Below are 113,023 nucleotides of genomic sequence, written 5' to 3' on the forward strand. Positions count from 1 at the left end.
GGCGTACCGTGGGGACCATCCGTCGCTATATCCTGCTGCTTCTTACGCTGGCGCAGACGGTCGTCGCGACCTGGTACATGAAAACCATCCTGCCTTATCAGGGCTGGGCGTTCATCAACCCGACGGACATGATGGGCCAGGATCTCTGGGTCTCCTTCATGCAGCTGCTGCCGTATATTCTGCAGAGCGGCATCCTTCTGCTGTTCGCGGTTCTCTTCTGCTGGGTCTCGGCCGGTTTCTGGACCGCGCTGATGGGCTTCCTGCAGCTGCTGATGGGGCGTGACAAATACAGCATTTCGGCGTCAACGGTCGGGGATGAACCCCTCAATCCCGAGCACCGTACCGCGCTGATTATGCCTATCTGTAACGAAGACGTTGACCGCGTATTTGCGGGCCTGCGTGCGACCTGGGAGTCCGTAAAGGCGACCGGTAACGCGGAGCATTTTGACGTTTACATCCTGAGCGACAGCTACAACCCGGATATCTGCGTTGCAGAACAAAAAGCGTGGATGGAGCTGATTGCAGAAGTGCAGGGCGAAGGGCAGATCTTCTACCGCCGTCGCCGCCGTCGTGTGAAGCGTAAAAGCGGTAACATCGATGACTTCTGCCGTCGCTGGGGTAATCAGTACAGCTATATGGTCGTGCTGGATGCGGACTCCGTCATGAGCGGTGACTGCCTGAGCGGTCTGGTGCGTCTGATGGAAGCCAACCCTAACGCGGGTATCATTCAGTCCTCGCCAAAAGCGTCCGGCATGGACACCCTTTATGCGCGCTGCCAGCAGTTCGCCACCCGTGTCTACGGGCCGCTGTTCACCGCGGGTCTGCACTTCTGGCAGCTGGGTGAGTCGCACTACTGGGGTCACAACGCCATCATCCGCGTGAAGCCGTTCATTGAGCACTGTGCGCTGGCGCCGTTGCCGGGTGAGGGGTCATTTGCAGGCTCTATTCTGTCGCATGACTTCGTGGAAGCAGCGCTAATGCGTCGTGCTGGCTGGGGCGTCTGGATTGCCTACGACCTGCCGGGATCGTACGAAGAGCTGCCGCCGAACCTGCTGGACGAGCTCAAGCGTGACCGCCGCTGGTGTCACGGTAACCTGATGAACTTCCGTCTGTTCCTTGTTAAAGGGATGCACCCGGTTCACCGTGCGGTGTTCCTGACGGGCGTGATGTCTTATCTCTCCGCACCGCTGTGGTTTATGTTCCTTGCGCTCTCCACTGCGCTGCAGGTGGTCCATGCCTTGACGGAGCCGCAATACTTCCTGCAACCGCGGCAGCTGTTCCCGGTGTGGCCGCAGTGGCGTCCGGAGCTGGCGATTGCGCTGTTTGCCTCCACCATGGTGCTACTGTTCCTGCCTAAGCTGCTCAGTATCATCCTGATCTGGTGCAAAGGCTCGAAAGAGTACGGCGGTTTCTTCCGCGTGACCCTTTCACTGCTGCTGGAAGTGCTGTTCTCCGTGCTGCTGGCACCGGTGCGTATGCTGTTCCACACCGTATTTGTGGTCAGTGCGTTCCTGGGCTGGGAAGTGGTCTGGAACTCACCGCAGCGTGATGACGACTCCACGCCGTGGAGCGAAGCCTTTATGCGCCACGGTTCTCAGCTGCTGCTGGGTCTGGTGTGGGCGGCCGGGATGGCCTGGCTGGATCTGCGCTTCCTGTTCTGGCTGGCGCCGATTGTCTTCTCGCTGATCCTGTCGCCGTTTGTCTCCGTGATCTCCAGCCGTTCAACGGTGGGGCTGCGGACCAAACGCTGGAAACTGTTCCTGATCCCGGAAGAGTATTCCCCGCCGCAGGTGCTGGTGGATACGGATCGTTATCTCGAGCAGAACCGCAATCGCACGCTGGATGATGGCTTTATGCACGCCGTGTTTAACCCGTCATTCAACGCCCTGGCAACGGCGATGGCCACTGCGCGCCACCGTGCCAGCCAGGTGCTGGAGATTGCCCGCGATCGTCACGTTGAGCAGGCGCTTAACGAGACCCCGGAAAAACTCAACCGCGACCGTCGACTGGTGCTGTTGAGCGACCCGGTGACAATGGCGCGTCTTCACTACCGCGTGTGGTCCGCTCCGGAGAAATACTCTTCGTGGGTAAACTACTATAAGGAACTGAAACTTAACCCGCTGGCGTTGAAGGCGAAGTAAGTTTTTAAGTAGGGCGGATAAGCGAAGCGCCATCCGCCAAATAAAATACCGGCTTAATTGCCGGTATTTTTTTAGAGGTTACTCATGAAAATAATCATCGTCGTCATGATGGCATGCCTGCTCAGCGGCTGCGGCAGTATCATCAGTCGCACCATTCCAGGGCAAGGCCACGGTAATCAGTATTACCCGGGGGTAAAATGGGATCTCCGTGACTCCGCATGGCGTTACCTGACCGTGCTCGATCTGCCGTTCTCGCTGATTTTCGACACGCTGTTGCTGCCGATTGATGCCAGCCATGGCCCTTACGAATAGCATAAATTAACGCTCGTCCCACTCATCGGCTGCGGTTTGACCTTCTTCCGTATCCAGCGGTGGCTCGAGCTGAAACTCACCCTCATCCCACTCGTGTAGGGTGTTCTCTTCCAGCCATTCCTGCCGAAGTTCGATTTCGTCATAGTCGCCATCGAAGACGGCCTGCGCACCTTCGCCGCTCAATATCGGCAAACATTCCCCTTCTTCACCTTCATCGGCAAAGAATTCGGCCTGCCACATAATATCCCCATCCTGCAGAACGTATTTTTGGATATTAAGCTGTTGCACGTCAGCATCTTCTTCTTCAACGCCGGGGTTGTCGGCGAGGAACTCTTCACGAGCGGCATCAATAGCTTCTTCCAGCGTGGCGTACATGGTCATTGGTGTCTCCCTGTTTTCCAGAAGGTTTCAGGGAAAGAATAGCTGAATATAAGATTCTGCAAGTATGAATGTGAAAATAAGACGTCACGCATTCAATGCCGCCCACTTAAGCGGTGCGGCACGAGAGTTCACCGCGTAACGGATTTTTGACATCTTAACTGCCCTCGGCCTTAATGGCTGGAGGCGTTTTGTTATGAACACCGCTTCCAGATCTCCACACATGTGCTCTAATTGTTTTTGGATTGACGGTATTCACCAGTACTGACATCTCCGATGGCGGCAGGCGGCGACATGGGCGGACCGTCGCTGAAAACGAGCAGGTCGTTGAGAAATGGCATAAGAAAACGGCTCCCTGTAGTGGAAGCCGTTATAGTGCCGCGGTAAAGAATCGGTCAACCGCTCCTTAACTGAAAGGCATTGCCCATTAAGCGGGGCTTTTTCTTGATTCAATATCAACGCTTCTTTTTTGGTTTGAATAAACGATCACTGACAATAAATGCAACTATCAGGAATATAACAGTAGATATTAATGCATAATCTTCCCAAAAGGTGACGGCAAGCATACCAAAAATAATAGTTAAACCAATAGGTATATAAACTTGCATAACAAGCCTAACTAATTCCTGCCACCACACGCTAAACATTTTTTTCATCGTACTATCCTAAGAATATCAGAAACAATATCGTTATCGCTTTTTTGGTATTGGTTGTGTACGTCAACACGATCAATTATTGGTTCAACCAGGAAGTATAACATTTCCAGATCACGATTATAGAGATCTCTATAGTACCGACTATGTTTATGTAAAAGACGTTCCGCAGCCTGTGAAGCTACCTGTGCGTACCCATATATTCCCGCCGCAGCTACACCACGCGTTGACCATTTGGTGAGTGCCGAGGAGATCGATACTTGCATTGAAAGACTTGAAGCCGCTAACGTAGCGATAGTGTACGCAATGGTAAACTTGGTAAGGGTGGCAGTTGTAAACCCAGCTCCTGCTTTAGACAAGATTAACGTAATGTTCCTGATGCGCTGATCTGAGAGATTTTCAAACATATAGTTTATATAGATTTCAAGCATATCTCTTATAGTGCCATGATGTTTTACGAGTACTACAAGAGCCTTCAAGAACCTCTTATCTTCTTGCTTCAAACGTGTACATACGTCCTGGTAGTTGTCGAGGAAACACGAGCTATACCACGAAAGCCTTTCCACCCCAGAGTATATTAAATGAGCCTGTTGTACGGCTTGCTGTTGAACACCAGCAAGGCTTTTATCCAGCAGGTTAGCCATGTAGCGATCAGCATCAAGTTTGTTCAGTATAAGCGAGTTGTAGCTCATGAATCCTTCCCATGTTTCTCCCTATCCATATTCCACATAACAGTAATAAACCTCCGAATAATAAACAAGATGTATCTACCGATGGAGGCAGGTCACGCCAGTACTCGAAAACCCGCAAGGCGTTATTACTCACTTTGCTCGACAGATGATAGTACTGAATCAAAGTGATTGGGGTCGGTACTACGTACCTAAAGTCTTTGCGAGTAATTACGCGTCGCCTTGCTCCTTGTCAGGGTTGCGGGCTGTTGAATCCCTTCGCGTACTTACCTACCTTATAGTGGTGATGTTCGATTACTCGACACATGATAGAATCGCCCTATGCAAACAGCAGGGAAAACAAAATGCAAATAATGAGGATGACATACGACGACATTGATAAAAATGGCTATGCCAAATTACACGTCTATGGAATAGGAACTTTCTCTGCATTCAGTGGGCAAAACCCATATACCAATGATCCCAGCTGTGCGTACTTACCAAACAGTGCAATACCTACTGGACGGTACTGGATAGTTGATAGGCCAACTGGCTCTACATTGAATAAGATCCGGGCATGGGGCGTTGATACAATCATAGGTAATGACCACTCCGAATGGTTTGCACTCTTCAGTGCTCAAACTATGACAGATAGCATAATGATTAATGGTGTATCGCGTGGTAGCTTCCGATTACATCCACTCAGGCCAGATGGTTCTGGTTTCTCAGAGGGGTGTATTACTTTCGTCAATCGACCCGATTTCTATACTGTACGTAGTCAGTTGCTCCGTACTAAAAAGGTTAAAGTACCAGGATCAAGGACTGGATTGATGGCTTATGGTTATGTTGATGTACAAGGGGGGAGCGACTATGCGAAGTGCAGGATTCGTTAAGAATGCGGCTATATACAGTATCTGTATTGTCTTTGCATGGTGGCTATCAAGTTTCGGTAAGCCTCTCAATGGACTAACTCAATGGGTCATGGATACCGCCTATAGTACTTTCGGTTCTGGCCTGAGTGGTTCATATGAAGCTGATGCAGATCCGGTAAGGTTCATCGCCTTAATCCTGATGGTACTTATCTACGCTACCATACTGTTCTTGCTCACACGTTTGGTACTAAGAAAGTTTCAGGCCAATCGCTAATACCTCATTTTATTAAGTACCCTCACTGCATATGGTGAGGGTATTTTTCAAATAGTCATATGTTCTGTTTTGGTGATTAATTCATGATTATTAGTAAATACCTATAAAGGTTAGCAGTACTAACATACTATAGGATTTACGAAATGATAAGAATAGAATTTAACACCTACGATGATGGGACATACTATTTCCTGTATGTTACAGAGGAAGTACGTATTGAAACTAATGGTTCTGATGGTTTGCAGATGGAAACCCGCGATTCGAGGGTAAGGGAATTGGGTGATCCGTTCCAGTACTTAACCATTAAACAGCGAAAGGATGAGTACTTTAACGAAAGTTTACATAATCAGCACATTGAGACCCTTATTGAAGCGGTAGAAAAACTATGTGCACTATTGAATGGCTAACATAGCAACTGCACATCTAAGAAGCGTTAACTATGGAAATTTAAAAATATCTTCTATATCTTTTTGAAAATATAACGAATCATTATGAAGCTCTGAATTTAAATTAATTAAATCAAATTTAAATATTTGTGCTTGTTCTTTGTCATTGTCTCGCAGGAAGCGGATATATAAGAATATTGTAATATTAGCTTGATAAAGTTTAAATGTGGAAAATTGTAATTCATCGGGAGGATTTATTTTCCATCTTCGGCAGGAATCAATCTTAGATTGTAATTTAGAATGTTGTATACCTAAGTCATTAATGCTTTTAATGTATACATTCAGGTCAAGAGTGTCATTGGCTTCGCTTGTTAAAACAGAAATTGCTTTGCGTGTTTGTATTAATAATTCGTCGTAGTCTGCCATAAGATTAATGACATGGTTTAGCCCTGTTTCATTTTTTTTATCCTTGATCCAGTTTGGAGCATTTTTGTAGGCAAGATATGCTACATATAAAGTACCAAGTGTTGAAAGAGAACCTACCCAATCACTAACATTTCCCCATTCTATCTTACTTAAGAGGTGTGGGTGTTTAGTCAGAAACATTAAGAACACTCCAATGACTAATAATACCATTGTTAAAATCCAAAATTTGTTTTTAAAGAAATTTTTCATTATATTCATTTAAGTTAAATTGTTATTGCTACTTTACCTTGAGAACAACACTTAGTAAACTTACTACTTCACGCCCCCCCACTATGGGTTGGTTTGTTGATGGTATGGGTGTGGCATGAAGCTTACTTTAAAATAAATTTCAACACAAATTAAAAAAACAGTTGGTATAGTAACTAAACAAAACCCCTCCCAGCATTTGATCTCAAGTCGATTTGTCAATAAATTATATTTATTAGCTCGGAAAAACTTTGGTCATTAGTATTTAACGTGATAATAGCTTCTCAGCGTTTATAGCAAAGTGCAGCTCATCTATCAGTAAGGTAATCCTATATCTTACCGCATCAACTTCTAAAGCATACTTTCTTGCGATATTATATGAGTTATCATAATCATTTAGATTGTTGTCGTATTCATGGCTTTCTATCTCATCTATTACTAAAATGGCTTGGCGCAGGCTGTGAACAAGTTTCCGAATAGGCTCTGTTATGTATAATGTATATTCTTTCAAAAAAATAGTGAGTTGTTTTTTAGTGTTTAGAGTATTCAAAACTATGATAGTATTATATTCATCCAAATCATCATTAAAAGATATTGATGTAGGTGATAGCAATGACTCAAAGTGCTGAAGGAGGGGCTTTATAATTTCTTTTTTTTCTTTAATATCATGATTTAGTATTGAAAATAGGAATTGCTGCTTGCTTTCCTTTAATTTGTTTCTGTTGTTATTTACCTGCACCAAATATGTTATTATACCTGTGATAATAGTACCAGAAAGGGTACCAACTACAGCAATATTATTGTTGATAAGTTGCAAGATGGAAACTTCTGCCATGACACCATTCCTTAACTATAAAAAATTAACTATCTTTCTTTATAAGCGATAAATTTTTATTTCATCCCAAAAAATCACACCTCATCAATTTTTTAGGATAGTATGTTTAAGCTATAATCATAAAATCTGTACGGATTTTAATTACCAGCATAATATGACTCATCAAAAACCATTTCGAAATCGCCATCAACATAAATGTTATCTGGAACAATCTTCCTATATCTAACATCCTTCCATACAATTGCAATGGAAGCTTCTTCATCATCGTACTTACTCTCCATAGTCTTTATTGCTCTACCCACCGCATGTACGTTAACGTTCTTAAAATTAAAAAAATCTTGGATCTCGATTATTTGCTTTCTAATTCTATTGAATGCTTCCATATAGTATTCTTTTGAGCTTTTATAATCAAACCCATCATCATCAAAATCATCCAAGCCTGTACTTATTTGATTATAAAAATGCTGTACTTCAATTGAATGGAGTCTTTCACATGTTCTGGACTTTAAATCAACCTCCCATTGTTGAAGAATTACATTTTCATATATACCATGGGATTCACTAATCATACCTAAAATGAAAGTAGATGTACTTTTTCTTACTTTAGGGAAAGTAATTCCGTTATTAGCTTGTTGGGCCATATAAAGCAAATCGCAAAACTCATGTTTGAATTTGTTTACTGCGACATAGTCATTTTTGATAACTACTATATTTTCATAATGATAAAATGCAGCGTTAGACCAATTAAAACTACCGGTAATTATTGTGCTGTCATCAATAATACAAAATTTATGATGAATTAATGCTGTAGATATTGGATTGCGTAATAAATGTACTTTATTCAACAACTGATAATTCACGATACCACTTAAATTCTTATAATTTATGGTATCGCCATTACAAAGTATGTGTACTTCGACACCTTCATTAATTTTTTTTAGGAGTAAATCCTGATATGATCTGAAACTTATCCAAGCGACACAAATCCAAATTCTTTCTTTTGCTCCACGCAATATTTTTTTAATCTCATAATCGATATCGTTAAAGTAGGTGTTAACTGTGATCTCTTTTTTCATTGTAATATCCATTTAATTTGCCACTGTTAATGTAATATATTGAATAATATCGTGTCTCACTGTTTGGCTTTATCCATCATCTCGATAATAAGATTTTTCGCTTCGACAGAACACAAAGCCACGTAGCTTTCTTCATCATTAGCGTTAATCTTTTCGATGCGTGTACTAAGTTCTTTGATGAATGTATTGCTTCTTATTAATCCAATGACAGAGTTAGCAAATTCATCTTTTTTCTTTTGAGAGTAAATTGATGGAACTAAAGTACTTACGGCAACCACTGTTCCCTGCCATTGTTGAGGGGTTACTGCTTCCTCAGTAGCTTTCCGTAAATCTTCCTCTTTTTTCTTTTTAAAAAAACGTTTAAAACCAAATATCAAAGTAGAGATAATAGCGTTAATTATTTGCTCTTGAACAGACTTTGGTAACTTAGTGAACAACTCAAAGAACTTTAAGATCGCAGCCAGCATAAAACTAACCTCGTATGTGTATAGATCGAAAAGATTATCATAAAGCACTTAAATAGTTCAATCACCAAAAATGGTAAATAAACAAAATAGGTTCTCCCTGAACTTTTTAAAGACCGCGTAGTTTCGCCACCGGATATAAACATTTGTGTGTGAACGAAATAACTATACCCGCACCGCAGTCAAAAAAGAACAACGCCAATTTCATTTAATTCACATTGGCAATTATATCTTACGGGACACTCACATAGTTTAAAAACAGCGTAAGAGCCATTGAGTTCTTCACTAACGTACTTTTCCATAAAATGGATATCATCTGGTTCACAAAAAAGATGAAACCCGACACCAAGATAATTACGCATTTTGTAGTTACACTGTCTAATAGCACTAATTTTCTTTTGGTCGGCCGCTAAGCCCCTAACCAATGATGCAACACGTTTAGTACATTTAAACTCTATAAAAATATAATCATCAGAGGGTGAGGATTTTTCACGCAGAATTAAATCTACTTTAGCAAGTCTGCTATCAGGGTAATCTATTGGATCGAGGTATATTGTGACTTCACGATGTAGCTCGTACTTCTTTTTTGAAGTGAGATAATGAGCAAATTCTATTTGCAGCCATTTTTCCCAATCATTAGTTTCTTTTTCAACAAAAGGATATAGCCGTTTTTTTATCTCATCTTTCTTCAAAAACCCGTTCAGCAATTTTACTAACAGAGAAAAATCATTGTTACGGTCTGACATTGTAAACCCTATAAATAAAATAAAAAGGATTAAAAATGGATATCTCATTAAGATCATTAGCGAGACAGTACGGATACGATGAATCTACAGTTCGAACTTGGGTAGAAAAGGGAATGCCGACAGGCACTGATTCTAACGCAAGAGGTTGGATTGTAGATAATGTACTAAAGCCGTTGCGTGATACTAATACAAAAGAACAAATTGAACAAGAACGTTTGAAGAAACTTTCAGCAGAAAGACAATTGGCAGAATTAGAATTAGCAGAAAAAAATGGGCTGGTGGTCAGTGCTGAATATGTAGAACAAATATTAACAGAATATCTTTTTCAGATTAAAACAGCAGTGCGTGCAATACCATCAAAAACTTACCTTGAATTATTTGCACAGAAAGATGCAAAGGATTTACGCGACGTATTAAGAACTCATATTGATAATACATTATACCAATTAGACTCAATGGAATTTGAGTTACCAGATGACATGGAAATATTAGAGGATGGAAACAAACAAGAAGAAATTAACAAAGATACTGAAGAAAGTACTACCGACGATAAAACCGCCGAAGATACAGAAAACCAGTGAGTGGATCAGCAATGGTGTAGTGAAGTTTGTCGATGGTCCGAATATGGGTCTTGATTGGGTTCCGTTTAGTTTTCAAAAAGAACCAATGGATATAGCTCAAGAGCGTGGTACTAAAAAGATAGTAATTCAATCTTGTTTCCAGCTATTGAAAACTACCGTACTTCAATCAATCGCATTTAGTCTAATGGCAAATGATCCCTGTAACTTTGCTTTTGGTAGTAGTTCTGAGTCAGAAGTGAAGAAATTCAAGGATGGTAAATTCCTTCCGGCAGTAGAAACAAGTGAAGTACTAAAGCCATTAGTTACTAATAAGAATGATAAGAATGATAAGAATGATAAGAATGATAAGAATGATAAGAATGATAAGAATGATAAGAATGATAAGAATGATAAGAATGCCGCAAATAACTCTAAACAAACACAAATGGTGAACGGTACTTTCATTTATTGGTTGAACCTCAATACACCTGGAAATCTTCGCGGTATCACAACACGTGTTGTTCTATTAGATGAGGTTAGTAACTGCGAAATTACTGATGAAGGGAATCCAATAAAATTAGCAGAAGCACGTACCAGTACCTTTGGTAGTGATTCATTGGTGGTTGTATCCTCAACACCTTTGTATAAAGATGATTTAATTAATGCGGAATATAATCTATCTGATAAACGCCGTTACTTTGTTACACATTCTTGCGATCATGAGTATATTTTTGAATGGGAGCAGGTAGCATTCGAATTTAAATATTTAGAGAATGGTAGAGCAATTCCAGATAGTACAACTACCCGTTTAATATGTCCGTGCTGTGAACAGGAAATTGATGAACATACACGACATCAAATGATTGATAAAGGGCGATGGGTTGCAACTAATCCAGATGGGGAACCTGGTGTAGTAGGTTATCAAATTAGCCGTATGTATTCCCCATTGAATACGATTACTGAAATGGTAAGTAAGTTTGCTGATGCCCTTTATAACTTCAATCTACAAACATTCTATAACAACGAACTTGGATTACCTTATGAGGATGAATATCAAAAGGAATTAGATATTCTCCAATTGGAATCACTACGCGAAGATGAATTTAACCTACATAAAATCCCTGAAAGTACGTTAGGTATTTGTATATCAGTTGACCAGCAAATTGATAGATGCGAAGCCACTATATTAGGCTTTGATGAGAAGAGCATATATGTACTTGGTCACGAATTCTTTTATGGTCACGATGTAACTAAAATCGAATCACAAGCCTGGAAAGACCTTGATCAGTTCTGTAGGCAAGATTTCCGCACGGTAGAAGGTCGTTTAGTACCAACTCTCGCAGTATTCGTGGACAGTTCGAATGGTAACGCTACTGATACGGTTAAGAAGTTCACAGTACGTTGGGCTAAGTACCATCCTATTAAGGGTTCCAGCTCCACTACTGGTGATCTCTTCAAGGAATCAACACAGGCTGGTTACAAGCTACAGATCCTAAACGTACATGATCAAAAGAATACGATACGTAAACTTCTCAATCTGATGCTTAGTACTGAAGCAGATAATGCACCTGTGAAGCTCCGCTTTAGTAGTTCATTACCAACTGATTATTTTGAACAGCTATCAGCCGAAGAGTTAAAACCTGCTGGCTGTAAATTAGTATGGCGATTAAAGAAAGGCCAGAGAAGGAATGAAAGTCTTGATTGTCTTTGTTATGGTCTTATTGCTATTGCCTACGCTCAATCTAAATTAGGTAATCAACCATTTAAAAAATTACGCGAATATAAACAATCTGAAAGTAATAACAAAAACAAAATAAATAAAGCAGAAGAACCAAAAAATACACCTACCAGACGTAGACGTACAGGTATGGGTTCTAATTGGTTCGGCAAAATTTATAATTGGATCATAGTACCAGTACTGGATGCTTTCGGTATCGTGGTTATTCAAGTACCGTTAGGTCAACTACTACAAGTACTATTGATCATGATTGGTGGAAACTAAAAAAAAGCCCCAAACGGGGCTTTTTTTACAAGTCAAATTTATGAAAAAGCCAATAACGCTTAGTCTCGGGTAAGACAAAGTTGACTCCAAGCGGATTGTTTAACTGGTTTTGTTTTATCAATAGTTCGAAAATACCGTGGTAGATATTTTCAACTTTAATTTGTTTATACAGCGTGCCATTAATGTATCTTTGTAGGAATCCTGCTACTAAGTCTGCTACTTGAATACCAATGCTATTCTTAGAATCTTCGAACACAAGTTCAAAAGTCTCTTTCAATTCATAATCACTATTTGGGACGCTATCTTTATTTTTTAATTCTGATTTAAGAATGTTGGTCAAGCAATATTTTAGTGTTTTAGAATATTCATATGTTGTATCATGGATAACTTTAATATTCTTGAGATTCTTTTTATGGTGTTTATTCAAACGAGCTGCAATGTTATAAAAGCTGTAAACTAATGGTAACATTTTCACTTCATTACCACTACTATCAAAATCAGGCAACATCATAAAATATTTCGCAGCACTGTCAATATTGTTTTCTTTTTTAAATTCTTCATAATCACTGATTGTGATTTCAATCATTTTTAATGCAAAATTATCCTGTGGGTTTGACCCAGAAAAAAATGCCTTCAAAACATCGATTAAATCATAGAAACTCTTCTCTGTTCGAAGTTGACACATTTCCATATATCTCTTGAAACATTCTTCTGGTGCATGTTCTGTGATTCTCTCAGCTATCATGTTTCGTATGACATTTGCTTGTTGTATCTCATTTTCATCACTTTGAGGAAAAATCAAGTTTTGCACTATAGCTATTGAGATATTATGTTTTTTATCTGCAACCTCACATATTATGGGGATGCTGTGATCAACCAAAAATAAAGATATTAACAAAATTAATTTAGGGTTTTTGAAATAAAAATCTTCTGATTTTAATTCTTGATTATCAGGTATATCAAATCTTTTTTTTAATACTGTAATGAAAGCCTCGATCATCCTGAGACTCTCAGTACTAAAGCCAATACATGAATGAGCAAAAATAGGTTGATTTGAAAAATTTATATCCTTTTTCCTGTTAATAATATCACCAGTGTTTCCGCTTTCATCCATGTAATAATTCATCTTACCAATCTCAATTAACAGTAGTTTTAAATCCATTAAGGTTTGTATGTTCTGTACGTGTTGCCTTTAGAACTACTTCACCTGATTCTATAAGAATTATGTCGAAATCTTCGATTTCTGTTTGTTGCATCGTTCCTTTTGAACGCATTCTTTGTCTTACATAACGGTACTTATCTTTTGGGTACTCGCGTTCAAATTGTTCTTCAGTCATTGCAAACCCTCCTAAATACCCGTACACAAATTGTACAAGGGTATTTTATGGCAAGAATTACTAAAAAGGAATCAGCATTACACATTCAAGTAATGGATTTAATCCACTCTGATAAGCAACTCACATAAGACAATAAAGAGTTTATCTTCAACAACTACAAAGGTGATGGAATAGGGACTACTGGTGCTTTCTTCACCCCTGAAATGCTCGCATGGGATTTCATACTTGAAGCTGGCTGTACTGGTCAGTGTATCGAACTATGTGCGGGTATCGGTCGCCTCAGTTACTACCAGTACTTAAGGAATAAACCCACGCACATCACATGTGTAGAACTTAATCCAGAGTACGTAATGATCGGGAAGAGGGTACTACCAGAAGCGGAATGGATCACAGGTGACGCTCTACAGTACTCACCAGACCGGTTCTATGATGTTGCCTATGGCAATCCACCTTTCGGTAAGATCAACACTTCAGAAGCGTTTACAGGCCGTTATAAGGGCAGTGAGTTTGAATACAAGGTGATTGAACATGCAAGTACCTTATCCTCATATGGTGTATGGATAGTACCGCAGGGTTCAGCCGGGTTTAAGTACTCTGGACATAGGTACTATGACGCTTCAGTACAAACTGCTAAGTATCAGAAGTTCGTGGATGATACGGGGTACACGTTTCAACCTGGGGTGGGGATTGATACCAGTATCTACAAGGATGAATGGAATGGCACGAAAGTGATTTGTGAGAGCGTTTTAGTCGATTATGACGGCACTAATTTATGATGTATTTTACTTTACGCTTCTTCCAGCGTGGCGTACATGGTCATTGGTGTCTCCCTGTTTTCCAGAAGGTTTCAGGGAAAGAATAGCTGAATATAAGATTCTGCAAGTATGAATGTGAAAATAAGACGTCACGCATTCAATGCCGCCCACTTAAGCGGTGCGGCACGAGAGTTCACCGCGTAACGGATTTTTGACATCTTAACTGCCCTCGGCCTTAATGGCTGGAGGCGTCTTGTTATGAACGCCGCTTCCAGATCTCCACACATGTGCTCTAATTGTTTCTGGATTGACGGTATTCACCAGAACTGACATCTCTGACGGCATTTTTTAGTTTTCTGCCTCGCGCCGTATCAGGTTATAGAACAGCAACATTCCCCGGACCTCCTGCTCCAGCAGGTCAACCCTGCGGCTTCTCAGTACCAGGGAATTATCCAGCATGCTGCTTTTCAGGTTTCTGCACCCAACCTCGATTTCCCTCCGGGAGTGATAATGCTCTGCCACGTCATTCACCTCAAAATGACCGCCGGCATATCAGAACTCCGGCAGGCGGCGACATGGGCGGACCGTCGCTGAAAACGAGCAGGTCGTTGAGAAATGGCATAAGAAAACGGCTCCCTGTAGTGGAAGCCGTTATAGTGCCGCGGTAAAGAATCGGTCAACCGCTCCTTAACTGAACGGCATTGCCCATTAAGCGGGGCTTTTTCTTGATTCAATATCAACGCTTCTTTTTTGGTTTGAATAAACGATCACTGACAATAAATGCAACTATCAGGAATATAACAGTAGATATTAATGCATAATCTTCCCAAAAGGTGACGGCGAGCATACCAAAAATAATAGTTAAACCAATAGGTATATAAACTTGCATAACAAGCCTAACTAATTCCTGCCACCACACGCTAAACATTTTTTTCATCGTACTATCCTAAGAATATCAGAAACAATATCGTTATCGCTTTTTTGGTATTGGTTGTGTACGTCAACACGATCAATTATTGGTTCAACCAGGAAGTATAACATTTCCAGATCACGATTATAGAGATCTCTATAGTACCGACTATGTTTATGTAAAAGACGTTCCGCAGCCTGTGAAGCTACCTGTGCGTACCCATATATTCCCGCCGCAGCTACACCACGTGTTGACCATTTGGTGAGTGCCGAGGAGATCGATACTTGCATTGAAAGACTTGAAGCCGCTAACGTAGCGATAGTGTACGCAATGGTAAACTTGGTAAGGGTGGCAGTTGTAAACCCAGCTCCTGCTTTAGACAAGATTAACGTAATGTTCCTGATGCGCTGGTCTGAGAGATTTTCAAACATATAGTTGATATAGATTTCAAGCATCTCTCTTATAGTGTCATGATGTTTTACGAGTACTACAAGAGCCTTCAATAACCTCTTATCTTCTTGCTTCAAACGTGTACATACGTCCTGGTAGTTGTCGAGGAAGCACGAGCTATACCACGAAAGCCTTTCCACCCCAGAGTATATTAAATGAGCCTGTTGTACGGCTTGCTGTTGAACTCCAGCAAGGCTTTTATCCAGCAGGTTAGCCATGTAGCGATCAGCATCAAGTTTGTTCAGTATAAGCGAGTTGTAGCTCATGAATCCTTCCCATGTTTCTCCCTATCCATATCCCACATAACAGTAATAAACCTCCGAATAATAAACAAGATGTATCTACCGATGGAGGCAGATCACGCCAAAAGCGTATGCAGGCCGTTATAATTGCAGTGAGTTTGAATACAAGGTAATTGAACATGCAGGCACCTTATCCTCATATGGGGTATAGATAGTACTCCAGGATTCGGCAGGGTTTAAGTACTCTGGACATAGGTACTATGGCGCTTCAGTACAAACAGCGAAGTACCAGAAGTTTGTAAATTATACGGGGTATACGTTTCAACCTAGGGTAGGGATTGATACCAGTATCTACGAAGATGAATGGAACGGTACAACGATGATTCATGAGAGTGTTTTAGTCGATTATGATGGCACAAATTTATGATGTATTTTACTTTACGCTGCTTCCAGCGTGGCGTACATGGTCATTGGTGTCTCCCTGTTTTCCAGAAGGTTTCAGGGAAAGAATAGCTGAATATAAGATTCTGCAAGTATGAATGCGAAAATAAGCTTCAGGCGTTCGTCTTATTCCGTCACGGGCCGTAACGCGCGGGATAAACTGAACCACGAATAAATGGCATTGAACAACACGACGCCCGCCGTCACGATAAAGACGGCGCGAAAACCGAAGCTGGCGGAGATCCCGGCCCCGAGCAGCGGTCCGGTGACGTTACCAATATCCCGGAATGACTGGTTATAGCTGAAAATACGCCCGGCAATCTGGTTCGTGGAGTTGTAGACCAGCAGGGTCTGTACGGCGGGCAGCAACGCGCCGTCGGCGGCACCCAGCAAAAAGCGCAGGACGCCCAGCTGCCATGGCGTTTGCACCATCGACATCGGGATAAGCAGCAGGACGGAAATCACCAGCGCGCAGATCAGGATTTTTTCCGGACCCACCCGGTCCCCCAGTTTTCCCAGCCTCGGGGCGCTCAGCAGCGCCGCCACGCCGGGTACGGAGGCGATCAGCCCGCTGATGAACGCAATATTGCTGACGTTACCCGCCAGGTCGCGAACGTACAGCGTCAGAATAGGGGCAATCGACCCGGTAGCCACCTGGATAATCATTGTCGTCACGAACAGGCTCAGCACCAGTCTGGGATTTTTAAGCGAGGTCAGCACCTCCCTGGCGTGGAGCATCTCTTTTTTGGCGACAGGCGTGAAGTTTTCCCGAATACAGAGCAGGGTGACGATAAAGCACAGGAACAGCACGCTGGCGGTGATAAAGAAAACTGGCCGCAGGCCATAGCTATCGGCCAGGAGTCCACCGGCCAGTGGCCCCAGCAGGGCGCCGCTCACGCCGCCGGTTGAAAGCGTGCCCAGCGCCCAGCCGCTCTTATGGCGGGGAATTTGTGTGGCAATCAGGGCATTGGCATTGGGAATAAAGCCCCCCAGCAGGCCCAGCAGCGCGCGGAGGATCAGGAACTGCCAGACGTTTTGCGCCACGCCCATCAGCGCCATGATAATGGCCATCCCCAGCGCCGAGCGCAGCAGCATGATTTTACGTCCCTTGCGATCGGCAAGGCCACCCCAGAAGGGCGAGGCTATCGCGGAAAACAGGAACGTGATGCTGAATACCAGGCCGGACCACATATTGAGCGCGCTGTGACCCGTCACGCCCAGCTGTTCGACGTAGAGCGGCAGGAAGGGCATGACCAGGCTAAACGCCGCGCCGGTAAGAAAACAGCCAAGCCACGCAACCGTGAGGTTACGCTTCCAGTTTATGGGGGCATCTGAGGGTGACATAACAATCCGCATAATGAGGTGCTGAGCACCTGAAGCATGAAGTAATAAGCATGCTAATTATGCGCCTGGGTTATGATTGCCGCAATGAGGGGGAGCTTTTAAAGCTAAAACAGCATGCGGCCCTGAGGGCCGCACGTTGAAAATCAATAGCGGGACGGCGTGCCTTTTGGCCGCGTTTTAAAGCGACGGTGCAGCCACATATACTGCTCCGGGGCGAGCATGATGCACTTCTCCACAACGCTGTTCATCCAGCGTGCGGTGGTTTCTGCATCGTCAAGCGGCGGCGCGAGTTCCGGCTCCAGCATCATCAGCTCGTAGCCTGAACCATCCGGTTTACGGCGAGGAACAAAAGGCACGATGGCAGCTTTGGACATCCGCGCCAGCATCCAGGTGCCGGTGGTTGTGGCGGCCTCGTCAACGGCGAAGAAGGGGACAAATACGCTGGCCTGCGGGCCATAATCATGGTCGGGGGCATACCAGACCACTTCACCGGATTTTAGTGCGCGGATCATGCCCTTCAGATCTTTTCGGTCGATCATGCTTTTGTTGGAGCGCATGCGGCCGTTGGTCTGGATTAAATCGATGACCGGGTTATCGTTAGGACGATAAACGCCAATGCCGGGTGCCTGCATGCCGAACATGCGTGCCCCGATTTCCAGCGTCAGAAAATGGACGCCGATCAGCAGAACGCCCGTCTGGTTGGCCTGAAGCGTATGCACAGGCTCCATGCCGGTTCCCGTCACCTCGCTCCAGCGGGCCATGCGTTTGTCCGGCCAGAACCACGCCATACCGGTTTCCATAAGCCCCATCCCGACGGATTCGAAATTCTTCGAAACCATATCGTGACGATCTGTCTCGCTCATCTGCGGAAAACACAGCTCAAGATTGCGGTACGCGATTTTGGCGCGACGCTTCATAAACAGCTGTGCGAAACGGCCCAGAAATTTACCCAACCGAAAAATTACAGGGTAGGGAAGCTGTACCAGGAGCCATAAAAAGCCAATGCCAAGCCAGGTCAACCAATAGCGGGGATGCAAAAGGGCGGCAGTAAATTTTGGTAACTGGGTCATGTCTTTCCTGTGTTCAAACGTCCTGTTTTGCTAGTGTCTCATTTTTTTAGACGTAGCCAAAATATCTGCTTTCGAAGCGTGCACGAATACAGCAATTGTTAAGCCTGATTAATCAGGGTGTGTGAAATGTAGCGTAAATTGTGTGGATGTAAATTAGTTTTATTTGCTATATGATGCCGACCGATTTTTCATTCTCTCTAACGATTCCAGGACTGTACACCATGCCAGTGTTACACAACCGCGTGTCGAATGAGATGTTAAAAGCGCGTATGTTGGCTGAAACCGAACCGCGCACCACCATCTCTTTCTACAAATACTTCACGATCAACGATCCGCAGGCAACCCGCGATGCGCTTTATCAGGCGTTCACGGCCCTGAACGTCTTCGGACGCGTCTACCTTGCCCGTGAAGGCATCAACGCGCAGATTAGCGTACCGGAAAGCAAAGTCAGCGCTTTCCGCGACGTTCTTTATCACTTCGATCCGGCCCTCGACGGCTTACGCCTGAACATTGCCCTGGATGATGACGGGAAATCCTTCTGGGTGCTGCGCATGAAGGTGCGTGAACGCATCGTGGCGGACGGTATCGACGATCCTGAGTTTAACCCGGCGGATGTCGGCGAATATCTCAAGGCGGCGGAAGTGAATGCGATGCTGGACGATCCGGATGCCGTGTTCATTGATATGCGTAACCACTATGAGTACGAAGTGGGGCATTTCGAGAACGCGATGGAAATCCCGGCCGACACCTTCCGCGAGCAGCTGCCCAAAGCGGTTGAGATGATGCAGGAACATAAAGATAAAAAGATCGTTATGTACTGCACCGGCGGTATCCGCTGTGAGAAAGCCAGCGCGTGGATGAAGCACAACGGTTTTAATAAGGTCTGGCATATTGAAGGCGGCATTATCGAGTATGCCCGCCGCGCCCGTGAACAGGGTTTACCGGTACGCTTTATCGGGAAAAACTTTGTCTTTGACGAGCGTATGGGGGAACGTATCTCGGAAGACGTTATTGCCCAGTGCCACCAGTGCGGCGCGCCGTGCGATACCCATACCAACTGCAAAAACGACGGATGCCATCTGCTGTTTATTCAGTGCCCGGCCTGTGCCGAGAAGTTTAACGGCTGCTGTAGCGAATTGTGCAGCGAAGAGAGCATCCTGCCGGAAGAAGAACAGCGTCGCCGTCGTGCAGGACGTGAAAACGGCAACAAGATTTTCAATAAATCACGCGGCCGTCTGAATACCAAACTGGGTATCCCTGACCCGGAATGATAATAACGCCCGGCACGGCAAAAGCCTGCCGGGCGAATCTATTATGATTTCTGCTGTACACCTTCAACGGAAATAATCAGCTCCACGTCCTGAGACGCCGGGCCTAAATCCGTTGTGATATTAAAATCTTTCAGGTGAATTTTACCCGCCGCTTCAAAACCTGCGCGTTTTCCGCCCCACGGGTCGTCACCCTGACCCAGTAATTTAGCCTCCAGCGTGACCGGTTTTGTTACGCCGTTAAGCGTCAGGTTGCCGGTAATATTCAGCTTATCACCGTCTTTTTTCACTTCCGTGGAGGTGAAAGTAGCCTGCGGGTATTTCCCGACATTGAGGAATTCCTCGCTGCGCAGATGTTTATCACGTTCAGCATGATTGGTATCAACGCTGTTAGTATTAATGGTCACGTTGACCTTGTCGGCGGCAGGATTTTTCTCGTCAAAGGTGAATGTGCCGTCAAAATCCTTAAAGGTACCGTACAGCCAGCTGTATCCCAGATGCTGAATACGGAAATTGACGAAAGCGTGCTGGCCCTCTTTATCAATTTTATAATCAGCCGCCACGGCGGAACCGGCGGTGAATAACAGAGAACCCAGGGCGATACCCAGCAGGTGTTTTTTCATTTTATGCTCCAGAGTCAACTGACGAGCGGCCAAGCATGCGCCTTAGCGTATCGTCTTTATCAATAAAATGGTGTTTGAGGGCGGCAAGCCCGTGAAGTACGGACAGGATCACGACGCTCCACGCAAGCCAGAGGTGAACGACCCCTGCAGTGTCAGCCTGAACGCCCGCATCGCTGAGCGTTGCCGGGACGTCAAAAAGGCCAAAGACGCTAATCGGCTTACCGTCCGCCGTCGAGATAAGGTATCCGCTAATCAGAATGGCGAAGAGCAGCGCATAGAGCGCAATATGCGCGGCGACTGCACTGACGCGGGTAAATTTGCTGTGGGTATTCGGCGCGGCCGGCGGTGGGGAAATATGTCGCCAGATCACGCGGAAAACCAGGCCCAGCATCAGCAGGACACCAATGCTTTTATGTAACTCCGGCGCCTGGTGATACCAGCCATCGTAATAGCTGAGCGTGACCATCCAGAGCCCAAGTCCAAACATACCGTAGACGGCAAGAGCAAATATCCAGTGCAAACCTATGGATATTATTCCGTAGCGCCGGGAGGAGTTACGCAATTGCATCAGAATGTCCATTTTCAAATTAACCGGAAAGTAAAAATGAACGGGAAGACGGGATATTGCAACTGAAATAATTGTCTATTGATTTTTATTTTATTTATTTCAGCGCTTTTGAACAGGATTGATAAAGGTAATTCAATGTCTTCGTGCAAGATGAAATTGAGATTTTCAATAAAGCTAAATAAATGTCAATTATTGTCAGTCGGGCTTTTCAATAAAATACAATGTAAACAAAATCAATAATGGCGAGTAGCGCCCACAATAAGAGATAGAGCATGAAGTGCTCGCGAATATTATTCATCAGAAAGCTAACGATCCTGCGCATAACGCCCCGTAATGCAGTGTGAGTGAACCGGGCCCCGGGACGTCCGGAGCCCGTGTGGATTATCCGTTAAAACGCGAGAGTGAGAAGGGCGTCAGATCAAACTGCGGCGTGATACCCTGGGCAAACTGCGCGGCGATTTCACCCAGCACGGAAGCAAACTTAAAGCCGTGGCCGCTCAGCCCGGTGATTAGCAGGGTGTTGTCATGCCCGGGCAGCGTATCAATGATGAAGTCTTCATCCGGTGTGTTGTCGTAGGTACAGGCTGCGCCATACAGCAAGCCACCGACGCCCGGAAGAATATTCCGCAGGAATGAGAAGGCTTCCGAACCATCCTGAGGAAAGGCGCCGAAAGGCTTACGCTCTTCAGGGGAGGTGATCGCCTGGCCCCCGTTGTGTTTACCAATTTTCAGCGCGTCTTTCTCGGAAGGGAAACCGTAGAACTGATCGCCATTCGGTAATTCCCCGGTGAAGGCCGGGAATTTATTCTGCGCGCTGTAGCGTCCATCCGACTGGAACCAGGAGAAGACTTTGCGCACCGGCTGGATTGGCAGCTCCGGCAGCAGGTGAGTGACCCATGTTCCTGCGCTGACGAGCAGGCGAGAGGCTGAGTAGTCGCCGTCAATGGTCGTTACCGTGACGCCATTCTCGTCATGGGTGATGGCCTCCACCGGACAGTTAAACAGCTGTGCACAGCCGGCTTTCGCGGCAAGGTCGACCCAGGTTTTGATCGCTGTTTCACAATGCAGTACGCCGGAGTGGGCTTCAAAGAGGCCAATATAATCGTCCGGGACGCTAATTTCAGGCCAGCGCGCGGTTATGCCCGTTGCGTCCAGCTTCTCAACGTCCAGATTAAAGGCTTTCGCGCTGCGCTCGACGCCGGCAAGAAATTCCGAATGAGCCGGACCAAGGTTGATAACCCCGGTACGCTCGAAAATACGCTCTTCGGTCTGTTTCGCCAGTTCATCCCACAGCGTCTGGGCGCGAAGCACCAGCGGGACATAGCGCTCGCCTTCTCCATACGCATGGCGCATGAGGCGGGTATCGCCATGATGGCTGCCTTCCGCATGGGGAGGGCGGTGGGCATCGATCATCAGGACCTTCAGACCTGCCTGTGTTGCGTAATAACCGGCAGCGGAACCCACGGAGCCGCTACCAATAATGATTAAGTCGTATCTCATATGCATCTCATAAACTGACGTTTTGTTAGCAGAGTAATTAACAACGCGGAGTTAGACAAGGGAGAAATAAATAAGGCACCGCGAGGGTGCCTGTAGAGAGAAAAGTGGGCATAAGCTTAGTGCCGTTTATACTCATTTTCCTGATAGTCGCCAGATTCTATTTTTGCAATACCTGCCTCTAAAATAGAAATAAACTGACGGGCGACGTCTGTTGTTAGCCACAGCGTCTGTCCAACTTCCGCTTCTTCACGGTTGAGTTGATTCGGGGTCTGGTAGTGCAAACGCAGCATCAGCGCATCGTAGCTATCTACGGTACTGATATCCCAGCCAACAAGTGGATGGGTCTGGATCACTTCACTATTCTTTTCCATTATAACCCCCTTAATGCGTGTTAGAAGACAACGGCTTTGAGGTTCAATGCATGTTTTTCTGAAAGCATCTTCAGTATACCAAGTAATAAGGGTTCCGAAGGGAAAAATAAACAGGTGGCAACACATTTTTCTGCTTTTTAGGATTGTTCGAACAATAAAACACCATCTTGTTCACGATTCTTAAAGAAGATGCCGAATTAATTTGAACTTACCGTATTTTTAGACAAAAAAAGCCGGGGCGACCCGGCAAAAAAACACAATGAGGGAGCAGTATTAATCCGTGATGAACCAGTCGTCTGCGCTTTCCCACGTTTCCTGCAGGATTTCGCTGATGCGATCTTTATCTTCTTTCGCCGCACCAATGACGGAGAGGTTGTTCGCCGCGGCGTAACGCACCGTTACGGCACCCGCGTTGTCGGGAAAGGTGTTGTTAATACGGCGGGATAATTCGCCTGCCAGTGCATCAAGCGCGCCGGCAGGCAGAACAGTTGTTTTGGCTATGGTGACTTCAATACGCATAAATGCCCCCTGTGTAATATACTGTTTATTTATACAGGTATATTATCGGTTTGACAACAAGGGGCATTGATTTTTTAACGTTTTACCGTCCAGTTAACGGTTTCGCCCGCCAGGAAGGGGATCAGCGTGTCATCCGTCAGCGCAATGGACTCCTCAACGTGGCTCGCTTTACGCTCCAGTTCGATGAAGCTGTCGTTGACCGGCAGGCCGTAGAAGCGCGGGCCGTTAAGGGAGCAGAACGCTTCGAAATGTTCCAGCGCGTTCATCTCTTCAAATACGGTCGCGTAGCTGGCAAGCGCCGTTGGGGCGTTGAAGCAGCCTGCGCAGCCGCAGCTTGCCTCTTTACGGTGGCGGGCGTGAGGCGCGGAGTCGGTGCCGAGGAACGCGCGGGAGAACCCGCTGGCAACCAGCTCGCGCAGCGCCTGCTGGTGGATATTGCGCTTGAGAATCGGCAGGCAGTACAGGTGAGGGCGCACCCCGCCCACCAGCATGTGGTTACGGTTAAACATCAGGTGCTGCGGCGTAATGGTGGCGGCGATAAGATCGTTGCCGTCGCGCACGTACTCTGCCGCGTCTTTGGTGGTGATATGCTCAAAGACCACTTTAAGCGCGGGCAGGCGCTGGCGCAGAGGCTCCATCACGGTCTCGATAAACCGGGCTTCACGGTCAAAGATGTCAATTTCGGCATGCGTGACTTCACCATGGACCAGCAGCGGCATGCCCAGTTTCTGCATGCGCTCCAGAACCGGCATGATGGCATCAATGCTGGTGACGCCGTGGCTGGAGTTGGTGGTGGCATTCGCCGGATAGAGTTTCGCCGCCGTAAATACGCCTTCGTTAAACCCACGCTCCACTTCGTTAGGGTCCAGCGAGTCGGTCAGATAGCAGGTCATCAACGGGGTAAAATCGTGTCCCGCAGGCACGGCATCCAGGATGCGCTGGCGATAGGCTATCGCGGCATCGACGGTGGTGACTGGTGGAACCAGGTTAGGCATGACAATCGCGCGGCCATAAATTTCGCTGGTATAAGGCACGACGGTTTTCAGCATATCGCCATCACGCAGATGGATATGCCAGTCGTCAGGGCGGCGGATTTTAAGAACCTGGGGTTGTGCAGTCATGGAAGCTCCGGCTTGTCAGGAATCAGTCATAAGGATGGCTGTTTTTGCCGGACACAAATCATAAGCGGAAACGTTTTCGTTTGCACACTTTTCCGTAAAAAAAAGGGCGCCGCAGCGCCCTTCAGGTTAATCGGTGAAAGGAATGATGATTTCACCTGGCTTAACCTCTATGCCTTTTGCGTATTTTTTCGCCAGAGCTTCACCCTTGCTTTTATCTTCGCTTAAGACGTACGCGGGCTGCTGGTTGAAATAATTACGCAGCGACTGGTTGAGATAGGGCATCAGAGTTTGCAGAACCGGCGCCATCTTGTCCGGCGACACCTGCGCATCGACGACTTCCATCTCCTGGAGGAAAATCGCCCCTTTCTCTTTATTGAACACGGGAAGTGCCTTCAGCTTGAGCTTGATGTTGGCTTTCTGATTGCCAAAGAGGGAGGACATATCAAGATCCGCGTCACCGGCCAGGGTGACTTTGTTTGGCTCTTCACGTCCGATCTGGCTGGTCAGATTCGTGAGCACGATATGCGCGTCCGCCAGCCCCGGCACGCCAATGTCTTTAGAAAAATTGTTATGTTTTTCCAGCGCCTGATTAATTTCCTGTTCACTGACGGTATATTGCGTGAGCTGGTTACAGCCAACCAGCAGACCGCTGACAACTAATGCAGCGGCAAAGACAATTTTCTTCATAGTGTTCCTCAACGAAAAATCGGCGCTTCTGTCCTGTTACGCCAGTATGTCAGCGTGAATGGGCAGAAACCAGCAGAAAAAACTGAGAAGTGGGGCGGGAGGGACTCCCGCCCGAGGGAAAGGCTACGCGCCAGGCTCGAGCATGCCGCTCGCGCTGCGTTTCTGGCTGAACTGCCACCACAGGGCAAGAAGCGTCATAAAGCCCACCACGCCGAGCATCATCCACGGGAGTTCGGGCTGGTTTAACGCTTTGCCGGCATCAAACAACCAGCCGCCCCCGGCGTAACCTAATGCGCCGCCAAGCGCCAGCCCCAGCCGGCTGAAACCCATATAGCTGCCGCGCGCACGCGCATCCGCAAGGGAGGCGCTCAGCGTTTCACGGGCAGGCTCGGCGATGATCGACCCTATATAGAAGGTGCAAATCAGGGTAAACAGCTGCTGGAGAGAGTTCACCAGGCCGATTGGCATCATGCTCAGCGTCATCAGGAACAGCCCGGCCATCAGGCGATGCTCCAGACGAAAACGCCGTTCGCTCCAGCGGGCAATCGGATAAAGCAGCGTTAACGACAGGCAGGCTTCGATGGCGTACATCCATTTAACGGCAGCAGGCGTGCCAGCAATGTCGTTAACCATGATCGGCAGCATCAGCATGACCTGCACAGCCAGCATGTAGTAGCCCGTCAATGTCAGCACATAGGTGACAAAACGTTTGTCGCGCAGGACGCGGCCAAGCCCTTCCCGGACAGGTGCTTTGACCGTCGACAGTTTCCAGGCGGGCAGGAACAGGCCATTAAACAGCGCGCACAAAATAAAGAGTACCGCGCCAGCCGCACAGACCAGACGGAAGTCATACTGCAGCAGCCAGCTTCCCAGCAGGGCGCCGACAACCGCCCCGGCACTGTCCTGCATCATGAGAATCGAGAAGAAGCGGCCGCGGTGCTGCGGGCGAATCAGCTTTACCACCAGCGCGGTGCGGGGCGGATCGAACAGCGTGCCCCCGATACCGGAGAGGAAACAGGAGAACCAGAGCAGCCACGGCTCCTGAGCGACCGCCATCGTGGCAAAGCCTGCCGCGCGCAGCAGCATACCGGTCACGATCATCGGTTTAGCGCCAAAGCGGTCGGCAATGGCCCCGCCAAAGACCCCCAGGCCCTGCTGGACAAACTGGCGTAACCCCAGGGCAATGCCAACCATTAATGCCGCCCAGCCCATTTGATCGACAAAGCGAATCGATATCAGCGGGAAAACGACAAAAAAGCCGAGCACGACCAGCATGTTATCGACGAGCAGGAAATATTTACCCAGGCTCCTGGCCTGTGATACGCGGGACATTTTCCCTCCAGGGAAAATAAGATGGTGAGCACGCTAACATTCTGCGGTGTCGCCGCGTTTTTTCCCACCCCTGAACGCGACAATATTTTTTTATCAAAAGGGTGCTTTGATAGAGAGTTCTCATCGAAAAGTGTGAAAAGAGGTGAAAATGGTATGTCACTGTTTTCACAGACGGCGCAGGCGCAGGTATAGTAAAGCTAATGGGTAAGCTGAAGTGACGGGAAGGAGTGGTATCGATGTTTGGCTATCGCAGTAATGTGCCAAAAGTGCGTCTGACAACGGACAGGCTGGTCGTTCGTCTGGTGCATGAGCGTGATGCCTGGCGTCTGGCGGATTATTACGCCGAGAATCGCCAGTTTTTAAAACCCTGGGAACCCGTTCGGGATGAGAGCCATTGTTACCCTTCCGGCTGGCAGGCGCGCCTCAGCATGATTACGGAATTTCACAAGCAGGGCAGCGCGTTTTATTTCGCGCTGCTGGATCCTGAAGAGAAAGAGATTATCGGGATCGCCAATTTTTCAAACGTGGTGCGGGGATCGTTTCACGCCTGCTACCTTGGCTACTCCATCGGCCAGAAATGGCAGGGGCAGGGGCTGATGTACGAGGCGTTAACGGTGGCGATCCGCTATATGCAACGCACGCAGCATATCCATCGCATCATGGCGAACTATATGCCGCATAATCAGCGCAGCGGCAATTTGCTGGCGCGTTTAGGGTTCGAGAAAGAGGGTTACGCCAAAGACTATCTGCTGATAGACGGAGAGTGGCGCGACCACGTTCTGACGGCGTTAACCACCCGGGACTGGACCGCAGGTCGTTAAGGAGAAAAGATGAAGTATCAGCTAAACGGTACAGAAGCGCGCGTGATTGGGTGCTTACTCGAAAAACAGGTCACCACGCCGGAGCAGTATCCGCTCTCCGTCAACGCCGTGACCATGGCCTGCAACCAGAAGACCAACCGCGAGCCGGTGATGAACCTCAGCGAGCATGAGGTTCAGGACGTGCTCGATGCATTGGTAAAACGCCACTATCTGCGCACCGTCAGCGGCTTCGGCAACCGCGTGACCAAATACGAACAGCGCTTTTGTAACTCCGAATTTGGCGATCTGAAGCTGAGCAGTGCGGAAGTGGCGGTCATCACCACGCTGTTGCTGCGCGGGGCGCAGACACCGGGGGAACTGCGCACGCGCGCTTCCCGTATGCATGAGTTCAGCGATATGCCGGAGGTCGAGCAGACCCTGGAAGGGCTGGCTTCTCGCGAAGACGGTCCATACGTGGTGCGTCTGGCGCGCGAGCCGGGAAAACGCGAAAGCCGCTATATGCATCTGTTCAGCGGTGACGTCGATGTCGCTACCGTGGAGAGCGACGCGGGAGCCTCAGCAAGCAATGACAGCCTTGCCGCGCGCGTAGAGGCGCTGGAAGATGAGGTCGCCGGGCTGAAACAGCGTCTGGATGCGTTGCTGGCACATTTGGGAGACTGACGGTGAAAAAATTACGCGTAGGCGTGGTGGGGCTGGGCGGCATCGCGCAAAAAGCCTGGCTGCCTGTTTTAGGTGCAGCGACGGACTGGACCCTGCAAGGGGCATGGTCACCCACCCGAGAAAAGGCAGAACGTATCTGCGAAACCTGGCGCATGCCGTATGCTGCCTCCCTGCAGGATCTGGCCCGCGAGTGTGATGCGGTTTTTGTGCATACCTCAACGGCAACCCACTATCAGGTGGTGAGCGAGCTGCTCAATTTGGGGGTTCACGTCTGCGTGGATAAACCGCTGGCTGAAAATGTTCAGGATGCCGAACGGCTGATTGAGCTGGCCGCGCGCAAAAAACTGACGCTGATGGTGGGCTTCAACCGCCGCTTTGCGCCGCTTTATCAACAGCTGAAGGCGCAGTTGGGCACGCTCGCCTCGCTGCGGATGGATAAGCACCGTACCGACAGCATTGGGCCAAACGATTTGCGCTTCACGCTGCTGGATGACTATCTGCACGTTGTGGATACGGCGCTGTGGCTCGCCAGCGACAATGCACAGCTGCAAAGTGGCACGCTACTGACGAACGAGCAGGGTGAAATGGTCTACGCCGAACATCATTTCGCGATTGACCATCTACAGATCACGACCAGCATGCATCGTCGTGCGGGGAGTCAGCGTGAATCCGTCCAGGCCGTTACCGACAGCGCGTTGTACGACATAACCGACATGCGTGAATGGCGGGAAGAGAAGGGCAGCGGCGTGGTGACGCTACCTGCCCCTGGCTGGCAGAGCACGCTTGAACAGCGCGGTTTTGCCGGTTGTGCCCGCCACTTTATCTCCTGCGTGCAAAATCAGACGGTTCCTGAAACGTCCGGTGAGCAGGCCATTATGGCGCAGCGCATTGTGGAAAGGCTCTGGCGCGAGGCCATGAGCGAATAACTCGCTGTAACATCTGCGGATAGTAATTCGTTGAAATCCGGTTAGACTAAGCGCCGCTTGTTGGCTTTGCCGGGTGGCGCTTACGCTTACCCGGCTCACAAATCCGTATGGTTCTGGAAATTCACGTTAATGAACTTATTAAAATCGCTGGCGGCCGTCAGCTCGATGACCATGTTTTCCCGCGTGCTGGGTTTTGCGCGCGACGCCATTGTGGCAAGGGTATTTGGTGCAGGGATGGCCACGGACGCCTTTTTCGTCGCGTTCAAGTTGCCGAACCTGCTGCGTCGTATTTTTGCTGAAGGGGCGTTTTCCCAGGCATTCGTGCCTATCCTGGCGGAATATAAAAGCAAGCAGGGTGAAGACGCGACGCGCGTCTTTGTCTCTTATGTCTCCGGGCTGCTGACGCTGGCTTTGGCGGTGGTGACGGTACTCGGGATGCTAGCCGCGCCGTGGGTGATTATGGTGACCGCGCCCGGTTTTGCCGATACGGCCGACAAGTTTGCCCTGACCTCGCAGCTGCTGCGCATTACTTTCCCCTATATTCTGCTGATCTCGCTGGCCTCGCTGGTGGGGGCGATCCTGAATACCTGGAACCGCTTCTCTGTTCCGGCGTTTGCGCCAACGTTTCTCAACGTCAGCATGATCGGCTTTGCCCTGTTCGCTGCGCCGCACTTCAACCCGCCGGTACTGGCGCTGGCCTGGGCGGTCACCGTGGGCGGCGTGCTGCAGCTGGCGTATCAGCTGCCGCATCTGAAAAAAATCGGCATGCTGGTGCTGCCGCGCATCAATCTCAAAGATGCCGGGGCGATGCGCGTCATCAAGCAGATGGGGCCCGCTATTCTCGGCGTCTCCGTCAGCCAGATCTCGCTGATTATCAACACCATCTTTGCCTCGTTCCTCGTTTCCGGCTCGGTTTCCTGGATGTACTACGCCGACCGTCTGATGGAGTTCCCGTCCGGAGTGCTGGGCGTGGCGCTGGGGACCATCCTGCTGCCGTCGCTGTCGAAAAGTTTTGCCAGCGGTAATCATGATGAGTATTGCCGCCTGATGGACTGGGGGTTACGTCTTTGCTTCCTGCTGGCCCTGCCAAGCGCGGTGGCGCTGGGTATTCTGGCCAAACCGCTGACGGTGTCGCTCTTCCAGTACGGGAAATTCACCGCCTTTGATGCCGCCATGACCCAGCGCGCGCTGATTGCCTACTCGGTCGGATTGATGGGGCTGATCGTCGTCAAGGTGCTGGCGCCCGGGTTCTACTCGCGTCAGGACATCAAAACGCCGGTGAAAATTGCCATTGTGACGCTGATTATGACGCAGCTGATGAACCTGGCGTTTATTGGTCCGCTGAAGCATGCGGGCCTGTCATTATCGATTGGTCTGGCGGCCTGTCTGAATGCCGGACTGCTGTACTGGCAGCTGCGCAAGCAGGATATTTTTACACCGCAGCCGGGCTGGGGAAGTTTCCTGGTGCGTCTGATCGTGGCGGTACTGGTGATGTCTGCCGCGCTGCTCGGCATGATGTACGTGATGCCGGAGTGGTCTCAGGGCACCATGCCCTACCGTCTGATGCGGCTGATGGCCGTGGTGGGCGTCGGGGTGGTGGCGTACTTTGCCACGCTCGCGGTGCTGGGCTTCAAAGTGAAAGAGTTTGCCCGTCGGACGGCATAAACGCCAAAAGGGGAGTTCACCTTATGGTGCTCCCCACTGCATGATTTGTCGCTGATGCGTCAAATCGAAATCTTTTTCACACCCGCAATACGCGCAGTCGCTGTCTGACCATCCGCACCGTACAGTCCGGTTTCTTTATGCGGTTTCAACACCTCAAGCGCCTGCTGATTACGCTCAATCTGACCTTCCAGTAGCCAGCCGTTATGCTGGTTAAGATCGCGCAGGTGCTGGGTTTTTTCGGTAATGGTCTGCCAGCGCTCAATAATATCGTCATTGGCGCTGCGCTTCGGATCCTGCTCAGCGCGGCGTTGTTGCTCCAGATAATCCAGCGTCGCCAGAAGCGAACTCTTATCTTCAGTAATACGCTGCAGCGCGCTGCCGTTGATGTGACCGGAAGAGAGATGCTGTTGTTCAGCGTCCATTACCGTTTTCAGGTCGTTCAGGACAACCGTCATTTGATCCAGTATTTCTGACAGTCGACTCATACGGTTAGTTACTCTGTAAGAAACTCTGTGCTTCCTGAATCAGGGCATCAGCGATCTTGCTGGTATCCATTTTCAGTTCACCGTTACGAATAGCCGTTTTCAGCGCTTCAACACGTTCCATATTGATATCGTTGGTGCCTGGCTGCATCAGTTTCGCCTGCGCATCGCTCAGGGTCACGCTGGTGCTGTTGGACATTGACGGTTTTTCCAGACGCGTTTTCTGCGCAGGAGTGTCATTCGTTTCGCGAGGTTGTACAGCGCTTACCGGCTTCAGGGCTGATGTACGATCAATGCTCATAGTGTTGTCCTCATCGAGGGTTCGCGGCGTTTGCGCCTGACATCATCATTAGTGGAATATTTATCGGCACGCGCCGCGAAATCTTTAAAAAGATTATAGGTTAATCAGAATATTCCCATCAGAATCGACGGTTCCGCTCACCACCTGGCCTGAGGACATTCTGACGCGGATGTTTTGCGCCACCGCGGCATTGTTTAACGCTTTCCCTTCACTGTTGATACTAAAGCCCTCTCCGTTGGCCACCACCATCACCTGCTGGCCCGCTTTTATCCGCCATGCCTGGCGCAGCATTGAGAGCTGTATCGGCTGGCCTGGTGTAACATCACGCAGGCTGACGGCGTCCTGTGCCTGATTTATTTCCAGCATGGTGCGTGGAGGCAGCTGATCCAGACGGCCGCGTTTTAACGTCACGCTGTTCGTCTGCAGTACGCTGCCGCGCGCAATGGGCACGGCGGCGACAACATAATTGCCCGTCGCCTGAACTGCAACCTGTAAATAGCGTTTTTCGTTGGCGCAGCGTGCCAGCACGTTCACATTCCCCCAAAGCTTTGTGAACCCCACCACGCTGAACGAAGGCTGGTCACACGTCGGGTACAGATTCGGTGGCGTGCGCACGGTAACGGTAACGTCATCGCTAAAGCCTGCCAGCTTCTCAGCAAAGAAAGCCGTCAACTGATCCTGTAAGCCTTCAGCCTGCACCAGCGGGCTAAACAGCCAGAAAATTGCCATCAGGCCACGTTTTAACGTTTGCATCGCAAGTTCCACCGTTTCCAGAGTTGAATGAATTCTACCTGCAGTGGTTTTGCATCAACGCAATAAATAGCGACGCATTTTGCGCTTATTCCGTCGATAGGGGAGACCGGGTGAGATTTAAGCTGTGAACTGAAATTTTGCCATCAGCGGAGGAGACATGCTCGATAAACTCGACGCCGCGTTACGTTTTCAGCAGGAAGCGCTCAATTTACGCGCCCAGCGGCAGGAGATTTTAGCCGCCAACATCGCTAACGCCGATACCCCAGGGTTTCAGGCGCGCGATATTGATTTTTCCAGTGAACTCAAAAAGGTGATGGAGCGTGGACGTGCCGAAGGAACGGGTGTTGCACTTGCCATGACATCCTCTCGCCATATTCCTGCTCAGGCGATGACCGCGCCAGCGACCGATTTACTTTACCGCATTCCCGATCAGCCCTCACTCGACGGTAACACCGTGGATATGGACCGGGAGCGTACGCAGTTTGCCGATAACAGCCTGAAATACCAGACGGGCCTGACCGTACTCGGCGGACAAATCAAAGGCATGATGAACGTCCTGCAGGGGGGGAACTGATAGATGGCCTTGTTGAATATTTTTGATATCGCCGGTTCGGCGTTAACCGCGCAGTCCAAACGCCTGAACGTGGCTGCCAGTAACCTGGCAAACGCCGACAGCGTCACCGGACCCGACGGCCAGCCTTATCGTGCCAAACAGGTTGTCTTTCAGGTCGATGCTGCGCCGGGCGCGGCGACGGGCGGCGTGAAGGTGTCTGATGTGGTAGAGAGCCAGGCGCCTGACAGGCTGGTGTATGAGCCGGGTAACCCGCTCGCGGATGCCAGCGGATACGTGAAGATGCCAAACGTGGATGTGGTGGGTGAGATGGTGAACTCCATGTCGGCTTCCCGTAGCTACCAGGCCAACGTCGAAGTGCTTAATACCGTGAAGAGCATGATGCTCAAAACACTCACTCTCGGCCAGTAAAGGAGACATGCATGTCCATCGCCGTAAATGTGAATGATCCTACGAACTCGGGTGTTAACAACACCAAGAGTACGACGGGTTCTAACTCCCTGACGGGGAGTAACGCCGCCGATCTTCAGGGCAGCTTTCTGACGCTGCTGGTGGCGCAGCTTAAGAACCAGGATCCCACCAACCCAATGCAGAACAACGAACTGACCACGCAGCTTGCGCAGATCAGTACCGTGAGCGGCATTGAGAAACTGAACACCACCCTCGGTTCCGTCTCTGGGCAGATTAACAGCGCCCAGTCTCTGCAGGCGGCAAGCCTGATTGGCCACGGGGTGATGATCCCGGGAACCACGATTCTGGCAGGCACCAGCACCACCGACGGCAATACCACCACGACGACCACGCCGTTTGGCGTTGAGCTCCAGCAGCCGGCTGAGAAGGTGACTGCAACGATCATGGATGCCAATAACGTGGTGGTTCGCACCATTGATATCGGTGAGCTGAAGGCGGGCGTTCACACCTTTACGTGGGATGGCAGCCTGACCGACGGCACGAAAGCACCAAACGGTTCCTACAAAGTAGCGATCAGCGCCAGCAACGGGACAACCCAGCTGGTAGCGCAGCCGCTGCAGTTCGCGCTGGTCCAGGGCGTGATTAAAGGAAGCGACGGCAACAAACTGGATTTGGGAACCTCTGGTTCCACCACACTCGACGAAGTTCGGCAGATTATCTAAGCCTTATCACTTATCAGGAGTAAGTCATGGCCTTTTCTCAAGCGGTCAGCGGCCTGAATGCTGCGGCCACCAACCTGGACGTCATTGGCAACAACATCGCCAACTCCGCGACCTATGGTTTTAAATCCGGTTCTGCATCATTTGCAGACATGTTTGCCGGTTCCAAAGTGGGTCTGGGCGTGAAAGTTGCGGGCATCACTCAGGACTTTAGCGACGGCACCACCACCAACACCGGTCGTGGTCTGGACGTTGCCATCAGCCAGAACGGTTTCTTCCGTATGGTCGATTCCAACGGTTCCGTGTTCTACAGCCGTAACGGCCAGTTCAAGCTGGACGAAAACCGTACGCTGGTGAACATGCAGGGCATGCAGCTGACGGGCTACCCGGTAGCGGGTACGCCGCCTACCGTTCAGACCGGTGCGAACCCTCAGGCGATTACTATCCCGAATACCCTGATGGCGGCAAAATCGACCACCACCGCGACGCAGCAGATCAACCTGAACTCAACCGACCCTGTTCAAACTGCCCCTTTCGATGCGACCAACCCGGACACCTATAACAAAAAAGGGACCGTGACCGTATTCGACAGCCAGGGTAACGCCCATAACATGTACGTCTACTACGTGAAGACGGCCAACAATAAATGGGATCTTTACACTCAGGACGGCAGCGTTGCAGGTTCTACAGCAGCGAAAGCGGCGCAGATGAACTTTGATGCGAACGGCAACCTGGCGGGTGTCTATAACTACGACGCTGCGGGTGTACTGAGCGCAACGCCAAACGCCACGCCGGCCATTAACATCACCACGGGTTCTGTCAGCGGTGCGACGGCGGCGACCTTCTCCCTGAGCTTCCTGAACTCCATGCAGCAGAACACCGGTGCGAACAGCGTTGTGGCAACCAATCAGAACGGCTACAAGCCAGGCGATCTGGTGAGCTACCAGATCAACGACGATGGCACCGTGGTGGGAAGCTACTCTAACGAACAGTCTCAGGTTCTGGGTCAGATCGTGCTGGCAAACTTCGCCAACAACGAAGGTCTGAAATCAGAAGGCGACAACGTCTGGTCTGCCTCTCAGTCCTCCGGCGTGGCGCTGCTGGGTACCGCGGGCACCGGTAACTTCGGCAAGCTGACCAACGGCGCGCTGGAAGCCTCCAACGTGGATATGAGTAAAGAACTGGTGAACATGATCGTCGCGCAGCGTAACTATCAGTCGAACGCGCAGACCATCAAAACCCAGGATCAGATCCTCAACACGCTGGTTAACCTGCGTTAAGCGGCTAACAGGAAAGCGCAATGGATCACGCAATATATACCGCGATGGGCGCGGCAAGCCAGACGCTCAATCAGCAGGCCGTTACCGCCAGCAACCTGGCAAACGCCTCAACGCCGGGCTTTCGCGCGCAGCTTAATGCTCTGCGCGCGGTGCCGGTAGAAGGGCTTTCTCTGCCAACCCGTACGCTGGTGACGGCATCTACCCCTGGCGCAGATATGACGCCTGGGCAGATGGACTACACCTCACGCCCGCTGGACGTTGCCCTGCAGCAGGACGGCTGGCTGGCGGTGCAAACGGCCGACGGCAGCGAAGGCTATACCCGTAACGGGAACATCCAGGTGAGCGCGACGGGCCAGCTGACGATTCAGGGGCATCCGGTGATGGGGGAAGCGGGTCCGCTGACCGTGCCGGAAGGCTCTGAGCTGACTATCGCCGCGGACGGCACCATTTCGGCGCTGAACCCGGGCGACCCGGCCAACACCGTTGCGCCCGTCGGACGTCTGAAGCTGGTTAAGGCGGAAGGCAAAGAGGTGCAGCGTGGCGATGACGGCATGTTCCGTCTGACCCAGGCGGCGCAGGCGACGCGGGGTGCCACGTTACAGGCCGATCCGAGCATCCGCGTGATGTCCGGCGTTCTGGAAGGCAGTAACGTCAAGCCGGTCGAAGCCATGACCGACATGATCGCCAGCGCCCGCCGCTTTGAAATGCAGATGAAGATCATCAGCAGCGTGGATGAAAACGCGGGCAAGGCTAACCAACTTCTGGCTATGAGTTAACAGGACTCCTTATGATCAGTTCTTTATGGATCGCGAAAACAGGCCTGGACGCCCAGCAAACCAATATGGATGTGATTGCCAACAACCTGGCAAACGTGAGCACCAATGGTTTCAAGCGTCAGCGCGCTGTTTTCGAAGATTTGCTTTATCAAACCATCCGCCAGCCGGGCGCGCAGTCTTCTGAACAGACGACGCTGCCTTCGGGCCTGCAGATCGGTACCGGTGTTCGCCCGGTGGCCACCGAGCGTCTGCACAGTCAGGGCAACCTGTCTCAGACCAACAACAGTAAAGACGTGGCAATCAAAGGGCAGGGCTTCTTCCAGGTGCAGCTGCCTGACGGGACCTCTGCTTATACACGCGACGGTTCGTTCCAGGTCGATCAGAACGGCCAGCTGGTGACGGCGGGCGGTTTCCAGGTCCAGCCTGCGATCACCATCCCGGCCAACGCCCTGAGCATCACCATCGGACGTGACGGTGTGGTCAGCGTGACCCAGCAGGGACAGGCCGCGCCGGTTCAGGTTGGGCAGCTCAACCTGACCACCTTCATGAACGATACCGGTCTGGAAAGCATTGGTGAGAACCTCTACACCGAAACGCAATCCTCCGGTACGCCAAATGAGAGCACCCCAGGCCTGAACGGTGCGGGCCTGCTGTACCAGGGCTATGTTGAAACCTCCAACGTGAACGTGGCGGAAGAGCTGGTGAATATGATCCAGGTTCAGCGCGCGTATGAAATTAACAGTAAAGCAGTGTCGACGACCGACCAGATGCTGCAGAAACTGACGCAACTCTAAGGTGTAGCCCGGTGCGGTAAACGCCGCGCCGGCTCCCTGTTTTCGAAGATGAAGGCAATGCAAAAAAACGCGGCGTTTCGTTATCCGATACTGACTGTTCTGGCTGTCACCCTCAGCGGGTGTGCTTTGATCCCGTCCAAACCATTGGTCCAGGGTGCGACGACTGCCCAGCCCGTTCCTGGCCCTGCGCCAGTGGTAAACGGCTCCATTTTCCAGACCGCGCAGCCGATTAATTACGGCTATCAGCCGCTGTTTGAAGATCGCCGCCCGCGTAACGTCGGCGATACATTGACCATTGTGCTGCAGGAAAATGTCAGCGCGAGCAAGAGCTCGTCGGCGAATGCCAGCCGCGATGGCAAAACCAATTTTGGCTTCGATACCGTGCCACGCTATCTCGAAGGGCTGTTCGGCAACGCGCGTGCTGATGTGAACGCGTCCGGCGGCAACACCTTTAACGGCAAAGGCGGCGCGAACGCCAGCAACACCTTCAGCGGTACGCTGACGGTCACGGTTGACCAGGTACTGGTTAACGGCAACTTACACGTTGTGGGTGAAAAACAGATCGCCATCAACCAGGGCACTGAATTCATTCGCTTCTCGGGCGTGGTTAACCCTCGCACCATCAGCGGCACCAACACCGTTCCGTCCACCCAGGTGGCGGATGCGCGCATTGAGTACGTCGGTAACGGCTATATCAATGAAGCGCAAAATATGGGTTGGCTGCAGCGCTTCTTCCTTAATTTATCGCCGATGTAAGCGAGGTGACCCATGTTTAAATCGATCTTCGCCGTGGCGCTTGCGCTGGTGGCAACGTTTGCCCAGGCTGACCGTATTCGCGACCTCACCAGCGTTCAGGGCGTACGTGAAAACTCCCTGATCGGCTACGGTCTGGTGGTGGGTCTGGATGGTACCGGTGACCAGACGACCCAGACGCCGTTCACCACCCAAAGCCTGAACAACATGCTTTCCCAGCTCGGCATTACCGTGCCGGCGGGAACCAACATGCAGCTGAAAAACGTGGCGGCAGTAATGGTCACCGCTTCCTACCCGGCGTTTGCGCGTCAGGGACAGACCATTGACGTGGTGGTCTCCTCAATGGGTAACGCCAAAAGCCTGCGCGGCGGTACGCTGCTGATGACCCCGCTGAAAGGCGTCGACAGCCAGGTCTATGCGCTGGCGCAGGGGAACATACTGGTCGGCGGTGCGGGAGCATCCGCAGGCGGAAGCAGCGTGCAGGTGAACCAGCTGAACGGCGGACGGATTACCAACGGGGCGATCATTGAGCGTGAACTGCCGACCCAGTTTGGCGCGGGCAACACCATCAACCTGCAGCTCAATAATGAAGACTTCACGATGGCGCAGCAGATTGCCGATACCATCAACCGCAGCCGCGGCTACGGTAATGCAACGGCACTCGATGCGCGCACCGTACAGATCCGTACCTCTACCGGCAGCAGCAACCAGGTGCGCATGCTGGCAGATATCCAGAATATGGAAGTGAATGTTCCGGTCCAGGATGCGAAGGTGATCATCAACTCCCGTACCGGCTCGGTGGTCATGAACCGGGAAGTGTCGCTCGACAGCTGTGCCGTGGCGCAGGGTAACCTCTCCGTGACGGTAAACCGCTCCGCGAACGTGAGCCAGCCGACTACGCCATTTGGTGGCGGTCAGACGGTGGTGACGCCGCAAACGCAGATTGATATGCGTCAGAGCGGCGGGTCACTGCAAAGCGTTCGCTCCAGCGCCAATCTGAACAGCGTGGTGCGTGCCCTGAATGCCCTGGGGGCAACGCCGATGGATCTGATGTCCATCCTGCAATCGATGCAAAGCGCGGGCTGCCTGCGCGCCAAACTGGAAATCATCTAATGCTGACCGATAGCAAACTGTTGACCAGTGCAGCCTGGGACGCCCAGTCGCTCAACGAGCTGAAAACCAAAGCAGGAAAAGACCCGGCGGCGAATATCCGCCCGGTCGCCCGCCAGGTGGAAGGGATGTTTGTACAGATGATGCTGAAAAGCATGCGTGAAACCCTGCCGAAAGACGGGATGTTCAGCAGTGATTCAACGCGTCTCTACACCAGCATGTATGACCAGCAGATTGCGCAGCAGATGACTGCGGGTAAAGGCCTCGGTCTGGCTGACATGATTGTCAAACAGACCGAAGCCGCGCAGGGCATTCAGCCTCAGGAGCAGCCGCAGCAGGTGCCGATGAAGTTCGACCTGGAAACGGTGACCAGCTATCAGAACCAGGCCCTGACGCAGCTGGTGCGTAAAGCGATGCCAAAAGCCACGGGCAGTGGCGATGAGCCGCTCTCCGGTGACAGCAAAGACTTCCTGGCGCAGCTTTCTCTGCCTGCGCGCCTTGCCAGCGAACAGAGCGGCGTGCCGCATCACCTGATTCTGGCGCAGGCCGCGCTGGAGTCGGGCTGGGGTCAGCGTCAGATCCGCAAGGAAAACGGCGAGCCGAGCTTCAACATCTTCGGCGTGAAGGCCACCTCCAGCTGGAAGGGGCCGACAACGGAGATCACGACCACCGAATACGAGAACGGTGCGGCGGTGAAGGTCAAAGCCAAATTCCGCGTCTACAGCTCTTATCTGGAAGCCTTGTCCGATTATGTCGGCCTGCTGAGCCGAAATCCGCGTTATACCGCCGTTACGCAGGCGGCGACGGCGGAGCAGGGGGCTCAGGCGCTGCAAAACGCGGGCTACGCGACTGACCCGAACTATGCACGCAAGCTCACCAGCATGATCCAGCAGCTGAAATCCATGGGCGAGAAGGTCAGCAAAGCCTATAGCACAGATATCGAAAATCTGTTCTGAAAGTTCTCAAGTCCCGGTGGAGGTTGCCGATAACCTTCATCAGGACTCGTGTCTGAACGTATAAAAGGAACCCCCATGTCCAGTTTGATTAACAGCGCCATGAGTGGCCTCAGTGCTGCTCAGTCGGCACTCAATACCGTCAGTAATAATATTTCAAGCTATAACGTGGCAGGTTACACCCGCCAGACCACGGTGCTGGGCGCATCTAACAGCACGCTGACCGGCGGTGGCTGGGTGGGTAACGGGGTCTATGTCTCCGGTGTCCAGCGTGAGTATGACGCCTTCATCACCAACCAGCTGCGCGCCGCGCAGACGCAGAGCAGCGGTCTGACGACGCGCTATCAGCAGATGTCAAAAATTGACGATGTGCTCTCCGATACCACCAACTCGCTCTCCACCACCCTGCAGGATTTCTTCAAAAGTCTGCAAACACTGGTGAGCAACGCGGAAGATCCGGCTGCACGTCAGACGGTGCTGGGGAAAGCGGGCGGTCTGGTCAATCAGTTTAAAACCAACGATCAGTATCTTCGTGACCAGGATACGCAGGTGAATACCGCCATCTCAAGCAGCGTATCTCAGATCAACAACTACGCGACACAGATTGCGAATCTGAACGATCAGATTTCTCGTTTGACCGGCGTTGGCGCGGGGGCTTCGCCTAACGACCTGCTCGACCAGCGCGATCAGCTCGTGACTGAACTGAACAAAATCGTGGGCGTGGAAGTCTCCGTACAGGATAGCGGCACGTTTAATATCTCTCTCGGCAATGGTTACAGCCTGGTGCAGGGCAGCAAAGCCAGCCAGCTGGCTGCCGTGAAGTCCAGCGCCGATCCGGCGCGTACGACCGTCGCCTACGTCGATGACGTGGCGGGTAATATTGAGATCCCCGAGAAATTTATCACCACCGGTTCTTTAGGCGGTTTACTGACCTTCCGTAATGAAGATCTGGATAAAGCGCGTAACACTCTGAACCAGATGGCGCTGGCCTTTGCCGATGCGATGAACACGCAGCATGAAGCCGGTTTTGATGCAAACGGTGATGCGGGCGGTAAGCTGTTCAACTTTGGTTCTCCTGCGGTGCTGTCCAACAGCAAGAACGGCGGATCGGCGGTTGTTACGGCCTCTGTGGCGGACAGCAAACAGGTCCAGGCGACTGACTATAAGCTGCAGTTTAACGGCACTGACTGGACGGTCACCCGCACATCAGACAAAACCAGCTTTACGATGAGCCCGGATGCCAGCGGTAATCTGTCGTTTGATGGCCTTAACGTCAACGTGAGCGGTACGGCAAATACCAAAGACAGTTTCACCGTGAAGCCGGTTTCCAACGTCATCATGAACATGGATCTGGCGATCAGCGACGAGTCCAAACTGGCGATGGCGTCGGTACAGAACGGCGGCGAAAGTGACAACCGTAACGGTCAGAAACTGCTCGATCTGCAAAACGGCAAAGTGGTGGGTGGAAATAAAACCTTCAACGATGCGTATGCCTCTCTCGTCAGTACCGTCGGTAGCACCACGGCGTCACTGAAGGTGAGCAGCCAGACGAAAGCCAATGTGGAAACGCAGTTAATCAAGCAGCAGCAGACCATCTCTGGGGTAAACCTCGACGAAGAGTATGGCAATTTGCAGCGTTATCAGCAGTATTACCTGGCGAACGCCCAGGTTCTCCAGACTGCCAGTACGCTCTTCGATGCAATTATCAACATTCGTTAAGGTTGAGGTGAATAATGCGTATTAGCACCCAGATGATGTATGAGCAGAACATGCGCGGGATCACTGATTCCCAGAGCAGATGGCTGAGCTACGGTGAGCAAATGTCCACCGGTAAGCGCGTTAACCGTCCTTCGGACGATCCTATCGCCGCGTCGCAGGCCATCGTTCTGTCGCAATCTCAGTCGCAAAACAGCCAGTTCGCGCTTGCGCGTACCTTTGCAACGCAGAAGGTCTCGCTGGAAGATAACGTGTTAACCCAGGTGAACACCGCAATCTCAAGCGTGCGCGAGAAGTTAGTTTACGCGTCCAACGGCACATTAAGCGATGACGACCGTCTTTCTCTGGCGACCGATATCCAGGGGATCCGCGATCAGCTGATGAACCTGGCCAACACGACGGATGGCAATGGTCGCTTTATCTTCGCGGGATACAAAACCGAGAGCGCACCGTTTGATGCCGTGACCGGGGATTATAACGGCGGCGCAGAGGCCATCTCGCAGCAGGTTGATACGGCGCGAAATATGACCATTAGCCATACCGGACAGCAAATTTTCGAAAGCATTACCAGTAATGCGGAACAGCTGCCGGGCGGTGGATATGGCCAGACCAACATGTTCAAAATCCTGGATTCTGCCATTGCGTCCCTGAAGACACCGATTGAGAACGATCCGGCTGCCGCAACGGCGCAAAACCAGGTGATTGCCAATGCGCAGATCGGCATCAAAAACGCCCAGAACAACGTCCTGACGGTCGTTGCGGATGTGGGAACCAAGATGAACGAACTGGAAAAACTCGATACGCTGGGAGATGACCGTGCCCTGGGTCAGACTAAGCAGATGAGTGATCTGGTAGATGTCGACTGGAACGAAGCGATTTCCTCTTACACCATGCAGCAGGCGGCCTTGCAGGCGTCTTATAAAGCGTTTAGCGATATGCAGGGCATGTCTCTGTTCCAGCTGAACAAATAACATCTTGACCTCTTGGAACATGTCTTGAAACTGGGCATGTTTTACTGCCCAATCCGTCTGGATTGGGCATTTTTTTTATGCGGCTTCCGCCGGTACGGAGGCGACACGCGCGCTTTCTATCAGACGGATGACCAGCGCAATGATGCCACAGACGGTGGCCAGCGCGACCACGCCCGTCCAGCCAGCCAGCGAGTAGATATTGCTGCCTAACGCGGAGCCCAGCGCCATCCCGATAAAGACCACCGTAAAGAGCAGGGCATTAAGACGACCGCGCGCCTGCGGTTCAAGGCTGTAGACCAGGTTCTGGTGAGCGACCAGGCTGGACTGCAGACCCAGGTCGAACCCGACGGCAGAGACGGCGATCAGCATCAGCTGTCCATGAACGCTCAGCGCGGGCATCAGGAACATCAGGGCGAATGAGACGGTCACAAGAACTGCACCAAGCTGCGTGACTTTTCCTGCGCCCAGTTTGTCCGCCAGACCCCCCGCCAGCGGGGCAGCTAACGCACCGGCCGCACCCGCAATACCAAACCCACCCGCAACGGCACTGCCAAGGTGATAGCGTTCCAGCAGCATGACCGCGAGCGTTGACCAGAAGGCGCTGAAGGCAATCGACAGAAAACCCTGAGCCAGCGCCGCGCGGCGCAGCGCCGGATAACGACGCCACAGATGTTCCATTGAGCGCATCAGCGCGGGGTAGCTCAGCGTGGAGTGAATGGCAAAACGGGGAAGCACAAACCACATCATCACCCCGATGAAGGCAATGCTCGCCGCCGCCAGCTGGTACATGACGCGCCAGCCAAACGCTTCGCCCACTACGCCGCTCACGGTTCTTGATAATAAGATACCCATCAGCAGCCCGGTCATTACCGTGCCCACGGTTTTCCCCTGTTTACCTTCTGGCGCAAGAATCGCCGCAGCAGGGACGATATCCTGTGCCATGGTGGCGGCCATGCCGATGAGCAGGCTTGCCAGCAGCAGAGAATGGATCTGCCCGGTCAGGCTACAGCCGAGAAGAAACAGCGCCAGCGCTGCGCTTTTAATCAGAATTAACGTCCTGCGGTCGTGGCGATCGCCCAGGGGAAGCAGGAACAGGATACCGAGCGCATAGCCTGCCTGAGTTAACGTTGGTACCAGACCCATACCTTCAATGCTCAGATGCAGATCGGCACCCATCAGCGGCAGCAGGGGCTGCGCGTAATAGATTGATGCCACGCTGAAACCGGCCCCCAGAGCCAGCATAAAAATCACCCAGCGGCTTACAGCATGGGGAGTCGTTGTTGTGTTCATAAGTTGTTCCTCATTCGTCGTGTGCGGCTATTTTTTATCAGTACGCCTTGCGACGGTAGCGGGCCCGGTGGTAAAACGCTTATACGTTTAACGTATAAGTGAAAATGCAATGAAAAGAGCTGAGCGTATAGACAGGGTGGAGCTAATGCGGACGTTTGTCCGGATAGTGGAGGCGGGTTCCCTCTCTGCGGCGGCACGGCAGCTGGCCACCACCCAGGCCACGGTGAGCAGACGGCTACAGTCGCTGGAGACCATGCTGGGCGTGCGCCTGATATTGCGCACCACCCACACGACGCGGCTGACGGATGATGGCGAACGCTGCTACCAGCACGCTCGTCGGGTGATTGACAGCTGGCTGGCGCTGGAAGATGAGGTGGGGCAGACGGAAGATGAGCCCGTAGGCGTGCTGCGGGTGCGGGCACCCCACGCGTTTGGTCAGGATCAGCTTCTGAAACCCGTAACCGAATTTTTGCAACGTTATCCGCAGCTTTCGATTGAGTGGATGCTCAACGATCGGTCGGCGGACTTCCTCGGCGACAACCTTGACTGCGCTATTCGGGTGGGCGTGGAGGTCGATCCGGCGACCGTATCCGTGCTGCTGGCGGAAGTGCCGCGCTCGGTAGTCGCTTCTCCGGCACTGCTGGCCCGTTTTCCAGCGGTTACCACGCCGGAGGATTTGCAGCAGTTTCCCTGGATAGCGATCAGCTCTTTCTACCAGCGCCACGTGGAGCTTTTTCACGATGCCTCGCCCGCCACCGCGCGGATTGCTATTACGCCACGCCTCAGCACCGACAGCCTGTATGTCGCACGCAATACGGTGCTCACCGGTCTCGGTGTGGCGGTGGTATCCAGCTGGACGGTACAGAATGATATTCGGGAAGGGCGGCTGGTGCATTTGCTGCCGGAGTGGCAGCCAGCGGCGCTGCCGGTGCATCTGGTTTACCCCTGGTCCCGTTATTATCCGGCACGCTTGCGGCGTTTTCTGGAGCTGATGCGGCAGGTCATGCCGGAGGTCTCCGGGATGAGAAGGCCCGTGCAGCAGCCATAAAAAAAGCCGACCCTAAGGTCGGCTTTTTACTTTCAGCGTCGTTATTCGACAGACTGCGGACGCGTTGCCGGTGCAGTCGCCTGATGCGTTGCACTGTGGCCGCCAGCAGCGCCTTTACCATCAAAGCTGAACGCCGGACGAACCCAGTCACTGTGGCGCGGGGCTTCTGGCACGTAATCCGGCGCCGGAGCGCGGGTCATCGGTGCTGTCGCCACGTGGGCAGCGGCTGGCGCAGAGACAACCGGTTCAGGTTTCACTTCAGCCGCTTTCGGTTCTTCAACAACCGGTTCAACCTCAATCTCAACGTCCTGAACGACTTCTTCAGTGGTAGTTTCAACGATAGCTTCAGCGGTGTCTTCCACTGCGGCTACAGGTTCAGCTTCTTCAGCAACTTCCTCAGCCACCACGACATCTTCTTCAGCAATAAGCTGCGGTGCGGCATCAACCGGCGCGGCAATTACTTCCGGATGAGTGGTTTCGACTTCAACTGCCTGAGGTGCTTCCGTTTCAACAACCTGAGGTTCAACCACGGTTGCCGCTTCAGTCACAACGTCTTCTACCGCTGCCGCAGGTGCAATCACCTCTTCGGTTACAGGCTGCTCTTCAACAACCTGCTCCGGGCGAGCAACAGGGTAGCGGATCCAGACTTTGCCGGAAGCCATTTCTGGCGAAGCACAGGCAATGGTCAGCGGCATTGGCGACTGAGTTGGGTAACGCTCGTCACGATAGCGACGACGGCGCTGGCCGCTGACGCGCAGATGACGTGGGGAACGGCGTGAACGGCGCGGCATTCCGGCGTTATCACGGTTTTCACCGTTTTCATCCTGCTCAACGTTGTTTTCAACGACCGCTGGCAGATCAACTTTCGCCAGCTGCGTGCCGGTTGCGTTCTCGCGGGTTTCAACTGCGACAACGGCTGACTCTTCGATTGCTTCGGAGGCGAAGCGGACTTTCTGAGCAAGCTGGCGCTGCTTACGGCGCGGCATAACCTGAGTACGTTCTTCCTGCTCGCCGTCCTGCTGTTCAACAGGCTCTTCGCGGTTCAGGTTTTTGACTTCCTGCTGTGCCTGACGCTTCTCGTCGTTACGACGACGGTTGCGTTCACGGCGCGGCTGCTGGTCGTCACGCTGTTTGCTCTTCTCAGACTCATCGCCCGCCTGCTGGCGAATTTCACGATCTTCAACATTCTGCTGCTGTTTCTCGCGACGGTTGCGACGGTTGTCTTCGCGTTGCTCACGACCTTCGTTATTTTCAGAACGGTTGTCGCGGTTGTCACGACGCTCGCTGCGGTCATTACGATCGCTACGGTCGTTACGATCGCGGCGGTTGTTCTGACGCTTACGGCGGTCCTGCTGGCGTTCAGGCTTGGCCGCTTTTGGCTCTTCCTTCGGCTGTTCTGGCTGAGCTTCTTCTTCAGCAAACATCTTCTTCAGTGCGCCAAAGAAGCGGCTCAGCAGACCCGGCTGCGCCGGCTGGGCTTTCGCTGCTGCTGCTGGTTTCTGCGCTTCAGTTTTAGCCGCAGGTTTTTCCAGTGCCGCTTCCGGTGGGGCTTCTGGCATGATAAAGGTCGCTAACGCAGGCTGCTCAGGCAGTTTGCGCTCGGCTGGCTCTTCATCGGAAGGCAGGGCCATCTCTTCTTCGTGCAGCTTCGGCAGCAGGTAGCTGAGCGTGGACGTCTCTTCACCTTTACGGACACGCAGCACGTGATAGTGCGGAGTTTCCATCTGGTCGTTTGGCACGATGATGCAGCGAACGCCGCCCTGACGCGCTTCAATAGCACTTACCGCAGCACGTTTTTCGTTCAGCAGGTAGGAGGCAATTGGCACAGGAACAATCGCGTGCACCTCTTTGGTATTCTCTTTCAGCGCTTCTTCTTCAATCAGACGCAGAATAGAGAGGGATAGCGATTCGTTATCACGCACGGTACCGGTGCCGGAGCAGCGCGGGCAAACGTGATGGCTGGACTCACCCAGCGACGGGCTCAGGCGCTGACGGGACATCTCCAGCAGGCCAAAGCGTGAGATATGGCTAATCTGGATACGCGCCCTGTCCTGACGCACCGCTTCGCGCAGACGGTTTTCTACCGCACGCTGGTGGCGAACAGGGGTCATGTCGATGAAGTCGATAACAATCAGACCACCCAGGTCGCGCAGGCGGAGCTGGCGGGCGATTTCATCAGCGGCTTCGAGGTTGGTGTTGAAGGCGGTCTCTTCGATATCGCCGCCGCGAGTTGCACGCGCGGAGTTGATGTCGATAGCGGTCAGCGCTTCAGTGGTATCGATAACGATAGAACCGCCGGACGGCAGACGCACTTCACGCTGGAAGGCGGATTCAATCTGGGATTCGATCTGATAGTGGCTGAACAGCGGGATTTCACCGGTGTACAGTTTAATTTTGCTGGTGAAATCCGGACGACCCAGCGCGGCGATGTGCTGGCGCGCCAGCTCAAGCACTTTCGGGTTATCGATCAGAATCTCACCGATGTCCTGACGCAGATAGTCACGGAAGGCACGCACGATCACGTTGCTTTCCTGGTGGATCAGGAACGGAGCAGGGCGGCTTTCCGCTGCTTTCTGGATGGCTTCCCAGTGCTTCAGACGGAAGCTCAGGTCCCATTGCAGCGCTTCGGCTGATTTGCCCACGCCTGCGGTACGCACGATAAGACCCATGCCATCAGGCAGTTCGAGGCTTGCCAGCGCTTCTTTCAGCTCGGTACGGTCATCACCTTCGATACGGCGAGAGATGCCACCCGCACGCGGGTTGTTAGGCATCAGCACCAGATAGCTCCCTGCCAGGCTGATAAAGGTGGTCAGTGCGGCACCTTTGTTGCCACGCTCTTCTTTATCAATCTGAACGATAACTTCCTGACCTTCACGCAGAACATCTTTGATGTTTGGTCGGCCATGGGCGTTGTAGTTTGCAGGGAAATATTCGCGGGCGATTTCTTTCAGAGGGAGGAAACCATGACGCTCAGCACCGTAATCGACAAATGCAGCTTCAAGGCTTGGTTCAATGCGGGTGATTTTACCTTTGTAAATGTTCGCTTTTTTCTGTTCGTGTCCAGGACTTTCGATATCCAGATCGTACAGGCGCTGCCCATCCACAAGGGCGACACGCAACTCTTCTTGCTGAGTTGCGTTGATTAACATTCTTTTCATCGTAACTTACTCGTTATTCTTACATTGACGACAAAGCTGCGGGCAAGGTGACGCTTTCCGGGGTATGAACCGATGGCCTCGTGTCTGTTCACGTCGCCAACCTCACGGTTGTCGCTCGCTTAAGAGGCGCAGAGTGTCGGTTGCCTGTATTTCATACGGAAACACAGCGCAATTATCAGGGGAATTGCCTGGGTAGAACTCTCCAGAGAACAATCCTTATACCGGGAAGTACTGCAACCCGCAGCCCGCTAACTGCCTGAAAGATCAATACGTCTTACGCCATTGCTGCGTGGATGATCGGTCAGACAAAATTGGTCATTCCGTCAACATCCTTACTTAACCAGGATTTAACACGGAAAACAGCCTCATTATTCCACTGCTCGCCGGGTTATAGCAAGATGACTTTTACCAATTATCACCCGGTTACTCACAGTTTCTTCACTTCAGAATGGCGATTGGTTTAATAACCACCAAATCGGTTGCGCGAAACGGGAAGCAGGCCGGATAAAAGTAAATATAAGCATAGAAAAATGAGTGGCGCTAATGGCTGACGATATTTAGAATCGCCACCCATGAAAACAGAGACTCCAGCCGTAAAAATGGTTGCCATCGCCGAAGATGACGCGGGGCAACGTATCGATAACTTTTTGCGCACCCAGTTGAAAGGTGTGCCAAAGAGTATGATTTATCGCATCCTGCGTAAGGGCGAGGTGCGGGTTAACAAAAAACGCGTGAAGCCCGAGTACAAACTCGAAGCCGGTGACGAAGTGCGTATTCCGCCGGTGCGCGTGGCAGAGCGTGAAGAAGAGACCGTTTCACCAAAGCTGCAGAAAGTGGCTGCCCTGAGCGATGTCATCCTTTACGAAGATGACCACATTCTGGTGCTCAATAAACCGTCAGGAACGGCAGTCCATGGCGGTAGCGGTCTGAGCTTCGGCGTGATTGAAGGGCTGCGTGCCCTGCGCCCGGAAGCGCGCTTCCTTGAGCTGGTACACCGTCTTGACCGTGACACTTCAGGCGTACTGCTGGTGGCGAAAAAGCGTTCCGCGCTGCGTTCGCTGCATGAACAGCTGCGTGAAAAAGGGATGCAGAAAGACTACCTGGCGCTGGTTCGCGGCCAGTGGCAGTCCCATGTAAAAGTGGTGCAGGCGCCGCTGCTGAAGAACATTCTGCAAAGCGGTGAACGTATTGTCCGCGTGAGCCAGGAAGGGAAACCGTCTGAGACGCGCTTTAAGGTTGAAGAGCGCTATGAGTTTGCCACGCTGGTGCGCTGCAGTCCGGTGACCGGTCGTACCCACCAGATCCGCGTGCATACGCAGTTTGCAGGGCACCCCATCGCCTTTGATGACCGCTATGGCGACCGCGAATTTGATAAGCAGCTGGCGGGAACGGGACTGTCGCGTCTGTTCCTGCATGCGGCAGCGCTGAAGTTTACCCATCCGAATACCGGTGAAGTCATCCGTATTGAAGCGCCGCTGGATGAGCAGTTGAAACGCTGTCTTAAGGTTCTGCGCGGCTGATTTTGCTTTCCTCCCTCTCCCTGTGGGAGAGGGCCGGGGTGAGGGCATCAGGCCGCAGCGTCCCAGTCACATGGTCAGCGGATTACACTCTTCTCGTCTTAACATCTGACACAAGGCAATCAGCGGTAACCCCACCAGCGTGTTGGGATCGCGACCGTCCAGCTTGTCGAACAGCGCAATCCCCAATCCTTCACTTTTAAAGCTCCCCGCACAGTTCAGCGGACGTTCCCGACGCACATAATCCACAATCTCTTGCTCGCTGAGATGGCGGAAGTGTACGTCGAACGGTTCACACTCCGTTTGCAGATGACCGGTGGCGGAGTTATAGAGCGCCAGGCCCGTATAAAAGGTCACGATAGTGCCTCGCGCGCGCAGAAGCTGCTGGCAGGCGTTCTCCTCCGTATGGGGCTTGCCGGTGATTTCGCCGTCCAGCACGCAAACCTGATCGGAGCCTATAATCAAATGCGAAGGATAGTGTGCGGCCTGCGACTGCGCTTTCTCTTTAGCAAGACGCGTCACCAGATGGCGCGGTGACTCGCCCGGCTGTGGCGTCTCATCCACCTCTGGCGCGGCGCATTCAAACGGGATCCCGAGCTTTTCCAGCAGCATTCGGCGGTAGGGAGACGTGGAAGCAAGGACGAGATTTGGCATATTTTTATCACCAGATATAGCGTATCGATGCCAGCCATTTTAAACTACAGGCCGCAATGTGTGCGAATAATTGGCAAAAGGCAGCTCTGGTTGCCTTTTTCTTTGACTCTATGACGTTACAAAGTTAATATGCGCGCCCTATGCAAAAGGTAAAATTACCCCTGACTCTTGATCCGGTTCGTACGGCTCAAAAACGCCTCGATTACGAAGGTATCTATACTTCCGATCAGGCTGAGCGTATTGCCGAATCCGTAGTCAGTGTGGACAGTGATGTAGAATGCTCCATGTCGTTCGCTATCGACAACCAGCGTCTCGCCGTTTTAACCGGTGATGCAAAGGTGACGGTAACGCTCGAGTGTCAGCGTTGCGGGAAACCGTTTGTACAGCATGTTCACACAACGTATTGTTTCAGTCCGGTTCGTTCTGACGAACAGGCTGAAGCACTCCCGGAAGCGTATGAGCCGATTGAGGTTAACGAATTCGGTGAAATCGATCTTCTGGCTCTGGTTGAAGATGAAATCATCCTCACCTTGCCAGTGGTTCCGGTGCATGATTCTGAACACTGTGAAGTGTCCGAGGCGGACATGGTCTTTGGGGAACTGCCTGATGAAGCGCAAAAACCAAACCCATTTGCCGTATTAGCCAGCTTAAAGCGTAAGTAATTGAGGAGTAAGGTCCATGGCCGTACAACAGAATAAACCAACCCGTTCCAAACGTGGCATGCGTCGTTCCCATGACGCGCTGACTGCAGTTACCAGCCTGTCTGTAGACAAGACTTCTGGTGAGAAACACCTGCGTCACCACATCACCGCTGACGGTTTCTACCGCGGCCGCAAGGTTATCACTAAGTAATCACGCGCAAGCGTGATTAGGCTTAGTGAGGATTTCCCCGTGCAAACGGGGAATTTACCGAACCAGGCTGCGACGATACCTTGACACGTCTAACCCTGGCGTTAGATGTCATGGGGGGAGATTTTGGCCCTTCCGTGACAGTGCCTGCAGCATTGCAGGCACTGAATTCTAATTCGCAACTCACACTTCTTTTAGTCGGCAATCCCGACGCAATCACGCCATTACTCGCAAAAGCTGACTTTGAACAACGTTCGCGTCTGCAGATTATTCCTGCGCAGTCAGTTATTGCCAGTGATGCCCGACCTTCGCAGGCTATTCGCAATAGTCGTGGCAGCTCTATGCGGGTAGCGCTGGAGCTGGTGAAAGAAGGGCGAGCTCAGGCTAGCGTCAGCGCGGGGAATACCGGCGCGCTGATGGGGCTGTCGAAATTACTGCTCAAACCTATAGAAGGTATTGAGCGTCCGGCGCTGGTGACGGTGTTACCGCATCAGCAGAAGGGCAAAACGGTAGTGCTCGATTTGGGCGCTAACGTCGATTGTGATAGTACTATGCTGGCTCAGTTTGCCGTGATGGGATCGGTGCTGGCAGAAGAAGTCGTCGGGATCAACACTCCCCGTGTTGCGTTACTGAACATTGGTGAAGAAGAGACCAAAGGCCTGGACAGCATTCGCGAAGCGGCTGAATTGCTCAAACAGGTTCCCTCCATCAACTATATTGGTTATCTCGAAGCCAATGAGTTGTTGACGGGGAAAACGGATGTTCTGGTGTGCGATGGCTTCACCGGAAACGTAACGTTGAAGACCATGGAAGGGGTCGTGCGCATGTTTCTTTCTCTGCTGAAATCTCAGGGAGAAGGCAAAAAAAGCGCCTGGTGGCTGATTTTATTGAAGCGTTGGTTACAAAAGAGCCTGACGCGGCGATTCAGTCACCTCAACCCCGACCAGTATAATGGCGCCTGTCTGTTAGGATTGCGCGGCATCGTGATTAAGAGTCATGGCGCCGCCAATCAGCGAGCATTTGCTGTCGCGATTGAACAGGCAGTGCAGGCGGTGCAGCGACAAGTCCCTCAGCGGATTGCCGCTCGCCTGGAATCTGTATTAGCTAAAAGTGACTGAGCGTACATGTATACGAAGATTTTAGGTACCGGCAGCTACCTGCCAAAACAGGTGCGTACCAACGCCGATCTGGAAAAAATGGTAGATACGTCTGATGAGTGGATTGTCACGCGCACAGGTATCCGTGAGCGTCGTATTGCCGCGCCAGACGAAACCGTGTCGACCATGGGTTACGAAGCCGCACAGCGTGCTATCGAAATGGCGGGCATTGATAAAGAACAGATCGGTTTGATCGTGGTCGCCACGACGTCTGCCACGCACGCTTTTCCAAGCGCGGCGTGCCAGGTGCAAAACATGCTCGGCATTAAAGGCTGTCCGGCGTTTGACGTCGCTGCCGCGTGCGCAGGTTTCACCTATGCGCTGAGCGTTGCCGATCAGTACGTGAAATCCGGTGCCGTTAAATATGCGCTGGTGATCGGTGCTGACGTGCTGGCGCGTACCTGCGATCCGACCGATCGTGGAACGATCATTATTTTTGGTGATGGTGCGGGCGCGGTGCTGCTGGGGCAGTCCGAAGAGCCGGGTATCATCTCGACGCATCTGCATGCTGATGGCAGCTACGGCGAACTGTTGACCCTGCCTAACGCCGATCGCGTTAATCCGGACAACTCGATTTACCTGACGATGGCAGGGAACGAGGTGTTCAAGGTGGCGGTGACTGAGCTTGCGCACATCGTTGATGAAACGCTGGAAGCGAATAACCTTGAGCGCTCCGCGCTCGACTGGCTGGTGCCGCATCAGGCGAACCTGCGTATCATCAGCGCGACCGCGAAAAAGCTGGGCATGTCGATGGATAACGTTGTGGTGACGCTGGATCGTCACGGCAACACCTCTGCGGCGTCGGTACCGTGCGCATTTGATGAAGCGGTACGCGATGGACGAATCAAACGGGGCCAGTTGGTCTTGCTTGAAGCCTTCGGTGGCGGGTTCACCTGGGGTTCCGCGCTGGTTCGTTTCTAGGATAAGGAATAAAAAATGACGCAATTTGCTTTTGTGTTCCCGGGCCAGGGCTCTCAAACCGTTGGGATGTTGTCTGAAATGGCAGCAACCTATCCGGTCATTGAAGAGACTTTCCGTGAAGCTTCTGATGCACTGGGTTATGATTTATGGGCGCTGACCCAGAAGGGGCCGGCCGAAGAGCTGAACAAAACCTGGCAGACCCAGCCCGCGCTGCTGACCGCGTCCGTTGCGCTGTGGCGTGTCTGGCAGCAGCAGGGCGGTAAAGCACCCGCGCTGCTCGCGGGTCACAGCCTGGGCGAATACTCTGCGCTGGTGTGTGCCGGTGTGATCGCGTTTGCTGACGCGGTACGTCTGGTGGAACTGCGCGGCAAATTCATGCAGGAAGCGGTGCCGGAAGGCACGGGCGGTATGTCTGCCATCATCGGTCTGGATGACGCTGCAATTGCAAAAGCGTGTGAAGAATCTGCTGAAGGCCAGGTAGTCTCTCCGGTTAACTTCAACTCGCCGGGCCAGGTGGTTATTGCCGGCCATAAAGAAGCGGTTGAACGTGCAGGTGCGGCCTGTAAAGCGGCGGGTGCTAAACGTGCGCTGCCGCTGCCGGTCAGCGTGCCGTCTCACTGTGCGTTGATGAAGCCTGCCGCCGAGAAACTGGCGGTTGAGCTGGAAAAAATTACGTTTAACGCACCGACGATTTCCGTTGTGAACAACGTCGATGTGAAATGCGAAACCACGCCGGAAGCTATCCGCGACGCGCTGGTTCGCCAGCTCTACAGCCCGGTACAGTGGACCAAAACCGTTGAGTTTATGGCCTCTCAGGGCGTTGAGCATCTGTATGAAGTCGGCCCAGGTAAGGTCCTCACCGGTCTGACAAAACGTATTGTTGACACCCTGACAGCCTCGGCGATTAACGAGCCGGAAGCGATGTCAGCGGCACTCTCGCAATAAAAGAGGAATACCATGAGTTTTGAAGGAAAAATCGCCCTGGTCACTGGCGCAAGCCGCGGTATCGGGCGTGCAATTGCTGAAACACTGGTTGCGCGCGGCGCGAAGGTGATTGGAACAGCAACCAGCGAGAATGGCGCTCAGGCCATCAGCGAGTATCTGGGTGCAAACGGTAAAGGTCTGGTACTGAATGTGACTGAACCTGCATCTATCGAATCTGTTCTGGAAAATATTCGCGCAGAGTTTGGCGAAGTGGATATTCTGGTAAACAATGCCGGGATCACTCGCGATAACCTGTTAATGCGAATGAAAGACGACGAGTGGAACGATATCATCGAAACCAACCTGTCATCTGTATTCCGTCTGTCAAAAGCGGTAATGCGCGCTATGATGAAAAAGCGTCATGGTCGTATTATCACTGTCGGTTCTGTGGTTGGTACCATGGGAAATGCTGGTCAGGCTAACTACGCTGCGGCGAAAGCAGGTCTGATTGGTTTCAGTAAGTCGCTGGCACGTGAAGTTGCGTCCCGCGGTATTACGGTAAACGTTGTTGCTCCGGGCTTTATTGAAACGGACATGACGCGTGCGCTGACTGATGAGCAGCGTGCGGGTACGCTGGCGGCAGTTCCGGCGGGTCGTCTTGGCGACCCTAAAGAAATCGCCAGTGCGGTTGCATTTTTAGCCTCTGACGAAGCGGGTTACATCACTGGTGAGACCCTCCACGTCAACGGCGGGATGTATATGGTTTAACCACGATGAAAAATATTTGCGTTATTAGGGCGAATGGCCTCAAAATAACGTAAAATCGTGGTACGAACTGCCGGGATTTAGTTGCAAATTTTTCAACATTTTATACACTACGAAAACCATCGCGAAAGCGAGTTTTGATAGGAAATTTAAGAGTATGAGCACTATCGAAGAACGCGTTAAGAAAATTATCGGCGAACAGCTGGGCGTTAAGCAGGAAGAAGTTGTGAACTCCGCTTCCTTCGTTGAAGACCTGGGCGCAGATTCTCTTGACACCGTTGAGCTGGTAATGGCTCTGGAAGAAGAGTTTGATACTGAGATTCCGGACGAAGAAGCTGAGAAGATCACCACCGTTCAGGCTGCCATTGATTACATCAACGGTCACCAGGCGTAAGTGAACATCTCCAGGCGGTCATTCGACCGCCTGAGTTTTATCTTTTTTAGTCCCACGAATCTCTTTTTTTATCCCTCCCTGGAGGACAAACGTGTCTAAGCGTCGTGTAGTTGTGACCGGACTTGGCATGTTGTCTCCTGTCGGCAATACCGTAGAGTCCACCTGGAAAGCTCTCCTTGCCGGTCAGAGCGGCATCAGCCTAATCGACCATTTCGATACTAGCGCCTATGCAACGAAATTTGCTGGCTTAGTAAAGGATTTTAACTGTGAAGAGATCATCTCGCGCAAAGAACAGCGCAAGATGGATGCCTTCATTCAATATGGAATTGTCGCTGGCGTTCAGGCCATGCAGGATTCTGGCCTTGTGATTACGGAAGAGAACGCAACCCGTATCGGCGCCGCTATCGGCTCCGGGATTGGCGGTCTTGGCCTGATCGAGGAAAACCATACATCTCTGATGAATGGCGGCCCGCGTAAGATCAGCCCGTTCTTCGTTCCGTCCACGATTGTTAACATGGTGGCAGGTCACCTGACCATCATGTTTGGCCTGCGTGGGCCAAGCATTTCTATCGCCACCGCCTGTACGTCTGGCGTACATAACATCGGCCAGGCCGCGCGCATTATTGCGTACGGCGATGCAGATGCTATGGTTGCGGGCGGTGCTGAAAAAGCCAGTACCCCGCTGGGTGTTGGCGGTTTCGGTGCGGCGCGTGCGCTGTCTACCCGTAATGATAACCCGCAGGCGGCGAGCCGTCCGTGGGATAAAGACCGTGACGGCTTCGTGCTGGGCGACGGGGCGGGCATGATCGTACTGGAAGAGTACGAACACGCGAAAAAACGCGGTGCGAAAATTTATGCTGAAATCGTTGGTTTCGGCATGAGCAGCGATGCTTACCACATGACGTCTCCTCCTGAGAACGGCGCGGGTGCTGCGCTGGCGATGGAAAACGCGATCCGTGATGCGGGTATTACCCCAGCACAAATTGGCTATGTGAACGCGCACGGCACCTCTACGCCAGCAGGCGATAAAGCTGAAGCTCAGGCGGTTAAGTCTATCTTCGGCGAATCTGCCAGCCGCGTAATGGTGAGCTCCACGAAATCCATGACCGGTCACCTGTTGGGTGCGGCGGGTGCAGTAGAGTCAATCTACTCCATCCTTGCGCTGCGCGATCAGGCTGTTCCACCAACCATCAACCTGGATAACCCGGATGAAGGTTGCGATCTGGACTTCGTTCCTCACGAAGCGCGTCAGGTTAGCGGTATGGAGTACACCCTGTGTAACTCCTTCGGCTTTGGCGGTACCAACGGTTCTCTGATCTTCAAAAAGATCTGATCCTGACGTCCCGATAGCTTTTAAAAAGGTCCGCTTGCCGGACCTTTTTTATTAAGCCTAATCTTCTTGTCGGCTGCATGACATCCTGCCAGACTAAATGCCCACGCATAAGGAGCCACCATGTTTTTAATCAATGGCCTTGAGCAGGACACGCTGCCTGCCAGCGACAGGGCGATACAGTTCGGTGATGGTTGCTTTACAACGGCGCGCATTCTGGATGGCGATGTCTGCCTGCTGGAGGCGCACATTCGACGTCTGCAGCATGGCTGTGAAAAGTTAACGATCCCCTTTACGCACTGGGACACACTGCGCCAGGAAATGTGCCAGCTGGCAACCGGGAAGGACACCGGCGTACTCAAAGTCATCATCAGTCGCGGCAGTGGTGGCCGGGGTTACAGCGCCGCATCGTGTATCAACCCAACGCGTATTCTCTCCGTTTCTGCTTATCCTGCACATTACTCTCGCTGGCGAGAAGACGGCGTCACGCTGACGCTGAGCCCGGTTCGACTGGGACGGAACCCGATGCTGGCCGGGCTTAAGCATCTCAATCGCCTCGAGCAGGTGCTCATTCGTACTCATCTTGAACAGACGGACGCCGATGAGGCGCTGGTTCTTGACAGCGAAGGGTTCATTACGGAATGCTGTGCGGCTAATTTACTCTGGCGGCAGGGGGGAGAGGTGTTCACTCCGTCGCTGGAACACGCTGGCGTAAATGGGTTAATGCGTCAGTTTTGTCTGCAACAGCTGGCACGCTCTGGCTATCGCGTTGTCGAAGTTAGCGCAGGAGAAGCCGCGCTACAGACTGCCGATGAAGTCATCATCTGCAATGCGCTGATGCCTGTTGTACCCGTCCGTGCGTATGGCCAACAACGCTGGTCTTCGCGCGAGCTGTTTCAGTTTTTAGCCCCGATATGTGAGCAAACCAGATAGTCATGAAAAAAATGTTGCGCTTTGTCCTTATCCTCATCGTTGCGCTGGGCGTCGCTGGCGGAGCTGGCGTATGGAAAGTTCGCCAGCTGGCTGACAGCAAGATCCTGGTTAAAGACGAAACGATCTTTACCCTGAAAGCGGGAACCGGCCGCCAGGCGCTTGGGGAACAGCTCTATGGCGACAAGATTATCAATCGTCCACGGGTATTCCAGTGGTTATTGCGCGTGGAGCCTGAGCTGTCACATTTCAAAGCCGGTACCTATCGCTTTACGCCGGGAATGACCGTCAGAGAGATGCTGCAGCTGCTGGAAAGCGGCAAGGAAGCCCAGTTCCCCCTGCGATTTGTGGAAGGGATGCGCCTGAGCGATTACCTCAAACAGCTGCGCGATGCGCCGTATATTAAGCATACCCTGAAGGATGACAGCTATCAGACGGTGGCCGACGTGCTCAAGTTTGAGCATCCTGAGTGGGTGGAAGGTTGGTTCTGGCCGGATACCTGGATGTATACCGCAGGCACGACTGATGTGGCGATTCTTAAGCGGGCGCACAAAAAAATGGTCGCCGCCGTGGATGCCGCCTGGGAAGGGCGAATGGACGGGCTGCCGTATAAAGATCAAAACCAGTTTGTCACCATGGCCTCAATTATCGAGAAAGAGACCGCCGTTGCCGCCGAGCGCGATCGGGTGGCATCGGTATTTATCAACCGTCTGCGCATCGGCATGCGTCTGCAAACCGACCCTACCGTTATCTACGGCATGGGCGAGAGCTATGCCGGCAAGATCTCAAGAAAAGATCTGGAGACGCCAACGGCGTATAATACCTACGTGATTAGCGGATTACCGCCAGGTCCGATTGCCACGCCGAGCGAAGCGTCGCTTAAAGCCGCCGCGCATCCGGCAAAAACACCGTATCTCTATTTTGTGGCCGATGGAAAAGGGGGACACACCTTTAACACCAACCTTGCCAGCCACAATCGCTCTGTTCAGGACTATCTGAAGGCACTTAAGGAAAAAAATGCGCAGTAAATACATTGTCATTGAGGGACTCGAAGGAGCGGGTAAAACTACCGCCCGCAACGTGGTGGTGGATACGCTAAAAGCGCTGGGCGTGGCGGACATGGTATTTACCCGCGAGCCGGGCGGCACGCAGTTGGCTGAAAAGCTGCGCAGCCTGGTGCTGGATATTAAATCCGTCGGCGACGAAGTTATCACTGACAAAGCCGAAGTGCTGATGTTCTACGCGGCGCGCGTTCAGCTGGTTGAGACGGTTATCAAACCTGCCCTGGCCGGCGGCAAGTGGGTGATCGGTGACCGTCACGATCTGTCGACTCAGGCATATCAGGGCGGAGGACGCGGTATCGACCAGACCATGCTGGCCACGCTGCGTAATGCCGTACTGGGGGATTTTCGCCCCGATCTGACGCTCTATCTGGATGTGACTCCGGAAGTGGGCCTCAAGCGTGCCCGCGCGCGCGGTGAGCTGGACCGCATTGAACAAGAGTCGTTTGATTTCTTTAACCGCACCCGTGCGCGCTATCTTGAACTTGCCGCACAGGACAGCTCAATTTGTACCATCGATGCGACGCAGTCCCTGGACGACGTCACGCGTGACATTCAGCATACCATTACGCAGTGGGTGCAGGAGCAGCAGGCATGAAATGGTATCCATGGTTGCGCCCACACTTTGAACAGCTGATCGGCAGCTATCAGGCGGGTCGGGGGCATCATGCGTTACTGATTCAGGCATTGCCAGGGATGGGTGATGATGCGTTGATTTATGCCATCACCCGTTTTCTGATGTGTCAGCAGCCGGAAGGGCACAAGAGCTGTGGTAAATGCCGTGGCTGTCAGCTGATGCAGGCGGGCACGCATCCTGACTACTACACCCTCGAGCCTGAGAAGGGCAAAAGCGCGCTCGGTATTGATGCCGTGCGGGAAGTCAGCGAAAAATTGTACGAGCACGCGCGACTGGGCGGCGCTAAAGTGGTCTGGCTCAAAGACGCCACACAGCTTACCGAGGCGGCGGCTAACGCCCTGCTGAAAACCCTGGAAGAGCCGCCGGTTAAAACGTGGTTTTTCCTCTCGTGTCGTGACCCGGGACGAGTACTGGCGACGCTGCGCAGCCGTTGTCGTCTTCATCACCTGGCGGTGCCCCAGGAATCGTGGGCGCTGAGCTGGCTTGAACGTGAGGTGACAACGTCACCTGAGAGTGCGCTGACCGCCTTGCGCCTGAGCAGCGGCGCGCCCGCGGCGGCGCTGGCATTACTGCAGCCTGACGTCTGGTCAGAGCGAGAAACGCTCTGCCGGGCTGTTGAAACGGCACTGAATAACCACGACTGGCTAAGCGTATTGCCTGCGCTTAACAGCGATCGGGTCGTTGAGCGTCTGCACTGGCTGGCCTCGTTGCTGCTGGATGCACTCAAAATTCAGCAAGGGGCAACGCTGCTGACCAACCCGGATGCGTGGTCGCTGGTGAATACGCTGGCGAACCGCCTCTCAGGGACGATTCTTCATGCGATGCTTCATGAAATTTGCCAGAGCCGAGAACAGCTTTTAACCGTGACGGGTCTTAATCGCGAGCTTTTACTGACTGACCAGTTACTGCGTATCGAACATTACCTGCAACCCGGCGTCACACCGCCTGTTTCCCATCTCTGAGAGAGACATTATGTTTTTAGTCGACTCACACTGCCATCTTGATGGCCTGGATTATCAATCCCTGCATAAAAACGTGGATGACGTGCTGGCAAAAGCCGCAGCCCGCGATGTGAAATTCTGTCTTGCGGTGGCAACCACGCTGCCGGGCTACCGCTCCATGCGTGAGCTGGTGGGCGTTCGCGATAACGTGGTGTTCTCCTGCGGCGTGCATCCGCTGAATCAGGACGAAGCGTACGACGTTGAGGATCTGCGCCAACTGGCAGCAGAAGAGGGCGTGGTGGCGATGGGCGAGACCGGGCTGGACTACTTTTACACGCCGGAAACCAAACCGCGTCAGCAGGAGTCCTTCCGCAACCATATTCGCATTGGCCGGGAGCTGAACAAGCCGGTTATCGTCCACACCCGCGACGCGCGTGCGGATACCCTGGCGATCCTCCGGGAAGAAAACGTGACGGATTGCGGTGGCGTACTACACTGTTTCACAGAAGACAGAGAAACGGCGGGTAAGCTGCTTGATTTGGGGTTTTATATCTCGTTTTCGGGGATCGTGACGTTCCGTAACGCTGAGCAGCTGCGTGATGCTGCACGTTATGTTCCGCTCGATCGTATTCTGGTGGAGACCGATTCTCCGTATCTCGCACCGGTACCGCATCGCGGTAAAGAGAACCAGCCCGCTATGACGAGAGATGTGGCTGAGTACATGGCCGTACTGAAGGGCGTCAGCATTGATGAGCTGGCCCGCGTGACGACGGAAAACTTCTCCACGCTGTTCCATATCGACCCCGCCCGCCTGCAATCTGTCTGATACACCTGTTTTTTTTAGGCTCGTAATTAATAAGTAAAGCGAGTAAAGTTCACCGCCTCATTTGGGGCGGTGAGGGTGTTTTTAGACACATCCGGACATGCTTTTTGTAAATAACTGAAAGTTTTTCGACCGCCTTAAGCTGAAACGTGATAGCCGTCAAACAAACTCAGAGGGAATTATTTTACTCTGTGTAATAAATAAAGGGCGCTTAGATGTCCTGTCCACGGCACGGTACTCCCCCCGGGCCAATGCGTGAAAGCGTAAAAAAAGCACAAATACTCAGGAGCACTCTCAATTATGTTTAAGAATGCATTTGCTAACCTGCAAAAGGTCGGTAAATCGCTGATGCTGCCAGTATCCGTACTGCCTATCGCAGGTATCCTGCTGGGTGTCGGTTCTGCTAACTTCAGCTGGCTGCCAGCCGTAGTCTCCCACGTGATGGCCGAAGCAGGCGGTTCTGTCTTTGCTAACATGCCGCTGATCTTCGCGATCGGTGTGGCTCTGGGCTTCACCAATAACGACGGCGTTTCTGCGCTGGCTGCAGTGGTTGCCTACGGCATCATGGTGAAAACCATGGCTGTGGTTGCGCCGCTGGTTCTGCATTTACCGGCAGAAGAGATCGCCGCGAAACACCTGGCGGACACCGGTGTTCTGGGCGGTATCATCTCCGGTGCGATTGCAGCGTATATGTTCAACCGCTTCTATCGCATCAAGCTGCCTGAGTATCTGGGCTTCTTCGCGGGCAAGCGTTTCGTTCCGATCATCTCTGGTCTGGCAGCGATTTTCACTGGCGTGATCCTGTCCTTCATCTGGCCACCAATCGGCTCCGCTATCCAGACCTTCTCTCAATGGGCTGCTTACCAGAACCCGGTTGTGGCGTTTGGTATCTACGGCTTCATCGAGCGTTGCCTGGTGCCATTCGGTCTGCACCACATCTGGAACGTTCCATTCCAGATGCAGATTGGTGAATTCACCAACGCAGCAGGCCAGGTATTCCACGGCGATATCCCACGTTACATGGCGGGTGACCCAACTGCAGGTAAACTGTCTGGTGGCTTCCTGTTCAAAATGTACGGTCTGCCTGCAGCGGCGATTGCTATCTGGCACTCTGCGAAGCCAGAGAACCGTGCAAAAGTGGGCGGTATCATGATCTCCGCAGCGCTGACCTCGTTCCTGACCGGTATCACCGAGCCGATCGAGTTCTCCTTCATGTTCGTTGCGCCGATCCTGTACGTTATCCACGCGATTCTGGCGGGCCTGGCGTTCCCAATCTGTATTCTGCTGGGTATGCGTGACGGTACGTCCTTCTCTCACGGCCTGATCGACTTCATCGTTCTGTCCGGTAACAGCAGCAAACTGTGGCTGTTCCCAATCGTCGGTGCGTGCTATGCCGTTGTGTACTACACCATCTTCCGCGTGCTGATTAAAGCACTGGACCTGAAAACCCCAGGCCGTGAAGATGCGACAGAAGACAGCAAAGCTGGCGCGACCAGCGAAATGGCTCCTGCACTGGTTGCCGCGTTCGGTGGTAAAGAGAACATCACTAACCTGGACGCGTGCATCACTCGTCTGCGCGTGAGCGTTGCCGACGTCGCGAAAGTAGACCAGCCGGGTCTGAAAAAACTGGGCGCAGCGGGCGTAGTTGTTGCAGGTTCTGGTGTACAGGCAATCTTCGGTACCAAATCCGATAACCTGAAAACCGAAATGGATGAGTACATCCGCAGCAACTAAGTTGTGACCTGGGGAGACTAAGGCAGCCGAATGGCTGCCTTTTTTATTTGTGTCGTAAAAAACGCCACTGAGACGCGCAAGCGGTCACTCTTCACTCAGCTGATGAACATTCAGGAAAGAAATCGAGGGAGGAGGTTGAAAGGACAGGAGAAACTCGCTCATACTCTTGAATTGTGTCACACACCGATCCCGGGAGTGTGTTTACAGCGGACGCATTGCGCCAGATTAAACAAATAAGGAAAAGGTCATGGCTGAAGAAACGATTTTCAGTAAAATTATCCGTCGCGAAATTCCGTCGGATATCGTCTATCAGGATGAACTGGTGACGGCTTTCCGGGACATTTCCCCTCAGGCCCCGACGCACATCCTTATCATTCCCAATATTCTGATTCCGACTGTAAACGACGTAAAAACCGAGCATGAAGTGGCGTTAGGTCGTATGCTGACGGTGGCCGCGAAAATCGCTGAACAGGAAGGGATTGCAGAAGACGGTTACCGTCTGATCATGAACTGCAATCGTCATGGTGGCCAGGAAGTGTATCATATTCACATGCATCTGCTGGGTGGACGTCCTCTGGGGCCGATGCTGGCACATAAAGGTCTTTGACATGCGTAAAGGGCGTATTGCAGCGCTGGTAGTGACGATGATGATTGTGGGGTGCAGCACGCGCCCGGCGATCCCCGTGAACGATGAACAGACGCTGGTCATGGAATCCTCCGTGCTTGCCGCGGGCATCACGGCGCAACAGCCCGCGCTGACCATCAGTGAAATCAACTCATCTGCCTCCTCTACGCTCTTTAATGAAAGACATGAACCCGTGACGGTCCACTACCGTTTTTTCTGGTATGACGTAAGAGGTCTCGAAATGCATCCGCTGGAGACGCCGCGCAGCGTCACCATTCCGGCCAGGTCGTCGGTAACGCTCTATGGCAGCGCCAACTATCTGGGTGCGCATAAGGTGAGACTTTATCTTTATCTCTGAGGGGTGAACCTTGATTAAAAACTTGAGCCGCTATGCGCTCGTGACAGCTTTCGCGCTGTTCCTGGCAGGGTGTGTGACCCGAACTGAACAGCCTGCGCCTGTGGAAGAGGCGAAACCGGGCACAGAACAGCCGACACAGCCAACGCAGCCGCAGCCAACCGTGCCGTCCGTACCGTCTATACCGGCGCAGCCTGGCCCGATTGAGCATCCGGATCAGACGTCGCAGCCTGCACCGCGCGTGCGCCACTACGACTGGAATGGGACAATGCAGCCGATGGTCGGTAAAATGCTGCAGGCGCAGGGCGTGACGGCGGGCAGCGTATTGCTGGTCGACAGCGTCAACAACCGTACCAACGGTTCACTGAACGCGGGCGAAGCGACAGAAACCCTGCGCAATGCTCTGGCTAACAACGGCAAGTTTACGCTGGTCTCGGCTCAGCAGCTCGCGGTAGCCAAACAGCAGCTGGGCCTTTCGCCGCAGGATAGTCTCGGCACACGCAGCAAGGCGATCGGCATTGCCCGTAACGTTGGCGCACAGTATGTGCTTTACTCTAACGCCACCGGTAACGTGAATACCCCAGCCCTGCAGATGCAGCTGATGCTGGTTCAGACAGGCGAAATTATCTGGTCAGGTAAAGGTGCGGTTACGCAACAATGACAGCACGCGTGAAGAGATTCTGACGCGCTATTTTCCTCAGTACCGCCTTATCGCGCCGCAGGCCCACTCCGGGCTTGGCGGCGCGAGTTGCATTATAGCGCAGGGCGAACACCGTCTGGTCTTGCGGCAGAATCACGATCCCTACGCGCCTGCCTCCCATTTTCGTCGTCAGTTTCGTGCCCTGAGACGTCTTCCGTCAGATCTCGTGCCTGCTCCTCGTTTTTTCAGACAGGGCTGGATGGCCGTCGACTATCTGGACGGTGACGTTAAAAGCGAGCTGCCGGACACGCCGGCGCTCGCGGCGATGCTGTATCATCTGCACCGGCAGCCACGTCTGGGATGGCGAATCACGTTATACCCGCTGCTGGAACGCTACTGGCAGCAGGCCGCGCCTGACAGACGCACCCCAATGTGGCTGGCACATCTCAAGCGGCTTCGTAAAACGGGCGAGCCGCAGCCGATTCGGCTCGCGCCGCTGCACATGGATGTTCATGCCGGGAATATTGTTCATACGTCAGCGGGCATCAGGCTTATCGACTGGGAGTATGCCGGAGATGGCGATGTGGCGCTGGAACTGGCGGCAGTCTGGACGGAGAGTGACGCCGCGCGGCAAATGCTCATCAGGGACTACGCCCAGGTGGCACATATTGACCCCGAGGCGCTGAGGCGTCAGGTCAGATGCTGGCGACCCTGGGTCGTCATGTTAATGGCTGGCTGGTTTGAAATGCGCTATCGGCAGTCCAGAGACAAACACTTTATTGCGCTGGCAGACGATGCCTGGCGTCAGTTACAAACGAAAGGATAAGAGAGGTGGATGTGGGTCCAGTCATGTTGGATGTAGAAGGGTTTGAGCTGGATGCGGAGGAGCGTGAAATTCTGGCGCATCCGCTGGTGGGTGGCCTGATCCTGTTTACCCGCAACTATCACGATCCGGCGCAGCTGCGTGAGCTGGTGCGTCAGATCCGCGCCGCGTCGCGCAATCATCTGGTGGTCGCCGTCGATCAGGAAGGCGGCCGCGTGCAGCGTTTTCGCGAAGGGTTTACCCGCCTGCCGGCAGCCCAGTCTTTTGCCGCGCTGTTAGGCACGGAAGAGGGGGGGAAACTGGCACAGGAGGCCGGCTGGCTGATGGCCAGCGAAATGATTGCCATGGATATCGACATCAGCTTTGCCCCGGTGCTGGATGTAGGGCATATCAGCGCCGCCATTGGCGAGCGTTCATACCATGAAGATCCGCGTATTGCGCTGGCCATGGCGACCCGGTTCATCGACGGCATGCACGACGCAGGAATGAAAACCACCGGGAAACACTTCCCGGGCCACGGGGCGGTGACGGCGGATTCTCACAAAGAGACGCCGCGCGATCCGCGCCCGGAAGCGGAAATTCGCGCCAAAGATATGTCGGTGTTCAGGTCGCTGATCACCGACAACAAGCTTGATGCCATTATGCCTGCGCACGTGATTTACAGCGACGTTGACCCGCGCCCTGCCAGCGGCTCTCCGCACTGGCTGAAAACCGTTCTGCGTCAGGAGCTGGGGTTCAATGGCGTGATCTTCTCTGACGACTTATCGATGGAAGGGGCGGCGATTATGGGCAGCTACGCTGAACGCGGTCAGGCGTCGCTGGATGCAGGTTGCGATATGATCCTGGTCTGCAATAATCGTAAAGGTGCCGTGAGCGTGCTGGATAACCTGTCGCCGATCAATGCAGAGCGTGTTACACAATTGTATCATAAAGGTTCATTTAGCCGTCAGGAGCTGATGGATTCGGCGCGCTGGAAGACGGTCAACGCCCGGCTTGAAGACCTGAATGAGCGCTGGCAGGCACATAAAGCCAGCCTGTAAACCCTCCCGGAAGGCGTAGCGTGGTGAGAAGACGATGATCATCTATTTACACGGTTTTGACTCAAACAGTCCTGGTAATCATGAGAAGGTGCTGCAGCTGCAGTTTATCGATCCGGATGTACGGTTGATCAGCTACAGCACGCGCCATCCGAAGCATGATATGCAGCATCTGCTCAAAGAGGTGGACAAGATGTTGCAGCTCAACGTCGACGATCGCCCGCTGATTTGCGGCGTGGGGCTGGGTGGCTACTGGGCGGAGCGGATTGGCTTCCTGTGCGACATTCGCCAGGTGGTGTTCAATCCTAACCTGTTCCCGAACGAGAACATGGAAGGCAAAATTGACCGCCCGGAAGAGTATGTCGATATTGCGACCAAGTGCGTCAGCAATTTTCGTGAGAAAAACCGCGACCGCTGCCTGGTGATCCTTTCACGTAATGATGAAGCGCTCAACAGCCATCGGGCAGCAGAACTGCTGCATCATTACTATGAGATCGTCTGGGACGAAGAACAGACCCACAAGTTCAAGAACATCTCCCCGCATCTGCAGCGTATCAAAGCGTTTAAAACGCTGGGTTAATCCCTTATCCGCAGGCGTCAAAGCCCGGCCGCGAAAGCGTACCGGGCTTTCTTTTTGACCAGAATTGTCTACTTTTAAGCCATCAAAACTTGATGCATATCAATTTTGGTATGACCAATGCGCCTGACGTGGTATTCTCAATGCACCTGAATGGTTTCAGTGCTGTAACCTGTTGTTAATTAAGGGTTATTTTTATAACTTTTAATTAACAATTGGTTAATAATTTGAGGGGGTCACGTTGACTACGCCATTGAAAAAGATAGTGATTGTAGGCGGTGGTGCTGGCGGGCTGGAGCTGGCTACACAGCTGGGCAAGAAGCTGGGTCGCGGTAAAAAAGCCAAAATTACGCTGGTGGATCGTAACCACAGCCACCTGTGGAAACCGCTGCTGCACGAAGTGGCGACCGGTTCTCTGGATGAGGGTGTGGACGCGCTCAGCTACCTGGCGCACGCGCGCAACCACCATTTCCAGTTCCAGCTGGGCTCGGTGGTGGACATCAACCGTGAAAGCAAAACCATCACCCTGGCAGAGTTGCGCGATGAAAAAGGGGAGCTGCTGGTTCCTGAGCGCAAGCTGCCGTACGACACACTGGTCATGGCGCTCGGCAGTACCTCCAACGACTTCAACACGCCGGGCGTGAAAGAGCACTGTATCTTCCTCGATAACCCGCACCAGGCGCGTCGTTTCCATCAGGAAATGCTGAACCTGTTCCTGAAGTACACCAGCAATATGGGTGCGAACGGTAAGGTGAATATCGCCATTGTTGGCGGCGGTGCGACGGGTGTTGAGCTGTCTGCGGAGCTGCACAATGCAGTGAAACAGCTGCACAGCTACGGTTACAAAGGGTTAACTAACGAAGCGCTGAACGTCACGCTGGTCGAAGCCGGTGAACGCATCCTGCCTGCGCTGCCTCCGCGTATTTCCGGTGCGGCGCACAATGAGCTCACCAAGCTGGGCGTGCGGGTGTTGACGCAGACCATGGTGACCAGCGCCGACGAAGGCGGCCTGCACACCAAAGACGGCGAGTATATCAAAGCGGATCTGATGGTCTGGGCGGCAGGTATCAAAGCGCCTGACTTTATGAAAGAGATCGGCGGTCTGGAAACGAACCGCATTAACCAGCTGGTCACCGAGCCAACGCTGCAAACCACGCGTGACCCTGACATCTTTGCAATCGGTGACTGTGCCTCCTGCGCGCGTCCTGAAGGTGGATTCGTGCCGCCGCGCGCGCAGGCCGCTCACCAGATGGCAAGCCTGGTGCTGCACAACATTCTGGCGCAGTACAAAGGCAAGCCAATGAAAGCCTATGTCTATAAAGACCATGGTTCACTGGTGTCGCTGTCAAACTTCTCTACCGTCGGCAGCCTGATGGGCAACCTGATGCGCGGCTCAATGATGGTAGAAGGGCGCATTGCCCGCTTCGTGTATATCTCCCTGTACCGCATGCACCAGATTGCGCTGCACGGCTACTTCAAAACCGGGCTGATGATGCTGGTGGGCAGAATCAACCGCGTGATCCGTCCGCGTCTGAAGCTGCACTAATCTTTCACTCCCTCCGGGTCCTCCGGAGGGAGTTTTTAGCATTTCATGCTGTAGATCACAGTTTGAGTGCTTGAGAGTTCTCCTAAATACAATATATCTCCTCTCAACGCCCCTTTTTTGATCCTTTATCTTATTGGCGAAGCCGTGCCTCCATTGCAAAATTGTTACCAATAGCAACAAAGGAGGAAGTCCCGTGAATAAATCAATGTTGGCGGGTATAGGGATTGGCGTCGCGGCTGCGTTAGGTGTGGCTGCCGTTGCCAGTCTCAACGTATTAGATCGCGGCCCGCAGTATGCGCAGGTGGTTTCTGCTACACCGATTAAAGAAACGGTAAAAACGCCTCGTCAGGAGTGCCGTAACGTCTCCGTGACGCACCGTCGTCCGGTGCAGGATGAAAACCGCATTGCCGGTTCTGTTCTGGGCGCGGTAGCGGGTGGCGTGATTGGTCACCAGTTCGGCGGCGGCCGGGGCAAAGATGTGGCGACCGTGGTCGGCGCGCTGGGTGGCGGCTATGCCGGTAACCAGGTACAGGGCGCGATGCAGGATAATGATACCTACACCACGACTCAGCAACGCTGCAAAACCGTCTATGACAAGTCGGAAAAAATGCTGGGCTATGACGTGACGTACAAAATTGGCGATCAGCAGGGCAAAATCCGCATGGATAAAGACCCGGGCACGCAAATTCCACTGGATGGAAATGGCCAGCTGGTTCTGAATAACAAAGTGTAAAAAAGATGTTCTCTGAATTTAGCTCCTCATGCGCTCAGGCTGAGGAGCTTTTTTTTGCTTCAGATTTTCAGTAGCTCAGGCCACAGTCGCAGCGTGGTTTCGCTAATATTCTGCAGTTTTTCCAGCGTAGCCCCTTCACGGGCGCTGATCGACATCCCCTGCAAAATACAGCTCAGGTATTGTGCCAGCAGTTGGGGGTTGCACTGCGCAGGGATTTCACCGCGCTGCTGGCGCTGTGCCAGAAAGGCGCTCAGCGTCTCCTCCTGCATCGCATGACGCGATTTCACCGTATTGGCAATCTCTTTCGAGGACGCCGCCAGGGTGGCAGAGGTGTTAATCATAAAGCAGCCCGCAGGCGTATCTTTACTGGTGAAGCAGGTCGCGACGGCGGTGAAGTAATCCCGAAGCGCCTGTTCGACGCTTTTCTCTTCACAAAATAGCTGGGCTTCATGTTTCGCTGCAAAACGCGAAATGTATCTGTCCAGCACCGCCCTGAACAGCCCCTCTTTATTGGTAAATTCGGCATACAGCGTCGGCGCTTTGGCTCCGGTAGCTTCTACCAGATCGGAAAGCGAGGTTGCTTCATACCCATGTTGCCAGAAGAGAGTCATGGCCTTATCAAGCGCTGCATCCCTGTCAAACACTTTTGGTCGGCCACGGCTTTTCTTCGCACAACTCGTGACGTCGGTTGTCATGTGCCGTTGGTCCTCTGTTGGTTTGGTGAATAACCATTATAAAAATAAACGCAACCCACCACCAGTGCTGAATGCTTAAAAATATATTAATCATATCTATATGAAAAATAACGACTTTAAAATTAAATTAATGGTCGTTATAAAATTATGTTGACGCGTGACCTGGATCACATTTATGATTTACCTATCGATCGTTAACTAAATAGATAACGACCTCCAAATTCATCTGCTAAAGGTAAACATCATGAAAAACGTAAAAACCCTCATCGCTGCTGCTGTTCTGAGTTCACTCTCTTTCGCAAGCTTTGCTGCTGTACAGGTACAGTCCACTCCGGTCGATCAGCATAAAGTCGGGACGATCTCTGCGTCTGCCGGGACTAACCTGGGGTCACTGGAAGATCAGCTGGCGCAAAAAGCGCAAGAGATGGGTGCAAAATCTTACCGCATCACCTCTGTGACCGGTCCTAACACCCTGCACGGCACGGCTGTCATCTACAAATAAGCCGGGCATAAACCCTCATTTATGCCACTGCAATAAAAAAACGCCCTGCTGAGCAGGGCGTTTTTTTTATTTATGATTTACATCGATTGCTGGATTACATCGTGATGCCGGGTGACATCGGTCGGCATGCCTGACCGGGCTTCCATCGCGCGCTCCATCACCACGCTGTTGGTATTCGCATTCGTTTTGAAGCTTACCATCGCGGCATTCAGGTTAATGGGCAGCGTCTGCGGATCATCGCCAATGTTTTTCGATAGCGGCTGGTGAATTTCGACCAGCCGCACGCCGCCCGGCTCCTCAGAAACCTTAATCGGCGTATTGATAATATTCACTTTGGTTCCCGGCGTAACGACGTTAAACAGCGTTTTGATATCGTCATCGCGCAGACGAATACATCCGGAACTGACGCGCATGCCGATGCCAAAGTCCGCATTCGTGCCGTGCAGCAGGTAAACACCACCGTAGGCTGCCAGGCGGATCGCGTGGTGTCCCATTGGGTTATCCGGGCCTGCCGGCACCACGGCTGGAAGATCAATGCCCTGAGCTTTATAGCGGGCACGAATATTGGCCGTCGGGGTCCAGGTTGGATTCGCGCGTTTATCCGAGACGGTGGTGACCATCGTCGGCGTCAGCGTGTCACCGCCCAGCTGACCAATACCAATCGGGTAGACCGTCACTTCGTTTTTACCCGGCGGGTAATAGTACAGACGCAGCTCGGCCAGGTTTATCACCATCCCCTCGCGCGGGGCGTCCGGCAGGATAGTCTGTAACGGGATGGTCAACACGCTGCCCGCGCGCGGGACGTAAGGGTCGACGCCGGGGTTCGCCTGCAGCAGAGCCAGAAAACCGACGTTATATTTTTTGGCAATCGCTTCCAGCGAACCGCCATTATTTTCAACCACATGAAAGCGGTTTTCACCCACCACCTTGCTGCCGGGAGGGGGAAGGGGCCAGGTGTTTGCGCGAGCAGGAAGCGCAACCGCGACGGTGGCTGCCAGCGCAAACAGGGTCATCCAGCGAGTAAAACGCGAAGAGGTCATCATCACCATAATCCATGTAAATGATAAGGTTATTGTTTTATAAGGCGTTAAACATAATTATGGCGAATGGGTATGTCGGGAAGATCGTGTGAAGTGCAAAGAGTTTGTAAATTGTCCCCCCGTAGCGCTGGGCTAACAGGGGAAGGGATCCCCATAAAATAATGCCTGCACGGACGACCCCCTCTCCCTTGAGGGAGAGGGCTGGGGTGAGGGGGAACATACGACTCTGGTGGTCATTCCGTTCACTTTATGTTCCTTAGTACTCTGTAACGACATGACCTGTGAACGTGCCAGGGTGGCTCAGTCGCCACCACCCTGGCGACCCGGGCTCCCGGCGGTAAATCGCCGCTACGCGGTACCTTCGGCTTATTCCTTCTGGCTTTTCGGGGACGGGCGGAGGTAACATCCCTGTAAAGCCCGCCCTCTCGGCGCATCCCTGCGCCTCGCCCCGGCCGGAAGGCAAACGCCTCAGCGATTTACAGCCGGACCAGGGGGTCGCTGTAAGCTATTCATTTTCCGGAAGCAACTTTCATCGCTTCCGGTTAATAAACTACATGAAATTCCTCAGTTAAGAGGGGAATGGAGGTTATGCGATCGCGTTCTCTTCCAGCTGACGCATAAAGTTACGCACCCAGTCCATACGGGTTTTGCGCTCCGTCAGCTCCTGGGTAAATTTCAGACGCGTTGGGCCATCCAGACGGAAATGCTGCGGCTGTTTTTGCAGCAGACCGATGAGCCACATCGGGTTGACGTGGTTCTTCTCGGCGAATTCAATCACGCCGCCTTTTTCATTGCCTTCGAGCTTGCGAATCCCCAGCTTCTGCGCCTGCTGGCGCAGTCTCGCGATATCCAGCAAATTTCTCGCCGCATCGGGCAGCAGACCAAAGCGGTCGATCAGCTCAACCTTGATCTCTTCCAGCTCGTTCTCCTTCTTCGCGCTGGCGATGCGTTTGTAGAATGAGAGACGGGTATTCACGTCCGGAATGAAATCATCAGGCAGCAGGGAAGGCATACGCAGCTCGACCTCGGTCTGCTGGCTGGTAAGGTCTTCCAGCGACGGCTCGCGTCCGGCCTTCAGGGCATCAACCGCGTTCTCCAGCAGCTCCATATAGAGCGAGAAGCCGATGGTTTCCATCGAGCCGCTTTGATCTTCACCCAGCAGTTCGCCGGCACCGCGGATCTCGAGATCGTGCGTGGCCAGCGCAAAGCCCGCGCCGAGGTCTTCCAGCGAGGCGATGGCTTCCAGACGCTTTTGCGCGTCGGTGGTCATCGCTTTCGGATGCGGCGTCAGCAGCCAGGCGTAGGCCTGATGGTGCGAACGTCCGACGCGGCCGCGCAGCTGGTGAAGCTGCGCCAGACCAAAGTGATCCGCGCGTTCAATGATGATGGTGTTCGCTGTCGGAATGTCGATCCCGGTTTCGATGATGGTGGTGCACACCAGCACGTTAAAGCGCTGGTGATGGAAGTCGTTCATCACCCGTTCCAGCTCGCGCTCGCGCATCTGCCCGTGGCCGATAGCAATGCGCGCTTCCGGTACCAGCTCCGCCAGCCTGTCCGCCGCTTTCTGGATATTTTCCACGTCGTTATAGAGGTAGTAGACCTGCCCCCCACGAAGCACTTCACGCAGAATGGCCTCACGCACCACCAGATTATCGTACTCGCGGACAAAGGTTTTCACCGCCAGACGGCGCGCCGGCGGCGTGGCAATAATCGACAGATCGCGCATGCCGCTCATCGCCATGTTCAGGGTTCGCGGGATCGGCGTTGCGGTCAGGGTCAGGATGTCGACGTCGGCGCGCATCGCTTTGATGCGCTCTTTATGACGCACCCCGAAGCGGTGCTCTTCGTCGACGATCAGCAGCCCCAGATCTTTCCACTTCACGTCGCTTTGCAGCAGCTTGTGGGTGCCGATCAGAATATCGATCTTGCCTTCGCTGGCCTGTTCCAGAATTTGGGTCTGTTCTTTGGTGCTGCGAAAACGCGACAGCATCTCGATGCGAACCGGCCAGTTGGCGAAGCGGTCGCGGAAGTTGTCGAAGTGCTGCTGAGCGAGGAGGGTGGTCGGCACCAGCACCGCCACCTGCTTGTTGTTTTCGACCGCAAGGAAAGCGGCGCGCATCGCCACTTCGGTTTTACCGAAGCCGACGTCGCCGCAGACTAAGCGGTCCATTGCCAGCGGCTGGCACATGTCGCTCAGCACGGCGTTAATAGCCTGAGCCTGATCCGGCGTGGTTTCAAACGGGAAGCTGTCACAAAACAGTTGGTACTGTTCTTTATCATGCTTAAAGGCGAAGCCCTCTTTGGCCGCGCGCTGGGCGTAAATATCCAGCAGTTCGGCGGCCACGTCGCGCACTTTTTCCGCGGCCTTCTGGCGCGCGCGCGCCCAGGCATCGCCGCCCAGCTTGTGCAGCGGCGCGTTCTCTTCGGCACCGCCGGCGTAGCGGCTGATCAGATGCAGGGACGACACCGGAACATACAGTTTGGCGTCGTTGGCGTAGGTGAGCATCAGGTATTCACCTTTGATGCCGCCCGCTTCCAGCGTGGTCATCCCCTGATAGCGTCCAACGCCATGCTCCAGGTGAACGATCGGCTGGCCCGGGTGCAGCTCGGCCAGGTTACGGATCAGCGTGTCCGGGTTGATGGTCCGACGGCTGTCCTGACGGCGGCGTGCGACGCGCTCGCCCAGCAGGTCGCTTTCGCAAATCAGCGCCAGGTTGTTGAGCGTGTCGATAAAACCGTGCTCGGCGGCGCCAATCATCAGGTAACGACCGTTTCCGGTCGCTTCGCTCAGGCGCAGGATGCGCTTCGGCGCCACCTTAATGCGTCCCAGCAGCTCACCTAACGCTTCGCGGCGGCCTTCACTCTCAACGGAGAACACCACCGGGCCGGTAAAGGACTCCAGAAACTTGCGCAGATTATCCAGCGGGGATTTCTGCTGCGCCTGAACGGCCAGGTCCGGCAGCGTTCGGAAGGCGAGGTTGGTGTTGGCGGCCTTGTCGGCAAGCGAATCAGTTTTCAGCTGCATGCGCGGCCAGCGCTTCAGCTCGGCGTTGAGCTCGTCGGTACGCAGCCACAGCGCTTCCGGCGGCAGCAGCGGGCGCATCGGGTCAACGCCCCGGTTTTCGAAGCGCGCGCGGGTTTCACTTTCAAAGCGGCTGGCGCTGGCGTCGATATCGCCGGTATTAACAATCAGCGTATTCGCCGGGAAGTAGCTGAACAGGGCAGGGAGCGGCTCGTTGAAGAACAGCGGCTGCCAGTATTCGATCCCGGCAGGCAGGGTGCCTTTGCTGACCTGCTGATAAATATGTTCCGCGTCGCGCTTCACCTCGAACTTATCGCGCCACTGGCTGCGGAACAGTTCGATAGCGGTTTTGTCCGTGGGGAACTCATGCGCGGGCAGTAAATTGATGGACTCCACTTCTTCCAGCGTGCGCTGCGTGTCGGCGTCGAAGACGCGCAGGCTGTCGATTTCATCATCGAAAAAGTCCAGACGATACGGCTGGTCGCTGCCCATCGGGTAAAGGTCGAGCAGCGCGCCGCGGGTCGCGTATTCCCCATGCTCCATCACCTGGTCGACGTGGCGATAGCCGGCCCCGTCAAGCTGCGCCCGCAGGGCATCACGGGACAGTCGCTGGCCTTTTTTCATCACCAGCGCGTGGCCGTGCAGATAGCTGTGCGGACAGACGCGCTGCATCAGGGTGTTCACCGGCACAATCAGCACGCCGCGCTGCATGGTCGGGAGTTGATAGAGTGTCGACAGGCGCGAGGAGATAATCTCCTGATGCGGAGAGAAGTTGTCATACGGCAGCGTTTCCCAGTCGGCCAGGCTGAACACCAGATTATCGGTGAACTGGCGAATTTCGTCGTGCAGGCGCAGGGCGTTTTGCATATCCGGGGCAACGAGAATCACCGGGCCTGGATGACGCTCGGCGATTTCCGCCACCAGCGTGGCGCACGCCGCGCCCGTGAGTTCACCCAGCTGGCGCTGGTCGCCCGCTTTGACAGGTAAGGAATAACGATAGTGTTCAGGCATGGCTATGTCAGAGTCTCTTATGGATATACCAACAGTATTGGGGCATATCACTGATACGCAATGTCTTTATTATCCTCGATCGTTTTACATAAGCAAATCGTAACCGCACGGCTGGGCTAAACGCCCCCGAAACGGGGGCGAAGAGGGCATTAACGCGTTGAAGGTGACAGGGTCAGCGTAGCGGGAGGAGAGAAGAAAACGTCGCCAAACAGCGCGGTGGAGATCTTACGCACCCCGAGTCCGGCCAGGGTACAGATCAGCAGGCTGGCAAACGGATAGACAAGAATTAGGGATAGCTCGGCCCAGACCGGCCAGTAAGCGGCATTCATCTCGCCGATCAGGAACAGGCTAAAGGCCTCAATCAGGATGCGGTGGGTGGTATAAATCGCAATGGTGTTTGAGCCAATCACGTTCAGCAGATTGTTCGGGTGAACGGCATAGCGCTGCTCAAGGCTATAGAACAGCTTCATGATCAACACAATCGACAGCAATGAGAGCAGCAGCGGAACGTTAGCAAACCACAGCACCACGGAGACGGCGGCGAAAGCGCCGGTTGCCAGCCAGATGCGGCGCAGGTTGACGCTTTTCATCCACGCCATCAGCGCTGCGCCATACCACGCCCCGAGGCTGTAGTAGATCATGTTGCGTACCACGCTGTTCATTCCCCACCACGGCAGCGGCAGGAAGTTGATCGCGATGCTTGCCAGCGCCAGCAGCCCCAGTACCGGCAGCTTCCAGCGGCTCAGCAGTTTACACAGCGTGAAGTAGACTACCAGAGCATACAGATACCACAGGCTGGTGCTGGCGGTGAGCATGCCTTGCACAAATCCTGAGAGCGAGTCGGCGTAGGCCGCGTTCGACGAGGTGGCAAGCTCACGCTCGGGCGCCAGCCAGGCGTTCAGGTGGGTCAACGCCTGCCATTGCAGGACGCCCCACAGCGCCAGCACCCAGACAATGCTCCAGATCCGTTTGTCGAGACTGGTTCGCCAGTCCACCTCGTCAATATAACGACGGATCAGGTAGCCGGAGATAAAGAAGAAGACCGGCATACGAAACGGTGCGAGATAAAGGTTAAAATAGACCCAGCATTTGGCGAGAAGGCCGGAGAGCGGGTGTTGCAGCCCGATCAGATGCGGATAAAACGTGATAACCGAATGATAGATAACCACCAGGCAGATACACAGCCCTTTTATCTGGTTAATCCATAATGCTTTTTGCTTCATTGTTCGCCACTACCTTATTGCCATAAACGAACGAGCAATTGTTGTAAAACGACACCAGGATGTAATGGGTAACAGTCTGTATCAGGAGGTTTTTCGGAAAAGGTGGAGGTTGCGAGGTGAGTATTCAGACAATAGCACCCTGATTTCTCTGAATTTTTCGGAAAAATGATTACCAAAGCTTACTGTTTCAGTCATTTACGCTTAACGGATTCGCTTATATACTCGTGGGTCTGCTATCAGCAAACAGACGGATTTCATGTATCAACCTGTCGCACTCTTCATAGGCTTACGCTACATGCGTGGGCGCGCCGCGGACCGCTTCGGTCGCTTTGTCTCCTGGCTTTCGACTATTGGCATTACGCTTGGCGTGATGGCACTGGTGACGGTGCTTTCCGTCATGAATGGCTTTGAGCGCGAGCTGCAAAACAACATCCTGGGGCTGATGCCGCAGGCCGTTCTCTCATCGACTAACGGTTCGGTTAACCCACAGCAGCTGCCGGAAAGCGCGGCGAAGTTACAGGGCGTCACGCGCGTTGCGCCGTTGACCACCGGTGACGTGGTGCTGCAAAGCGCCCGCAGCGTGGCGGTCGGCGTGATGCTGGGTATCGACCCGGCGCAAAACGATCCGCTGACACCATATCTGGTTAACGTGAAGCAGACCGATCTGGAAGCCGGAAAATACAATGTGATTCTGGGTGAACAGCTTGCCGGCCAGCTTGGCGTCAACCGTGGCGACCAGCTGCGCGTGATGGTGCCTTCTGCCAGCCAGTTTACGCCGATGGGGCGCCTGCCAAGCCAGCGCCTGTTCAACGTGATTGGTACCTTTGCCGCCAACAGCGAAGTCGATGGCTACCAGATGCTGGTGAACATTCAGGATGCTTCACGCCTGATGCGCTACCCGGCGGGGAATATCACCGGCTGGCGCCTGTGGCTCGACGCACCGCTGAAGGTCGATACCCTCAGCCAGCAAAAACTGCCGGACGGCACCAAATGGCAGGACTGGCGCGAGCGCAAAGGCGAATTGTTCCAGGCCGTGCGGATGGAAAAAAACATGATGGGGCTGCTGCTGAGCCTGATCGTGGCCGTGGCCGCATTTAACATTATTACCTCGCTGGGCCTGATGGTGATGGAGAAGCAGGGCGAAGTTGCCATTCTGCAAACCCAGGGGCTCACGCCGCGCCAGATCATGGCGGTGTTTATGGTGCAGGGGGCCAGTGCCGGTATCATCGGTGCGCTGCTCGGCGCCGTGCTGGGGGCATTGCTTGCCAGCCAGCTCAATAACTTAATGCCGATCATCGGCGCGCTGCTTGACGGCGCGGCGCTGCCGGTGGCTATCGAGCCGCTGCAGGTGGTCGGTATTGCGCTGGCCGCGATGGCCATTGCGCTGCTTTCTACGCTTTATCCTTCCTGGCGCGCCGCCGCCACTCAACCCGCTGAGGCTTTACGTTATGAATAAGATCCTGTTGCAATGCGACAACCTGTCCAAACGCTATCAGGAAGGCACTGTGCAAACCGACGTGCTGCACAATGTGAGCTTTAGCGTGGGTGAAGGCGAGATGATGGCGATTGTCGGCAGTTCCGGCTCGGGCAAAAGTACGCTGCTGCATCTGCTGGGCGGGCTGGATACCCCAACCGAAGGCGACGTGATTTTCTCCGGCCAGCCGATGAGCAAAATGTCCTCCGCGGCGAAGGCCGAGCTGCGCAACCGCGAGCTGGGCTTTATCTACCAGTTTCACCACCTGCTGCCGGATTTCACGGCGCTGGAAAACGTGGCGATGCCGCTGCTGATTGGCAAAAAGAAACCGGCAGAAATTAACGCTCGCGCCAGCGACATGCTGAAAGCGGTAGGGCTGGGTCATCGCGGCAACCATCGTCCCTCTGAGCTTTCCGGCGGCGAGCGTCAGCGCGTGGCGATTGCCCGTGCGCTGGTCAACAACCCGCGTCTGGTGCTGGCGGATGAGCCTACCGGTAACCTGGATGCCCGCAATGCGGACAGTATTTTCCAGCTTCTGGGCGAGCTGAACGCCTCGCAGGGCACCGCGTTTCTGGTGGTGACCCACGATCTGCAGCTGGCAAAACGCATGGGGCGTCAGCTTGAGATGCGCGACGGCCATCTGAACGCGGAACTGACCCTGATGGGAGCAGAGTAATGGCGTCACCGTTATCGTTACTCATCGGTTTACGTTTTAGCCGCGGCCGCCGTCGCGGCGGCATGGTGTCGCTGATCTCCGTCATCTCGACCATCGGTATTGCGCTGGGTGTGGCGGTGCTGATTGTCGGCTTAAGCGCGATGAACGGTTTTGAGCGCGAGCTGAATAACCGCATTCTGGCGGTGGTGCCGCACGGTGAGATCGAGCCGGTTAACCAGCCGTGGACGAACTGGAGCGATGCGCTCGCCAAAGTTGAAAAAGTGCCGGGCATCGCCGCGGCCGCGCCCTATATTAACTTTACCGGGCTGGTGGAGAGCGGGGTAAACCTGCGCGCCATTCAGGTGAAAGGAGTCAACCCCGTCCAGGAAGCGCGTCTCAGCGCGCTGCCGAACTATGTGCAGAACGGCGCGTGGGCCAACTTCAAGGCGGGCGAGCAGCAGATCATCATGGGTAAAGGCGTTGCTGATGCCCTGAAGGTGAAGCAGGGCGACTGGGTGTCAATCATGATCCCCAACGCCAGCGCCGATCACAAACTGCAGCAGCCAAAACGCGTGCGCCTGCACGTCACCGGTATTCTTCAGCTGAGCGGTCAGCTTGACCACAGCTTTGCGATGGTGCCGATGGAAGATGCGCGCCAGTATCTCGACATGGGCGACAGCGTGACGGGCATTGCCATTAAGGTGAACGACGTCTTTAACGCCAACAAGCTGGTACGCGATGCGGGCAGCGTGACCAATAACTATGTCTACATCAAAAGCTGGATTGGCACTTACGGGTATATGTACCGTGATATCCAGATGATCCGCGCCATTATGTATCTGGCGATGGTGCTGGTGATTGGTGTAGCGTGCTTTAATATCGTCTCGACGCTGGTCATGGCGGTCAAGGACAAGAGCGGCGACATCGCCGTGCTGCGTACCCTCGGAGCAAAAGACGGTCTTATTCGCGCCATCTTCGTCTGGTACGGTTTGCTGGCGGGTCTGTTCGGCAGCCTGTGCGGCGTGGTGATTGGCGTGGTGGTTTCCCTGCAGCTGACGCCGATTATCAACGGCATTGAAAAGCTTATTGGTCACCAGTTCCTGTCGGGTGATATCTATTTTATTGACTTCCTGCCGTCTGAGCTGCACTGGCTGGATGTTTTTTATGTGCTGCTTACAGCACTTTTACTGAGTCTGCTGGCAAGCTGGTATCCGGCGCGTCGCGCAAGCCGAATTGATCCGGCGAGGGTATTAAGTGGCCAGTAATTACGTCATGATCTAGCGGCTTTCGGGTCGCCAGATCGAAAGAGGAATGCGTTATGTATTATGGATTTGATATTGGCGGCACCAAGATTGCGCTCGGCGCGTTTGATAAAGACCTCAAACTGCAGTGGGAAACCCGCATTCCCACGCCGCGCGACAGCTACGACGAATTTTTAACCGCCATTGCCGCGCTGGTGGCGCAGGCGGATGAACGTTTCGGCGTGAAAGGCAGCGTCGGCATCGGTATTCCGGGCATGCCCGAAACCGACGACGGTACGCTTTACGCGGCCAACGTGCCTGCCGCCAGCGGTAAACCGCTGCGCGCCGATCTCTCTGCCCTCCTTGAACGCGACGTGCGTTTAGATAACGATGCCAACTGCTTCGCGCTCTCTGAAGCCTGGGATGATGAATTCCGTCGCTACCCGCTGGTGATGGGGCTGATCCTCGGTACCGGCGTCGGCGGGGGAATCGTCGTCAACGGTAAGCCCATCACCGGCCGCAGCTACATCACCGGTGAGTTTGGCCATATCCGCCTGCCGGTGGATGCTCTCGAGGTGGTGGGGCGTGATTTCCCGCTGACCCGCTGCGGCTGTGGCCAGCACGGCTGTATTGAGAACTACCTTTCCGGCCGCGGGTTTGCATGGCTTTACGAACACTTCTATCATCAGAAACTTGAGGCCCCTCAAATCATTACCCTGTGGGAGCAAGGGGATGCGCAGGCGCGTGAGCACGTCGAGCGCTATCTGGATCTGCTGGCGGTGTGTCTGGGAAATATTCTCACCATCGTCGACCCGGATCTGCTGGTGATCGGGGGAGGGCTCTCAAACTTTACCGCGATTACGGAACGGTTGTCCGGGCGTTTGCCCCGACATTTATTGCCGGTTGCCCGCGTGCCGCGTATTGAACGCGCGCGACACGGGGACGCAGGAGGCATGCGCGGAGCCGCATTCCTTCATCTCACCGATTAGTTTACGAGGTTTCTATGCTGTCGCGTCGCCAGGGTCGACTCAGCCGTTTTCGCAAAAACAAACGCCGCTTACGTGAGCGCTTGCGCCAGCGGATCTTTTTCAGAGATAGAATAATGCCAGAAGCGATGGATAAACCCAGAGTGGTGGTGCTGACCGGGGCGGGGATCTCCGCCGAGTCAGGAATTCGAACCTTCCGCGCGGCGGACGGGCTGTGGGAAGAGCACCGCGTGGAGGATGTCGCCACGCCGGAAGGTTTTGCCCGCGACCCGGATCTCGTGCAGGCGTTTTACAACGCCCGCCGTCGTCAGCTTCAGCAGCCTGACGTTGCGCCTAATGCGGCGCATCTGGCGCTGGCGAAGTTGGAAGAGGCGCTGGGCGATCGTTTTCTGCTGGTAACGCAGAATATCGACAACCTGCACGAGCGGGCCGGCAACAAGAACATCATCCATATGCACGGTGAGCTGCTCAAGGTTCGCTGCGCCTGGAGCGGTCAGGTGCTTGACTGGAAAGAAGACGTGCTGCCGGAGGATAAGTGCCACTGCTGCCAGTTCCCGTCGCGCCTGCGACCGCACGTGGTCTGGTTCGGCGAAATGCCGCTGGGAATGGATGAGATCTACAGCGCGCTGGCGATGGCCGACGTGTTTATCGCCATCGGCACATCCGGCCACGTTTATCCGGCGGCGGGGTTTGTCCACGAAGCGCGACTGCACGGTGCGCATACGGTTGAACTCAACCTTGAGCCAAGCCAGGTGGGCAGCGAGTTTGAAGAGAAACACTACGGTCTGGCCAGCACGGTTGTTCCGGAATTTGTCGACAAGCTGCTGAAAGGTCTGTAACGCGAATCGCGTGAAAAGGCACCCGCTGGACGGGTGCCTTTTTATTTAAGAATGAAAGAACGCCAGCGTCTTCTCCAGCGATTTAGCCTGCTCGTCCAGCGAGAGCGCCGCCGCTGAGATCTGCTGAACCAGAGAGGCGTTCTGCTGGGTGGTGCTGTCCATCTGGTTAACGGCAGTGCTGACCTGGCTAATCCCGCGGTTCTGCTCGTCCAGCGCCTGAACAATGTCGTTGATGACCAGATGCACGTGCGACACCGCCTCAATCACCTGTTTCATCATTACGCCGGTCTCATTGACCAGCTCAACGCCTTTGCTGACGCGGCCTGAGGACTCGGCAATCAGCTGGGAAATTTCTTTGGCCGCGTTAGCGCTTCGCTGGGCAAGATTGCGCACTTCACCTGCGACTACCGCGAAACCGCGCCCCTGTTCGCCGGCACGCGCCGCTTCAACGGCCGCATTTAGCGCCAGGATATTGGTCTGGAAGGCGATGCCATCGACGATGCTGTTAATCTCACCGATCTTACGCGCGCTCTCGTCAATCTCCCCAATCACCACGACTACGTCGTTCACCAGCGTTTCGCCATGCCCGGCGAGGCTCGCGGCGCGATCGGTCAGCGTCGTCGCCTTGTGGGCGTTGTCGGCGTTATTCTTCACCGTGACCGAAATCTCTTCCATGCTGGCTGCCGTTTCAACAATCGCCGCCGCCTGTTCTTCGGTTCGCGAGGCGAGATCAAGGTTGCCCGCCGAAATTTCGCTGGTCCCGCCGTGCACGGAATGGCTGGCTTCGCTGATATTATCGACGATGCGCTTGAGCTGCATCTGCATGGTGTGCAGGGCATAAAAAATGCTGTGGGTATCTCCGGAGCGCACCGGAATGGTGTTGTTCAACTCCCCCCGGGCGACGGCCAGGGCGATCCCGGCGGCTTCCGAAGGTTCTCCCCCCACCGGACGGTCAACTTTGCGGGTAAAGACCTGCGCCATCACCAGGCTAACCGCCACGATGCTTAACACCATCAGGATGATGGCTTTCAGCAAAAATGCGCGCGCTTCGGCCATCACTTCGCTGACCGGGGTGATAATGGCGAGCTTCCACGGCGTCTGGCTGTTGCCGACGGCGATGTCCTGCCAGGTGATAAACACATCTTCCTTCAGCAGCGGATCGTTTATCCGGGTGACGTCATGACCGGCAATCTGACCGGCGTAAGGCTTGCCTGCCGCGCGCTTGTCCGGGCTGGACACCACGTTATTACCCGCGGAGAGGAGCAGGGCGTAGCCTGTGCCGTTCCACGGTTTAATCGCGCCGATCGTCGATTGCAGCGTGGTGAGTGAGAAGTCAGAGGTGACCGAGCCCAGAAACTGACCGTCACGCATGATGGGGGCGGCAATCGAGGTGAGCATCACTTCCACGCCGTTGTAGGGGTAAATATAGGGTTCGATGATCACATCTTTATGCCGCTGTTTCGGCAGCAGATAATAATCACCGCTGCCGGGCGTTTCGATGTCCGTCAGCAGGTGTAAGGCCGGTTTGCCGGTAGCGTCGCGGTCGACGTAGCGGGCGTAGCGTCCGGCAGGATCTTCACCGCTCTGACCGGCAAAGGCGGCATCTTTATCGTCAAACGCGTTGGGCTCAAAGGCCATCGACATAGAGAGAAACTGGGGATGAGCCGAGAGGTAGTGGATGAGCAACTGGTTAAGGCTCTGGCGATCGGATACGCCCGCCTCGCGCAGCGCCAGCGCGCTGTTGCCCATATCCCGGGCGGCAGTCAGAGCGGAATCCAGCTGTTTGCTGACCTGTAAAGCTTGCACCTCGGCAATCTGGCGGATATGTTTTTTGGCCAGCACCTCCTGCTGCGCCATCCACTGCCACATCATAAACCCGATCGTTGCCGTAAAGCCCACCGTCACGGTGAGGAAAATGGACAATAGCATCAACGTCTTGACTCTTATTTTAGATCTTCGGACCATGGCGTCTTTCATTCTCATCTCCCGTAATGTTGTGCGTGTCGGGCAGGCACATATTCCTTATCGGATATATTTCCTTCTTTCTGTAGAGGGCCGGGTATATTTAATTTAAATTCCAGAATAGTAAATCCTGTTAATTAGTGTGGATGCTTTTATTTTGTGCATTCAATCAAAATAGTGCTCGATAATGCTCGTTATCGTCGTGTAGAAAGAGGATGCTAATAAATATAAAGTGGTAGAGGAGGATGGGATATGTACGGATTTATCGCGCGACAACCCATTTTTAACCCTGAAATGAATACGGTGGCCTATGAGCTGCTCTTCAGAGACGGGATGACAAATCGTTTTCCGGATGTGTCGGCGGAATATGCCACGTCCAGAATGATATCCGATCAGTTTTTATGCGTGCCGTCCCAGCGCATCGCCGGGGCGCATACGTCGTTTATTAATTTCCCGTCGCGAATGGTCATTGACCGCAGTGGTGAAGCGCTGGATAAAGAGAGCGTGGTCATTGAGATCCTTGAAGATGCTGTGCCAGGGGCCGAGCTGCTGCAGGCCGTCAGGGAGATGAATGCGCATGGCTATCAGTTTGCGCTTGATGATTTTACCCTTGCACCAGAATGGGATGCATTTTTACCCTATATTTCAATCCTGAAATTCGACGTCAGAAATTACACCTTAGCGCAAATTAAAGCGTATCTGAAAGCGCGTAAACACCTGACCGGACATATTAAATATCTTGCTGAAAAAATTGAGACTAAAGAGGAATTCAACCAATACAAGGAGGAGGGATTCTCGCTGTTTCAGGGCTATTTTTTCTGCCGTCCGGAGGTCATCAAATATAAACGGCTGTCGCAAAATCAGCTGGCGATTTTTAGGCTGCAAATGGAGGTCGGACGCAATAAGCCTGATTTTCGGATCGTCGAGTCGTTGATAAAAACCGATCTCACGCTCTCTTATAAAATCATGCGCTACATGAAGCATACGGCGTTTAAGCATGTGGGTGCCTGTAATTTCAGCAAGTTAACCCTGAGTGAGGTGCTCAGATACCTCGGGGAAAACCAGTTGAGGCGGTTTGTTGCCGTCGTGGTCCTCGCCAGTGCCGGCAATGATACCGTCAGCGAGCTTTACCCGTTGAGTATGATGCGCGGTAAGTTCTGTGAACTGATAGCTGAGACGATGAAAGAACCGGCGCTGGCTGAAAATGCGTTCATGTGCGGCCTGTTTTCTTTGCTCGATACCCTTCTTGAGCTGCCGATGGCCGAGTTGATGAAGCAAATTGCGGTACCGCAGAGCGTGAGCAACGCGCTGTGCCATCAGGAGGGGCAGTTAGCCGACATGATTAACCTCTGTCGTTATTATGAACAGCAGCGCTGGGACGAGGCAACCCGTGTTCGTCAGGCGCTGGGTCTGTCTGATGAGGAGGTGGTGGAGGCGATGCGAAAGGCGACGATCTGGGCAGGAGAGAATGCGGTCAGTTAATTCCCCCTCACGCCGCGCAGGCGGCGTGAAGAAGAACGCGATACCGGTTAGCGGCCCGCTTTTAACTTCTGGTAATACTCTTCGTAGAGGCGGCTGGCGTCGCCGACATCGTTCTGCCATTCACCTTTGCTGATGGTTTCGGCGTCCGGGTAGAGCGACTTATCGTTAGCCACGTCAGGCTTCAGCAGCTTGCGTGCGGCCAGGTTGGGCGTCGGGTAGCCAATCGTCTCGGCAACCTGTTTCGCCACGTCAGGGCGCAGCAGGAAGTCAATCAGCTTATGCGCCCCGTCCACGTTTTTCGCGTTGGCCGGGATTGAAAGACTGTCCATCCAGAAAATCCCGCCCTCTTTTGGCCAGACAACCTCAAGCGGCGTACCGGCCTGGCGGGCGACATACGCGGAGCCGTTCCACACCATCCCCAGGTTCACTTCGCCTTCCATATACGGGTTTGCCGGGTTATCGGAGTTGAATGCCGCCACGTTAGGCATCAGCTTTTTCAACTCGGTATACGCCGCTTCAATCTCTTTTGGATCCGTCGTATTGCCCGAGTAGCCCAGCTTGCGCAGCGCCACCTGGAACACTTCACGCGCGTCGTCGGTTAACAACAGGCTGCCTTTGTACTCCGGTTTCCACAGGTCGGCCCAGCTTGTCACCGATTTCGGATCGACGGCCTCGCTGTTAACGCCAATCGCGGTTGCCCCCCAGATATACGGAATGGAGTAGTCGTTATTCGGGTCAAACGGCTTGTTGAGCATCTCCGGATCGAGGTTTGAAAAATGAGTTAGCTTCGTTTTATCGATCTTCTGGATCATGCCCTCTTTGCGCATTTTGTCGACAAAGTAGGTGGAAGGAACCACCAGATCGTATGCGCCGTCTTTGTAGGTTTTGAGCTTGGCATACATGGTTTCATTCGACTCGTAGGTCGAGTAGATCACCTTGATGCCCGTCTCTTTGGTGAACTGTTCCAGCAGTCCCGGCGGCACATACTCGGTCCAGTTGTAGAAGTAGAGCGTTTTGCTGTCATCAGCGTGCGCGGCACCCATGCCAAGCACCAGCGCCGCAGCGGCGAGCATTTTTTTCATTTCATTGTCCCCTGAGATTTTGTTTTATCACGAGCAATAACCTGGCTGGCGATCACCAGAACCAGCGAAAACACCAGCAGAATGGTCGCCAGCGCGTTCACCTCCGGTGAGACGCCGACTTTCACCATCGAATAGATCTTCAACGGCAGAATTTCATAGCTCGGCCCGGTCACGAAGGAGGACACGACCACGTCATCCATCGACAGGGTGAAGCTAAGCAGCCATCCGGCCGCCACGGCGGGCATCGCCAGCGGCAGGATGATTTTGCGCAGGATGGTCATTTCGCTGGCGCCCAGATCTTTCGCCGCCTCCAGCATGCGCACGTCGAACCCTTTCAGGCGCGCAAAGACGGTCACCACCACAAACGGCAGGCAGAAGGTGATATGGGAAAACAGCAGCGACCAGAAGCCAAGCTGTACGCCCAGCAGCATAAACAGCACCAGCAGCGAAATCGCCATCACGATGTCCGGCGACATCATCACCACAAACAGCATGCCGCTGACGAACGGCTTACCGCGAAAGCGATAGCGATAGAGCGCCACGGCGGTCAGGGAGCCAATCAGCGTGGCGAAGGTGGCGGAGAAGATCGCCATCGTCAGCGAGTGCTGAGCGGCCTGCAGCAGGCTGTCATTGTTCATCAGCAGGCTGTACCAGTCGGTGGTAAAGCCCTGCCAGTTAATCCCAAAGCGCGAGCTGTTAAACGAGTTCACGATCAAAATAATGATCGGGATATACAGGTAAGCGTAAATGGCGGTCATAAAACCGCCGCGAAGCAGTCGACCGATCATTCGAGTTCCACCTTCTTATTCAGCAGCCGTGATGCGCGCCAGTAGACCAGCAGCATCAGACCCATCACCACCGTCAGCGTGATGCTGGTGGCGGACCCGAACGGCCAGTCGCGGATGTTGAGGAACTGGCTCTTGATCACATTCCCAATCAGCAGGTTTTTCGCCCCGCCCATCAGGTCAGAAACGTAGAACAAGCCCATCGCCGGGAGCATCACCAGCAGACAGCCCGCAATAATACCGGGCATCGTCAGCGGAATAATGATACGGATAAAGGTCTGCAGCCTGTTGGCACCCAGATCTTTTGCCGCTTCCAGTAGCGGTTTATCCAGCTTCTCAATGCTGGAGTAGAGCGGCATCACCATAAACGGCAGCAGGATATAGACCAGGCCGACAATCACCGCGCTCGGGGTAAACATGATGCGTATCGGCGTATCAATCACCCCCAGCCACAGCAGAAACTCATTCAGGTAACCCTTTGTGCTGAGGAAAATCTTCAGACCATAAATACGGATGAGCGAGTTCGTCCAGAAGGGAACAATCAGTAAAAACAGCAGCAGGGGGCGCACCTTTTGCGGCAGGCCCGCGAGGAACCACGCGAAGGGATATCCCAGTACCAGGCAGGCAATCGTGGCAATCAGCGCCATATTGAGCGAGTGCAGCAGCACGTCAAAATAGAGCGGATCGAGCAGGCGCGTGTAGTTGTCCAGCGTAAAGACAAGCGAAACGAAATGGGTATCGTCGCGGGTCAGGAAGCTGGTGGCGATAATCATCAGGTTGGGGAGAAAGACAAACAACACAAGCCAACCGACGATCGTGGCAATCACCACATTCTGGAACTTACTTGTGTTCTTCATCAGCCAGTACAACCTCCCAGCTTTCTACCCAGTTGATAACCATTTTCTGGTCGAGAGAGTGGTCGAAGTCAGGGTCGTCTTCGTTAAAGAATTCGCTGACCATCACCATTTTGCCGTTCTCCAGCTCGACGACAGACTCCAGCGTCATCCCTTTGTAGTTGCGCTCGCGGATATAGCCGATTAACCCTTCGGCCTCGGTATTGCCGTGAATTTCATCGACGCGCAGATCTTCCGGGCGCAGCAGAACGTTGAGCTTTTGTCCCTTTTCGACGGGGAAATTCACCGTGATATTGCATTCGCGTCCTTCGACGCTGGCGCGCACGCGCTGGTCGTCCAGACGCTCAATCACCGTGGCGTCAAAGATATTGATCTCGCCAATGAAGCTGGCGACAAACAGATTCTTCGGCTCTTCGTAGATTTCACGCGGCGTGCCGTCCTGCTCGATTTTACCGTCACGCATCACCACGATGCGGTCGGACATGGTCAGGGCCTCTTCCTGATCGTGGGTGACGAAGACAAAGGTAATGCCGAGCTTGCGCTGCAGGGCCTTGAGCTCGTTCTGCATCTGCTTGCGCAGCTTGTAATCCAGCGCCGAGAGGGATTCATCCAGCAGGAGCAGACGCGGCTTGTTGACCACGGCGCGGGCGATGGCCACGCGCTGCTGCTGGCCGCCGGAAAGCTGATGGGGTTTACGCTGGGCAAACGTCTCAAGCTGCACCATGCGCAGGGCTTCGGTAACGCGCGGTTCGATTTCATTCGCCGGGGTTTTTTGCATCCGCAGGCCAAACGCCACGTTTTCAAACACGGTCATGTGCGGGAAGAGGGCATAGCTCTGAAAGACAGTGTTGACGTGGCGGTCTTCGGCGGGAACCCGGGTGATGTCCTGGTTCTCAAGATGAATATGGCCGTTATCGACGCTTTCCAGCCCGGCGATAAGGCGCAGTACGGTTGTTTTGCCGCAGCCGGAGGGGCCAAGCAGCGTCAGAAACTCACCGTCATTGATGGTGAGAGTGAGGTCGGAAATGACGTCCTTGCCATCAAAACTTTTACGAATTCGTTCCAGTTTCACCAGCGGTGAACGGGTTTGTGTATTCAATTTTTGCGCTGTCCCATATAGACGCCTCAGGCAGCAGACTGAAGCGGGGTTTGTGTGTAACCACCTTGGTGACTCGTAATGAGGGCGGACATTCTACGGCAATCCCCTGCAATCGCCAATCCTTGTCACTGATTCATAAGCTACATTTACTAACGCATAACGATATAAACGGAAAATATTCTCGTTTGCGGGATAAAAGTGACCTGACGCAATATTTGCGTTTTGATGCTTATTGATAATGTTGTCACAAAAAGTGAGGGTGACTGCATGGATAAATTACTTGAGCGTTTTTTACAGTACGTTTCGCTGGATACCCAATCTAAGCCGGGTGTTCGCCAGGTGCCGAGCACCGAAGGCCAGTGGAAGTTATTAAATCTGCTCAAAGAGCAGCTTGACGCCATGGGGCTGGTCAACGTCACGTTAAGCGAGAAAGGCACTGTGATGGGAACGCTGCCGGCGAATGTCCCGGGTGACATTCCGGCGATTGGCTTTATCTCCCATGTCGACACCTCTCCGGATTTTAGCGGTAAACATGTGAACCCGCAGATTGTGGAAAACTACCGCGGCGGCGACATTGCGCTGGGCATTGGCGACGAAGTGCTCTCGCCCGTCATGTTCCCGGTGCTGCACCAGCTGCTGGGCCAGACGCTGATCACCACCGACGGCAAAACGCTGCTGGGGGCGGATGATAAAGCGGGCATTGCCGAGATCATGACCGCGCTGGCGGTGCTGAAGGATAAAAACATTCCGCACGGGGATATCCGCGTGGCCTTTACGCCGGACGAAGAGGTCGGCAAGGGGGCGAAGCACTTCGACGTGGAGGCCTTTAACGCGCAGTGGGCCTATACCGTTGACGGCGGCGGCGTCGGTGAACTGGAGTATGAAAACTTCAATGCCGCGTCCGTTACGATCAAAATTGTCGGCAATAACGTTCACCCCGGTTCGGCGAAAGGCGTCATGGTGAACGCGCTGTCGCTGGCGTCACGAATTCATGCGGAAGTCCCGGCGGAAGAGAGCCCTGAACAGACAGAAGGGTATGAAGGTTTCTATCACCTGACCAGCATCAAAGGCACCGTGGACAGCGCGCAGATGCACTACATCATCCGCGATTTCGACCGCAAAGCCTTTGAGGCGCGCAAGCGTAAGATGATGGAGATCGCCAAGAAGGTGGGTAAAGGATTACACCCTGATTGCTACATTGAACTCATCATCGAAGACAGCTATTACAACATGCGCGAGAAGGTGATGGCGCATCCGCATATTCTCGATATCGCCCAGCAGGCGATGCGCGACTGCGATATTGAACCGCAGCTGAAGCCGATTCGCGGCGGCACCGACGGTTCTCAGCTGTCGTTTATGGGGCTGCCGTGCCCGAACCTGTTTACCGGTGGCTATAACTACCACGGCAAGCATGAGTTTGTGACGCTCGAAGGGATGGAAAAGGCGGTGAAGGTGATTGTGCGGATAGCGGAGTTGACCGCGAAGCGGTAAGAAAAAGCCCGGTGGCGAAGCGCCACCGGGCATTACAGCGACTCAGTCCTCAAAGAACCAGTACCCGCTGTTGACCAGCGCGGCAAGCATCGCGAGGAAGGATGGGTCTTCCAGCGCATCACCAAAGGTGTCGGCAGTCAGCACCAGATGGCTGGCAATGGCTTCCAGCGCCGGACGGTGCGGTGAGTCCAGCTTCTCGCCGTTGACGAACACGTCCTCACCAATGCGAAGCGCGCGTAATCCGCCCAGACGTACCAGCTTATCGCCCTGCTGGAGCGCATCATAAATCTCGTCAGCCTGATACGGCGGCTCCGGCGGCGCAACGTCCAGCTCGTGACGCGACTGGCTGATAAACTCGCCAAACCACTGTTTGAAGTGCTCCGGCTCGTTAATCAGATCCAGCATCATGCCGCGCAGCTTATCCAGCTCTGCGGGCAGGATATCGGCCGGATGCTCGCGCGCAGGCACATCAGGGTCGCTGTAACGATAGCTGCCCAGCTCGCGTTGCAGCACGTAGTCGGCAAATCCGCTGATCATCTCGCGGCCGCTTGGCGCGCGGAATCCTACGGAGTAGTTGAGTGAGTTTTCCAGCGAGTAGCCCTCGTGAGGGAATCCCGGCGGAATGTAGAGAATGTCACCCGGCTCCAGCTCTTCGTCGATAATCCCTTCAAACGGGTCAACCTGAAGCAGGTCCGGATGCGGGCAGTGCTGCTTCATTGGCACTTTTTCGCCCACGCGCCAGCGGCGGCGGCCCGTACCCTGAATAATAAACACGTCGTACTGGTCCAGATGCGGACCGACGCCACCGCCGGGAACGGAGAAGGAGATCATCAGATCGTCCATGCGCCAGTCGGGCAGGGCGCGGAACGGACGCATTAAGGCGGCCGTTGGCTCGTGCCAGTGGTTGACCGCCTGCACCAGCAGAGACCAGTTGTTTTCACCGAGGTGATCGTAGCTTTCGAAAGGACCGTGGCTAACCTGCCATTTCCCGTCCTGGTGGCTGACCAGACGGCTGTCGACTTCGTTTTCCATGGCCAGGCCGGCCAGTTCGTCAGGCGAGATGGGGTCGACAAAGTTGCTGAACCCGCGCTTCAGAACCACCGGGCGTTTCTGCCAGTAACGTTCAATAAACTCGGGCCAGTTAAGTGTTAAGTGATAATCCATAATTTTTTTATTCCGCAGGCTCTTACTGACTCGGATTATAACGGAAGCTCAGCCCCCCGGCTGCGAGATCCTCGCATTTTTCACATAACGGGTTAACTATCGTTCGATGTGGGCTGCTGGCGACCAAAAATGACCTCCATTCTGGCGCCGCCCAGCAGGCTTTCGCTGGTTTCGATTTTTCCGTCGTACTGATCGACAATCTCGCGCGCGACGGCTAATCCTACGCCCTGGCCTGGACGTAGCGTATCGGCGCGCTGACCGCGATCGAACACCACGTCACGTTTATTGCGCGGGATCCCCGGGCCATCATCCTCAACGATGATATGCAGCTCAGTTTCCGTCTGACGCGCAGACACTTCCACGAACTCCAGACAGTATTTGCAGGCGTTATCCAGCAGGTTACCCATGACTTCCATGAAGTCATTTTTTTCACCCACAAAGCTTATCTCTGGCGAGATATCGAGGCTGATGTTCACCCCTTTACGCTGATACACCTTGTTGAGGGCGGACGTGAGGTTATCCAGAAGCGGCGCTACCGGATGCAGCTCGCGGCTCAGAAGCGCGCTGCCGGAACGCATGCTGGCGCGATGCAGGTAATAGCCAATTTGCTGTGAAATACGGCTGATCTGTTCCAGCATCACCGGCTCGGCATCATCGACGCTCAGTTTCGAACTGCGCATTGAACGCAGGGTGCTTTGCATCACGGCCAGCGGGGTTTTCAGGCTGTGGGTCAGGTCGGTAAGGGTGGTACGGTATTTATCGTAGCGTTCGCGTTCACTTTTCAGCAGGCGGTTGAGGTTACGCACCAGGCTGGTGAGCTCGCGGGTGGTTTCCGGGTTAAGCTTTTCGCGATGATGTTCTTCCAGTTCACGAACTTCTTTCGCCAGTGATTCAATGGGGCGCAAGCTCCACCACGCCGCTATCCACAGCAGCGGGATCACCAGCAGGAGATTCGCAGCCAGAACGTAGATGAACCAGCTCCAGACCATATAAGAACGCTTCAGCTCGACCGGAATGGTGTCGATCACCACGATGGTCAGTTGCGGCATGTTCAGCGTCGCCGGGTAGAGGTTAATCGCGACGGAGTGCGTCATCTCCGTTTCGGCGTTGTCGGCGCGGATCTCGTTCAGCTTTTGCTGCAGGGAGCGATCTTCACGGATCAGCGAACTGGTGGTGTTGAGATCGGCTTCAATTTCATGAAAACCGTTGGTTTTGAGCCAGTCCGGACGAATACTTTTGACCAGCCACGGGATGTCCCGCTGCGCCCACAGTAGCTTCCCCTTTTCGTTATAAATCAGGGCCAGCGTGGGACTCTGCTGATTGAGGTTTTCCGGCATTTCGACGGTGATTTTATTGTTTTCCCACTTCGCCAGGGTATAAAACAGGTTGCTTTCGCCACGCAGCAGGCGAAAGGTAGTTTTATCAAAGCTGACGCTGTAGCCCACCAGGGCCACCATGCCGTAGGAGAGCGACAGCACCAGCACGACGGCTGCCGTTGCCAGTAAAAAGCGCACCCGCAGCGAGAGGGGCAAAATATGGCGCAAGATCCGTCTCATTTAGCGTAATTCGAACAGGTAGCCCTGGCCACGGACGGTAGTAATCACATCCTGCGGATATTGCGCCTGAATTTTCTTACGTAAACGTCCCATCAACACGTCAATAGTATGGCTCTCGCGCAGTTCAGCATCAGGATAGAGCTGGAGCATTAAGGAGTCTTTGCTCACTACCTTGCCGTTGTTACGGATCAGCGTCTCCATGATGGTGTATTCGAAGGCGGTGAGCTTGATCACTTCATCATTGATGGATAATTCCCGGCGGGAGAGGTCGACCTGGAAAGGCGGGATGGAGATAACCTGAGACGCCAGCCCGCTGTTGCGACGAAGCAGTGCCTGCATGCGGGCCGCCACCTCTTCAATATGGAACGGCTTGGTGACGTAATCATCTGCCCCCGCGCTGAGCACTTCGACCTTATCCTGCCAGCCTTCACGGGCGGTCAGCACCAGGACCGGCAGGGAGACATCGTGGCTGCGCCAGCGGCGAATTAACGACAGACCGTCTTCGTCAGGCAACCCTAAATCGACAATGGCGATATCCGGCAGGTGTTCATTGAGATAATAATCGGCTTCTTTTGCATCTTCAGCATCGTCCACCTGATGTCCCATCTCCTGAAGCTGAACCTTCAGGTGATGACGTAGCAATGCGTTATCCTCAACAACCAGTACGCGCATCATCTCTTCTCCCTAAATAATTGGTATGAATAGTTTAACGCTGATTATGTTGTTGTGGGGATAAACATTGAGTAAACCGGGGAAAAGCATCCCCCTTTTCGGGCGAAAAGGGGGGAGAGGGGCGTTACTTCAGCTCGTCGACCATGGTGATGGCGCGGCCAATGTAGTTCGCCGGGGTCATTGCCTTCAGGCGCGTTTTCTCTTCTTCCGGCAGCGCCAGACCGTCGATAAACTGCTTCATGCCTTCGGCGTCAACGCGTTTGCCGCGGGTCAGCTCTTTCAGCTTCTCGTACGGTTTTTCGATACCGTAACGGCGCATCACGGTCTGGATTGGCTCTGCCAGCACTTCCCAGTTGTGATCCAGCTCGTCCAGCAGACGGTCACGGTTCACTTCCAGCTTGCTCACGCCTTTCAGGGTGGACTGATACGCGATCAGCGCGTAGCCAATGCCTACGCCCAGGTTACGCAGTACGGTGGAGTCGGTCAGGTCGCGCTGCCAGCGGGATACCGGCAGTTTGCTCGCCATATGCTGCAGCACGGCGTTCGCCAGACCCAGGTTGCCTTCGGAGTTTTCGAAGTCGATTGGGTTCACTTTGTGCGGCATGGTGGAAGAGCCGATTTCACCGGCGATGGTTTTCTGTTTGAAGTGGTTCAGGGCGATGTAGCCCCACACGTCACGATCGAAATCGATCAGAATGGTGTTGAAGCGCGCGATGCAGTCAAACAGCTCGGCGATATAGTCGTGCGGCTCAATCTGGGTGGTGTACGGGTTCCACTGAATGCCCAGAGAGGTCACGAACTCTTCGCTGAACTGGTGCCAGTCCACTTCCGGGTAAGCGGCGATGTGGGCGTTATAGTTACCGACCGCGCCGTTGATTTTGCCGAGGATCTCAACCTGCTCCAGCTGACGGTACTGGCGTTCCATACGGTACGCGACGTTCGCCATCTCTTTACCCATCGTGGATGGCGTGGCTGGCTGGCCGTGAGTACGGGAGAGCAGCGGAATGTCGCGGTATTCCACGGACAGCGCTTTTACCGCGTCGATGATTTTACGCCAGTAAGGCAGCACCACCTCTTTGCGCGCGGTGGAGAGCATCAGCGCATGAGACAGGTTGTTGATGTCTTCAGAGGTACAGGCGAAGTGAATGAACTCAGACACGGCGTGCAGCGCAGGGACGCCTTCCACTTTCTCTTTCAGGAAGTACTCAACCGCTTTCACGTCGTGGTTGGTGGTGCGTTCAATGGTTTTAATGCGCGCGGCGTCTTGTTCGCTAAACTCAGCAACGATTTTATCAAGGTAATCGTTTGCCTTTTCGTCAAAAGCAGGAACTTCCTTGATTGCTGCCTGGGCGGCCAGCTTTTGCAGCCAGCGTACTTCAACCTGAACACGGAACTTCAGCAAACCATATTCGCTGAAGATCCCGCGCAGCGCGCTGACTTTATCGCCGTAGCGTCCATCGACAGGGGATACGGCGGTCAGTGAGGATAATTCCATAATTCGCAACTCCGGGAGGTTAACAATGAGCAAGAATTTGTTTTGCCTGAGTGGTCAGGCGATTACGAGAAAACATTAACTGCAGGCGGCCACCGCCAACCTGGTGCCACAGCACAGCGGCGCGGATCCCAGCCAGCAGGGACGCACGCACTTTTGCCTGTACTTGCGGACTTTGCAGCACGGCAGGAGATCCGGTGACCTGAATACGCGGGCCCAGCGGGCTGATGACGTCAACATAAATGCCGGCCATGGCGCTGAGCAGCGTGTCGGACTGCAGATCAAAATGGTCGAGCTGACGCTGTAACCCGGCAATACGATCGCCCAGGGTATTGAGCGCGCCTTTTGCTGCGCTCAGCTTACGCTCCAGCACCATCAGGCTCAACGTGTAGCGGGTCAGCTCCGCGTTTAATCCCTGACGGCTGCTGGCGTTAAGCACGCCAAGCAGGGTTTCAAGACCGAGACGAAGATTGGTTTCACTGCCGCCGAACACACCCAGGGTCGAGCCGGGGTTGAGATCGATAACGCTGTTGAGTGAAACGTGCAGGGCGTCAGCATCGCAATGACCCTGATGCGCCAGCTGTTGCACCAGACGGGCTGACTGGCAAATTCCCGCCAGTGCCAGGGTGATGTCATAGTAGTTCTTCGCCACACGGTCTCCTTTATGTGTGCAATCGTATTAAACAGCAGGCAGCGGCAGGCGCTGTTCAATGATCCCGCCGCCCAGGCAGATCTCACCGCTGTAGAAGACAGCAGACTGACCCGGGGTGACGGCGGCGACCGGCTCGTCGAAGCGCACGTCAATGCGATCGTCATCAAGCGCGGTAATGGTGCAAGGAATATCGGTCTGGCGGTAGCGGGTTTTCACCGTGCAGCGCAGCGTGCCTTTCAGCGGCTCACGATCGACCCAGTGCAGCTGCTGGGCGATAAGGCCAACGGACATCAGACGCGGATGATCGTGACCCTGGGCAACAACCAGAATATTGTTTTCGACGTCTTTGTCGACAACATACCACGGATCTTCGCTACCTTCTTTCGTCCCGCCGATACCCAGACCTTTACGCTGGCCGAGCGTGTGGTACATCAGCCCCTGATGCTGGCCAATCTCTTCACCGTCGACGGTGACAATTTTACCCGGCTGTGCGGGCAGGTAACGTCCCAGGAAATCGCGGAATTTGCGCTCGCCAATGAAGCAGATGCCGGTAGAGTCTTTTTTCTTCGCGGTGATCAGGTCCAGTTCTTCGGCGATTTTACGCACCTGCGGCTTTTCCAGCTCGCCGACCGGGAACAGGCTCTGGGCGATTTGCTCGTGGCTCAGCGTATAGAGGAAATAGCTTTGATCTTTATTGCCGTCCAGACCGCGCAGCAGCTGGCTTTTGCCATTCACGTCTGCACGACGCACGTAGTGACCGGTCGCGATGTAGTCTGCGCCCAGATCTTCTGCAGCGAATTCGAGGAAGGCCTTAAATTTGATCTCTTTGTTGCACAGAATATCCGGGTTCGGCGTGCGGCCCGCTTTGTACTCTTCGAGGAACAGTTCAAAAACGTTGTCCCAGTATTCTGCGGCAAAGTTAACGGTGTGCAGTTCAATGCCGAGCTTATCGCATACGGCCTGCGCATCGGCGAGATCCGCAGCGGCAGTGCAGTATTCCTCGCCATCATCTTCCTCCCAGTTCTTCATGAACAGGCCCTCCACCTTATAGCCCTGTTGCTGTAACAGGTAGGCGGAAACGGAGGAATCGACACCGCCGGACATGCCGACGATCACTTTTTTCTGGCTATTATCTGACATGGAATACTCACGACATTGAACTTCAAGGCGGCGTATTCTATCACGCCCCCCCACCATTGGCACCCTCTGTAAACGGCCAGTTAAATGCGCCGATGACATCCAGCGGTAAGCGGCCAGCAGACTGCCAGCAGCGAATGCTTTCCGCAACCAGCGGCGAGCGCAGGTTTGGCGCGTTCAGGATCTCGTCGGCAGTGACCCACAGACAGCGGTCGATATCGTCATCCTGCGGCTCTGTGGCGCACGTTTCGCTAAGCTCAACGGCAAATAAAAAGCGCAGGAACGGAGTGTGATCGGGCGCGATCCACTGGTGCATACGGATGAAGTGCTGGGGTTCAGCGTGAATGCCGGTCTCTTCCCACAGCTCGCGTTTCGCGGCCTGCAGCAGGGTCTCATTGGCTTCAAGATGCCCGGCAGGCTGGTTCCACAGCGCTTTGCCGTTAATGCTCTCTTCGACAACAAGGAATTTACCCTTAGCGTGGACCACGCAGGCAACCGTGACATGAGGTTTAAACATAGTGACTCCTTAAGGGGTGACGTCTCGCCATTCGCCGTTTGCCAGCGTTTCCAGCGTGTAGCTGCCCATGGCGTAGCGAATCAGACGCAGGGTAGGGAAGCCGACGTGCGCGGTCATGCGGCGAACCTGGCGGTTGCGGCCTTCATAAAGGGTAATTTTGAGCCAGCTTGTCGGAATGGATTTGCGTTCGCGAATCGGCGGGTTGCGCGGCCACAGCCACTCTGGTTCATTCACGCGCTCAATACCTGCGGGCAGGGTGAGGCCGTCGTTCAGGGTCACGCCGCTGCGTAATTTTTCCAGCGTTTCTTCGTCCGGCTCGCCTTCGACCTGTACGAAGTAAATTTTACCGGTGCGTTTCCCGGGCTGCGTGAGCTTCGCCTGCAAGGCGCCGTCGTTGGTTAAGACCAGAAGGCCTTCGCTGTCGCGGTCCAGACGGCCCGCGGCGTAGACGCCCTGAACAGGTATATAGTCCTTCAGCGTGCTGCGCCCGGCTTCATCGGTAAACTGCGGCAAAACATCGTAGGGTTTATTGAACAAAATAACCCGCTTCGGCTGGGTTTCCTGCGGTCTTCTGGCGGCTTGTCGCGAGCTGAATCGCTCAACCCGGTGTTTTGTAAAAGAAGTTTTCTTCATGGTATTTTCAGGCGTTATCAATTGCCGCATTATAGCCTAATAACGAAGACCTTTCATGGCGCAGGACAATCAGGTACTATCGAAGGGCTCATTACAATTTATTAACATAAGATCAGTAACAACCAGAAGCGCTCGAAGGAGAGGTTAATGGAAAGCAAAGTAGTTGTTCCGGCGGAAGGTAAAAAGATCACCCTGCAAAACGGCAAGATTAACGTTCCTCACAATCCGATTATCCCGTTCATCGAAGGTGACGGTATCGGTGTAGACGTTACCCCGGCAATGCTGAAAGTGGTTGATGCCGCTGTTGAGAAAGCCTACAAAGGCGAGCGTAAAATTTCCTGGATGGAAATTTACACCGGTGAGAAATCTACTCAAGTTTATGGCCAGGACGTCTGGCTGCCAGCAGAAACGCTGGACCTGATCCGCGACTACCGCGTTGCTATTAAAGGCCCACTGACGACGCCAGTTGGCGGCGGTATCCGTTCCCTGAACGTGGCACTGCGTCAGGAGCTGGACCTGTACGTATGTCTGCGTCCGGTTCGTTACTATCAGGGCACCCCTAGCCCGGTTAAGCACCCTGAACTGACCGATATGGTTATCTTCCGCGAAAACTCAGAAGACATCTACGCGGGTATCGAATGGAAAGCGGACTCTGCTGACGCAGAAAAAGTGATTAAATTCCTGCGCGAAGAGATGGGCGTGAAGAAAATTCGCTTCCCTGAGCATTGCGGTATCGGCATTAAGCCGTGCTCCGAAGAAGGGACCAAGCGTCTGGTGCGTGCAGCTATCGAATATGCAATCACCAACGACCGTGACTCTGTGACCCTGGTTCACAAAGGCAACATCATGAAGTTCACCGAAGGCGCGTTCAAAGACTGGGGTTACCAGTTGGCGAAAGAAGAGTTCGGCGGTGAACTGATCGACGGCGGCCCATGGCAGAAGATCAAGAACCCGAACACCGGCAAAGAGATCATCATTAAAGATGTGATCGCCGATGCGTTCCTGCAGCAGATCCTGCTGCGTCCTGCAGAATACGACGTGATTGCCTGTATGAACCTGAACGGTGACTACATCTCTGACGCCCTGGCAGCACAGGTTGGCGGTATCGGTATCGCCCCTGGCGCGAACATCGGTGACGAGTGCGCCCTGTTCGAAGCGACCCACGGTACTGCACCAAAATACGCAGGTCAGGACAAAGTGAACCCAGGCTCAATCATCCTGTCCGCAGAGATGATGCTGCGTCATATGGAATGGTTCGAAGCCGCAGACCTGATCGTTAAAGGTATGGAAGGCGCGATCAACGCGAAAACCGTAACTTACGATTTCGAACGTCTGATGGAAGGCGCTAAACTGCTGAAATGCTCAGAGTTTGGCGACGCGATTATCGCGAACATGTAATCCAGATTCTGGGTTAAACAAGAGCGGGGGCCTGAGGGTTCCCGTTTTTTTTGCCTCTGCCTGCGGGAGACAACACGATGCTAGCCACTGTCCTTATCGCTGTCGTTGCACTCATCCATCTCTACATTCTTGTGCTGGAAATGTTCCTGTGGAATACCAAAACAGGGCACAAGGCCTTTAATCTGCGTCCCGACTTTGCGCGCGACACCCGCGTGCTGGCTGCAAATCAGGGGCTGTATAACGGTTTTCTGGCGGCCGGCCTGCTCTGGAGCCTCTGGCTCGGCGAAAAGGGGAGTCAGGTGGCCATCTTCTTCCTGGCCTGCGTGTTGATTGCCGGACTTTTTGGCGCGGCCACCGCCAGTCGAAAAATTTTGTATGTACAGGCCGTGCCCGCACTCGCTGCGCTGCTTGCGTTACTTATCTGAAGCAATGCTTTGGTTGAGATAACGCGTCCGATATACTCGTGACGTTACCCTTAAAGGCCAGAGACGAGACTGTTATGAATAACGATATCCCACTGAAATATTATGACATTGCTGAGGAGTATGCGACGGAAGCCGCAGAGCAAGTTGCGGAGTCAGAACTCGACGCGCTGGCACATTATTTCCAGCTGCTGCTCACCCGTTTATCGAATAATGAGGAGATCAGCGAGGAGGCTCAGCAGGAGATGGCCGCTGAGGCCGGGATCCGTGCTGGTCGTATTGATGATATTGCGAATTTCCTCAATCAGTGGGGAAATGAATAGTCTGCTTTAAAAACCGTTATGCTGATGCTTTGCGATACAGCTCAGCATCACGCTATCGGACCACATGCATTTTTTCCGCAGAATATGCGAAGCAGGTTTGTCGATAAACAGCACGAAAATCACGGTCAGAAAAAAGAGTACCACTGGAAAAAGTAAGGATAATTTCACGTTTTTAACCAAAATAAGAGTGTGTTTCCGGGGAATCTACCATCTGATTGTGACGACTATATGTTTTTGCGTAAAAAATGGAAACGCCAAATCTAAAAAAGGTCACGGCAGGCTTCTGGTTACGGTGCGACACCGGTGAGTCGTTTCGCCAGCTCGCTCCGGGTGAGTGCTTTTGAAAAATACCATCCCTGAATCAGCGCATCGGGATATCGGCTCGCAATAAAGCGATACTGAACTTCATTTTCCACGCCCTCGAAAACAAGCGTTTTATTCAACTTCGCGAGGGCATCGCTGAAGATAGCAAAGATGTTTTGCTTATAATGTTCGCTGATGCCATCCACCAGTGACTTATCGATTTTAATCTCATCATATTCAAGCAGCGACAGGCGGGCGAGGTTTGAATTTTGCACGCCAAAATCATCTATTGATATTTTAACGCCGAGCGACTTGAGCTCCTGACAGAACCCCTCGAGGATATCTGCCGTGGAAACGGCTTTCTCAGAAAGTTCGACCTTCATCAGAGAAAGGGGAAAGTGATTGGCTAAACACGCTCGACGCAAAATGTTAATGAACTGCCCATCTTCAATTTCCTTCCGCCCAACGTTAATGGAGACGATCAGCTGATGTTTAATCGCCAGCGGGGCAATTTCTGAGAGGGATTTTTCGATAATATTATTATAATATTTTTTATACAGACCGATTTTTTTTATTAATGGGATAAACAGCTCCGGAGAGACGTCCCCATGCTTTTGGTCGCGCCATCGCGACAGAACTTCTACACCCACGATTTTTTGATCGTGAATGCGGATAATAGGCTGGTAGTTAACGCTGATGGTATTGGTCAGGACGGCCTTGATCAGCGTACGTTCCAGAGAAAAACGATCTTCATAGATACGGAAGATAAATAACGTTATCGCGACCCAGATAAAAAAGAGTATGACCGTGAGAAACGAAAAGATAAACAGGGGTAACGAGGCCAGCCCTGCATCGTGATGCTTCACGATGACGCACAGGTCCCAGAAGGCGCTGCACTGCGTCAGGGTCAGGGTAAACAACGACGAATGCAGCCAGCTCTGCTGTGTTAGCTCAGGGGAGGTCGTAAAAAAGGTTCTGCCGAAGTCTTTGGTGGTGGTACTCAGAGAATAGCTTGCCGTAACCGGGGTGAATTTATCGTAAGCATAGCGAGTGGTGAAGATAATAATATTATTATAAATTGCCGCATTGCCCGTGAAAAAATCTTTTCTGGAAAACTGCGCCAGAAGAAAGCCTCTCGGCGTTTTATGCAGTTCCGCAGGAAGCGCTACGGGCGTTGCAAGTTTACCCCAAAAAGCAGTACAGACTATTTTTCCCTTCTCGATAAAACCAATATCGTCGAAATAATAGTTATTCAGCGTTATTTGTCTGTAACTATCAAGACTGGTTTTATCACATCCCTGCGTAGTAATGCTTTTAAGGGCCAGCGCTATGCTTTGGGACAGGTCTTCCGAATAATGTAATAGGGTAAGGGATATCTCACGCTGTTTGCTCTTCTGCTGCCCCACGATAACAGCATTGACCGCATAAAGAGACAGGATGACCAGGAGCGTTGAAACGATCGCAACGGCAACGAGTTTTTTCATTTTCCAGTTATCCTGTCCGCTCCCTGATTTGACAAATCTTAACACAGCCAGGGCAAGGCACAAGCCTGATAATCACGTCAGGTGAGCAAATTCGGGCAGGTGAACTCATACGAAAGTATCAGTTTTTTAAGACAATTCTCAGCTAAGCTATTTTCATTGTTATAAGCAATACCGGGTAAGTACAGGCTCTTCTTCCAGAACATCGATGCTTGTTTTTTCTATTAAGGAAAACATCGTGCGCAACGTGATGATCCCTATTCTGAGTGCCTTGTTTCTTTTTCTGAGCGGCATTCTGATTATTAACTGGCAGCTATGGCAGATGGCGAAGGCTAATAATAGTCATACCGCCATGGCAAGTACCCAGAAAATAGAAAATATCCTGGCGGAAGCCGTCAGTGCGGCCAGCACGGCGAAGCGCGTTGCGGAGCAGGGGTGTACCAGCAGCGGACAGCTGGCGCTGGGGACAGAAGCCGCGCTAAAACCGCATCTGCGCGCCATCATGATCCAGCAGCAGGGTAAAATCATCTGTACTTCCCTTCCCGGGAATGGCGTATTGATTGTGCATCCGGAGACGTTACCTGAACATAAATTAATGCTGCTGCCCGGCAATCGACTGGTGAACGGCGTCCCGGTGCTTGTCTTCCAGATGCCCATCGCGGGAGGGCGTGTCATCGTCAGCGTCAGCGATGCGCATTTGCAGGACGTCATCGCGAACGCATCAAACGGCGTTGACCTGGGGTTGGTTGTCGGCAATAGCATGCTTGGGCGCAACGGTGATGTGACCGGCTGGAAAGCGGCCTCGTGGACGGGGTCACTTACGGCATCTACACAATTCCCCTTTAGTCTGGCCTGGCAACCGCCTGTCTTTTTTAGCCTGACGCGGCTGCTGCAACAGGGATGGAGCCTGATACTACTGATTCTCGTGCTATCGGTGGCGGTGGGCATTTTGATCCGCCGTTACAAGGGGAAAAGCACCTCATTTGAAGACGACTTACGTAAGGCCATTTTGCAGGGGGAGATCGTGCCGTATTACCAGCCGATCGTGAACGGTGATACCGGCGGGCTGTATGGCGTTGAAGTCCTGGCAAGATGGAAGCATCCAAAGTCAGGCTTTATTCCACCGGATGTCTTTATTCCGATTGCCGAACGTAGCGGTTTGATTATTCCGCTAACCAAAGGGTTGATGGCGAAAGTGGTGATGCAGCTTAAGCCGCTTTTGCCTAAGCTCCCGGACGGGTTTCATATCGGGGTGAACATCAGCGCCAGACACATCAATGCGCCATCCTTCATCGGTGACTGTCGTGTATTCGGGAAGGGGTTTCAGGGTAAAGAAGTCAAACTGGTTCTCGAGGTGACCGAGCGTGAGCCGCTGATCGATAATCCTCACCTGGTGGAAAACCTTAACATGCTGCATAACGCCGGTTTTGTCATTGCACTGGATGATTTTGGTACCGGCTATTCAGGTCTTTCATGCCTTAATGCGCTTGCCATTGATTATATTAAAATTGATAAAAGCTTTGTGAACCGGGTTTCAGATGAAAAAGACTCAACGATCCTGCTGGACTGCGTCATTGACCTGGCGAAAAAACTCTCATTACGCATTGTGGCTGAAGGCGTAGAAACGAAAGCGCAGCTGGAGTATCTCAACCGTAATGAGATTACGCTGTTACAGGGTTATTATTTTGGTAAGCCCGTCTCCTATATCGATTTTATTAAAGTCATTTTATCTAAGCCCCGGGAGACGGTAAGTTTGTAAAACGAAATTACGACGAGCTTCTGTTGCATGCTTAAGTGCAATTCATTTTCCTCTTATCCTGAGCTTTGTTACAGTGACAAGAGTTGTCAGCCAGGGATGTCAGGCGTGATAAGGTGGAAAAGCTCGTGCATGTGAAAAATACTTTTTACACAACAACCATTACCGTCATCATTGTCTCATTGATCATCTCGCTGTCGCTTGCCGTCCAAATTGCCACGTCCAGACAGCAGTCAATCCAGCAAATTAATACCAGCGTCGCTAACCTGAGCCATACCCTTGATGTGTACACCGAGGGGATCATGCGCCAGAGTGAAATGTTAATTACTACCGTTTCCGACATAATCGAAATTTATGGTATGACCCCGCAGCAGGCGACCCATATTCAGCGGATGATAAATAATCAGGATAATCTCCTTACCCAGATTAATAATGTGGTTGTTTACGATGCTCAGGGCGATATCTTTACCGCGTTGCACGAAACTTTTACGGGCCCACGCAAAGGATCGGACAGGTCATTTTTTATCTATCACAAGGAAAATAAAAATCAGCAGATTTTTATTGGCGAGCCCGTAGTCAGCAGAACCAATGGTAAATGGGTCATCACCATTAGTCGGCGCCTTGAAACCCACACCGGGGCATTTAACGGTGTTGTGGTGGTGACCCTGGGTATCGAAAATTTTCTCGCGCTCTACGGGCAGATTAATATTGGTCACGCGGGCGTCATTGGCTTAACAACAGAGTCAGGCGTGCTGCTGGTCCGTTATCCTTTTAAAAATACCTATATTGGCACGATTGTTTCCGATTCACCGCTCTTCAGGAAATACCTCAAGGTACAAAATACCGGGATAGCCAGTTCCATTTCGCGGTTTGATAAGATCGAACGCATTTATGCCTATGAGAAAAACAGACGCTACGGGCTGGTCACCACCGTGGCCGTCAGCATTGATGAGGCCCTTGCACCCTGGCGCAAGCAGGCGATTCAGTTGGCGGTACTCATTTTCGTGTTCACGGCGATACTCATCGTCGCGTCATACTTCCTGTATTCCGACTTATCCAGAAAAACCAGAGATAACAAGGCGCTGAAGATTATCGCCTCTGAGGATGCGCTGACCGGGCTTTACAACCGTCGCATTTTTGATGAAAAAATCCTCTCGGAAATCGCGCTTTGTGCCGCGCATGATGCACCGATTTCGATACTGATTGTGGACGTGGACTTCTTCAAAAAATACAACGATAACTACGGCCATCCGGAAGGGGACCGCTGTCTGGCGCTGCTGGGAAACAGTCTCAGGGAGAGTCTTACTCGTGGTAATCAGATCGTGGCGCGCTACGGCGGAGAGGAGTTTGCGCTGATATTACCTGATACGGACATCCAGGAAGCGCTTCGTCTGGCCCAGACGATTATTCGTAACGTGTTCTCGCTGCAAATCGCCCATGCCTTTAGCCCCTTTGGGCGGGTAACGGTCAGCGTCGGAATTTCTACCGCACGTGCCGTCGACATCGCGGGCAGCCAGCAGAATATCATTATCGCCGCTGACCAGGCGCTCTATCAGGCAAAACGCGCGGGACGTAACCGGTACGCGTTTGTTGGGGTATGACAGGAGAAAAACCACATAGAGTGATGCATATCACAAATTTCCTTTCTCAGATCCTGTGCTATTCTTTTTGTGTCGTTGATTTAATGACAAAAACCATACAGAGAGGAAAGTTATGGGAATTTTATCCTGGATTATCTTTGGGCTTATTGCGGGTATTCTGGCGAAGTGGATCATGCCGGGCAAAGATGGCGGTGGGTTTATCGTCACCGTAATACTGGGTATTGTCGGTGCGGTAGTCGGCGGCTGGATCAGTACGCTGTTCGGTTTTGGCAAGGTCGATGGCTTTAACTTCGGCAGTTTCGCCGTCGCGGTGATCGGTGCGCTGGTTGTTCTGTTTATCTACAGAAAGATCAAAAGCTAAGTTCTGAAAGCGATGAAAAAGGCTGCCGGATGGCGGCCTTTTTACGTATCGGGTTTACCACCAGCCAAGCTGCGTGCCGGCAAACGCCGCAATGGCAACGATCAGCATAATGACGGTTGTCTTCCGCATTTATGCCCCCGGAGCCGCGTAGCCGCCGACAAAAAACCACGCTAAAAAAACCACCGCCGTTATAAATATAACGACCGGGAAGAGGATCCCTATTCTCATACCATCACCTGTTTCGGTTTCAATAACGCCGTAGAGTGTACGGGGTTAATCCATAGTGAGAAAGCGTGTTTTGCTTTTTCCTTTCTTATCCTGATACATCGCCACATCCGCGGCGCGTAACGCGCTGTCAGGATCGGTTGCGGCAGGGTCCACTTCGATAACGCCGAAGCTGGCTCCCGGATAAATAATATGAACGCTGCCCAGCCAGTATTCGCCGGCGATGCAGGCGCTGAGGCGCGTTTTGAGCAACGTAAGCTGCGCGTTATCCCCGTCCTGGTGGGGCTGGCTCAGCGACGCGACCAGAAATTCATCACCCCCCAGACGACCGATAATATCGTCCTGCTGTTTCTCTTCGGTCAAACGCTTGCCCACTTCTATCAGGAACTGGTCGCCAGCCTCGTGGCCGTAACGATCGTTAATCAGCTTGAAATCATCCAGATCGATAAATGCGATGATGGCGTTACGCTTCAGGTGTCGGGCCAGAGAAAAGAGGGTGGTCAGATCTTCAAAAATGGCGCGACGGTTGGGTAAACCGGTAAGGGCATCCGTATAGGAGTGCGCGATGAGGGCCGCATTGGCTTCGCGAAGCTGGGTCACCAGCGACTCTTTCTGAATCGACTGGGCAATCAGCCCGGCGAAGAGCTTCAGAACCTGTTCACCGCGCTCGCTCAGCGGCTTTCTGGCCGTGCTGGTGGCGCAGAGCGTTCCGTAAAGTGAACCATCCGCAAGATGGACTGGAATACTCATGTAGGTGGTAATGCCAAGCGCTTTTGCAGCTTCACACTCGGGCCAGCGTTCGGGCACGTCGTTGCTGAACATCGTGTCACTGTCCAGCGCGCGTTTGCACAGCGTCTCATCCCATGGGACGCTAAACCCCTCCGGGATCGTCATCTGTTTGCTGTTGCGGGCATAGAGGATGTGCTGCAGCCGCGCCTCGATATCCACCTTCGTCAGGTAGGTCGACTCCATGTCGGTGACAATCTCCAGCATCTCCAGCAGTTGGCGAACGAGGCTTTCAAGGGATTGCTCGGTGGCAAGGGTTTCTGAAACGCGAGCGAGGATAAGATCCGACATGACGTAGAATGACTCCCAGGCAGAAGACGTCTGCATCTGCATGTTATGCTGAGTTTTTAGGCTTCTGGCATAGTAAAACATGAATACAGAAAATTTAATATATGCAGGGAGCGGGCAGCAGGATAGAAAAAAAGCCCCGTTGTTGAGACCGGGGCAAAGACATCTTGATTACGGAATGATGTTCTCTGGTCATATCGAGAACATGCCACACTATAGTGCTGAAAAGTGCAGTTAAAATGGAGAAATCATGGAGAACGCGGCGATGACCCGTTACCCTTAGACTGTCATGATGTCACAAGGATCAATGAGATGAGATTTCTGCTTCTGGCGCTGGCGCTTCCCCTGGCCGCCTGCACCGCAAAAACCACGCCACCCGATGCACCGAAACCGCCGCACGTTATCGGTATGGCGAACCCGGCCTCCGTCTACTGCCTGGAGAAAGGCGGGGAACAGATCCCGGTTCAAAGTCCGCAGGGCGTTCGCACCGAGTGCAAATTACCGGGCGGCGAAGTGATCGATGAATGGACGCTCTATCGCCGCGATCATCCGCAACCCACCAGGTGACAGACGGATACCGCCTGCGATACACTTCTCTTTAGGATTAATCTTAGCCAGTTTCTGGCGTTCGTTTCCGCGAGAGAAGTATGTTTCAGCTAAAACCGGGCAGCATGGCGATGATCGTGGGTGCCCGCACGGCGTCAGGCCGTCGAAATATTGGTAAATCTGTTGAGCTGTTTGGCCTGTGCCAGCCTGGCCTGCGCTTCGTTAACCCGGTCAACGGCGTGATGACGCAATTACCGACCACCGCAGATCGTGCGCTCTGGCTGGTGACGGGGGATGTCTACGCCTTTGACAATCAGCACGGCTTTGCGTTTGTCCGCGCCGAACATCTGATGCCGCTCACCCCCGATGAAGCGCCGCAAATCCTCGATGAGCTGGCGATCGGCTGATCACAGGTGGCGCAGCCAGTCGGCTAATACCAGGGCGTGATTTTGCTCCGTGTTTTTGGCAGCAAAGAGCAGGGTGACGGTCTGCCTGTGCGCCAGCGTTGCCAGACGCACGCCCTCGTCAGCATGCTGCGCCAGCTCTTCCCGATAGGCCTGACTGAAGGCGGCGAAATCAATGGTTTCGCTATGAAAGGCCTTGCGTAGTTCAGTTGAGGGCGTGAGCGCTTTACACCATTCGTCATACGCGAGGTCCGTTTTCTTAACACCGCGCGGCCACAGCCTGTCCACCAGTACCCGATAGCCGTCGTCAGGGCCTGCCTGTTCGTACACGCGTTTGCATTGAATCATGATTCCACCCTCCCAATTTAAGGTATTGTGATAATTGCAAAAGATCGGTAGTCTGAGGTTCCTTATGTTATCTGATAATACTCTGGCATAAGGAACCTTTCATGGAACACCTCCCGGTTAAAACGACGCTGCGCATTGCGCTGGTTGGCGATTACAATCCCAGTGTAATTGCGCATCAGGCGATCCCGCTGGCCATCGACGACGCCGCCGCAGTGCTTGACCTCACCGCCGATTACGACTGGCTTGCCACCACGGAGCTGACAAGCCCTGAAGATCTGGTGGGCTACGATGCCATCTGGCTGGTACCCGCCAGCCCCTATAAAAACACCGAGGCCGCTTTTATCGCCGCGCGCTATGCCCGTGAAAACATCATCCCGTTCCTGGGCACCTGCGGCGGGTTCCAGCATGCGCTGATTGAGTATGCCCGAAACGTGCTGGGCTGGGCTGATGCGGCACACGCTGAGACGGATACCGAAGGCACCATGGTGATTGCGCCGCTGACCTGCTCGCTGGTGGAAAAAACCGATGCGATTGAACTGCGCAAAAATACGCTGATCGCCAAAGCGTACGGCAAGCCGGAAATTGAAGAGGGATATCACTGTAACTATGGCGTGTCGCCGGCGTTTGCGCAGGCGCTGGAAAGCGGTGATATGCATGTTACGGGCTGGGACGACCAGGGAGAAATTCGCGCCGCAGAACTGGTCACGCACCCGTTCTTCGTGATCACCTTATTCCAGCACGAGCGTGGTGCGCTGGAAGGACGTCCGGTCGTGCTGGTGCAGGCGATGCTGCGCGCGGCCCGCGGTTAAAAAAGGCAGACCCGAGGGTCTGCCACACTGTTTAACGGGGCGCGATCTCCCGGTCTCGCCCGGCTAAGATGCCGCAGAGGGCCATTATCACCGCGGCCAGGGCGCAGCCCAGAAGCGGGATCCGCCAGTCTCCTGCGCTATCGTGAATTTTCCCCATCAGCGGAGGGCCGCAGGCGGCGAGCAGATAGCCAATCGACTGCGCCATGCCGGACAGCGCCGCAGCCTGGTGCGCGGAGCTGGCGCGCAGACCGATGAACGTCAGGCCGAGGATCATCGTTGCTCCTGTGCCAAAGCCAAACACCAGCGTCCACATCACCGCCATGCCTGGCATAAACCATAATCCCGCCGCGCTTATCGCGCACAGCAGCGCCACTGCGCCTGCAATCGCCCGCTGATCTTTCAGACGGTGGAGGATCAGCGGAACGGCAAGCCCCGGCACGGCCGTGGCCAGCTGCAGCAGCCCGTGCACCGAGCCGGCCTGCGCTTCGCTGTAGCCGTGGCTCAGCAGTATCGCCGGCAGCCAGCCGATGATGACGTAGTAAATCAGCGAGTTAATCCCTAAAAAGAGCGTCACCTGCCAGGCGAGCGCCGAGCGCCAGATGGCGCGATTATGCAGCGCGCCAGCGCCCGTTACCGCTGCAACGTGTTTCTGACGCCACTGGGGTAACCAGAGCAGCAGCGCGACCAGCGGAAACGCCATCAGCATCAGCAGGGCGCCATGCCAGCCCGCGTTCCCCTGCGCCAGGGGAACAATCATCGCTGAACCAAACGCCGCCGAGACGCCCATTGTCAGGGAATAAGCACCGGTGAGCTTCGCCACCTGGCCCGGAAAGTCACGCTTAATTAATCCGGGTAACAGCACGTTCCCGAGCGCAATACCGCAGCCAATGACTGCCGTACCGATGAACAGCAGCGCGGCGGAAGGCAGAGAGCGAACCGCAATTCCGGCGCAAATCAGCAGCAGGGCGATAAACAGGCTGCGCTCCATGCCGATACGTCGGGCAACGCCTGCGGCGAGCGGCGAGATAAGGGCGAAAGCCAGCAGAGGCAGGGTGGTCAGCAGACCGGTTTGCGCCGTGCTTAAGCCATAATCAAGACGAATAGTGTCGAGCAGCGGCGCTGCGCCGGTAAAGGTGACGCGAAGCGTAGTGGCAATCATCAGGATGCCTGCAATCAACAGCGCGCCGTGTTTTCCTGAGGTGCGAATAGCAGTAGTCATTATGTTCTCATACGTTCAAGCGAGGGCACACAATACCGATTTTCTCAGCAGTTGAAATCAGGCTAAAATGACAGTTTATCGCTAATATCGGACAAGCTGATGATTGGTCTGGGACTGGAGGGCTACGATCCTGATAGCCAGTACGATGCGGCCGTCGCATTTCGCATTCAGGTGGTGGCGGAGGAACAATATATTCCCCGGCATCATCACCGTAAGGGGCAGCTGATTCTGGCCCTTGGCGGCGCAATCACCTGCGAAGTGGAAAATGCGATGCTGATGGTTCCGCCCCAGTACGCCGTCTGGATCCCCGGCCAGATGCCGCACAGCAACAGAGCCACGCCGGGCGCGCAGCTCTGCTTTTTATTTATTGAGCCGGGGGCGGCAAGCTTGCCCGAACGCTGCTGTACCCTGAAAATCTCTCCTCTGGTGCGGGAGCTGATTTTATCCCTGGCGGAAAAATCGCGTGAGCAGCTTCCTCTTGCGACCACGTCGCGCCTGGTGGACGTGCTGTTTGACGAGCTGCCGCTCCAGCGTCAGGAGCACCTGCAGCTGCCCGTCTCGCCCCATCCTAAAATTCGACTGATGAGCGAGAAGATGGCGGAAGAGCCCGCCGCCTGGCAGACGCTGGCGCAGTGGGCGAGCCATTTTGCCATGAGCGAACGCAGCCTGGCGCGGCTGGTGGTGAAAGAGACCGGTTTAAGCTTTCGCCGCTGGCGTCACCAGCTGCAGCTGATCGTGGCGTTACAGCACCTGATCGGCGGGAAATCGGTACAGCAGGTGGCCCAGTCACTGGGCTATGACTCGACCACCGCGTTTATCACCATGTTCAGAAAGGGACTGGGCCAGACGCCAGCGCGTTATATGGCCAGCCTGACTACGACTTCCCGATAAACAGCGAGACAAGGCCTGCCGCAATCAGCGGGCCGACCGGCACGCCGCGGAAGAGCGCCACGCCCAGCACGGTGCCCACCAGCAGACCCGCCACCAGCGAGGGCTGGCTGCTCATCAGCGTGACGCCGCGACCGCCCAGCCACGACACAAAAATCCCCACCGCGATCGCCACCAGCGATTTCCAGTTTACGAACGAGTGCAGCAGGGTTGATGCAGGAAGCGTACCGCTGGCGATGGGCGCCATTACCCCGATGGTTAAAATGATTATCCCGATGGTGAGGCCTTGTTTTTCTATCCACGGGAAAAAGGTATTTAACGGGGTCACGCGAACAATAATAAGCACCAGAATCGAGATGGCGACCGTGGTGTTATGGCTGACAAAGCCGAGCGCGGCGAGTGCCAGAAGAATGAGCAGAGTAGGGTCAAACATAGGGAATCCTTGCCAGAATAATTAACCTGCTTACTGTACGCGCAAACGCGACGCAGGACAGTTTTAAAAAGATTTTATTGTTGTCATAACCTTGTCATTTACGCGGATTAAAACGGAGGCAGATATCGCAAAAGGGGTCGCCATCATGAACGATCACATGTTTGTGGAAACGCTGATTATCTCCTCATCGTTTTTCGCTATTGCCGTTATTCTCGTTGCCTCCGTGCTGTTTCTGGAACGAAAAGGCTGACAGGGCGTCAGCCATTGTAGTTACGCTTTATGGAAAGTTACCAGCTCAGGACGGGCGATGCGCAGGTAATCCTGGGTATCCATAATCACGGATTTCTCCAGCAGGCCAGCGTTAAACGCGATTTCGTCAAAACGCTCGAACAGCAGCGGGTCGGCAACCAGCGCCAAATCAGGATGGAAGCTAAAGGGCGGGATAGCGCCGAAAACGCAGGCGGTCAGGGTATCGACCTCGGCCGGGCTGGCGAGGGAGGCCTTTAGCCCGCCAAAATGACTGGCAAGCTGGCTCAGGTCAGCCTGCAGATCGGCGGCGAGGATCGCCAGAACGTGTTTTTTTACGCCGTTTCCCTTCACCTTGCAGACCAGGGCTTTGGCGCCTTGCCGCAGATCGGTTCCGCGAATTTCACTTACCGCTTCACATTTCCCGACCGCCTCGTGCTCCATGACGCGAAACCGCGCGCCCTGCTCGGTGAGTAAGGTAATCAGTTGCTGGTGGGTTCCTGCCCCAATAACGTCGTCAGTCATAACGATTTCCCGGTGATAATCCAGTCGTTCTACATTAACACGGGATGAGCGGGGTCGAAAGAAAACAGCCAGCGCTTTCGCTGGCTGTTTGATTATGCGTTGCTGGTAGAAGATTGCTTGTGGAACAGCTCCCTGAACACCGGATAAATATCATCCTGGTCACGGATATGCTGCATGGCAAAATTATCAAACATCGATTGCAGATGTTCATACTCCCGCCACAGGGTCTGGTGTGCACGGCGGGTGATTTCGATATAGCTGTAGTAACGCACCACCGGCAGAATTTTCTTCGCCAGGATCTCGTGACACAGCGGTGAGTCGTCGGCCCAGTTATCGCCGTCCGACGCCTGCGCGGCATAAATATTCCACTGCGACGGGTCGTAACGCTCTTTCACCACTTCATCCATCAGCTTCAGGGCGCTTGAGACGATGGTCCCGCCGGTCTCCTGCGAGTAGAAGAACTCATGCTCATCCACCTCTTTCGCCTGAGTGTGGTGGCGGATATAGACCACCTCCACGTTCTTATAGGTTCTGCTCAGGAACAGATAGAGCAGAATATAAAAACGCTTCGCCATATCCTTGGTTGCCTGATCCATCGAGCCGGACACGTCCATCAGACAGAACATCACCGCCTGGCTGGAGGGCTCAGGGCGTTTTTCGTAGTTCTTGTAGCGCAGGTCGAAGGTG

Annotated in this window: 119 protein-coding genes and 1 pseudogene (2 of these 120 cut by a window edge); 65 read left to right on the forward strand and 55 right to left on the reverse strand. The window is 53.3% G+C overall.

Going from position 1 to position 113,023, the window contains the following annotated elements:
• A protein-coding gene (gene mdoH / locus OTG14_RS04125) for a glucans biosynthesis glucosyltransferase MdoH (protein ID WP_157188919.1) crosses the window boundary here: on the forward strand, nt 1-2,141 show its 3' portion. It extends 388 nt beyond the left edge of the window; 2,141 of the gene's 2,529 nt are visible here — the last part of the coding sequence; its start codon lies off the left edge, out of view; its stop codon occupies nt 2,139-2,141.
• Between the two features lie 84 nt (nt 2,142-2,225).
• Nucleotides 2,226-2,453: a YceK/YidQ family lipoprotein gene (locus OTG14_RS04130; protein ID WP_157188920.1), complete on the forward strand. Its 228-nt coding sequence runs from the start codon at nt 2,226-2,228 to the stop codon at nt 2,451-2,453.
• A 6-nt stretch (nt 2,454-2,459) separates the two neighbouring features.
• Here the strand turns inward: OTG14_RS04130 and OTG14_RS04135 are convergent, their stop codons facing one another.
• From OTG14_RS04135 to OTG14_RS04150, 3 genes are all read right to left on the reverse strand, one after another.
• The gene (locus OTG14_RS04135; RefSeq protein ID WP_023311118.1) at nt 2,460-2,834 is read right to left on the reverse strand and encodes a MysB family protein; all 375 of its coding nucleotides are present in this window, start codon (nt 2,832-2,834) and stop codon (nt 2,460-2,462) included.
• Nucleotides 2,835-3,286: 452 nt separating this feature from the next.
• Nucleotides 3,287-3,487 (reverse strand): hypothetical protein, encoded by a 201-nt coding sequence (locus tag OTG14_RS04145; RefSeq protein WP_048990092.1) that lies wholly within the window; start codon nt 3,485-3,487, stop codon nt 3,287-3,289.
• Nucleotides 3,484-4,176 (reverse strand): hypothetical protein, encoded by a 693-nt coding sequence (locus tag OTG14_RS04150; RefSeq protein WP_248272251.1) that lies wholly within the window; start codon nt 4,174-4,176, stop codon nt 3,484-3,486. The genes OTG14_RS04145 and OTG14_RS04150 overlap by 4 nt, the downstream gene beginning before the upstream one ends.
• 356 nt (nt 4,177-4,532) lie before the next feature.
• Between OTG14_RS04150 and OTG14_RS04155 the strand changes: the two genes are divergently transcribed.
• Nucleotides 4,533-5,045, forward strand: a complete 513-nt coding sequence (locus OTG14_RS04155) for a DUF2778 domain-containing protein (protein WP_342453699.1) — start codon at nt 4,533-4,535, stop codon at nt 5,043-5,045.
• A 690-nt stretch (nt 5,046-5,735) separates the two neighbouring features.
• Here OTG14_RS04155 and OTG14_RS04160 read toward each other — a convergent pair.
• The 5 genes from OTG14_RS04160 to OTG14_RS04180 all read right to left on the reverse strand — a co-directional run bounded on the left by OTG14_RS04160 (nt 5,736) and on the right by OTG14_RS04180 (nt 9,477).
• Entirely contained in the window at nt 5,736-6,359 is a 624-nt protein-coding gene (locus tag OTG14_RS04160; protein ID WP_267214621.1) for a hypothetical protein, read from the reverse strand.
• A 262-nt stretch (nt 6,360-6,621) separates the two neighbouring features.
• On the reverse strand, nt 6,622-7,191 hold the full coding sequence (locus OTG14_RS04165) for a hypothetical protein (protein WP_267214622.1): 570 nt from the start codon (nt 7,189-7,191) through the stop codon (nt 6,622-6,624).
• A gap of 137 nt (nt 7,192-7,328) precedes the next feature.
• The gene (locus OTG14_RS04170) at nt 7,329-8,267 is read right to left on the reverse strand and encodes a phospholipase D-like domain-containing protein (protein WP_267214623.1); all 939 of its coding nucleotides are present in this window, start codon (nt 8,265-8,267) and stop codon (nt 7,329-7,331) included.
• 56 nt (nt 8,268-8,323) lie between these two features.
• Nucleotides 8,324-8,734 (reverse strand): hypothetical protein, encoded by a 411-nt coding sequence (locus tag OTG14_RS04175; protein ID WP_267214624.1) that lies wholly within the window; start codon nt 8,732-8,734, stop codon nt 8,324-8,326.
• Between the two features lie 179 nt (nt 8,735-8,913).
• The gene (locus OTG14_RS04180) at nt 8,914-9,477 is read right to left on the reverse strand and encodes a hypothetical protein (RefSeq protein WP_267214625.1); all 564 of its coding nucleotides are present in this window, start codon (nt 9,475-9,477) and stop codon (nt 8,914-8,916) included.
• A gap of 35 nt (nt 9,478-9,512) precedes the next feature.
• Between OTG14_RS04180 and OTG14_RS04185 the strand changes: the two genes are divergently transcribed.
• Complete coding sequence (locus OTG14_RS04185; protein WP_267214626.1) at nt 9,513-10,058, forward strand: terminase small subunit; 546 nt, start codon at nt 9,513-9,515, stop codon at nt 10,056-10,058.
• Entirely contained in the window at nt 9,973-12,039 is a 2,067-nt protein-coding gene (locus OTG14_RS04190; protein ID WP_267214627.1) for a terminase gpA endonuclease subunit, read from the forward strand. Before OTG14_RS04185 ends, OTG14_RS04190 begins: the two co-directional genes overlap by 86 nt.
• A gap of 25 nt (nt 12,040-12,064) precedes the next feature.
• Here OTG14_RS04190 and OTG14_RS04195 read toward each other — a convergent pair whose 3' ends face one another.
• Together OTG14_RS04195 and OTG14_RS04200 are read right to left on the reverse strand one after the other, a co-directional pair.
• A complete protein-coding gene (locus OTG14_RS04195) occupies nt 12,065-13,153 on the reverse strand; it encodes a DUF3800 domain-containing protein (protein ID WP_267214628.1) in 1,089 nt (362 codons plus the stop codon).
• A gap of 22 nt (nt 13,154-13,175) precedes the next feature.
• Nucleotides 13,176-13,376 (reverse strand): hypothetical protein, encoded by a 201-nt coding sequence (locus OTG14_RS04200; protein WP_267214629.1) that lies wholly within the window; start codon nt 13,374-13,376, stop codon nt 13,176-13,178.
• A gap of 350 nt (nt 13,377-13,726) precedes the next feature.
• On the opposite strand from OTG14_RS04200, the gene OTG14_RS04205 reads away from it, so the two are divergent.
• The gene (locus OTG14_RS04205; protein ID WP_267214630.1) at nt 13,727-14,152 is read left to right on the forward strand and encodes a class I SAM-dependent methyltransferase; all 426 of its coding nucleotides are present in this window, start codon (nt 13,727-13,729) and stop codon (nt 14,150-14,152) included.
• A 128-nt stretch (nt 14,153-14,280) separates the two neighbouring features.
• Here OTG14_RS04205 and OTG14_RS04210 read toward each other — a convergent pair.
• The 5 genes and pseudogenes from OTG14_RS04210 to OTG14_RS04230 all read right to left on the reverse strand — a co-directional run.
• Nucleotides 14,281-14,668 (reverse strand): annotated as a pseudogene (locus OTG14_RS04210) (IS4 family transposase); the annotation flags it as partial.
• A 199-nt stretch (nt 14,669-14,867) separates the two neighbouring features.
• Entirely contained in the window at nt 14,868-15,068 is a 201-nt protein-coding gene (locus OTG14_RS04215; protein WP_048990092.1) for a hypothetical protein, read from the reverse strand.
• Entirely contained in the window at nt 15,065-15,757 is a 693-nt protein-coding gene (locus tag OTG14_RS04220; protein WP_267214631.1) for a hypothetical protein, read from the reverse strand. Before OTG14_RS04220 ends, OTG14_RS04215 begins: the two co-directional genes overlap by 4 nt.
• 543 nt (nt 15,758-16,300) lie before the next feature.
• Complete coding sequence (gene mdtG, locus OTG14_RS04225) at nt 16,301-17,518, reverse strand: multidrug efflux MFS transporter MdtG (protein WP_024908999.1); 1,218 nt, start codon at nt 17,516-17,518, stop codon at nt 16,301-16,303.
• A gap of 143 nt (nt 17,519-17,661) precedes the next feature.
• On the reverse strand, nt 17,662-18,588 hold the full coding sequence (locus tag OTG14_RS04230; protein WP_024909000.1) for a Kdo(2)-lipid IV(A) acyltransferase: 927 nt from the start codon (nt 18,586-18,588) through the stop codon (nt 17,662-17,664).
• A 221-nt stretch (nt 18,589-18,809) separates the two neighbouring features.
• Here OTG14_RS04230 and trhO point away from each other — a divergent pair, with 221 nt between their 5' ends.
• Nucleotides 18,810-19,859, forward strand: a complete 1,050-nt coding sequence (gene trhO, locus OTG14_RS04235; RefSeq protein WP_024909001.1) for an oxygen-dependent tRNA uridine(34) hydroxylase TrhO — start codon at nt 18,810-18,812, stop codon at nt 19,857-19,859.
• A 41-nt stretch (nt 19,860-19,900) separates the two neighbouring features.
• On the opposite strand, the gene OTG14_RS04240 is transcribed toward trhO, so the two are convergent.
• From OTG14_RS04240 to mdtH, 9 genes are all read right to left on the reverse strand, one after another.
• Complete coding sequence (locus OTG14_RS04240; RefSeq protein ID WP_267214632.1) at nt 19,901-20,479, reverse strand: YceI family protein; 579 nt, start codon at nt 20,477-20,479, stop codon at nt 19,901-19,903.
• Between the two features lies 1 nt (nt 20,480).
• The gene (locus OTG14_RS04245; protein ID WP_267214633.1) at nt 20,481-21,047 is read right to left on the reverse strand and encodes a cytochrome b; all 567 of its coding nucleotides are present in this window, start codon (nt 21,045-21,047) and stop codon (nt 20,481-20,483) included.
• Nucleotides 21,048-21,255: 208 nt separating this feature from the next.
• The gene (locus OTG14_RS04250; protein WP_032645429.1) at nt 21,256-21,369 is read right to left on the reverse strand and encodes a DUF2770 family protein; all 114 of its coding nucleotides are present in this window, start codon (nt 21,367-21,369) and stop codon (nt 21,256-21,258) included.
• 59 nt (nt 21,370-21,428) lie between these two features.
• On the reverse strand, nt 21,429-22,547 hold the full coding sequence (solA, locus tag OTG14_RS04255; protein ID WP_208763754.1) for an N-methyl-L-tryptophan oxidase: 1,119 nt from the start codon (nt 22,545-22,547) through the stop codon (nt 21,429-21,431).
• A gap of 116 nt (nt 22,548-22,663) precedes the next feature.
• Nucleotides 22,664-22,918 carry a biofilm formation regulator BssS gene (gene bssS, locus OTG14_RS04260; RefSeq protein ID WP_008500827.1) on the reverse strand — a complete coding sequence of 85 codons (255 nt, stop codon included), beginning with the start codon at nt 22,916-22,918 and terminating at the stop codon, nt 22,664-22,666.
• A gap of 273 nt (nt 22,919-23,191) precedes the next feature.
• A complete protein-coding gene (gene dinI / locus OTG14_RS04265; RefSeq protein WP_008500826.1) occupies nt 23,192-23,437 on the reverse strand; it encodes a DNA damage-inducible protein I in 246 nt (81 codons plus the stop codon).
• Between the two features lie 74 nt (nt 23,438-23,511).
• Nucleotides 23,512-24,558, reverse strand: a complete 1,047-nt coding sequence (gene pyrC, locus OTG14_RS04270) for a dihydroorotase (RefSeq protein ID WP_032650832.1) — start codon at nt 24,556-24,558, stop codon at nt 23,512-23,514.
• A gap of 126 nt (nt 24,559-24,684) precedes the next feature.
• Entirely contained in the window at nt 24,685-25,245 is a 561-nt protein-coding gene (locus tag OTG14_RS04275; protein WP_023311126.1) for a lipoprotein, read from the reverse strand.
• A gap of 123 nt (nt 25,246-25,368) precedes the next feature.
• Entirely contained in the window at nt 25,369-26,577 is a 1,209-nt protein-coding gene (mdtH, locus tag OTG14_RS04280) for a multidrug efflux MFS transporter MdtH (RefSeq protein WP_024909006.1), read from the reverse strand.
• Nucleotides 26,578-26,813: 236 nt separating this feature from the next.
• On the opposite strand from mdtH, the gene rimJ reads away from it, so the two are divergent.
• The 4 genes from rimJ (at nt 26,814) to murJ (ending at nt 30,649) form a co-directional block, all read left to right on the forward strand.
• A complete protein-coding gene (gene rimJ / locus OTG14_RS04285; protein WP_008500822.1) occupies nt 26,814-27,398 on the forward strand; it encodes a ribosomal protein S5-alanine N-acetyltransferase in 585 nt (194 codons plus the stop codon).
• A gap of 9 nt (nt 27,399-27,407) precedes the next feature.
• Nucleotides 27,408-28,058 carry a YceH family protein gene (locus tag OTG14_RS04290; RefSeq protein ID WP_267214634.1) on the forward strand — a complete coding sequence of 217 codons (651 nt, stop codon included), beginning with the start codon at nt 27,408-27,410 and terminating at the stop codon, nt 28,056-28,058.
• A 2-nt stretch (nt 28,059-28,060) separates the two neighbouring features.
• Nucleotides 28,061-28,984, forward strand: a complete 924-nt coding sequence (locus tag OTG14_RS04295) for a Gfo/Idh/MocA family protein (RefSeq protein ID WP_267214635.1) — start codon at nt 28,061-28,063, stop codon at nt 28,982-28,984.
• 129 nt (nt 28,985-29,113) lie between these two features.
• Entirely contained in the window at nt 29,114-30,649 is a 1,536-nt protein-coding gene (gene murJ, locus OTG14_RS04300; protein WP_024909009.1) for a murein biosynthesis integral membrane protein MurJ, read from the forward strand.
• 59 nt (nt 30,650-30,708) lie between these two features.
• On the opposite strand, the gene flgN is transcribed toward murJ, so the two are convergent.
• The 3 genes from flgN to flgA form a co-directional block, all read right to left on the reverse strand.
• Entirely contained in the window at nt 30,709-31,134 is a 426-nt protein-coding gene (gene flgN, locus OTG14_RS04305) for a flagella biosynthesis chaperone FlgN (protein WP_008500818.1), read from the reverse strand.
• Between the two features lie 4 nt (nt 31,135-31,138).
• The gene (gene flgM, locus OTG14_RS04310) at nt 31,139-31,432 is read right to left on the reverse strand and encodes a flagellar biosynthesis anti-sigma factor FlgM (RefSeq protein WP_157188928.1); all 294 of its coding nucleotides are present in this window, start codon (nt 31,430-31,432) and stop codon (nt 31,139-31,141) included.
• A 93-nt stretch (nt 31,433-31,525) separates the two neighbouring features.
• Nucleotides 31,526-32,185 carry a flagellar basal body P-ring formation chaperone FlgA gene (gene flgA / locus OTG14_RS04315; RefSeq protein WP_267214636.1) on the reverse strand — a complete coding sequence of 220 codons (660 nt, stop codon included), beginning with the start codon at nt 32,183-32,185 and terminating at the stop codon, nt 31,526-31,528.
• A 157-nt stretch (nt 32,186-32,342) separates the two neighbouring features.
• Between flgA and flgB the strand changes: the two genes are divergently transcribed.
• The 11 genes from flgB to flgL all read left to right on the forward strand — a co-directional run bounded on the left by flgB (nt 32,343) and on the right by flgL (nt 42,239).
• Nucleotides 32,343-32,759: a flagellar basal body rod protein FlgB gene (flgB, locus tag OTG14_RS04320; protein ID WP_023311135.1), complete on the forward strand. Its 417-nt coding sequence runs from the start codon at nt 32,343-32,345 to the stop codon at nt 32,757-32,759.
• A gap of 3 nt (nt 32,760-32,762) precedes the next feature.
• On the forward strand, nt 32,763-33,167 hold the full coding sequence (gene flgC / locus OTG14_RS04325) for a flagellar basal body rod protein FlgC (protein WP_008500814.1): 405 nt from the start codon (nt 32,763-32,765) through the stop codon (nt 33,165-33,167).
• An 11-nt stretch (nt 33,168-33,178) separates the two neighbouring features.
• A complete protein-coding gene (gene flgD, locus OTG14_RS04330; RefSeq protein WP_048990267.1) occupies nt 33,179-33,889 on the forward strand; it encodes a flagellar hook assembly protein FlgD in 711 nt (236 codons plus the stop codon).
• Nucleotides 33,890-33,915: 26 nt separating this feature from the next.
• Nucleotides 33,916-35,166 (forward strand): flagellar hook protein FlgE, encoded by a 1,251-nt coding sequence (flgE, locus tag OTG14_RS04335; protein WP_024909013.1) that lies wholly within the window; start codon nt 33,916-33,918, stop codon nt 35,164-35,166.
• Nucleotides 35,167-35,186: 20 nt separating this feature from the next.
• Nucleotides 35,187-35,942 (forward strand): flagellar basal body rod protein FlgF, encoded by a 756-nt coding sequence (locus tag OTG14_RS04340; RefSeq protein ID WP_008500811.1) that lies wholly within the window; start codon nt 35,187-35,189, stop codon nt 35,940-35,942.
• 11 nt (nt 35,943-35,953) lie between these two features.
• A complete protein-coding gene (gene flgG, locus OTG14_RS04345; protein WP_008500810.1) occupies nt 35,954-36,736 on the forward strand; it encodes a flagellar basal-body rod protein FlgG in 783 nt (260 codons plus the stop codon).
• A gap of 57 nt (nt 36,737-36,793) precedes the next feature.
• The gene (flgH, locus tag OTG14_RS04350; protein WP_024909015.1) at nt 36,794-37,492 is read left to right on the forward strand and encodes a flagellar basal body L-ring protein FlgH; all 699 of its coding nucleotides are present in this window, start codon (nt 36,794-36,796) and stop codon (nt 37,490-37,492) included.
• Between the two features lie 12 nt (nt 37,493-37,504).
• Nucleotides 37,505-38,602, forward strand: coding sequence for a flagellar basal body P-ring protein FlgI (locus OTG14_RS04355; protein ID WP_024909016.1), 1,098 nt, complete (start codon nt 37,505-37,507; stop codon nt 38,600-38,602).
• Nucleotides 38,602-39,555, forward strand: a complete 954-nt coding sequence (gene flgJ, locus OTG14_RS04360; RefSeq protein WP_024909017.1) for a flagellar assembly peptidoglycan hydrolase FlgJ — start codon at nt 38,602-38,604, stop codon at nt 39,553-39,555. Before OTG14_RS04355 ends, flgJ begins: the two co-directional genes overlap by 1 nt.
• Before the next feature lie 75 nt (nt 39,556-39,630).
• Nucleotides 39,631-41,271, forward strand: a complete 1,641-nt coding sequence (flgK, locus tag OTG14_RS04365; protein WP_024909018.1) for a flagellar hook-associated protein FlgK — start codon at nt 39,631-39,633, stop codon at nt 41,269-41,271.
• A 14-nt stretch (nt 41,272-41,285) separates the two neighbouring features.
• A complete protein-coding gene (gene flgL, locus OTG14_RS04370) occupies nt 41,286-42,239 on the forward strand; it encodes a flagellar hook-associated protein FlgL (protein WP_024909019.1) in 954 nt (317 codons plus the stop codon).
• 75 nt (nt 42,240-42,314) lie between these two features.
• Here flgL and OTG14_RS04375 read toward each other — a convergent pair whose 3' ends face one another.
• Entirely contained in the window at nt 42,315-43,529 is a 1,215-nt protein-coding gene (locus OTG14_RS04375; protein WP_267214637.1) for an MFS transporter, read from the reverse strand.
• A gap of 109 nt (nt 43,530-43,638) precedes the next feature.
• Here OTG14_RS04375 and OTG14_RS04380 point away from each other — a divergent pair, with 109 nt between their 5' ends.
• Complete coding sequence (locus OTG14_RS04380; RefSeq protein ID WP_267214638.1) at nt 43,639-44,577, forward strand: LysR family transcriptional regulator; 939 nt, start codon at nt 43,639-43,641, stop codon at nt 44,575-44,577.
• Between the two features lie 41 nt (nt 44,578-44,618).
• Here OTG14_RS04380 and rne read toward each other — a convergent pair whose 3' ends face one another.
• A complete protein-coding gene (gene rne, locus OTG14_RS04385; protein WP_267214639.1) occupies nt 44,619-47,735 on the reverse strand; it encodes a ribonuclease E in 3,117 nt (1,038 codons plus the stop codon).
• Between the two features lie 572 nt (nt 47,736-48,307).
• On the opposite strand from rne, the gene rluC reads away from it, so the two are divergent.
• Nucleotides 48,308-49,255 (forward strand): 23S rRNA pseudouridine(955/2504/2580) synthase RluC, encoded by a 948-nt coding sequence (rluC, locus tag OTG14_RS04390; protein ID WP_024909023.1) that lies wholly within the window; start codon nt 48,308-48,310, stop codon nt 49,253-49,255.
• Between the two features lie 66 nt (nt 49,256-49,321).
• Here the strand turns inward: rluC and OTG14_RS04395 are convergent, their stop codons facing one another.
• Nucleotides 49,322-49,906 carry a Maf family protein gene (locus OTG14_RS04395; RefSeq protein ID WP_267214640.1) on the reverse strand — a complete coding sequence of 195 codons (585 nt, stop codon included), beginning with the start codon at nt 49,904-49,906 and terminating at the stop codon, nt 49,322-49,324.
• A gap of 140 nt (nt 49,907-50,046) precedes the next feature.
• On the opposite strand from OTG14_RS04395, the gene yceD reads away from it, so the two are divergent.
• The 22 genes from yceD (at nt 50,047) to OTG14_RS04505 (ending at nt 68,708) form a co-directional block, all read left to right on the forward strand.
• The gene (gene yceD / locus OTG14_RS04400; protein WP_014883375.1) at nt 50,047-50,568 is read left to right on the forward strand and encodes a 23S rRNA accumulation protein YceD; all 522 of its coding nucleotides are present in this window, start codon (nt 50,047-50,049) and stop codon (nt 50,566-50,568) included.
• Nucleotides 50,569-50,584: 16 nt separating this feature from the next.
• Nucleotides 50,585-50,758 (forward strand): 50S ribosomal protein L32, encoded by a 174-nt coding sequence (rpmF, locus tag OTG14_RS04405; protein WP_003857964.1) that lies wholly within the window; start codon nt 50,585-50,587, stop codon nt 50,756-50,758.
• Between the two features lie 80 nt (nt 50,759-50,838).
• Nucleotides 50,839-51,873, forward strand: a complete 1,035-nt coding sequence (plsX, locus tag OTG14_RS04410) for a phosphate acyltransferase PlsX (RefSeq protein WP_267214641.1) — start codon at nt 50,839-50,841, stop codon at nt 51,871-51,873.
• Between the two features lie 6 nt (nt 51,874-51,879).
• On the forward strand, nt 51,880-52,833 hold the full coding sequence (locus OTG14_RS04415) for a beta-ketoacyl-ACP synthase III (protein ID WP_008500797.1): 954 nt from the start codon (nt 51,880-51,882) through the stop codon (nt 52,831-52,833).
• A 15-nt stretch (nt 52,834-52,848) separates the two neighbouring features.
• Nucleotides 52,849-53,778 carry an ACP S-malonyltransferase gene (gene fabD / locus OTG14_RS04420; protein WP_267214642.1) on the forward strand — a complete coding sequence of 310 codons (930 nt, stop codon included), beginning with the start codon at nt 52,849-52,851 and terminating at the stop codon, nt 53,776-53,778.
• Between the two features lie 12 nt (nt 53,779-53,790).
• Nucleotides 53,791-54,525 (forward strand): 3-oxoacyl-ACP reductase FabG, encoded by a 735-nt coding sequence (gene fabG, locus OTG14_RS04425; RefSeq protein ID WP_008500795.1) that lies wholly within the window; start codon nt 53,791-53,793, stop codon nt 54,523-54,525.
• 154 nt (nt 54,526-54,679) lie between these two features.
• On the forward strand, nt 54,680-54,916 hold the full coding sequence (gene acpP / locus OTG14_RS04430) for an acyl carrier protein (RefSeq protein ID WP_003857954.1): 237 nt from the start codon (nt 54,680-54,682) through the stop codon (nt 54,914-54,916).
• A gap of 91 nt (nt 54,917-55,007) precedes the next feature.
• Nucleotides 55,008-56,249 (forward strand): beta-ketoacyl-ACP synthase II, encoded by a 1,242-nt coding sequence (gene fabF / locus OTG14_RS04435; protein ID WP_024909028.1) that lies wholly within the window; start codon nt 55,008-55,010, stop codon nt 56,247-56,249.
• Between the two features lie 120 nt (nt 56,250-56,369).
• Nucleotides 56,370-57,179, forward strand: coding sequence for an aminodeoxychorismate lyase (gene pabC / locus OTG14_RS04440; RefSeq protein ID WP_267214643.1), 810 nt, complete (start codon nt 56,370-56,372; stop codon nt 57,177-57,179).
• Nucleotides 57,180-57,181: 2 nt separating this feature from the next.
• Nucleotides 57,182-58,204 (forward strand): cell division protein YceG, encoded by a 1,023-nt coding sequence (gene yceG / locus OTG14_RS04445; RefSeq protein ID WP_032650855.1) that lies wholly within the window; start codon nt 57,182-57,184, stop codon nt 58,202-58,204.
• Nucleotides 58,194-58,835, forward strand: a complete 642-nt coding sequence (gene tmk / locus OTG14_RS04450) for a dTMP kinase (RefSeq protein WP_024909031.1) — start codon at nt 58,194-58,196, stop codon at nt 58,833-58,835. The genes yceG and tmk overlap by 11 nt, the downstream gene beginning before the upstream one ends.
• Nucleotides 58,832-59,836, forward strand: coding sequence for a DNA polymerase III subunit delta' (gene holB, locus OTG14_RS04455; RefSeq protein ID WP_267214644.1), 1,005 nt, complete (start codon nt 58,832-58,834; stop codon nt 59,834-59,836). Before tmk ends, holB begins: the two co-directional genes overlap by 4 nt.
• A 10-nt stretch (nt 59,837-59,846) precedes the next feature.
• Nucleotides 59,847-60,641 (forward strand): metal-dependent hydrolase, encoded by a 795-nt coding sequence (locus OTG14_RS04460; protein ID WP_032650858.1) that lies wholly within the window; start codon nt 59,847-59,849, stop codon nt 60,639-60,641.
• Nucleotides 60,642-60,938: 297 nt separating this feature from the next.
• Nucleotides 60,939-62,372, forward strand: a complete 1,434-nt coding sequence (ptsG, locus tag OTG14_RS04465) for a PTS glucose transporter subunit IIBC (RefSeq protein WP_023311158.1) — start codon at nt 60,939-60,941, stop codon at nt 62,370-62,372.
• Nucleotides 62,373-62,619: 247 nt separating this feature from the next.
• Nucleotides 62,620-62,979 (forward strand): purine nucleoside phosphoramidase, encoded by a 360-nt coding sequence (hinT, locus tag OTG14_RS04470; protein WP_006809243.1) that lies wholly within the window; start codon nt 62,620-62,622, stop codon nt 62,977-62,979.
• Between the two features lies 1 nt (nt 62,980).
• Entirely contained in the window at nt 62,981-63,355 is a 375-nt protein-coding gene (locus OTG14_RS04475) for a YcfL family putative periplasmic lipoprotein (RefSeq protein WP_267214645.1), read from the forward strand.
• 10 nt (nt 63,356-63,365) lie between these two features.
• A complete protein-coding gene (gene lpoB, locus OTG14_RS04480) occupies nt 63,366-64,013 on the forward strand; it encodes a penicillin-binding protein activator LpoB (RefSeq protein WP_267214646.1) in 648 nt (215 codons plus the stop codon).
• Nucleotides 63,994-64,818: a thiamine kinase gene (gene thiK / locus OTG14_RS04485; RefSeq protein ID WP_267214647.1), complete on the forward strand. Its 825-nt coding sequence runs from the start codon at nt 63,994-63,996 to the stop codon at nt 64,816-64,818. The genes lpoB and thiK overlap by 20 nt, the downstream gene beginning before the upstream one ends.
• An 11-nt stretch (nt 64,819-64,829) precedes the next feature.
• Nucleotides 64,830-65,855 carry a beta-N-acetylhexosaminidase gene (nagZ, locus tag OTG14_RS04490; RefSeq protein ID WP_024909037.1) on the forward strand — a complete coding sequence of 342 codons (1,026 nt, stop codon included), beginning with the start codon at nt 64,830-64,832 and terminating at the stop codon, nt 65,853-65,855.
• A gap of 34 nt (nt 65,856-65,889) precedes the next feature.
• Nucleotides 65,890-66,432 carry an alpha/beta hydrolase YcfP gene (ycfP, locus tag OTG14_RS04495; RefSeq protein WP_008500781.1) on the forward strand — a complete coding sequence of 181 codons (543 nt, stop codon included), beginning with the start codon at nt 65,890-65,892 and terminating at the stop codon, nt 66,430-66,432.
• Nucleotides 66,433-66,670: 238 nt separating this feature from the next.
• On the forward strand, nt 66,671-67,975 hold the full coding sequence (locus OTG14_RS04500; RefSeq protein WP_061715538.1) for an NAD(P)/FAD-dependent oxidoreductase: 1,305 nt from the start codon (nt 66,671-66,673) through the stop codon (nt 67,973-67,975).
• Nucleotides 67,976-68,168: 193 nt separating this feature from the next.
• Nucleotides 68,169-68,708, forward strand: a complete 540-nt coding sequence (locus OTG14_RS04505; protein WP_008500779.1) for a glycine zipper 2TM domain-containing protein — start codon at nt 68,169-68,171, stop codon at nt 68,706-68,708.
• Nucleotides 68,709-68,767: 59 nt separating this feature from the next.
• Here the strand turns inward: OTG14_RS04505 and comR are convergent, their stop codons facing one another.
• The gene (comR, locus tag OTG14_RS04510; RefSeq protein ID WP_028015740.1) at nt 68,768-69,403 is read right to left on the reverse strand and encodes a TetR family copper-responsive transcriptional repressor ComR; all 636 of its coding nucleotides are present in this window, start codon (nt 69,401-69,403) and stop codon (nt 68,768-68,770) included.
• 244 nt (nt 69,404-69,647) lie between these two features.
• On the opposite strand from comR, the gene bhsA reads away from it, so the two are divergent.
• A complete protein-coding gene (gene bhsA / locus OTG14_RS04515; protein ID WP_008500777.1) occupies nt 69,648-69,905 on the forward strand; it encodes a multiple stress resistance protein BhsA in 258 nt (85 codons plus the stop codon).
• A 77-nt stretch (nt 69,906-69,982) separates the two neighbouring features.
• Here the strand turns inward: bhsA and ldtC are convergent, their stop codons facing one another.
• From ldtC to OTG14_RS04530, 3 genes are all read right to left on the reverse strand, one after another.
• Nucleotides 69,983-70,948: a L,D-transpeptidase LdtC gene (gene ldtC / locus OTG14_RS04520; protein ID WP_267214648.1), complete on the reverse strand. Its 966-nt coding sequence runs from the start codon at nt 70,946-70,948 to the stop codon at nt 69,983-69,985.
• 583 nt (nt 70,949-71,531) lie between these two features.
• On the reverse strand, nt 71,532-74,978 hold the full coding sequence (gene mfd, locus OTG14_RS04525; protein ID WP_267214649.1) for a transcription-repair coupling factor: 3,447 nt from the start codon (nt 74,976-74,978) through the stop codon (nt 71,532-71,534).
• Between the two features lie 149 nt (nt 74,979-75,127).
• Nucleotides 75,128-76,201, reverse strand: a complete 1,074-nt coding sequence (locus tag OTG14_RS04530; protein ID WP_090417349.1) for an acyltransferase family protein — start codon at nt 76,199-76,201, stop codon at nt 75,128-75,130.
• Nucleotides 76,202-76,457: 256 nt separating this feature from the next.
• Between OTG14_RS04530 and lolC the strand changes: the two genes are divergently transcribed.
• Genes lolC through cobB form a run of 5 tightly spaced genes read left to right on the forward strand, consistent with a single transcriptional unit; the run spans nt 76,458 to nt 81,396 of the window.
• Complete coding sequence (gene lolC / locus OTG14_RS04535; protein ID WP_024908607.1) at nt 76,458-77,657, forward strand: lipoprotein-releasing ABC transporter permease subunit LolC; 1,200 nt, start codon at nt 76,458-76,460, stop codon at nt 77,655-77,657.
• Nucleotides 77,650-78,351 carry a lipoprotein-releasing ABC transporter ATP-binding protein LolD gene (lolD, locus tag OTG14_RS04540; protein ID WP_010429765.1) on the forward strand — a complete coding sequence of 234 codons (702 nt, stop codon included), beginning with the start codon at nt 77,650-77,652 and terminating at the stop codon, nt 78,349-78,351. The genes lolC and lolD overlap by 8 nt, the downstream gene beginning before the upstream one ends.
• Nucleotides 78,351-79,595 carry a lipoprotein-releasing ABC transporter permease subunit LolE gene (gene lolE, locus OTG14_RS04545; protein WP_032650869.1) on the forward strand — a complete coding sequence of 415 codons (1,245 nt, stop codon included), beginning with the start codon at nt 78,351-78,353 and terminating at the stop codon, nt 79,593-79,595. Before lolD ends, lolE begins: the two co-directional genes overlap by 1 nt.
• 53 nt (nt 79,596-79,648) lie before the next feature.
• Nucleotides 79,649-80,560, forward strand: a complete 912-nt coding sequence (gene nagK, locus OTG14_RS04550; protein ID WP_267214650.1) for an N-acetylglucosamine kinase — start codon at nt 79,649-79,651, stop codon at nt 80,558-80,560.
• Between the two features lie 14 nt (nt 80,561-80,574).
• On the forward strand, nt 80,575-81,396 hold the full coding sequence (gene cobB / locus OTG14_RS04555; protein ID WP_032650873.1) for a Sir2 family NAD+-dependent deacetylase: 822 nt from the start codon (nt 80,575-80,577) through the stop codon (nt 81,394-81,396).
• Nucleotides 81,397-81,441: 45 nt separating this feature from the next.
• On the opposite strand, the gene OTG14_RS04560 is transcribed toward cobB, so the two are convergent.
• Entirely contained in the window at nt 81,442-83,373 is a 1,932-nt protein-coding gene (locus OTG14_RS04560; RefSeq protein WP_267214651.1) for a methyl-accepting chemotaxis protein, read from the reverse strand.
• Between the two features lie 237 nt (nt 83,374-83,610).
• Between OTG14_RS04560 and OTG14_RS04565 the strand changes: the two genes are divergently transcribed.
• Nucleotides 83,611-84,840, forward strand: a complete 1,230-nt coding sequence (locus tag OTG14_RS04565) for an EAL and HDOD domain-containing protein (protein ID WP_267214652.1) — start codon at nt 83,611-83,613, stop codon at nt 84,838-84,840.
• Nucleotides 84,841-84,887: 47 nt separating this feature from the next.
• On the opposite strand, the gene potD is transcribed toward OTG14_RS04565, so the two are convergent.
• Genes potD through potA form a run of 4 tightly spaced genes read right to left on the reverse strand, consistent with a single transcriptional unit; the run spans nt 84,888 to nt 88,690 of the window.
• On the reverse strand, nt 84,888-85,922 hold the full coding sequence (gene potD / locus OTG14_RS04570; RefSeq protein ID WP_063621387.1) for a spermidine/putrescine ABC transporter substrate-binding protein PotD: 1,035 nt from the start codon (nt 85,920-85,922) through the stop codon (nt 84,888-84,890).
• A complete protein-coding gene (gene potC, locus OTG14_RS04575; RefSeq protein ID WP_008500765.1) occupies nt 85,919-86,710 on the reverse strand; it encodes a spermidine/putrescine ABC transporter permease PotC in 792 nt (263 codons plus the stop codon). Before potC ends, potD begins: the two co-directional genes overlap by 4 nt.
• On the reverse strand, nt 86,707-87,564 hold the full coding sequence (potB, locus tag OTG14_RS04580) for a spermidine/putrescine ABC transporter permease PotB (protein ID WP_267214653.1): 858 nt from the start codon (nt 87,562-87,564) through the stop codon (nt 86,707-86,709). The genes potC and potB overlap by 4 nt, the downstream gene beginning before the upstream one ends.
• Complete coding sequence (gene potA / locus OTG14_RS04585) at nt 87,548-88,690, reverse strand: spermidine/putrescine ABC transporter ATP-binding protein PotA (RefSeq protein WP_208763907.1); 1,143 nt, start codon at nt 88,688-88,690, stop codon at nt 87,548-87,550. The genes potB and potA overlap by 17 nt, the downstream gene beginning before the upstream one ends.
• Before the next feature lie 237 nt (nt 88,691-88,927).
• Between potA and pepT the strand changes: the two genes are divergently transcribed.
• Nucleotides 88,928-90,151 carry a peptidase T gene (pepT, locus tag OTG14_RS04590; RefSeq protein ID WP_024908598.1) on the forward strand — a complete coding sequence of 408 codons (1,224 nt, stop codon included), beginning with the start codon at nt 88,928-88,930 and terminating at the stop codon, nt 90,149-90,151.
• Between the two features lie 42 nt (nt 90,152-90,193).
• On the opposite strand, the gene OTG14_RS04595 is transcribed toward pepT, so the two are convergent.
• From OTG14_RS04595 to rluE, 8 genes are all read right to left on the reverse strand, one after another.
• The gene (locus OTG14_RS04595; protein ID WP_267214654.1) at nt 90,194-91,315 is read right to left on the reverse strand and encodes a ribosomal protein uL16 3-hydroxylase; all 1,122 of its coding nucleotides are present in this window, start codon (nt 91,313-91,315) and stop codon (nt 90,194-90,196) included.
• A 92-nt stretch (nt 91,316-91,407) separates the two neighbouring features.
• Nucleotides 91,408-92,871, reverse strand: a complete 1,464-nt coding sequence (gene phoQ / locus OTG14_RS04600) for a two-component system sensor histidine kinase PhoQ (RefSeq protein WP_267214655.1) — start codon at nt 92,869-92,871, stop codon at nt 91,408-91,410.
• Nucleotides 92,872-93,543: a two-component system response regulator PhoP gene (phoP, locus tag OTG14_RS04605; RefSeq protein ID WP_024908594.1), complete on the reverse strand. Its 672-nt coding sequence runs from the start codon at nt 93,541-93,543 to the stop codon at nt 92,872-92,874.
• Between the two features lie 124 nt (nt 93,544-93,667).
• Nucleotides 93,668-95,038: an adenylosuccinate lyase gene (gene purB, locus OTG14_RS04610; RefSeq protein WP_267214656.1), complete on the reverse strand. Its 1,371-nt coding sequence runs from the start codon at nt 95,036-95,038 to the stop codon at nt 93,668-93,670.
• 19 nt (nt 95,039-95,057) lie between these two features.
• Nucleotides 95,058-95,687, reverse strand: a complete 630-nt coding sequence (hflD, locus tag OTG14_RS04615) for a high frequency lysogenization protein HflD (RefSeq protein WP_008500756.1) — start codon at nt 95,685-95,687, stop codon at nt 95,058-95,060.
• Between the two features lie 27 nt (nt 95,688-95,714).
• Nucleotides 95,715-96,827: a tRNA 2-thiouridine(34) synthase MnmA gene (mnmA, locus tag OTG14_RS04620; RefSeq protein ID WP_032657963.1), complete on the reverse strand. Its 1,113-nt coding sequence runs from the start codon at nt 96,825-96,827 to the stop codon at nt 95,715-95,717.
• A 40-nt stretch (nt 96,828-96,867) separates the two neighbouring features.
• Nucleotides 96,868-97,341: an NUDIX hydrolase gene (locus tag OTG14_RS04625; protein WP_023292763.1), complete on the reverse strand. Its 474-nt coding sequence runs from the start codon at nt 97,339-97,341 to the stop codon at nt 96,868-96,870.
• A gap of 9 nt (nt 97,342-97,350) precedes the next feature.
• Nucleotides 97,351-98,004, reverse strand: coding sequence for a 23S rRNA pseudouridine(2457) synthase RluE (rluE, locus tag OTG14_RS04630; protein WP_024908592.1), 654 nt, complete (start codon nt 98,002-98,004; stop codon nt 97,351-97,353).
• Between the two features lie 117 nt (nt 98,005-98,121).
• On the opposite strand from rluE, the gene icd reads away from it, so the two are divergent.
• From icd to OTG14_RS04645, 3 genes are all read left to right on the forward strand, one after another.
• Nucleotides 98,122-99,372, forward strand: a complete 1,251-nt coding sequence (icd, locus tag OTG14_RS04635) for an NADP-dependent isocitrate dehydrogenase (protein ID WP_008500752.1) — start codon at nt 98,122-98,124, stop codon at nt 99,370-99,372.
• 77 nt (nt 99,373-99,449) lie between these two features.
• Nucleotides 99,450-99,797, forward strand: coding sequence for a DUF1304 domain-containing protein (locus tag OTG14_RS04640; protein WP_048990787.1), 348 nt, complete (start codon nt 99,450-99,452; stop codon nt 99,795-99,797).
• A 74-nt stretch (nt 99,798-99,871) separates the two neighbouring features.
• Entirely contained in the window at nt 99,872-100,117 is a 246-nt protein-coding gene (locus OTG14_RS04645; RefSeq protein ID WP_024908590.1) for a DUF2543 family protein, read from the forward strand.
• Between the two features lie 287 nt (nt 100,118-100,404).
• Here the strand turns inward: OTG14_RS04645 and OTG14_RS04650 are convergent, their stop codons facing one another.
• On the reverse strand, nt 100,405-101,904 hold the full coding sequence (locus OTG14_RS04650; RefSeq protein ID WP_024908589.1) for an EAL domain-containing protein: 1,500 nt from the start codon (nt 101,902-101,904) through the stop codon (nt 100,405-100,407).
• Nucleotides 101,905-102,139: 235 nt separating this feature from the next.
• Between OTG14_RS04650 and OTG14_RS04655 the strand changes: the two genes are divergently transcribed.
• The 3 genes from OTG14_RS04655 to OTG14_RS04665 all read left to right on the forward strand — a co-directional run bounded on the left by OTG14_RS04655 (nt 102,140) and on the right by OTG14_RS04665 (nt 105,619).
• Nucleotides 102,140-103,660 (forward strand): EAL domain-containing protein, encoded by a 1,521-nt coding sequence (locus OTG14_RS04655; RefSeq protein WP_081112049.1) that lies wholly within the window; start codon nt 102,140-102,142, stop codon nt 103,658-103,660.
• A 113-nt stretch (nt 103,661-103,773) separates the two neighbouring features.
• On the forward strand, nt 103,774-105,258 hold the full coding sequence (locus tag OTG14_RS04660) for a sensor domain-containing diguanylate cyclase (protein WP_370883857.1): 1,485 nt from the start codon (nt 103,774-103,776) through the stop codon (nt 105,256-105,258).
• A 112-nt stretch (nt 105,259-105,370) separates the two neighbouring features.
• A complete protein-coding gene (locus tag OTG14_RS04665) occupies nt 105,371-105,619 on the forward strand; it encodes a GlsB/YeaQ/YmgE family stress response membrane protein (RefSeq protein ID WP_008500746.1) in 249 nt (82 codons plus the stop codon).
• A gap of 129 nt (nt 105,620-105,748) precedes the next feature.
• On the opposite strand, the gene OTG14_RS04670 is transcribed toward OTG14_RS04665, so the two are convergent.
• The gene (locus OTG14_RS04670; protein ID WP_014883431.1) at nt 105,749-105,847 is read right to left on the reverse strand and encodes a YoaK family small membrane protein; all 99 of its coding nucleotides are present in this window, start codon (nt 105,845-105,847) and stop codon (nt 105,749-105,751) included.
• Nucleotides 105,848-105,892: 45 nt separating this feature from the next.
• The gene (locus OTG14_RS04675) at nt 105,893-106,921 is read right to left on the reverse strand and encodes a sensor domain-containing diguanylate cyclase (RefSeq protein ID WP_267215189.1); all 1,029 of its coding nucleotides are present in this window, start codon (nt 106,919-106,921) and stop codon (nt 105,893-105,895) included.
• A 309-nt stretch (nt 106,922-107,230) separates the two neighbouring features.
• On the opposite strand from OTG14_RS04675, the gene OTG14_RS04680 reads away from it, so the two are divergent.
• A complete protein-coding gene (locus OTG14_RS04680; protein ID WP_024908585.1) occupies nt 107,231-107,485 on the forward strand; it encodes a putative hemolysin in 255 nt (84 codons plus the stop codon).
• An 80-nt stretch (nt 107,486-107,565) separates the two neighbouring features.
• On the forward strand, nt 107,566-107,871 hold the full coding sequence (locus tag OTG14_RS04685; RefSeq protein WP_032650897.1) for a nuclear transport factor 2 family protein: 306 nt from the start codon (nt 107,566-107,568) through the stop codon (nt 107,869-107,871).
• Here OTG14_RS04685 and OTG14_RS04690 read toward each other — a convergent pair whose 3' ends face one another.
• Nucleotides 107,872-108,216: a DUF488 domain-containing protein gene (locus tag OTG14_RS04690; protein ID WP_032650899.1), complete on the reverse strand. Its 345-nt coding sequence runs from the start codon at nt 108,214-108,216 to the stop codon at nt 107,872-107,874.
• A 101-nt stretch (nt 108,217-108,317) separates the two neighbouring features.
• Here OTG14_RS04690 and OTG14_RS04695 point away from each other — a divergent pair, with 101 nt between their 5' ends.
• Nucleotides 108,318-109,025 (forward strand): CTP synthase C-terminal region-related (seleno)protein, encoded by a 708-nt coding sequence (locus OTG14_RS04695; protein WP_248272225.1) that lies wholly within the window; start codon nt 108,318-108,320, stop codon nt 109,023-109,025.
• Nucleotides 109,026-109,056: 31 nt separating this feature from the next.
• Here the strand turns inward: OTG14_RS04695 and OTG14_RS04700 are convergent, their stop codons facing one another.
• A complete protein-coding gene (locus OTG14_RS04700; RefSeq protein ID WP_061715517.1) occupies nt 109,057-110,244 on the reverse strand; it encodes a CynX/NimT family MFS transporter in 1,188 nt (395 codons plus the stop codon).
• Between the two features lie 99 nt (nt 110,245-110,343).
• On the opposite strand from OTG14_RS04700, the gene OTG14_RS04705 reads away from it, so the two are divergent.
• Nucleotides 110,344-111,135 (forward strand): AraC family transcriptional regulator, encoded by a 792-nt coding sequence (locus tag OTG14_RS04705; RefSeq protein ID WP_032650905.1) that lies wholly within the window; start codon nt 110,344-110,346, stop codon nt 111,133-111,135.
• Here OTG14_RS04705 and OTG14_RS04710 read toward each other — a convergent pair.
• A complete protein-coding gene (locus tag OTG14_RS04710; RefSeq protein ID WP_024908579.1) occupies nt 111,119-111,565 on the reverse strand; it encodes a DUF441 domain-containing protein in 447 nt (148 codons plus the stop codon). The genes OTG14_RS04705 and OTG14_RS04710 overlap by 17 nt on opposite strands.
• Before the next feature lie 145 nt (nt 111,566-111,710).
• Between OTG14_RS04710 and yoaI the strand changes: the two genes are divergently transcribed.
• Nucleotides 111,711-111,815 carry a small membrane protein YoaI gene (gene yoaI / locus OTG14_RS04715; RefSeq protein ID WP_010430055.1) on the forward strand — a complete coding sequence of 35 codons (105 nt, stop codon included), beginning with the start codon at nt 111,711-111,713 and terminating at the stop codon, nt 111,813-111,815.
• 20 nt (nt 111,816-111,835) lie between these two features.
• Here the strand turns inward: yoaI and OTG14_RS04720 are convergent, their stop codons facing one another.
• Nucleotides 111,836-112,336, reverse strand: coding sequence for a YbaK/prolyl-tRNA synthetase associated domain-containing protein (locus OTG14_RS04720; RefSeq protein ID WP_047651996.1), 501 nt, complete (start codon nt 112,334-112,336; stop codon nt 111,836-111,838).
• 92 nt (nt 112,337-112,428) lie between these two features.
• Nucleotides 112,429-113,023 carry the 3' end of a YeaH/YhbH family protein gene (locus tag OTG14_RS04725; protein WP_148769065.1) on the reverse strand. Its footprint extends 689 nt past the window's final position, so the window shows 595 of its 1,284 coding nt (coding positions 690-1,284); its start codon lies off the right edge, out of view — the gene reads right to left on this strand; it ends in the stop codon at nt 112,429-112,431.

Origin of the sequence: Enterobacter pseudoroggenkampii (genome assembly GCF_026420145.1) — a bacterium.
Lineage (GTDB): Bacteria > Pseudomonadota > Gammaproteobacteria > Enterobacterales > Enterobacteriaceae > Enterobacter > Enterobacter pseudoroggenkampii.

Coding starts and splice junctions, on each gene's coding strand:
- mnmA (WP_032657963.1), bottom strand. CDS start 96,827: ATGTCAGATAATAGCCAGAAAAAAGTGATCGTCGGCATGTCCGGCGGT.
- OTG14_RS04190 (WP_267214627.1), top strand. CDS start 9,973: ATGGAAACAAACAAGAAGAAATTAACAAAGATACTGAAGAAAGTACTA.
- yceD (WP_014883375.1), top strand. CDS start 50,047: ATGCAAAAGGTAAAATTACCCCTGACTCTTGATCCGGTTCGTACGGCT.
- OTG14_RS04690 (WP_032650899.1), bottom strand. CDS start 108,216: ATGATTCAATGCAAACGCGTGTACGAACAGGCAGGCCCTGACGACGGC.
- mdtH (WP_024909006.1), bottom strand. CDS start 26,577: ATGTCCCGCGTATCACAGGCCAGGAGCCTGGGTAAATATTTCCTGCTC.
- OTG14_RS04180 (WP_267214625.1), bottom strand. CDS start 9,477: ATGTCAGACCGTAACAATGATTTTTCTCTGTTAGTAAAATTGCTGAAC.
- yceG (WP_032650855.1), top strand. CDS start 57,182: ATGAAAAAAATGTTGCGCTTTGTCCTTATCCTCATCGTTGCGCTGGGC.
- flgB (WP_023311135.1), top strand. CDS start 32,343: ATGCTCGATAAACTCGACGCCGCGTTACGTTTTCAGCAGGAAGCGCTC.
- OTG14_RS04205 (WP_267214630.1), top strand. CDS start 13,727: ATGATCGGGAAGAGGGTACTACCAGAAGCGGAATGGATCACAGGTGAC.
- OTG14_RS04685 (WP_032650897.1), top strand. CDS start 107,566: ATGTTTCAGCTAAAACCGGGCAGCATGGCGATGATCGTGGGTGCCCGC.
- nagK (WP_267214650.1), top strand. CDS start 79,649: ATGTATTATGGATTTGATATTGGCGGCACCAAGATTGCGCTCGGCGCG.
- tmk (WP_024909031.1), top strand. CDS start 58,194: ATGCGCAGTAAATACATTGTCATTGAGGGACTCGAAGGAGCGGGTAAA.
- OTG14_RS04695 (WP_248272225.1), top strand. CDS start 108,318: ATGGAACACCTCCCGGTTAAAACGACGCTGCGCATTGCGCTGGTTGGC.
- mfd (WP_267214649.1), bottom strand. CDS start 74,978: ATGCCTGAACACTATCGTTATTCCTTACCTGTCAAAGCGGGCGACCAG.
- fabD (WP_267214642.1), top strand. CDS start 52,849: ATGACGCAATTTGCTTTTGTGTTCCCGGGCCAGGGCTCTCAAACCGTT.
- flgG (WP_008500810.1), top strand. CDS start 35,954: ATGATCAGTTCTTTATGGATCGCGAAAACAGGCCTGGACGCCCAGCAA.
- OTG14_RS04130 (WP_157188920.1), top strand. CDS start 2,226: ATGAAAATAATCATCGTCGTCATGATGGCATGCCTGCTCAGCGGCTGC.
- trhO (WP_024909001.1), top strand. CDS start 18,810: ATGCCAGTGTTACACAACCGCGTGTCGAATGAGATGTTAAAAGCGCGT.
- comR (WP_028015740.1), bottom strand. CDS start 69,403: ATGACAACCGACGTCACGAGTTGTGCGAAGAAAAGCCGTGGCCGACCA.
- OTG14_RS04160 (WP_267214621.1), bottom strand. CDS start 6,359: ATGAAAAATTTCTTTAAAAACAAATTTTGGATTTTAACAATGGTATTA.
- OTG14_RS04170 (WP_267214623.1), bottom strand. CDS start 8,267: ATGAAAAAAGAGATCACAGTTAACACCTACTTTAACGATATCGATTAT.
- OTG14_RS04145 (WP_048990092.1), bottom strand. CDS start 3,487: ATGAAAAAAATGTTTAGCGTGTGGTGGCAGGAATTAGTTAGGCTTGTT.
- OTG14_RS04275 (WP_023311126.1), bottom strand. CDS start 25,245: ATGAAGAAAATTGTCTTTGCCGCTGCATTAGTTGTCAGCGGTCTGCTG.
- pepT (WP_024908598.1), top strand. CDS start 88,928: ATGGATAAATTACTTGAGCGTTTTTTACAGTACGTTTCGCTGGATACC.
- OTG14_RS04415 (WP_008500797.1), top strand. CDS start 51,880: ATGTATACGAAGATTTTAGGTACCGGCAGCTACCTGCCAAAACAGGTG.
- OTG14_RS04355 (WP_024909016.1), top strand. CDS start 37,505: ATGTTTAAATCGATCTTCGCCGTGGCGCTTGCGCTGGTGGCAACGTTT.
- OTG14_RS04195 (WP_267214628.1), bottom strand. CDS start 13,153: ATGGATGAAAGCGGAAACACTGGTGATATTATTAACAGGAAAAAGGAT.
- OTG14_RS04290 (WP_267214634.1), top strand. CDS start 27,408: ATGAAGTATCAGCTAAACGGTACAGAAGCGCGCGTGATTGGGTGCTTA.
- OTG14_RS04720 (WP_047651996.1), bottom strand. CDS start 112,336: ATGACTGACGACGTTATTGGGGCAGGAACCCACCAGCAACTGATTACC.
- ycfP (WP_008500781.1), top strand. CDS start 65,890: ATGATCATCTATTTACACGGTTTTGACTCAAACAGTCCTGGTAATCAT.
- flgN (WP_008500818.1), bottom strand. CDS start 31,134: ATGAGTCGACTGTCAGAAATACTGGATCAAATGACGGTTGTCCTGAAC.
- OTG14_RS04530 (WP_090417349.1), bottom strand. CDS start 76,201: ATGAAGCAAAAAGCATTATGGATTAACCAGATAAAAGGGCTGTGTATC.
- lolC (WP_024908607.1), top strand. CDS start 76,458: ATGTATCAACCTGTCGCACTCTTCATAGGCTTACGCTACATGCGTGGG.
- potD (WP_063621387.1), bottom strand. CDS start 85,922: ATGAAAAAAATGCTCGCCGCTGCGGCGCTGGTGCTTGGCATGGGTGCC.
- OTG14_RS04155 (WP_342453699.1), top strand. CDS start 4,533: ATGACATACGACGACATTGATAAAAATGGCTATGCCAAATTACACGTC.
- flgJ (WP_024909017.1), top strand. CDS start 38,602: ATGCTGACCGATAGCAAACTGTTGACCAGTGCAGCCTGGGACGCCCAG.
- pyrC (WP_032650832.1), bottom strand. CDS start 24,558: ATGACTGCACAACCCCAGGTTCTTAAAATCCGCCGCCCTGACGACTGG.
- ldtC (WP_267214648.1), bottom strand. CDS start 70,948: ATGATGACCTCTTCGCGTTTTACTCGCTGGATGACCCTGTTTGCGCTG.
- holB (WP_267214644.1), top strand. CDS start 58,832: ATGAAATGGTATCCATGGTTGCGCCCACACTTTGAACAGCTGATCGGC.
- phoQ (WP_267214655.1), bottom strand. CDS start 92,871: ATGAGACGGATCTTGCGCCATATTTTGCCCCTCTCGCTGCGGGTGCGC.
- OTG14_RS04640 (WP_048990787.1), top strand. CDS start 99,450: ATGCTAGCCACTGTCCTTATCGCTGTCGTTGCACTCATCCATCTCTAC.
- OTG14_RS04200 (WP_267214629.1), bottom strand. CDS start 13,376: ATGACTGAAGAACAATTTGAACGCGAGTACCCAAAAGATAAGTACCGT.
- potC (WP_008500765.1), bottom strand. CDS start 86,710: ATGATCGGTCGACTGCTTCGCGGCGGTTTTATGACCGCCATTTACGCT.
- OTG14_RS04220 (WP_267214631.1), bottom strand. CDS start 15,757: ATGAGCTACAACTCGCTTATACTGAACAAACTTGATGCTGATCGCTAC.
- OTG14_RS04245 (WP_267214633.1), bottom strand. CDS start 21,047: ATGCAATTGCGTAACTCCTCCCGGCGCTACGGAATAATATCCATAGGT.
- OTG14_RS04175 (WP_267214624.1), bottom strand. CDS start 8,734: ATGCTGGCTGCGATCTTAAAGTTCTTTGAGTTGTTCACTAAGTTACCA.
- dinI (WP_008500826.1), bottom strand. CDS start 23,437: ATGCGTATTGAAGTCACCATAGCCAAAACAACTGTTCTGCCTGCCGGC.
- rluC (WP_024909023.1), top strand. CDS start 48,308: ATGAAAACAGAGACTCCAGCCGTAAAAATGGTTGCCATCGCCGAAGAT.
- yoaI (WP_010430055.1), top strand. CDS start 111,711: ATGAACGATCACATGTTTGTGGAAACGCTGATTATCTCCTCATCGTTT.
- flgL (WP_024909019.1), top strand. CDS start 41,286: ATGCGTATTAGCACCCAGATGATGTATGAGCAGAACATGCGCGGGATC.
- solA (WP_208763754.1), bottom strand. CDS start 22,547: ATGAGATACGACTTAATCATTATTGGTAGCGGCTCCGTGGGTTCCGCT.
- flgH (WP_024909015.1), top strand. CDS start 36,794: ATGCAAAAAAACGCGGCGTTTCGTTATCCGATACTGACTGTTCTGGCT.
- rpmF (WP_003857964.1), top strand. CDS start 50,585: ATGGCCGTACAACAGAATAAACCAACCCGTTCCAAACGTGGCATGCGT.
- OTG14_RS04215 (WP_048990092.1), bottom strand. CDS start 15,068: ATGAAAAAAATGTTTAGCGTGTGGTGGCAGGAATTAGTTAGGCTTGTT.
- ptsG (WP_023311158.1), top strand. CDS start 60,939: ATGTTTAAGAATGCATTTGCTAACCTGCAAAAGGTCGGTAAATCGCTG.
- phoP (WP_024908594.1), bottom strand. CDS start 93,543: ATGCGCGTACTGGTTGTTGAGGATAACGCATTGCTACGTCATCACCTG.
- flgM (WP_157188928.1), bottom strand. CDS start 31,432: ATGAGCATTGATCGTACATCAGCCCTGAAGCCGGTAAGCGCTGTACAA.
- OTG14_RS04670 (WP_014883431.1), bottom strand. CDS start 105,847: ATGAGAATAGGGATCCTCTTCCCGGTCGTTATATTTATAACGGCGGTG.
- OTG14_RS04380 (WP_267214638.1), top strand. CDS start 43,639: ATGAAAAGAGCTGAGCGTATAGACAGGGTGGAGCTAATGCGGACGTTT.
- OTG14_RS04165 (WP_267214622.1), bottom strand. CDS start 7,191: ATGGCAGAAGTTTCCATCTTGCAACTTATCAACAATAATATTGCTGTA.
- rne (WP_267214639.1), bottom strand. CDS start 47,735: ATGAAAAGAATGTTAATCAACGCAACTCAGCAAGAAGAGTTGCGTGTC.
- OTG14_RS04565 (WP_267214652.1), top strand. CDS start 83,611: ATGTACGGATTTATCGCGCGACAACCCATTTTTAACCCTGAAATGAAT.
- OTG14_RS04340 (WP_008500811.1), top strand. CDS start 35,187: ATGGATCACGCAATATATACCGCGATGGGCGCGGCAAGCCAGACGCTC.
- OTG14_RS04675 (WP_267215189.1), bottom strand. CDS start 106,921: ATGTCGGATCTTATCCTCGCTCGCGTTTCAGAAACCCTTGCCACCGAG.
- OTG14_RS04135 (WP_023311118.1), bottom strand. CDS start 2,834: ATGACCATGTACGCCACGCTGGAAGAAGCTATTGATGCCGCTCGTGAA.
- pabC (WP_267214643.1), top strand. CDS start 56,370: ATGTTTTTAATCAATGGCCTTGAGCAGGACACGCTGCCTGCCAGCGAC.
- lolE (WP_032650869.1), top strand. CDS start 78,351: ATGGCGTCACCGTTATCGTTACTCATCGGTTTACGTTTTAGCCGCGGC.
- OTG14_RS04250 (WP_032645429.1), bottom strand. CDS start 21,369: ATGCGCAGGATCGTTAGCTTTCTGATGAATAATATTCGCGAGCACTTC.
- mdtG (WP_024908999.1), bottom strand. CDS start 17,518: ATGTCACCCTCAGATGCCCCCATAAACTGGAAGCGTAACCTCACGGTT.
- acpP (WP_003857954.1), top strand. CDS start 54,680: ATGAGCACTATCGAAGAACGCGTTAAGAAAATTATCGGCGAACAGCTG.
- OTG14_RS04645 (WP_024908590.1), top strand. CDS start 99,872: ATGAATAACGATATCCCACTGAAATATTATGACATTGCTGAGGAGTAT.
- OTG14_RS04240 (WP_267214632.1), bottom strand. CDS start 20,479: ATGAAAAAACACCTGCTGGGTATCGCCCTGGGTTCTCTGTTATTCACC.
- bhsA (WP_008500777.1), top strand. CDS start 69,648: ATGAAAAACGTAAAAACCCTCATCGCTGCTGCTGTTCTGAGTTCACTC.
- OTG14_RS04395 (WP_267214640.1), bottom strand. CDS start 49,906: ATGCCAAATCTCGTCCTTGCTTCCACGTCTCCCTACCGCCGAATGCTG.
- OTG14_RS04680 (WP_024908585.1), top strand. CDS start 107,231: ATGAGATTTCTGCTTCTGGCGCTGGCGCTTCCCCTGGCCGCCTGCACC.
- rimJ (WP_008500822.1), top strand. CDS start 26,814: ATGTTTGGCTATCGCAGTAATGTGCCAAAAGTGCGTCTGACAACGGAC.
- OTG14_RS04710 (WP_024908579.1), bottom strand. CDS start 111,565: ATGTTTGACCCTACTCTGCTCATTCTTCTGGCACTCGCCGCGCTCGGC.
- flgC (WP_008500814.1), top strand. CDS start 32,763: ATGGCCTTGTTGAATATTTTTGATATCGCCGGTTCGGCGTTAACCGCG.
- lolD (WP_010429765.1), top strand. CDS start 77,650: ATGAATAAGATCCTGTTGCAATGCGACAACCTGTCCAAACGCTATCAG.
- OTG14_RS04665 (WP_008500746.1), top strand. CDS start 105,371: ATGGGAATTTTATCCTGGATTATCTTTGGGCTTATTGCGGGTATTCTG.
- purB (WP_267214656.1), bottom strand. CDS start 95,038: ATGGAATTATCCTCACTGACCGCCGTATCCCCTGTCGATGGACGCTAC.
- icd (WP_008500752.1), top strand. CDS start 98,122: ATGGAAAGCAAAGTAGTTGTTCCGGCGGAAGGTAAAAAGATCACCCTG.
- flgD (WP_048990267.1), top strand. CDS start 33,179: ATGTCCATCGCCGTAAATGTGAATGATCCTACGAACTCGGGTGTTAAC.
- murJ (WP_024909009.1), top strand. CDS start 29,114: ATGAACTTATTAAAATCGCTGGCGGCCGTCAGCTCGATGACCATGTTT.
- cobB (WP_032650873.1), top strand. CDS start 80,575: ATGCTGTCGCGTCGCCAGGGTCGACTCAGCCGTTTTCGCAAAAACAAA.
- OTG14_RS04475 (WP_267214645.1), top strand. CDS start 62,981: ATGCGTAAAGGGCGTATTGCAGCGCTGGTAGTGACGATGATGATTGTG.
- OTG14_RS04185 (WP_267214626.1), top strand. CDS start 9,513: ATGGATATCTCATTAAGATCATTAGCGAGACAGTACGGATACGATGAA.
- OTG14_RS04595 (WP_267214654.1), bottom strand. CDS start 91,315: ATGGATTATCACTTAACACTTAACTGGCCCGAGTTTATTGAACGTTAC.
- bssS (WP_008500827.1), bottom strand. CDS start 22,918: ATGGAAAAGAATAGTGAAGTGATCCAGACCCATCCACTTGTTGGCTGG.
- OTG14_RS04700 (WP_061715517.1), bottom strand. CDS start 110,244: ATGACTACTGCTATTCGCACCTCAGGAAAACACGGCGCGCTGTTGATT.
- OTG14_RS04625 (WP_023292763.1), bottom strand. CDS start 97,341: ATGTTTAAACCTCATGTCACGGTTGCCTGCGTGGTCCACGCTAAGGGT.
- hinT (WP_006809243.1), top strand. CDS start 62,620: ATGGCTGAAGAAACGATTTTCAGTAAAATTATCCGTCGCGAAATTCCG.
- flgK (WP_024909018.1), top strand. CDS start 39,631: ATGTCCAGTTTGATTAACAGCGCCATGAGTGGCCTCAGTGCTGCTCAG.
- OTG14_RS04150 (WP_248272251.1), bottom strand. CDS start 4,176: ATGAGCTACAACTCGCTTATACTGAACAAACTTGATGCTGATCGCTAC.
- OTG14_RS04650 (WP_024908589.1), bottom strand. CDS start 101,904: ATGAAAAAACTCGTTGCCGTTGCGATCGTTTCAACGCTCCTGGTCATC.
- potB (WP_267214653.1), bottom strand. CDS start 87,564: ATGAAGAACACAAGTAAGTTCCAGAATGTGGTGATTGCCACGATCGTC.
- OTG14_RS04230 (WP_024909000.1), bottom strand. CDS start 18,588: ATGACCCAGTTACCAAAATTTACTGCCGCCCTTTTGCATCCCCGCTAT.
- OTG14_RS04375 (WP_267214637.1), bottom strand. CDS start 43,529: ATGAACACAACAACGACTCCCCATGCTGTAAGCCGCTGGGTGATTTTT.
- rluE (WP_024908592.1), bottom strand. CDS start 98,004: ATGCGGCAATTGATAACGCCTGAAAATACCATGAAGAAAACTTCTTTT.
- OTG14_RS04705 (WP_032650905.1), top strand. CDS start 110,344: ATGATTGGTCTGGGACTGGAGGGCTACGATCCTGATAGCCAGTACGAT.
- flgE (WP_024909013.1), top strand. CDS start 33,916: ATGGCCTTTTCTCAAGCGGTCAGCGGCCTGAATGCTGCGGCCACCAAC.
- OTG14_RS04560 (WP_267214651.1), bottom strand. CDS start 83,373: ATGAAAGACGCCATGGTCCGAAGATCTAAAATAAGAGTCAAGACGTTG.
- flgA (WP_267214636.1), bottom strand. CDS start 32,185: ATGCAAACGTTAAAACGTGGCCTGATGGCAATTTTCTGGCTGTTTAGC.
- fabG (WP_008500795.1), top strand. CDS start 53,791: ATGAGTTTTGAAGGAAAAATCGCCCTGGTCACTGGCGCAAGCCGCGGT.
- OTG14_RS04460 (WP_032650858.1), top strand. CDS start 59,847: ATGTTTTTAGTCGACTCACACTGCCATCTTGATGGCCTGGATTATCAA.